We start from the raw sequence: 87,249 nt of genomic DNA, 5'->3' as shown, positions 1-87,249 counted from the left end.
GCACCTCGCCGGCACGCAGCAACCACGCCGACGGTAGCCCAGGCACCGGTCACGTGATGTGCTCGTCAGTCAGGAAGAGTCACCACATGAGACATTCTCTAAGCCTCACCGGCCCTTCATCAGCGCCTCTATTGGCATCTCGGCAAACCCACTATCGATCGATTCAAGCCCGTACCGCGCAAGGAGGGTGTTCATATCTTGCACAGTGGGCCTGATATTCTCTCCTCTTTTTGAGGAGGAGACGGTCACTGCAATGCTCGGGTCCTGCAGCACCCACCACGTGGTGAGGTATTTTCGCCTTGTTATCGCTGCAGTCAGATAACTTCCCTCGCGCAGTGGGAACGTCCATTTTATGAAATCGACGCTACGGGGTGCGCCACCCCTCACCCATTCTGGAGCATCGCGGATGTGCCTAAGTGATGATTCATCCCAGGACTTTTGCATGTCGGGAATATCGAGAGATACTCGATCCTTTCTGACTAGAATGGCTTCGGCGTAAGCCACGAGGGTCTGATACTTGATATGCTTTGGTAGCTGGATAATGCGATCTACCGTTCGAGTATCCCCGGGATCCAGCCATGCGTCCGTACCGGGATAGAAGATCATGCCATTCTCGATCACGGCCGAGCCCTTAATCTGGAAATTCTCCCGGACGACGCCGTTCGATGCGCCGTATAGCCAGCTTTTGCGAGTTTCCACCACCTGGCTCGTGTCCTCATGTCGCCCCCGGACCACGTAGATACTCTGGGGGACGTACGCAGAGACCTTCCCGCCATTCTTCAGCGTCAGACGCAGCGGCACCACAGTGCCACCAGTGGAATCGTTCGCCACAGGATTTTCAAACTCTACCGAAACCGAGACAAGCATAGGGGTAGAATATGGTAGATAAACCTGTGAGTATGCAAAATTGCCGACCGCTATAAGCGCCGCCACCAGGGCGCCTACAGCGAACGTGCGGGGCGCCGGAATATCTTTCCAGATTTTTTCACGCCGCAGGAGCGTCCATAGCGCCCAGCCTGACCAGGCTATAAGAATAATCCAGGCGATGAGCCAATTAGTGAGTTCGTGCCCCCCTATCTGCATCGCCAAAAGTCCAGCGTTGGCGATCAGAACAAGCAGGACGGCAGCCAGGACGAATATTCCCGAGGCCCTGAAACTCCGTCCTCCCCAGTAGTCAAAAGCGGTAACTGCGGCAAGAAACATCACTAGGGCGGCGACCAATGCGGAGAATCCGGTTATCCGGCCCGCGAACGATAGTGCTTCGCTAACATCCTTCAACCCGAACCAGGCGAGTATGCCGCCGCTGGTTACCAGCCCTGCAGCCATCACGATCGCTACGGGAAGGTCTCGGAGCCGTCCACTTGTATCTTCGTGCGGCCGAACAATATTCGGTTCTTCCATAAGGCCATCATGGGCGCAACAGCTGGGTAAAGCGCGCCGAATTACGCCATCCGTGACATGGTGGAGCTCGCTTCACACGCGGTGCACCCCCGGTCCTCAATAAAGCCCACCGAACTCGACCTCAAAGAGCGCAGTTGAGGTCGCTCTCAGCTCATCACGGAACGTCATACCAGCAAGACGACCGCCATGGGCTCGCGCTTGGGCAGTAGTCCACGGTCTTGGTCGTGTCTGCGTTGGGGCTGTCAGCCTAGGATGCTGTTGTTCGTGTTGGGAATGTGCCCGCCGCCACGCCCGCCCCCTTCGCTCGGTGTAGTGGATGGGCTCGGATTGCTAGCCGAATGCACCGCGGCGTCGTGCGTTGGCGTCACAGTCTCGGCGCTGGCCAAGCCGGTTGTTCCAACGAACAGCGCGGCAGCGCAGCAAACCCCTACTATGCGCGCGATTCGATTTCGAGTAATAAACACGAGAGCCTCGCTATCCGCCGTGGAGACTATCCGTCACCACCTGCGCTACTCAGGCAGGTATCCTTCAGGCTGTCGACTTTTGTCACAGATGGCAGAGTTTGACGTTTACAGGCGTGCCTTCCAATGGTGTCCCTGCTTCACTCGTACGTGCGTCCCGTACATCAGCCGCCAGGGTATGAGGACCCAACCAATGCAAGACCGGTGCTCCGCGGTGTCTTCTTTCTTATTCCTAAGCGATCAGGGTTAAAGTGTTCAAGAGACAGAAAGCCGATTCGGTGTGGGCTGAACTACCCATCGACCTCCCTCGATCATCTCCTGGGACAGGCTGTGCGCGCATCTCCTGGGCGGGACAGTGCTGTGCGCGCAGATAAAAGGACGGCACGAGCTCTAGCGCTAGAGGTGTAGCGAGCGAAACCCCTGTCGGCCCGCGCTACCGGCTCAGGCGTCACCTAGCGCCGCCTGGTCCGCCTCGTATCGAGCCCAGGCGTCTTCGAACATCTCTATGGCGGCTGGGATGGCGCCGCACTCTTCGAGATAGGCGCGCTGGCCCGCCCGCCCCTTCCGTGAGGGCCAGTCGTGATCATTGGCTACATCGCGGGCGAGGTCGCCGAAGCCACTGTCACGGTCGGTCTGGGTCTTCAACCACGCTGTGAAGCTCTTCGGTTTGGGCATGTCCCATACTTCCGCACAACCCCCCGACGTCGTCAGGGGTGCCCTACGCGTGAGAAGCGCGTGAGTGTGTCGGATGTGTGTCGCGTATATCGCAGATGGTGCGCGGGCCAGTGAGAGACAACCAGAAAGAGCGGGAGTCAGTGAGACTGACTCCCGCTCTCTCAAGTCGGCATCCGCCCTGGTCAGATCGCACTTTCAAGTTTCTGACCGGCGAGTGCCCCCGGCAGGATTCGAACCTGCGCACACGGCTCCGGAGGCCGGACAGTTCCCAGACGTCTTCGCAGGGCAGCGGGTTATCTGACTGAGTTTTAGCTGCCCGGTCCCGCGCATGTCCCGCAATCTTGAAATGTCCCATTCTGTCCCGCTCGTATCGATTGCGAGGTCCCGGAGGTCTTCGAGCCTAGGCTGCGAAGTGCCCGGAAATAAATCCGACAGCTCCTGCGGTTGAGTGTCGGCCACACTGGCTGCGCGGGAGGGGCGGTGCCGGACCTGAAGCTTTACAACACGAAAGGCGGCCTGACGGAGGTCATGCCACGTCTTGCTGATGCCGAGGCCGATGTGCAGAGCATCGTTGAGGGCAACATGGAGAAGCTGATCGGGGTCCGGTTCCTGGCGAGCGAATACGGCACCGGTCCGATCCACGGCGGCCGGATCGACTCGCTCGGCATCGACGAGAATGGGGCGCCCGTGATCGTTGAGTACAAGCGCGGCACTGACGCAGGCGTCATCAACCAGGGACTCTTCTACCTGTCCTGGTTGATGGATCACCGGGCGGAGTTCCGGTACCTGGTCCGCGACCGACTCGGGGCTGCGGTCGCGGCCCAGGTGCTGTGGAGCGCGCCCAGGCTGATCTGCGTGGCTGGCGACTTCACCCGCTATGACGTGCATGCCGTGCGCGAGCACCGGCGCAGCATCGACCTGGTCCGCTACCGCTTTTTCGGCAGTGAGCACATTGGCCTTGAGACCGTGGCCTCCGTCACCGGACATGCGCCTGCCACCGGTGTGGCCTGTCGACGCGCGTCTGCGGTGGCGAGCGGCCGAAGGCGAGACAGTGCAATGAAGGAGTTGGCCGCAGCGGTCGACGAGGTTCTGCTCGGCCTCGGGGGTGGCATCACCCGGCTTCAGCGCAAAACCTACTGCGCCTACCAGCGGCTGCGGAACTTCGCATGTGTCTGTCCGCCGCAGCAGACCAAGCTGCTCGTCTACCTCAACGCCGATCCGCAGGAGGTCGACCTTGTTCCCGGCTTCACCCGGGACGTGACGGTACTCGGCCACCATGGCACGGGCGACCTTGAGGTGCAGCTTCGTACCGAGCGGGACCTGGAGCGCGCCCAGTACCTGTTCCGCCTCAGCTACGCCGGGGTGTAGCGGCTCCTCCAACGGGCGGCTGTTCCGGTGGAATGTGGAGTTGTGGGCTGTCGTCGTTGGGGCGCCTCTTGGGGGTCAGGACGTGGCGGTGGACCATTAATGGTGCGGAGAATCCCCGGTTTGGCCAACCGGGGATCCGGGGCTATATTCCGCGCCCCTCGGCAGCAGCACCCCGACTTCAGCGCGAATCGCGATCCGGAACCCAGTTTGACCAGGGTGTCTCACACTGCGGACGGACGGTGTCTGATCACCAGCAGGCTGACGGCGGGCAGGTCCCGGAGAGGTTCTGCGAGAGCGGTGTAGACACTGGCCAACATTCCCGCCGATCCCGGTGGGCTCGATCTTGTGGGCGGGACTGGTCCTGGGCAGGGCCGGCGGTGCGGTGGTCGGCGTCATCACGCCCAAACGGGACGGTCGTGCTTGTCTGTAGCTGCTGCTCCGTGCTCCGGGAACGGAAATACGGTGCGGGCGCCCGATCTTTTGTTCCATGGTTCCGGCTCGCGGGCGGCGGACACCAGTCCGTCAACCAGGCGGCCCGGGATCGTCACCCGCAAGGTCAGTTCTTCGCGGGGCCGGCTGTAGCGGACCTCCAACCCGAAGGCGTTGTAGAGCCGGCGTTGGATCTCCTCTGGGACCAGGGCAAGGTCCACATCGAGGTGCGGGAGTGCATCCAGCAAGGCCGCGCTGTCCGGGCGTACAGCCTGTTTCGGCGATTCCAGGTGAGCCAGCTGCTCGGCGAGCTGTTCACGCTGGGCGCCCAGCGTGGCGTGCTCCTGGCGGATCGCGTCACGGAACTGCTTCTCTTGATCCGGGTCGAGATCGTCGACCTCATCGTCGCCGAAGCTGTTGGCGAGGGTGTGGATCAGGCGGGCCTGGAGCTGGCCGATGGCGCTTATCGCCTGTTCCAGAGTCGCCCGCTCCTGGACGATGCGTTCGCCGTCGTCATCCGCGGACCGAGCGACTTCGAGTGCGACCGTGAGGTGGCTGCGCCGATCGGGACCGAAGATCCTGGTGGCGAAGAAGCGAGAGATGGAGGTGATCAGGATCTCTTCGCGGATCCACAAGCTCTTGGGGTGATCAGGAAACCACGGCTGATCACGATGTTGGTTCGCGTCGGGCTGGCAGACGTAGTAGGAGATCTGGTGGCGGGTCTTGCCGAACATGCGGCGGTCACAGATGTCGCAGTAGACGTACGACCGCAGGACGTAGGAGCGCTTGGTGGCCGGGTGAGCGTTGCGTCCGTGGGCGGTGCGGGATCCCTGGCGATTGCGGCCCACAGTGGAGACGGCGTCGAACAGTTCCTTGGTGACAAGAGGCTCATGGGCGGGCCGGGGCGACCACACCCAGTCCTTGGGGTCGTTGTAGCGGCCGCCCTTCTTCGTCGCGCGGCGGTTCCAGACCTGGTAGCCCGTGTACTTGGGGTTGCGCAGGATTTCTCGTACGGCCCCTCCGCTCCAGCGGCCCAGGGCTACATCGGGGCGGGTCGGCTCCGGGGGCGGGTACGCGGCGATGTCCAGGTTCAGACGGTCGGCGATGGCGTCGTAGCCGAGCTTGTCCAGCCCGCGGAGTTGGAAGATATGGGTGACCGCTGAGGCCCGCGGCGGGTCGGGGATAAGCCGGTGCTTGGTACGGCCCTCGGCTCGGCGAGCCGGGATGGGGTGCGGCACTTTCTCCGCCAGGTAGCCGTAGGGAGGCTTGCCCACGTTCCAGCCCTGGGAGACGTGCTCGATGAAGCCGTCCCAGGACAACTCCAGCATCTGCAGCACGTACCACTCGGAGACGGCTTGCTTGACGCGCCGTGTGAGGGTGGGTGTGGCGCGCTTGGCCCTGGGACCGGTAATGATCGGCTCGTCGGCGGCGCACAAGGCGACGCCGGCCTGCTCCAACTCGTACTCGATCTTCGTACCGAAGTAGGTGCGCCGGGCGACGCGTTCGATCGACTCACAGATGACGGCCGCGAAGCGGCGATCGGGACGCTGGGCCTCTTCGAGGAGATCGGCGACACTGCCGTCGCGCGGGATGGGGATCTTGAAGTTCTGGTGGGCAAGGGAGTTGCCCCGCTCGTGCAGTTCTTTGCGGCCGGACTCGACGTCGTAGAAGTGGGCGACGATCACCCAGCCGGGCGGCAGCGCGGCTCTGGCGTTGCGCAGCTGCCGTGGCAGCGAGAGCGTGGCGTCCTGGGCGGCCTCCGTGGAGGTCCGGCCGAGCCAGGCCACCGGGACGGTCACCAGAAGCGCCGCGGCGTCCGGGACGCTGTCGGTGGCCCAAGGGCGTCCGGGTACGGGAGGCGACCAGGACGAGCGGGGGGCGGGTGGGGTGGCGGGCATGTGGTGTCCCTCTCCCATTGGTTATGTGTGGGAAGTTCTGGGCCTGCCGGCTTCTTTCTGTCCGCTTTCCGGTGGGGGGTCGTGGCGGGCGTAGAGGCACTCCAGCACCTCGCGGATCGCGGCATCTTGGCGCTGGGCCAGAGCCTGAGCGTCCTCGCCGTCGACAGCGACGTACTCCACGACCACCTGCGGCCCCTCGGCTGAGCAGGGCCTTCCCTGGGCGACGCTGACGGTCGCCGTCGATGGAGGCTCCGTCTCGGCCGTGTCGTCAAGGCCGCCGTCCGGCGTGTCGGATAGAGGGCGCGAGGGATGGTTCACGGTCGCTCCGGTGGCTACGGGAGCCCAGCCCCATTCTGATGGTGACCAGGTAGTAGAAATTCCACGCGGCACATTGCCACCGTGTCAACGCCCCGCAAGAACTCCCCTGAAACAATTCCGCGCCTCAGTCAGAGATAATCCCGGCATCTCAAGCGTGTCGTCTCGGCTCTTGCCAGATAGGGCAGGGGAAGGTGTTGAACCTGAGGCTGTTCATCGCCATGGCGGCGCGATCGACGTTACGCCGGCCTGGTGTTCGTGCATCGAGGGTATGGCCGCAGTCGGCAGGGGCGCACGGGAGGCCAGCGGGGCTGCCAGGGTTGAGCGCGATACGGAAAGTTGGCATTGCCGTGCCACGAAGACGGTCGACCTGGCCCCCCAGGGGGACGCACCCCGACGTGGCGCCGTCCTCCTGATGGTTGCCTATCGCCCAAGCGGGGCCGGATGGCAGTGCGGCAAGATACACGCGAGGACACGGAGGGGGGTCTCATGGACGGGAAACTCTGTGATGGTTGGGTCTACTCGCTCAGCGGGCAGACGCTCTGTTTCACGGGCAAAGTACTCATAGATGACGAATGGGTAATCCGAAAGGACTGCGCGGACATTTCCCAAAAGCTTGGCGCGAGCTGGAAGCCGGACTTTTCCCGCAAGATCACAGTCTTCGTGCACGGCGAACTCGCTAGCCAGGCCGTGACCGACACTCACCGCGAGTACAGCAAGAAGCTCGTGCGCGCCGCATGGGAACGCGACCGGGGATACCACGTATGCGTCGTGGATGGGGATGGCTTCGCAGACCTTATCGTCGGCCACCCCGCGCGTTGCCGAGAATTGCAGAGGGCACGGGGCGCAGACGATCACATCTTCGTCCTGCCGCAGACTGGGGATGGGATCTTGGGTGGCCCGCTTCAGCGACACACAGTCGGGCACCACGATTCTGGTGCGCTGACCCTCGACCTCGCCCACCTCGACAAGGGCACTGAGGCACACGAGTCGACGATCGCGGCACTCATCGAGCACCTGTCCCGCCAGCACATCGAACTCCGCGCGCACGCTCGCAATGCCCCTCGATTCGACGCGGGATGGTCACGCAATGATGACGTCTTCATCGCCGAGGTAAAGAGTTTGACCGGCGCGAGTGAGGATCAGCAGATTCGATTGGGGATCGGGCAGGTTCTCGACTATGCCCATCAGCTCCAACTGGCAAGGAAATATGGTCGAATACGTCCCGTCCTGGTGCTGGAGAAGCAGCCAACTGACCCTAGGTGGACCTCACTCGCTGAGGCCAGCGCGATCCTCCTGACATGGGCCCCGGATTTCGCAGGGTGCTGAAGCCCCGAGATTCTCCCGCTGGACGAGTGGCAGTGCCGGGGCCAGCGGGTGACTGATGCACGAAGGGCCGTCGACGTGTTCTCGACGACGTATCACGTGGGGTTCGTCGCCATCCTTGAACCTCCACAAAGGGCTCTTGACCTGCGGTTTTGTGTGTGCGCGTTCTGTGTGATGTGGGCGTTACCGGCGATATCTTGACATGGAGCGTCATGCCTGTTGCGCCGCTGGGCAGGCGTTCTGATGCGTAGTCCGGTCAAGCAGAGTCGCCGAGAGTTTCGTGGCGCCCAGCGGTTATGCTCATCCACTTGCGCAGCCCCCAGCGAGTTCTTCGTCTGCTGGGGTACACCGTCTGCATGGCTCTGCCCAGTGCGAATGTGCTGTGTGAAGGGACACGGGCAAACCTTGGCCCGGGTATGGTCCGGATTTTGGGAGGGGGACCCGACCGCGGTCTCAGTTGCTCTGCCGTTCAGAGGGCAGGGCCGTGAGGGGTGCGGGATTGCGGCTGGTCCAGTGGCGGCGGTGGTGGCGAACGTGGTCGGGATTGATGTAGTGCCACTGATGGCGCTTGAGCTTGGTTCCCAGGCGGTCCTTGACGGTGTCGACGACCGTGAGGTCGTCGGTCAAGACGTATGCTCCGCCGTCAAAGCGGACGTGGCAGTTCGGGCAGAGGCACAGCAAGTTCTCGGTGAGGTCGGGTCCGCCGTCCTCTCTGGCCCGGATGTGAGCCGCTTCGCTATAGCGGTGGCGGGGTGAGGGCAGGACCAGGGTGGTGGCGCATATCTGGCAGGAGTCCTGGTACCACTGCTTGAGCTTGCGGACGGCATTGATGCCGCTTGGTGAACGAAGTCCGTAGGCGTATTCGCCGTAGGTCTGCCCTTCGGGGGTGTTCGAGAGGGCGGGAGAGGCTTGGCCTTCTGACGTCGATACGCGGCGCATGGCGTCATCCACGTACTCGACGACCTGATGCACCATGTCGCGGTCCATGGAGACAAGACGGCAGGTGTCCTTCACGGCGCGGCGGGCGAGTGACCATGCGGCCTCGACGTGGATGCCGTGGATGTCGGTGCGTTCGGCCGCAGCGAGTGCGCCGGCCATGCGGGAGACGTGGTCGCCGACCCGGAGGAAGAAGCCGCCGTGCTTTTCGGGCAGAGCCGTGTCCCACCTGTCCTCCGCCTCACGGACCGCGTCCAGCAATTCTCCTGCGCGAGGGGTGTAGGTCAGGCACGGCCGAGTGTGGAAGGACCACCGGTATGCCTCTGCCAGGTCGTGTCGCCAACTGTCCGACGACGCTCTCGCCCGCCGGGCAGGACCGCCGCGCTGGGCAAGGTGCAGGACACGTGACCAGGTGGCGGCATCCGTGGACAGAAAGCCGCGCCACGCCTGGAGGGAGAGAGTCCACAGGGCGCCGACGTGTGGTGGAGTGGATCTCCCGGCGCATCGGTGGTGCCTGAAGCCCCGCGTGGGAATGATGTGCCGACCGTCCCACGCCATGCGCGTATGGCTCTCCAGGAGGGGACTTCTCCAGGAACTGCCGGGGCCAGCCGTGAAAGGAGAACCGGTCAGGAGAAGCGCGGAGGTGCCCATACCGGCGTTCTCCGCCCGGCGGGTGGAATGCACTGCTGCGCTATACATCCGTCCGTTCGTCACATCCTGGTGGGTCGCCAGCGGAGCAAAGCCTCCGAGGAGACGGCGAAGGGCATCGACGAGCCGGGACCCGTCGGACGCATCGTCATGTACGTGTGACATCCAGACCGTCAGCGGGGCACTGGGCCAGGAGACGATCGAGACCGCGGGGGAGACAGCTGCGGACCACCAGCTGATCGCTCCCGCATAGAGGTCTGCCGGGTTCAACCCTGCCGGGACGGCTTCGGCTGCGGCCATCTCCCCGAGCGGTCCTCGAAAGATGAAATCGTCGTCCAAAATGCTTCCTTGTCGTCGTGCGGCGTTGTCTAGTGGGCTGATCTTGTCCCGTACCTCTGACAACGAATGAGGGACGAGGCGGTGCGATGAGGCGCGGACGCTGCCAGACAGCGGCTTGGGGCCCGTTGAGTGAGTTTGAGGGAAGTGGGACGCCGTGATGGTCGATCCGTTTCCGATGAGTGACGTTCGTTCTGACGGTGTCGGGCTGGTCAAGCCGTTTGGAAGAGCGTGGTGGCGGGCGGTGTCCTTCAGTCGTTCTGGGCGATCAGGGAGTCGCGCAGGTCGGAGAGCGTCCGGGTTGTGCCGTCCACCGTCAACGACCAGAAGGTCCACCCATCCGCCTTCTCGTCGCCGGCAGCCATCCGCGCCGCGGACGTGGGCGTGGCCAAAGGCTGCTGGAAGCACATGATGATGCCGTCCGCCCGCAGCGTTGCCCTGACCGGACCCATCTTCCCCCGGCCTGTCAGCGTGATCCCGCCTGCGGAGAACGCCTCGGGGGGCAAGGCGGCCGCCAGGGCCCGTAGGTCGACGCCATGGCCCGTCGGCGTGGCCGCCGGGGGCTTGGTTCCGTCGCTCGCGGGTTCGGTGGCACCGCCCCCCGCCTCTATTGCAGGAGACACCTCGTCTACCGAGCGGCCGTAGGCGAGAAGCGCCAAGCGTTCGGCTGCCGCTGCCGCTGCACTCCACTCGGCGGTCGTCCGTGTCAGGTCATCGATCTCGTTGCGGGCGTACCGCGCCACAACGACGTCGTCTCTGCGGATGAGGTATAGCTGGACGAGTCGCACCACCTTGTCGATCAAGGTGGACCTTCTCTCAGTTAGCCGGTCGGCATTGAGTGCGAGTATGCGTATGGTCTCGTCCACCCGGCAGAGATCCCGGGCCACCTCGTCGTCGGAGTAGGGCCTTTCGGGCCTCCGGCGGGCGTAGCCCTGCCTGTCGAATCCGACGAGATCGGCGTCCTCGGCCACCACGGGATCAAGGAGCACCGGCAGTTCGCCCTCTAGGCTTTCGCCCACGGACGCGCGTTGCCCGAGTAGAGGGAAGCGGGCTCCCTTGCCCGGCCCGGCGCTTTGATTGCCGTAGCGGGCACCGCCGCTGTTGCAGTAATGGCAGGCGAGGCGGTAGTTGGCGGGGTCATAGGCGAGCCACCAGTACCCGCGGTGCTTGGCCTCGCCGGCGACGGCGGACTTCGGTCGGTAGTGGTCGACGTGGTAAGGCCATCGATCGCCCCTGGACTCGCAGTACCAGCATTTGTCCATGAGGGCGATCAACTGGTCGCGGATCGCGTCCTCCCGCCACAACTCGCGGAATGTGAGCTCCTTGTCCGCGTCCTTCGCGTCCTCCTGGAGCTTCTCGATTTCCTTGGCGGCCCGGTCCGCCCACTTCGGCGGCGTGGTGAGTCCGGTGGTGTCTACGTGGCGCACCGGGATCAGACCCCCTGGGAGAAGTGCTCGCCGAAGAGCACGCGTGCGGTCGCTTCGAGCTCCTCGCCCGTCACAGTCCCATTCCGGGCCTGTTCGATGAGTGCCGTACGTCGCCGGTGCAGTTCCGCCAGGAAGGAGGAGAGCACCGCATCACGACGCCCAGTAGTGAAGCCCAGTCCGTCGAGCCGGTCGGTCACCTCCTGGAGTTCCCGGCGGGCCTCGGGGTCGTCGCCCGCCACTGGAATGAGGCGGTACTGGGTGTCGATCAGGTCCTGGGTGTGTTCGTCGAGTTGGCTCGGGAGGCGGAATAGTTCCGAGGTGAGCAGCCCGCCGGCTCCTTGGCCTCGTGGGTTGGTGTCCGGGACGAGCGCCTTGGTCCGTCCGTCGGTGTCCGTGTCGAGCACCCGGATCTGTTGCCGCAGCATGTTCGAGATGAGGAGGGGCTCGTGGGTGGCGGCGATGAACTGCGAGCGCTGTCCATCGCCGAGCATGCTCTGGACGGACGAATACCAGCGCCGGCTCCACTCGGGGTGGAAGTGCGCGTCGGGTTCGTCGAGCAGGAAGAGCGACTCCTGGCCTCGCTGCAGCCGCAGTAGACCCAGGACGGTGAGGATCTGCTGTTCGCCGGAGCTCAGTTGGTCCGCCCGGACGACGGCGCCGTCCGCCTTGCGGACGCGCACGTCGGCGGTCAGGTAGCCGGCCATCTGGAGGGTGGACAGGAGCCCGAACATTGACAGGTCGCTGTCGAAGAGGTTACGGAAGGCGAGCACGTCCTCGGGGCTGCTCATGGTGAGGGCGAACCCGTCGTCGGGGGTGCCGGCGCTGTACAGCGGGTCCGATTCCGGCACCGGTCCGAAGCGGCCGGATGCCGCTGCCTCGGCGAAGAGGGCGCGCGGCGGCCCGCCCAGCCCCCAGTACGGCAGGGCCGACAGCTCCTCCCCCACCGACGCGGGGGCGCGCAGGTGCAGCGTGGCGGACACCACCCCGTCCACCCGGGCCTGTTCCTTGAGGTAGTCGCCGAAGACATCCGCCCACTGGGCGGCCAGGGAGAGCAGGACCAGGGGGAGCCAGTCGGGCGTGCACAGGAACCCCGGGGTGTACAGCGGGCACGCGATCGGCAGCTCCAGCTGCTCCGACCACACCCCGTCCTCGTTCTCCGGGTTGTCCTGCCAGGCGAACCAGGACTCCGTCCACTGCTCGCGCCAGGCGGCCAGCTCGGCCTCGGCGAAGTGCACGTGGCGCTCGAACTCGGAGCCCCAGGGGACCCGGCCGTGCACCTGGTACCCGAAGACGTGGTCGGGAAGGTGGTGGAGCCAGTCGTGACGCGGTGTCTCGTCGCGCGATCCGGCGGCGTCGGTCACCCACATGACCGGTTCTGCCTCGGCGGACGGCTGCACGATCTCGACGGTCGTGTCGAGGAGCCGGTAGCGCACCTCGTAGCCGAAGTCCGTACGGCCCGAATGGCCGAGGGCGCAGCGGTAGAGAGCCCCGAAGAGTTCCGCGAGCGCGTGCAGGATCCGGGACTTCCCGCCTCCGTTGGGGCCGATCAGTACGGCTATGGCCTGCCCCTTGTCGACGGCGCTCTCCAGGTCGAGGGTGAAGTCCCGCAGGCCGCGGTAGTCGGGCAGCCTCAGCTGCAGCAGCTGCATCGGATCCCCCCTCAGCTGGACCGGAACGTACGGGCATCGCGCGGCGGCGTGAGCTCCTCCGCAAGCCTGGCGAACCGTCGCCAGGCGTCCTCCAACCGCCCGGAGATCTGCTGGGCGATCAGATGCGGCTCTGGGGCGTCTCCCGGATCCTCCTCGCGCAGGTCGGCGCCGAGGTCGAGGTTGACGCTGGGCCTGGCGAGGAGCGCTTCGACGGAGTAGCGCTTGAACATCGGCGACGCGGCCCGGGAGTCGGGCGGGTGCCCGGGTCGGTAGGCGGCCACGAACGCGTCGAGACCGGAGCTGGGGGAATCGGCGACGGTCGCGTGTCCGGTCCGCGCGTCGTAGACCCAGAGGCGGCGGGTGGCTGGCGATCCGTCGGGGCGGGCTGTGGACTTCTCGAAGAACAGGACGTTGAGCTTGACCCCTGAAGAGACTCTGGAGAGGCCGAGGGGGAGGCGGAGCAGGGTGTGCACGTCGCACTGTTTCAGCAACTGTCTCCGTACCCGTTCCCCGGCGCCTGCCATGAAGAGGACGCCGTCCGGTACGACAACGGCGGCCCGGCCGCCGATCTCCAGCAGGGTGTAGACGTGCTGGAGGAAGTTGAGCTGCTGGTTGCTGGTGGCAGCCCAGAAATCCGGCCGGACGAAGGCGAGCGCCTCGGCGCCGTCGAGGTCGGGCGCGCCGGTGGACGGGGTCGCCGAGCGTCGCTGCCCGAGTGGCGGATCGGCGAGGACGAGGGTGGCCCGGCGGCCGGGACTCAAGGCGAGGGAGTCCCGCACCTCGATGGCCGCCGGGTCGCCGTTGAGGGGCTCGACGCCGTGCAGGAACAGGTTCATGGTGGCGAGGCGCGCCGTCGCGTCTACCAGTTCCGTCCCGCGGATCGCACCGTGGGACAGCCGCTCCCGCTGGCCGGGCGGGACGCCCGGCGGGAGGTGTCGGGCGATGTGTTCGAAGGACCGCACCAAGAATCCCCCGGTGCCCGCCGATGGGTCCACGATCGTGTCCTCGACGGTCGGACGCGTGCACGCAACGATGGCGTCGATCAGTTTTCGGTGGGTGAAGTACTGGCCTGCGGCGGTCCGGTGGTCTTGAGCGCACCGGGCGAGGAACGCATCGAAGACCGGGGCACGCCACTCCGGCCGTTCGTCCCACCATGAGAGCCCCTCCCCGACCTGTTGGATCAGATTCTGGAGGTGCGCTGGGTGACGCAGGCGGTTGTGGGCCTGGTGGAAGATTCGGCCGACCACGCCGCCGCGCTCGCCAAGCTCCCTCAGGAGGGCGCCGTAGTACTGGGTAAGTTCCGTGCCCTCGCGCAGCGCGAGCTCGTCCCAGGCGTCGTGCCCCAGGACGTCGACGCGGTTGACGGGCCGGTGCCGCAACTCCTGCGCCGCCTTGAGGAAGAGCAGGTACGTCACCTGCTCGCCGTACTCCAAGGCTGTTAGGCCGTCGTCGCTCAGTAGCGGGAAGGAGGACCAGAGGCGCTCGGCCCGGCGCTCCACCTCGGAAGGTCGGTTGACAGGCCGTCGGGCGGGCGTCGTCGGCGGCACGGTCACTGCTCCCTCGAGTCGTACGTCGTTCTCGCTGCTCGGCAGGGCGCCGGGGGGCAGCCTTCCCGCGAGGGCCTGCTCCCGGCAGCCATCGCGCAGCCGGTCCGCCATCGCCAGGGCTTCCTCAGCCGAGGCCGTGACGGAGGTAAGTCCGCCGTTCCACGCCTCCAAGGAGGCGAGAAGTGAACCCTGTTCGTCGAGCGGAGGAACGAGGACGGGGGTCCGCCGCAGCTGCTCGAGGCCCAGGGAGGCTAGGCCTGCTGTCCTCCGTGCGGCGCCCAGCAGATGGCGTCGGCCGGGCCCGTTCGCGTACAGGGCGAGCAGTCGGGGGTGCAGGGCGTCCCCGACCATGCGGACCCGTGCCACGTGATGGTTCGGCACGTACGTGCGGTGGGAGGAGCCCTGTTCCCACACCCGGGCGAGGCCGAGGCTGTCGGGCCGTCCGCTCAACACAAATAGGACGTCCCCGGGGCTCAGCCGGTTCGCCTCCGCCGTGCGGGCGTCCAGCCGCACCGTTGGCATCCGCTCGTGTGCCCAGTGCTCGCCCCGGAACTCGGCCGGGCGCAGAGAGCCCACCTCGACCTCGTGCGGTTCGTCCGCGCGCCGACTGTCCGCCATGGGCCCGCGTACGACTTCGGCCAGCTCGCCGAGGGTGACCCACCGCCATCCCACGGGGACGGCGGGCAGGGGGGCGCGGTGCGCGGGGGTGGAGAGCTCCGGGTCTGAGTGCGGTCCGGTCGTGGTGCGGCCAACGACGCCGTGGTCGATCACGAGGGTGCGGAGGTCTTCTATCCGCCGCAGCGTGTCGCGGACGGCGGCTTCCTCCTCGTCGACCCGGACGAGCCAGAAGGCGAGGGAGGTCTTGATCCGCTCCTGCTCGGCTCGTGGGGGCAGCGGCAGCCGAACTCGTTCCAGGTCCCGTGCCGTGATGTGATGCAGGCCAGCGCCCTCACGTACGGACGACTCGATCTGGCGGCGCACGGCGCGGGACTCCCACGCCAACACCAGGTACTCGGGGTCGATCAGCCGCTCGTCGACCCGCGCCCGCACCATGGAGGCGGGGTACGTCGTGGGCCCGGTAGTCTCGCGGACCAGGGCGGCCCGCCCGGTCCGTGCCCCAGGCCCGCTGTTGCGGTTTATCAGGATGTCGCCCGGCTGGATCAGACGGTCGGCCGCTTCCGCTTCCGCTGCCGAGGCCCACGGACCTTCCCAGGACTCGGCGAGGTCGATTGTCGCCGACCGCAGCGCGGGCAGGCGGAGGACGGGCACCCCGCCCGGGACGGCCTGACCGGACCGGCCCGCCGCCAAGGGCTCGCGCAACAGCTCGCCCAGCGGAACCTCAGTCCAGCCGGACGGCAGTACCGCGCTCACGCGAGCACGCTCCGCAGCTCGTCCAGCAGGCGAACCGCACCCTGCTCCCCGAAGGCGCACAGGAAGCCCGACGTGCCACCCCTGAGGGTGAAGGGAACGGCGTCCAGAGATGCGGCGGCGAAGTGTCCGCCGGCCGCCGTGCCGTCCGCGATGTGCTCCAACCACCAGACCTGGTCGGAGTCGAAGGACCGTCCCCGGCGCTCCTGGCGGTCGATCCACGCGTTGAGCCGGTCGAAGACCTGGTCGCGATAGGGGCGCGGGCGCGGCTCCAGGCCCGCTTCGTACCGGACGAGGGCGAGGAGGTCCACCGGCCCCTTCGGCGCCCGCGGCCGACGGGGATCCGACACAGTGACACCGGCGCGTTCGTACGCGCTCCAGATCCGCTCCGCCGTCAGGCCATGCGGCGGCCGCGCCAGAGACTCGGCCAATGAGCGAAGCCTTCGGACGTCCCCCTCAGTTAGGCCCCCTGTGCTGGTGATCAGCTCCCGCGCCAGGTCGTTGCCCGCCCGGAGGAAGGACCGCCAACGCTCCATGACCTCGGCGTCGTCGACTGTTGCGGCGGCGACGGCCGGTGCTGGGGCCTCGTCCGCGTCCTTCCTCTGCCCCCGCTTCCTCGTCGTGGAAGATTGACTGGCATGGTGTCGTGTGACGCCGACCGGATCCACGACCACGCACTGGGTTTTGGCCGACGCGCCGGGGGTGACCGCCCGCAGTTCCGCCGACGCGATAGAGCGCGTCCCGACCGCGAGCATCTGGAAGTACCGATTTGAGGATTTGACGTCCCGCAGGAACAGCAGACATTCGACGGGGGCGATGTCCGCACCAGTAAGCAGGCCCACCACGACGATGACCCGCAGTTCGACGGTGTTACGGAACTGCGAGAGCCACAGGTGCGGTGATCCGCCTTTGAGCGTCACCTTCTGGCAAAAGCCAGGCCCCTGCCCGAACACCGCGCGCACCGCGTCGACCACCTCGTCCGCATGCCGGTCGTCTGCCGCGTAGACGACGGTCTTGGGCAGCGCCACGTCCCCGGAACCGAGCCCCGCCCGCTCAGGGAACATCGACGGCAGCCCCTCCTTGAACGCCGTCAGTGCGGCGTGGAGCGCCTTGCCGCTCACCACGGAGCGACGGTGCCCGAGGGGCTCCTCCACGTCGAGGTCGAACTCCTCCTCCAGTGTGTCGGCCGCACGCTTCGGTCGTGTGGGGAGGCCGGCAATGCGGTAGATGGTGACCTCCACTGCTCGGCCGTCGCCGATGGCGTCCTCGAAGGTGTAGGAGCTGACAAGATTGCCCTGGAAGACTTCCAGCGCCCGGTCCGTCGGGGTGGCCGTCAGGCCGAGCACCGGGGCGTCGAAGTAGTCGAACAGTGCACGCCATCGGGGGGAGACGGACCGGTGGCAGTTGTCGGCGATGACGAGGTCGAAGGACTCGGGGGGCAGATCGGGCCGGTAGCGGACTCCGGACGCCGGATTGCCCCTGGACAGGGCGTTGTGGAGCCGCAGCACGGTGCTCACGATGACCCCGTGGGACGACACGGCGTCAGGGCTCAGCCGCTCCACCCGGTACGACTCGGTGAACTTCCGGCCATCGTCGCCGGGCCCGGAGTACGCCGCGAAGGTCGCCAGCGCCTGCATTTCGAGCTCTACCCGGTCGACCAGGAAGAGGATTCGGCGGGCCCGGGCGTGCCGCAGCAGACGGTGGGCTGCGGCGACGGCCGTGACCGTCCGGCCGCCCCCAACAGCGATCTGGACCATGGCCCGGCGCTCGCCTTGACGCAGCGAGCTCTCGAACGCCCGCACCGCCTCGTACTGCCACGACCGGAGGAAATTCTGGGGGTGGTCGTCATCCATGAGGTCCGGAAGGCGGTGGCGCACGCGGCCCTGGAACGTCGGCGCTTGTGGATCGGCCATGGCCTCCCGCAGCCAGCGGGCCACGGTATCCGGCTGGTGGAAGGTGAAGACCACCCGGGGGCGCGGCTCGGGGTCGTCCCCGTTCCGGAACAGCACCCGGACGCCGTCGGTGGCGTATATGTAGGGCATCCGCCGCCCCGCTGATGCCGTCGACGGGGTGCCGGCCTCACGAGTCCGGGCCATCGCCGCGCGCAGGTCCTCGCTGCGGGGCCGCACCTCGACGGTGCCCACCGGCTGGCCGTCGACGCGGAGCACGTAGTTCGGTCCCGCCGCCCGCTCCGGTTGCGCCGGGCCCCGCATCGCGACCCCCCGCCCCGGTAGCTCGTGCGGCGTCTCCGAATCATCCCGTACGGTCCATCCCGCCTCGCTCAGCAGCTCCGCGACGCGCCACTCCGCCTCCAGGAGGGCCGAACGTGCCTTCAGGGATGCGCGGGTGGCCGTCTCGGCGGGCGTACGCCGATCGAAGGTCCGCCGCAGCACGGGGACGTACTCGTCGAGCAGGGCGACCCAGGTGGCCAGGTCGGTCACCGGCTCCCACACGGCCACCTGCTGGCGGGGTGAGCTCGCCGGGGCGTCGTCCCATTCGGCTGGCGGGACGAAGGAGAGCGCGTCACGCACTCCGGTCCGGAGTCGGAAGTACCACACGCCCAGGTCGAAGCAGTGCCGTACGAGACGTCGGGCACGGGACCAGTCGTCCAGTCCGGCCTCGCTGCCGGGTGTGGGGTCGTTGGAGCGGCGCAGTTCGGTCAGCGCGCGGTGCACCGGGCCATCGGCCGCGCTGTCAACGGACTCCGGGCCGAGCAGCCGGGCGGACTCCGCGGTCAGCACCTCCGCGAACTGCTGGGCCTGAGCGAGAGATCGGTCCGGGCGGGCGTGCGCGTCGGCCTCGGCACCCGCACCGTACAGCAGGAGGAGGGGCTCCAGCGGCAGCAGGAATCCGAAGTTCGCGGAAGCGGCGGCCAGCTCCGAGAGGGCTTCCTCGGCGGCTGCCTGGTGCACTCGGCCCACGTTCCCTTCAATCTTCGTCAGCGTCACCGGCGACCGTGGCACGGCGTTGAACAAGCACCCAAATCTATCGTCTCGGGTCGGGCCCCGAGCCCGTCCGGCGGGGCCGTTAACCGAGGAACGGGCTGGGCCCAGTCATCGTGATCGGCAGCAGGGTATGGATCGATGGCGAGGGGATTGGACCATGGACGCGCGTGCGCGCAGGAGATCGTTGAGCACGCGCACCGGAGACGTCGGACACAGGGCCAGTCGGGCGTCGAGCGCTGTCTCCCACTGTTGGGTCAGGCCGAGCATGAGGCGTTTGCGTATACCGGGGGTGACGTGGGCGTAGCGTGCCGAGACCGAGCCGTCGATGTGGCCCATACGTTGGTCCATGAGGACCTTCTCGGTGCCGAGGTCTTCCATCACGGTCCGGTGGGTGTGGCGGAGGCCGTGGGGTGTGAGGCCCTTGGCGATCGGGAGCCAGCATACGTCGGCACGCTCACTGACGCCGCGTCCTCGGGCCGGGATGCCGGGCCACGGCTCGCCGAGCAGCGGTACGGGGCGGGCCTGCTGCGGTGCCTTCTTGGGGTACCAGCCGGAGACCGCTGGGGTGAACAGCCAGGTCGAGAAGCCGTTTCGGCGCCAGTGGGCTGCGTGCTCCGAGACCGCGCCGCCCCGCACGAACCCCAGGTCGGCGATGGCCTGTTCCACTCTGACCCGCTTGGCTTCGGTGACGCGGTCGGGGTGGTTGAGGACGTTGGACACCGTGCCCGCAGACTTCGGCGGCGTGCGACGTCGATGAGCTTCGCCGCCTTGGTGGCCACCGGCGCGGGCCACGCCTTGCCCCCGGAAGACGTAGATCTTGCCGTGGCACGGGCAGGCTGTCAGCTTCGTGCGGGCGACGTGGTTGGCGACCAGGGCTGACAGCCAGTCCATCGCGTCGATGGTGCGGTAGCTGTCGTCCATGGGCGGACAGCGCACCAGCTGACCCGTGTCGAGTTCGTACAGTTGCCACTCGACGCGGATGGAGCAGGGGCTGGCGAATTCCGCCTCCAGACCGACGATTTCGCCCCAGCGCATGCCTGTGTACCCCTTGAGGACCACGGCGACGAACTCGTCGTCGCGGCCGGAAGTCGCTCGCTCGCTGACCCAGAAGGTGTGGGAGAGCATCTTCGGCGACTAGGCCGGAAAAGTTGCAGTGCCGACGGCCAGAGATGGTCGTCGGCACTGTCACGGCTTGTGTCTCGCTGGCGCTCAGTCAGAGAGTTCGGCCGCTCGTGTGGCCGGCCGTTGCCGGCCGCATAGCCGGTGGCGTGGTGCCGAGGCGTGCGCGGCGATCGCGCGGTGCGGCGTTGGTTTGGCGGGTGCCGGTTCCGTGGGCGAGGTTCTCGGCGAGGTCGGCCAACAGCGAGCTGGGGGTGTAGGGGGATGCCGTGATGGTCCAGGTGGGGTGGTCGATGCTGGGGCCGGCCCAGACGGTCCAGGTGGCGAGAGGGCTGTTCAGCTTCTGGGCGGCGAAGGCGTCGAACTGGATGCCGACGTCCTCGGACAGGTTCGTCCAGCGAATCCAGCGTCCGTCGACGGTGTGCTTCCATCCGGCGTCGGTGAGGGGCTTCGCGGCGGCGGTGACGGTCTTCTCGTCGACAGGGCTTCCGATGGCGGTGTCCCACGCGTCGCCTTCGGCGAGGATGTGTAGCAGGGTCTGGAGCACGGGGGCGGGGGTGGTGCCGGTCGCGGTGAGGTGCCACATCCGGTCGGAGACGGGCGTCTCGTACGCGGCCACGGTCCAGGCGGTCTCGCGAGGGTGGGCTTCGTGGACGCGCTCGATGCGCAGGGTCTGGGATTCGTGGATCGCGTGGGTGGTGTCGTCGGACCAGGTGCGCCACTTCTCCCAGTCGCCGTACTCGTCGAGGAATCGATCGAGGATGGCGTCGTGGTCGCCGGGGTCGCCGGGGTCGGCGGCGTAGGCGGGAACCGTTTCCGTTCGCTGGACGGGCTGTTCGGGCTTTGCAGATGCCGGTGTGCCAAGCGTGCTGCGGGCTTCGGCGGTCTGGCGTTCGGTGTCGGTCATGGGTGCGGGGCCGGGGCGCATGGTTTCGCCATGGAGGCGTTCGAAGGCTGCGAGGGCCTGGGCGGGTGAGTCGAAGGAGTCTGAGATCTGCCGCAGGTGGTTCTCGCCGTGGAGGTAGACGCTCTTGCCGTCGCGGTAGGTGCCGACCGCGACGGTGGTTCCGCTGTCGTCGGCGTGGGCATGGACGACGAGGCGGCCGTGGCGGATGTCGTCATAGATCTTCTGGGCTTCGTTGGAGACCTCCCGGATTTCCTCGCGAGTGCACCAGTGCATGGGGTAGTTGGCCCATGTCCATTCCTCGTCGATGGCTTCGCGGAGCCGGGGCGTGATCTCGGTGGTGATGCCTTCGACGGTCAGCGCCTGGGCGGCGTTCTCCGCCCAGTAGGACTCCTCGTGGTCGATGCGGGCCAGGACCAGCGTGTGCTCGTCGACGGCTTCGAATCCGCGGGCAGCCAGAAGCGCGTGCGCGGTGCGGTGTCGCGTGCCGGCGAGGGTGGCGGTCACGGCACTGGAATGGACGGGGTGGGTGTCGAGACGGACGTGCGCGTCGATCGCGGGGGTCGTCAAGGGGCGTCGCTCAATTCGGCCTGTGTACGGGACCTGAGGGTGGTCCGGCCACAGGCGGTCGGTGTCAGTCAGCGGGAGATGCGCGAGGCGGACGGAGCCGTTGTTCGCGGCGGGCCAGCCCGCGGTGGCGCCGAGGCCCTGGTACGCGCGGGGCTGATCGTTGGTGCCGGCGTGCTGGCGTACTTCCAGCGGGTGCGCAGCGCGTGGAGGTCGGCCAGTGCGCGGCGGCTGCCGGTGATCAGCTGGTGGGGAGTGTTGGCCGGATCGTCGGTGTAGGCCGTGATCCGGGTGGCGACGACGCGGGCGCGGGCGAGCAGGGCGCGCTCGACGACCTTCTCGCCCCAGTACTCCGGCGAGCCGACGGGAGTGGAGACCAGGGCCATCAGGTCGGCGGGCGCGACGTTGGCGTTCAGGAGGCCGCGGTGCTGGGCCTCCCACATGACCGTGACCGGGTCGACCGGGTCGCCGCGGTGGGTGAGGGCGGTCAGGCACTGCCAGAGGGCGCCGTGCAGGGGCAGGGCGAAGTCCTCGGGCAGCAGCCAGCGCATCTCCTTCAGCTCTGCGGGGTGCGCCGTCGCGCTCGCGAGGAGGAACTGTTCCTCGTCCAGGGCTTCCTCACCGGTGTCCCGCGGGGGCTCAGGTGGCAGCGGCGTGCGGGGCAGAGAGCCGGGGTGCGGGGCGAACTGTCCGGCGAGGTCCTCCAGGAACCGGGCGAGGGTGTCGGCCTGGGCGAGGGTGGTGGCGGCCGGGTTCGGCAGCGTGGCATCGGTCGTGGCCAGGGCCAGCCGTTCGGCGTGGGCGCCCAGCGTCCGGCGGGCGTGGTCGGCGCGGATCATCCGTGCGTACGTTGCCGCGTGCTTGGGCCAGGGGCAGACCTGAATCAGGGTGTGGAGATAGGAGGCGGTCAGTCCCGGAGCCTCCGGTCGCGCGCTGTCCAGGACGGTGTTCAGCCAGGCCGGGTCTGTGAGGTGCTGCTCCGGGTCGGGCGCCGGCACGGTGCGGATCGCCGCGAACACGGTGCCGTGGGCGTAGTTGTCGAAGTGTTCCGCGTCCAGGGCGCCGATCTCGGCGAGTCGGCGCGGGTGGAGGAGGAGTGCGCCGAGCAGGGCCTGCTCGGCGTAGTGCACGGGCTGCGGCGGCGGCAGGTCGTCCAGGTCGTCGTCCTCGTACCCGTCGGTTGGGTGGGGCATCAGACAGCCAGGGTGAAGTCGTCGGGGGTGAGGGTCTTGCCGAGATGCGGGGCCAGAAGGTGCGCGGCGAGCCGGGGCGGCACGGCATTGCCGATCTGGGAGAACTGCTGGCCCTTGTTGCCCTGCCACGGGTAGTCGGCGGGGAAGGACTGCAGGACGCCGGCTTCCTGGGCCGTGATCCGGATCGGATCCGGCGCCGGGACGTTGCCGTCCGAGTCGTGCGCGGGTTCGGCGACCCAGGTGCATTCGTTGGCACGGTGGCCGAAGAACAAGGTGCCGGCGGGCTCGTTCAGGCTGCGGACCGTGGCGTTCGCCTGGTTGTTGCTGCGCAGCGACCAGGACCAGCGGTGCTCCTCGGCGGTGAAGGCCAGTGCCGGGGCGACTACCGAGCGCTTCTCCCGGGTCCCGTGCCGCCGTGCCCGACCGGCACCTTCACGGCGGGATTGCAGGACGACCCCCGAGCCGGGCCGTGGTGTCCAGGTGCCGCGGTCGCGGGCGTCGGTGAGGGTCTTGCGTGAGCCGGAGGGGAACGGCTCGGGCCCGCCTCCGGGGCCGCCGCCTGCGCAGACGGTGGGGACGGGGCGGTCGGTGGCGCCCCAGCCGAGGGCGTCGGCCATGGACACCCACCGCTTGCGGCCCGGCCCGAACAGGCTGTCCGGTTCGGTGGTCTTGGCGTGGGTGGGAGGGGGCGGTTCGGCGGTGCGGGTGCGGGAGGCGAGCAGGATTGCCCGTCTGCGGGTCTGCGGAACCCCGTAGTCGGCAGCGTTCAGGATGCCGGCCCATACCGAGAAGCCCCAGGTGCGCAGGATGGCCGCGTACTGGCGCCACAGCGGCAGGACGTCGGGGACCTCCTCCATGGCCACCCATTCCGGTTCGCCGACCGTGTTGAGGGCGTGCAGGTAGCGCATCGGCTCGGCTGCCAGCAGGGAGCGCTCGTCACGGCAGGCAGCCAGGAGGTGCCCGCGGGTGTCGCGGCCGGTGGCGAGGTCGGCGACGGCTTGGTGGACCAGTGGCTGGTCCACCAGGCCGAGGCGCTTGCCGGCCATGGACCATGCCTGGCAGGGCGGGCTCGCTATGAGCCCGGCGGTCTTGCCGAGGAAGGGCCAGACGGGGTACAGCGCTACGTCGGTGCGAATGGTCAACTGCCCTGCGGCTGCACGGGTTTTGCAGGCCCACTCGTCCCATTCCAGGCCCACGTCCCGTACGCCGAGGACGTTAAGTGAGTGGCTCCATCCCCCCGGTCCTGCAAACAGGTCCAGGATGGTCAAGAGGCCAGTCCGAAGTCGTCCTGCACTGGCGCGACTTCACCGCGGCAGGCCCACGGGGAACAGCCGTCGACGACTCCTTGCTCCAACTCCTCCAGGTCCGGTCCGCTGGCGGTGAGTTCTTGCTGCATCGCCGCCCATTCGGCGGCGGTGACGTGATCGATGGGAGCTTCGCTGAGAGGGACACGGGAGCGGTGGAGAAACGCTTCGCCGAGCAGCCTGTTGCCGGTGGCGTTGGCGCGGGCATTTCCCTTGCGGATGGCCATATCGAACTCCACTACGTCCTCCCATTCCTCTGGGGAGTTGTCGCGGATGTTGCGCCATTGGGCGTTTCCGTGGAAAGGGCACCCGAGGCAGCTCGATTTCGGGGTGTCTGCCAGGCCGAGCGACGTCAGGTAGCGGATGCAGTCGGACCGTGACCAGCCCATGTCGATGAGCGGGTGCCGGTTGCGCATGTACTTGACGTCGGCGTCCTTGGCCCGGTGGAATTCGTCGGTGGAGATGCCGACCCACTGCTCGACGAAGACGCTCTTGGGGATGCGTGTCGGATAGGGGTAGCCGAGTATTTCGCGGACCTTTTTCTTGATCGGCTTAATTTTATATTCTCCGGTACATTGGCGCCTGGTCATGCCCGGATTTCCGTCCTTGTTCAGGACGTAGAGCGGCATTGACGCAAACCTGTGGTCGGGGTCCAGGGCATCCTTGCGTATGTGTCCGGACGATACGCGGAGAATAGGTATGCCTGCGGGTCTGGCTATTTCTCGGTCCAGCCGGTCGAGATGGGAATAAACGGCTCTCGGTTCCCAGCCCGTGTCGGCGAAAATTGCGTAGTCGACCTTCGGGAGTATGCCTTGTGCGGAGAGGGCGAGCATGGCGCTGGACTGGATACCGGCGCCTAGTGAAATTGCCCGGAAGGCAGGGAGTTCGGAAATGATCGGTCCTGGGGGTGAGGAGGGTGGGGGCTGGGTTCGGCGGCGAGGCGGGCGATGCGGTTGCTGATGAGCTCGGGGTGGCGGATGGGCAGCGCGTGCGTGGTGCGGGGGAGGATTTCCAGGCGGGCGGCCGGGAGTTGGGCGGCCAGTTGCTTGGTGTGGGCGGCGGGGATGTGCCGGTCGTCCGCGCCGGCCATCAGCAGCAGCCGGTCGCCGAACTGGCTGAGCACGGTGGCGTTGCGCGGCTGGTAGCGGCGCAGGCACTGCCACAGGTCGGCGAGATCGCGGGTGTGGGTGTGGCGGATGCCGTGGCGGCACGGCGGTGGCCCGTCGGCCGGCCGGTCGGGGTGGGGCGCGAGGCTGTAGGGGTGTGTGGCGGGCAGCCGGTGCCGCACGAGGTCCACGGCCTGGGACGCGTGGGTGCAGGTCAGGGCGAACAGGCTGCGTCCGGCGGCCAGAAGCAGGGCACGCGGGCTGCGGCCGGGCAGCACGCTCGCCCCGCGTGCGGTGGCCGACAGCAGCACCATGCCCCGTACACGGGGCTGGTGTTGGGGGTGTAGGGCGGCGAGTTCCTGCAGGACGAGGGCGCCCAGGGAATGGCCGGCGAGCACCAACGGCCCGGCGGGGACGAGGTGGGTCAGGATCTGGTGCAGGTCGTCGGCGAGCTGCCGGATCGTCATCGGTGCCTGGCCGCGCGGGGTGTGACCGTGCGCGCGCTGGTCGTAGCGCACGACGGTCAAGCCCAGGCTGGTCAGGTGCCGGGCGTGGACGCGCCACAGGTCGGCGGTGACGGACGCGCCGTGCACCAGCACGACCGTCGTGCCGCCGGGACGCGGGCGCACAGGGGTGTCGCGGTAGACGGACAGGCGAGTGCCGTCCGCGGCGGAGACCGACAACACCTCGGTGTCAGAAGGGGAGTTGCGCACAGGTAAAACTCCGGAAGGGGGATCAGTAGGGCGGCAGCCGTTCGCCGTGCGGGCGGCTACCGGGAGGCGACCCCAATGGGGCGCGGGCAGTCAGCGCCATAGGGCTGTGGCCTTCGGCGGCGTGCTCGGCCGGCGGGACGGGGGTAGCGCTGCTGATGGTTGCTGGCTCGTACCCGCGGCCGGGTGGTGCCGTTGGCGTAGGAGGCGGCGAGGAGGCGCGTGTGGCGGGGTTGGTTGCGGGCTGGTGGCAGGCGAGCGCGGTGGCCTTCGGCGGCTGTGTCGCGCTGGATCCCGGCGGGGATGTTCAGCGGCGCGGGCCCGGCTTGATGGCGGGAGCAGCAATGGCGGGCGGCCGTGTCGTGGTTGACCAGCGCGGAACGCTGACGGTCGCCAGTGCAGGACCGCGAGCCGCCCGGGCACGGGCGAGGTCCCGCGGCGTGGGCACCGCCGCGGCCCGGGGCGCCGCGGGGGCGTCCGGCTTCAGCGGGCGCAGGTGGGCGTGGCACTCGCGCGGCACGCAGGCGCGTTCACGGGAGACCGGCGCCGGATCGGCCAGAGCCGTGGCGAAGGCCGCGACCAGATGGGCGGGGGTGGCGCTGTGGAAGTCGGCCTCCCACAGCGCCCGCCGCGCATCCGGGGCGGCAAGGATCCTCGCGCGCCACGCCTCGTCTCGGGCCACTGTGTGCCCGCCGAACGAGGAGGGAGGGCGGTATTCCAGGCGGGCCAGCCGGTCGGGCGAGGTCGCGGTGATGTGCCAGCCGTCCACGGTGATCTGCCAGCGGGCGCCGCGCAGGACCTCCCACACCATCTCCGGATGGTCATCGCGCTCGCGGTAGGGCTCGTCGTCCCATCGTCCCGCGGTGACGTCGGCGTCCAGGGCGGCGGTGACGGCGGCGACGATCTCGGGCGGGGTCTCGTCGGTGAAGGCCGCGGTCCACGTCGGTGGGGCGTGCAGATCCGTGCGGCAGCGGATCTGCCACAACGCGGTGGCGTCCGGCATCAGTTCGGATGCTTCCGGGACGTAGGCGACGCGGAGTTGGCTGCCCATGGTCGTGACGTAGAAGTTGCCCATCTCGTCACTCATGTCGTGCCAGTAGTGATGGGTCAGCGGGACGAAGGCGTCGTCACCGCAATAGGCACTGCCGGCGAGGTAGCCAGGGGCGACGAGGACATCGTCATCGGTACGGTCACGGCCGGTCCGCTGCGTGCGGTGCAGGCCGGGGTCGGGGCGGGGTTCGGGCACAGGGGAGTCCAGTGGTGGGGAAGAGACGGAGCGCTTCGGACAGTCACCAGGTAACGTGCGCGCCTCACCCCAGCCCGCTGCATGCGGCGGGCGGGTGACCGTGGTGGAGTTGCCGGGGCCGGCCAGGTAGACGGGGGCTGACCAGGACGCGGTCCGTCGGGGCGAAGTCGGTCATCGCGTGCGTCCCACGGCGGCCTGCTTGGTCGCAGGAGGCGTCACGGCCGCTGTTCGGGCGGGGGCCGTGGCGGGCTTGTGTTGGGCGAGGGCACGCTGGCCTTCGGCGGTGACGTCAAGGCGCTGACCCTGGTGCAGGGATGTCGTGGTGTCCACCTCGACGAGTCCTCGCTTGATCAGGGCGTTGAGGGTGGTGACGTTCACGGTGGCCCGGTCCTTGTCGATGGCCTTGAGTACGCCGTACCGGCTGATCACGTAACGGGTGCCGCCTGGTTCTGTTCGGCGTGCTGCTTCAGGTCCCGGGTGATGCCGCTGGCGAGGTAGTAGCAGCCGGTGTAGGCCAGGTCGAGCTGGTGGGCGGCGTTCGCGAGGTGCTCCGCCATGGCGGGGACCGCCTCCGCGTGCCGCGCCGTGCGCACAGCTGCGTCATCGGCCGGCGAGCTGGAGAACGGGGCGCCCGGGGGCCCGGGAATGGGGCGCCCTCCAGCGGGTTGGCCTCCAGCGTGCAGGCCAGGTCGGATGCGGCGAGACTGGCGGCCAAGACGACGGAGGCGAGTAGTTCCAGAGCCGGGCGGCTGCCGGGTATGGCGGTGTACTGGCTGCCGTCGAGGGCGGCGAGGCGGAACATGGCCTGTTGGACCAGCTCGTTCGTGTCCACGATCTTCGCCGTGAGCTGCTGCCGGGCGTCGGTGCCGGGTGTCGGGGCGAGCGAGCGGATCTCGCTGTGCAAGTCCTCGAAGTCGCTGCCGAGTTGCCGCAGTCGGGCGATCTCGGCTTGCAGGTCGATCTGGCGCATGGTGCAGTGCTCCGGGGAAGGCGGACGGTGGTCAGCGGCTGCGCCGCTTAACCTGTGTGGTGGGCGGCGGTGCGAGGGCGGCACCGGGGCGGGATGGCGTCGGCGGGATGTCCTGCCAGGTCGCGATGCCGAGGTCGATGCGCACGCTGATGCCGTCGGCGTAGAGGTGGGCCTCGGCGCGGACAACAGCGCTGAGGGCATCGCGCTCACCGAGTCCGGATGGCAGCGCGTACTGCCGCTTCGCCCCCGCTGGTATGAAGCCGTACTGGACGAGGACGGCGTCGGCCTGGCCCGTGGCCGCGCTCGCGGTGACCGCGTGGTCGGTGAAGCGGATGGTCACGTCGGGCTGGGAAGCCGGGCTTGCGCCGTGCTGGCGCGTGGTCCAGGCCAGGTCGACGAGGTCCAGGGTGTGGGCCATGAGCCCGTATGCCGCGACACCGGCGCGCTCGTGCGCGTCCTCGGCGGTCTCGGGCGGCAGGAGGTAGAGGGTGCGGCCCTGGTGCTCGCGGGCGGTGAATCCCGCGCCGGTCAGGATGCGGGCGGCGTTGCGGAGAGGGCGGTTGAGGACGAGGAAGGTCCATCCGTCGCCGGTCGAGCCGATGAAGACGTCGTGGTGGTCGGTCAGAGCCATGGTGCTCCGGAGGGTCGGGGTGCGGTGGGCGCGATCCGGGGATGTGGCGCAGCCCGGTTAGGCGGCTGTGCCGTAGTCGCCCTGTTGGGGCGCGTGCTTGGCGATCGCGCGGGCGGTGATGGCCTTCGACGCGCGGGCGGAGGCGGCGGACAGCTCGTCGGCGCCGGGCTCCAGGTACCAGGGGCGCAGGTCGAGCATGGCGGCGCGCATGCCGGTGGCGAAGCAGAGCGCGGTGCCCTTGGGCAAGGCGCGGATCGCGTCGGCGGGCAGGATCCGCTCCTGCCGCATCGACACGGAGGTCGACTTGCCGGATTCGGAGTGGGAAGTGGAGGTGGTCTCCACGTCGTGGTCGCCGATCAGCCGGGAGAGCTTGTCGGCGAAGTCCGGGTCGTCGATACCGGAGCCGATGACCTTCACGGTCGATGCGGACCACATGGCGTCCATGCCGGCGTCCCCCCAGACTTTCTGGCCCTGGCGGTAGGACTGGAGGATGGTGATCGGGATGATCCCGCGGCTGCCGAGGTGGGAGTACAGGTCCGGCAAGTCGCTGATTTTGCAGACGTTGGCGGCCTCGTCGAGGATCGCCAGCATCGGCGGGTCGAGGCGTCCGCCGGCGCGTTCGGCCTGGGCGGTCGCGGCCCGCATGACCGAGTCCGCGCACGCCGCGATCAGCGCACTGGCGCCGCCACCGCCGTCCTTCGACAGCAGGTACAGCGTGTCGGTGGACGTGACGAACTCGGACGGTCGGAATTCGGGGATGTCCTTCTGCGGGGTGACCCAGGCGGCGATCTCGCTGTTGAGGAGGGCGGCGGCGTACTGGCGGGCCGTCTCGTAGATGCCGTCCCTCGTCTCCGGTGGCCCCTCCACGGTGCCCTTCAACTGCGCGGCGACGGCGGCGAACCCGTGGTCACGGAGGATGTCGAGCGGGGTGCGGTCGGCGGGGAACGCGAGCCACTGCATTACGTCGGTGATCGGCCGGTCATCCAGAGCTGCGGCGAGGAAGAGCTGGGAGAGGATGTTGCTGCCCGCCTTGGACCAGAAGTCGCCCTGCTGGCTGGCGTCCACGCTCGCGGCGAGGAAGTGCCCGGCGAGTCGGCCCGCGCCGTCGAGGGTCTTGGCGTCGGCGAGGGGGTTCCACCACATCTCCCGTTCGGCGTGGGCGATCTGCTGGGGATCCATCGACCACGTCCGCCCGACCTGGCCGCGCGCGTCGATGGTGGCGGTGTAGGCGTCGCCTGCGGCCTTGTTGGAGGTGAGCAGGACCGGGCCGGGCGCGTTCAGGATGGAGGGGATCGCCAGGCTGGTGGTCTTGCCGGAGCGCGGCGCCATGATCGCGACGGCGACGTCTTCGTACCCCATGCGGACGTCGTGGCGGGTGCCTTGGAGGTTGCCCAGCAGGATGCCGGTGTCCTTGGCGTCGATGTGTTTGGCGTCCTTCAGGCTCGGGCGCAGGGAGCGGGCCTTGGCGGTGATGGCCTTGGACATCAGGGGCTCGATGTCTCTTTGCTTGGCCATTCCGGCGACGCGCTTCTTGCGCCCGCTGCTGCCGTCCTTGTGCCGCATGAAGAGCACGGCGGCGGTGATGCCGAGAGCGATCAGCACGGCGCCGGGAACGATGCGCGTGCCGATCAGGAGGGACGTTTCGCCCAGGCCGGGCCACAGCTGGGCGGGGTGGAGCAGGGCCTGAACGGGCTGGTAAGGGGCCCTGGGGCCGGAGGCGGTGGCCCAGGCGGTGAGGTTGCCGCCGAGCCAGGCGATGTTGGACAGGGGAACGGCGACGGCGAGGGCGCCGAGCAGGACGCGGAAGGCTATGTCGTAGCCGTCGGTGTTCGAGCTGGCGGAGGGCTGGGGCAAGAGGGCGGTTCCAGGAGGTGCGGGGGCGGGGTGGCGTGCCGGGTGACCCGTCAGCGGGTGCGGCGCGGCTTCGGTACGCGCGGCTGCCGGGCGGCAGGCGCCGGAGCGGCGCTGCCCGCGTGCCGGGCCACGGCGTGGATGTCCAGGAGTGCTTGGCCGTGGCAGGACCACTGGTAGGCGTCCCAGTTGGCGAGGATCAGTCGCGATCGCGTAGGAGAGTGGCCAGTTGCTCCAGCGGCAGTTGGCGGATTTCGTCCGGGGGGCGGGTGGTTGGGGTCAAAGGCGCTCTTGGGGCCGGGACCCGGTGCGGGGCCGGGTCGGGTGGTGAGCGGGGCGGCGGTGGTCCGCCCGGCTCTGTCAGCGGCTCCGGACTGTGGCGGGGGAAGCGGCGGCAAGGGCCGGGCCGTTGCACGTCGGCAGCGCTGCGCTGCGCCGGGCACTGCGGACGGCGGCGCGGACGGCCTTGAGACGTGCTTTGCGGGCGGCGGCGAGCTGCTCGCCCTGCGGTCCGCGCTGGTGCTGGGTGACGAGGTGGGAGTGCGGGACGTCGTACATGCCGCGCTGAGCGGGCTCGTCGCTGGCCAGGGCGATGGTGAACGCGGTGATCAGATGCCGGGGCATGTCGTCGTCGAGACAGGCGCGCCACAACCGGTCGCGACCGCCGAGCAGGGAGCGTGGCTGAAGACATGGAGATCCTTCGAAGAGTGGTTCAGCGTCCGGACGGCTGCTCGGGGATGGAGCACGGCTGGGCGTTCAGGCGCTGGACATCCCAGTGGAGGACGTGCCAGTCCGTGATCTCCTGGGCGGCCTCCCGGAGTCCGTCGACGATCTGGGGGCCTCGGGGGTCTCGGGCACGATCACCTCCGCACCGGGTTGGTTCGGCCGGTCGAGGGGGCTGCGGTCGCGGTCGGCGGCGGGGCCAGGGTTGAGGGGGCGTGCCGGGCGGCGGTGTGGATGTCGTGGACGGCGTGGCCGTGGGTGGCCCAGTCGTCGAGGCAGCTCCAGGCTTCGGCGTGGTACTCGGCGAGCGCGTCGTCGAACGTCGGGGTGCCGGGCCGGGCGTCGGCGGGGAGGCTGTCGCGGGTCTGCAGCCACTGCTCGTGCAGGGCGTCGAGCCGGTCGAGCGCGTCACGCAGGGTGCCGAGCTGCCAGATCCAGCGGTTCTGCACGGTGCGGGCAGGGAGCACGGCGAGCTGCGTCTCGGCCGTGGCGAGGAGATGGTGCGCTCCCGCACGGACGGTCTCGAATGCCTGGGCGGTGTCGGCGTCGCGCTGGCCGGCGCGGAGGCCGTAGGCGTGGTCGTCGTACGGCCAGCCGTCGAGATCGGTGTTCTCGTCGGAGTACGCGTCCCAGGCGTCGAGGATCTTCTTGCTCTCGCGCAGGTAGCAGCGGAGCTGCTTCAGCAGAGCGCGGTGGGCGTCGGGGGGTGTGGGAATGGCGGCTTCCTCGGGTCAGCGCCGGACGGGGGCGGTCGCGGTCGTCGGTGATGGTGCCGGGGCCGTGGTGGTGGCCGGCTGCTGTCGGCGGCGAGCGGCGCGTGCCCGTGCGCGCAGGGTGTCAAGTCGGCTGGTGTGCGCGGCGACCACCTGCTGCGGGGTGAGCGGGCTCGGTTCCTGCACAGCGCTGTAGTGGGCGGTGCGGTCGTACATGCCGCGCTGGAGCGGGCCGGTGTCGGTGAGCGCGGTGACGAACGCGGTCACCAGGCGGGAGGGGGTGCGGCTGTCGAACCAGGCGTGCCAGATCCGGGGGCCCACGGGATGGCCGTGGCCGGGCTCGCGGGTCTCGATGTGCCAGGACCACGTGTCGTGGTGGTCGAGGTGGCGCAGTTCGATATGGCACATGGCGTCCGGCGAGTGCGCCTTACCCGGTGGGCCCAGCAGCCAGCCCGCCGAGATCACCGCCTGCCAGGGATCCGGTTGTTCCTGCGGCGGCGGGGCGATGAGGGCGTCGGTGACGCCGGCCAGGATCTCGGCGGGGACGAGTTCGCCGAACTCGGCGTACCAGCCGGGTTCGGTGTCGGTGGCCTTGGCCTGCAGCCGCCACCAGGCGGAGGTGGCGGACTGCGGGTCGAACTGCAGGCGGTGACGATGGTCGGGGCTGCGCAGGACGATCTCTGGGCTCAGCGGGTCGGACGTGCGGGTCCATCCGGCCGCGGCCAGGCCGTGGGTGACGTGGCGGGCGTCGCCGGGCCCGGCGAGGTGGCGGGGACTGGTGTCGAACGGGATCCGCCAGGCGTGCTTGTCGGCGAACTCGGCGAGCTGACGCTCGCTCACCGGCACCGGCAGTACTCCGGCGTGTTGGAGGTCGCGCTCGTGAGCAGGGTGCGCAGATCGTCCAGGGCGTAGTGGAGGGTGTGCTGGTCGGTCTGCTCCCACGCGGCGTCACGCAGCTCCGCGACCAGCCTGTGCAGGTCGGGGGTGCGCGGAGTGTCCGGGTGGTCGAGCACGGCGCGGGCGAGGGCGCGCAGGGTGTCGCCGAGCTGGACGGGGATACCGGTGTACTCATCCAGCAGCGGCTCGACCAGGGCGAGCGCCTCGCCCGGGTCGGGGTCGTCGCGCAGGTATTCGGTGAGCCGGGACAGTGTTTCGGTGGCGGTGTGGACGTCGTCCGGGGTCAGTGCGGGCACAGGGCTCCTTGGGAACGGATTCGGACCGGTCAGCGGCGGGTGTCGTTGGTGGTGGCGTGGGGGCGGGCCGTGGTGCGGGGCCGGTTGGCAGTCCAGTTGCGGGCCCAGGTGGCGGCGCGGGCGGCTTGGACGCGGGCCTGCTGCCAGGCGCTGAGCTGGGAGGGGAGGACGGAGACGGAGGTGGTGCGGATCTGACTGCTGTGCGGGACGCGTCCGCGCGGGCGCATAACGGGTTCGGGGCTGGCGAGCGCGGTGGAGAAGGCTGGCACGAGGTGCATCGGGGTGCTGGGTGTGAACTGCGCACTCCAGCCGTTTCCCTGCTGGTCCTTGGCACCGGACCACCACATGGCATCGCCGTTGGGCATCTGGTGGAACTGCATCCAGGCGGTTCCGTCGGGGCTGGTCGCGGTGACGTGTCCGGCGTCGGGCGCAGTGCGCCAGCGCTGCTCCTTCAGCGGCGCCCACACGTTGGGGGCGTGGGCGGAGCGGGGGCGAGTGAGGGCGTCGGTCAGGCCGGCGACGATCTCCACCGGCGTCTGCCGTCCGAGGTTCGCCCACCACTCGTCCTGGTGCCCGGTCGCCTTACCGTGGATCGTCCACCCGCCCGGCAGAACATAGGGGTCGTAGGCGATGCGGACCGTGCGGTCCGGGCTCTCCAGGAAGAGCGGGCCGTCTGCCGTGGTCTTGTCCCGCCAGCCGGAGGCGCGCAGGAACTCTGAGACGTGGCGGATGTCGCCGCCGCCGGCGAGGGCGCGGGGTTCGACGAGGTAGTGCTGCTCGGCCTGCTCGCCCGGTCCCCAGCCCTGCCACTGTTTCTGCTTCTTCTTCACCGGCGCCGCCGGACGACGAGCGGTGCAGGGGCTGGAGGCTTCGCCGTCTTGGTGGCGGGCTGCGTGCTCACGTGCCGGAGGGCCTCGCGGTGTTCGTCCAGGTCCCCGCCCATGGCGTCGAGTTCGTTCGCTGCCCGGCCGAGGGCGAGCCATACCTCTGCCGGCAGTACGCCGCGTTCGGCCTGGATCTTGGCGAACACGCTGCTGGTGGAGACGAGGTGGGTGACGCCGCCGAGGACTCCGTCGTCCGGATCGAGGACGCGGGCGATGACCTGAGTGGCCTTGTGCGGGGGGAGTTGGGCGAGGTGGTCGGCGAGCTGGCCGAGCTGGCGGGTGATCTCGTCGGCCAGCCGCACCGGGCAGGGGGTGGGGTGAGGCATGCTCCTCCAGGTCGTAGTTGGTCAGTGGTGGTGGCGGTGCCCGATCCGCTGGGCCTCGGCGGGGACGGCCTCGGGGCGTGCGCCTGCCAGCGGGGAGGTGTGGTCGGGGCCGCTGGCGATGCAGGCGCGCAGGTAGTGGCGGAACAGCGCGGTCGCGAGGCGGGGCTTCAGGCGGTGCGTGATCGGTGGGGGTGTGCGGGGTGGTACGGGTTTCTCCGGTTGGTGTGCGGTGCGGGCGCGGGCGGCCCCAGCGGGGCGCCGGGGCCGCCGTTCGGCTTACGGGGTGCGACGGGGCGGCGCGGGGCGCTCGGGTGCAGCGGCCGGTGTCGGGTGCTGCGTGGCGTGGCGGGGCCTACCGGAGCGGATCTCGTGCACGGCCTGCTCGTAGGCGTTCCGGTCGAAGACCTCGTGCGTGCAGTTGACCTTGTATCCGGCCATGAGGAGGGTGGGGATCGCGCGGCTCGCCAGGCGCTTCTGCTCGTCGGTGTCGAGGTGCTCGGGGACCTCGTGCCAGATGTAGACGGGACCGGCGGTGCGGACCTCCTGGCGCTCCAGGCCGAGCCGGTCGAGCAGGTCGAGGAGCTTCTCGGGGGCGCAGGTGGCGGTGTCGGCGTGGATGGTGGTGGTCAGGGCCTTGCGGTAGATCTCGACGTCGGTGCCGTACTCGTCAGCACGGTTGCCCATGAACGGTTCTCCAGTTCAGCGGCGGTGGAGGCCGGGGGCGTTGAGGCAGCCGCCGGTTCGCTGGAGGATGCCGGCCGCTGGCTGGGGGCCGCCGATGGCGACGACCAGCCCGGTCGGGGGTCCTTGGTGATGGTGACGTACTCCAGAACCAGGAAGTCGGGCTCGTTCTGCTTCATCGAGCCCTGGTCGTCGAGGCCCGGGGTGCAGCCGGGGCCGGCGGAGCGGCCGGCGGTGCGGCGGTGGGCGCGATCCGGTCCGAGGGGTGCTGGAGCGCGGTGGCGATGCCCTGCGCGCCGAGCTGTCGGCCGGTTTCGCGAACGGCACGCGCCTGAGCTGCGGTGTTGTCGCCGCTCAGCCGGTAGATGCCGGTCTGCTGGTCCTGGACGAAGCCGTTGGCGGCCAGTACGGCGGTGGCCGTCTCGCCGACCGGGGCGGCGGCGAGGCTGCCGTCCGGCTGCCAGGTCAAAACGACCCGCTCCGGCTGGGACGGTTGGACGCCGGCCACGGCGTTGTGGCGGACCTGGGTGAGCGCGGTGTCGTAGCGGGCCAGCAGATCGCCGGCGACCTGTTCGGCGCCCAGGAAGGGATCATCTGTTAGGGCGATGCCGTTGGGCTCGCGCACGCCGCGGTATGCCTCGTCGGGAAGATCACGGAGGGCGACGGCGGCGATGAGGAATCCATCGCGTTCGTCGTGCCGGTCGAGAACGACGAACTGGGCGCCGTCCTGGCGGGTCAGGACGGCCGCCTGCTGGAGCAGGTGCCCGGCGAGGGACTCGGCGACGAGGTCCAGGTCCCAGATTCGGTCGGCCAGTTCGACCAGGTCGTCCTTGTGCTCGGGCGGGTGGTAGGTACTGGCCCAGGCGCCGGGCAGTTCGCTGGCGAGAACGTCGGCGTACGAGGCGAGGCGCTCGGAGTCTTCGTGGTTGTGCATGGTGTCCTTGGCGGGATGAGGAGGTGTCAGCGGCGCAGTCCGGCGGCGACGGGCGGTGGTGGGGGCGGCATGGTGCGCTGCGGTGGCGGGCAGGCGCACACGGCGGATGCCTCGTGCTCGTCCAGGGCGATTTCATGGCCGCAGGAGACGCGGTGCGGATGCGGGGCGTGACGGTCGGCGAGGGCGTTGCGGGTGTGGGCGAGGTCGGTCCGGATGACCTGCAGGCGCTCGTCGGCGAGGTAGCGCAGCCGCCCGGCGATGTGCGGGTCGGCCGCGTCGCCGAGGCCGTCGTGGAAATCAGCGGCGGCGTCCAGGACTTGCTCAATGGCGGCGAGGACGCCGTCGTGGGAGGCGGTCAGCTCGGTCAGAGCGTCGGCCACATCCTCGGTGGTGGTGGCCTCGCGGATGCGTTCGGCGAGGTGGACGACCGAGGCGCCGCAAAGAAGCGTTTCTCCTACGATGATCGGCAGGCGGAGGTCCGGGCGGCGGGCGGAGATGGGGCAGCGACGCGCGGGCGGGGCTGTGTGTTGAGATGGGCGGCCGTGGTGTCGAGGTCCTGCTGGATGCCGTGGAGACGACGGGCGATCAGCTCCAGGCGGCGCGCGGTGCCCGGGCCGGCGGCACCGGGCTGTCGGGCGATGCGGTGCGCGGTGTGCTCGACGAGGCCGCGGACGGTGGCCAGCGGGCCGGACTGCTCGTCGGCGAGCTGAGAGAGGACCGCCGCGAGCTGGGCCGATGCGGTCGGCACCGATCGAGTGGTGGCCCGATGCCCAGGTGTGACCGGTACAGGTGTGAGGCGCAGCTCCTGCTCGATGCGGCGGGCCTCGTCCGAGAGCCGCCGCAGGAGGTCGCCGGGCTGCTGCTGCCAGGTGCCGTCGAACCGGATGAGGTTGGCGATCAGGTCGAGGCGTCCGGGCTTGGCCTGGACAGCGATCCACTGGCAGCCGCTCTCGTCACCGGGGATCTCGATGCCGGCGGCGCGGGCGAGGCGGTGGGCGACCTCGGCCCACTCCGCACCGCTCAGGTCACGGTCGTCGGGATGGAGCCGGGCGTCGAGGTGGAAGATCGCATGCCGGTCCCCGCGGGGGCTGGCGGCGAACGGGTTCTCCAGAAGCGGATCTTCGAGGTGCTCGGCCCACTGGGCGGACGTCCACGTCGCCTGCTCGTCGTCCAGGGTGTACCGGTCAAGGCCAGGCCAGTAGGCGACGACGGTGTGCTCGGACAGGCCCTCCTCCGATGTCACCGAACGCCCCAGTGCTTCGCTGAGTGGGTCGTGCGGGGTGGCGGTGCGTTCGTTGACGCGTGGGATCACGTCGGTCTGCCTCCGGTGGCTCGGGTGTGCTGGTGCAGGTCCCTGGCGGCGGCGACCAGGGAGCGCTCGCGCACGAGATCGGCGTGTACCGCGACGTCACCCGGTGGCAGAAGGTCCAGGGCGCGGTCGATTGCCGCGAGCCCTTCGTCGTATCGGCCGAGCTGTCGCAGTGCGCCGGCCACGCGGAAGAGCACGATCGGGTCCTTGCCGGTGTCGAAGGGAGGCCGGGTGCTGAGGGCGAGGAGCCGTTCCGCGCCCTGGTCCAGGTCCTGGCCGAGCCACAGGCCGTGCAGCAGAACGTGCAGGGTCTTGGGGTGCTCGCCGGCCTCGTTGAGGACCTCCTCCATGAGGGCCAGGCCCTTGGGTCGGGACTGGCCCAGCAGTGCTAAGGCGTACAGGGCCCGGCTGTAGCAGTCCAGCGCCGCAAGCGCGCTCTTCGGGAGCTGTTCGACGAGCGCCTGGAGGGTGGGGCAGCGGAAGTCGTACCGCAGGGCGCTGAGGTACAGATGCCGGTAGGTGCGGGCGGTGACCGGATCGCGGTCAGTGGCGGTGATCTGATCCGAGCCCAGCAGGTTGAGGATGCTGTGCCCGGTGGCGCGAGCCGTCCAGGCGGCATCTGCGCAGACCTCGGCCGATTCCCGCCAGTCGGCGTCGAGTTCGCGCAGGTCGGTTGCCAGGCGGGCGGGCCAGGACGGGTCCGCCGGAGTAGCGGTGGCTCGGGACCGGGTCTGCAGGAGGGCGAGCGCACGGCCGGGGCGGCGGACGGGCAGGCTCACCGGCCGCCCCGCGCGTCGGCGACGTGCACGAGCTGGCCGAGGGCCGTGGTGGCGTACCAGCCGCAGTCGATCAGCTCCGCGCGGGAGGCGTACTTCGGCAGGAGGTAGTCCTCCATGGCGCGCAGGTAGATCAGGCAGTCTGGGCAGCGGCGCTGGAGGTGGACCAGGTAGCGGGGGTGAGCGGTGAGGTACGACTGCGGGCCGCCGGTCGCGTCGCGCAGCCGCCACCCGTCCTCGTCGGTCGGGGTGTGCCAGGACGGTGCGACGACGCGCATCGAGTCCCCCCACAGTTCCCCGCCTGCTACCCCCTTGAGGACGACGACATGGTTGCCGGCCTGGAAGTGCCGGTGGGTGATGTCCCGGGCAGGGGTGAGCGGGTCGGGCGTCGGCGCGAGCACCGGGGTGTTTGGGGGCGGGATCATGCGGGATGTCCTTCCACGCGGAGCGGGCGGCGGTGGGAGGATCAATAGTCCGGAGGATCGCCGGTTTGGCTAACCGGCGATCACCGGCTATGTTCCGACCGCTGTCAGCGGAACGGGTTCTCCGTCCCGCGGTCGGACTCGCTGGCAGCGTCGAGGAGTTCGAGCAGGTCAGGGCCCTCTGCGTCCCGCTGGTCGATCCACCACCCGGCACGGGTGATCGCGCGGGCCTTGTCCTCCAGCTCCGCCCAGTCCGTCTCGCCCCAGGTGCCTTCAACGACAAGGGCGGTGTGCGCGGCGGTTATCAGTTGGTGGCGGGAGCGTTCGGCCCAGTCCAGGGCTCGCTCGGGTCCTTCCAGAGGCGGCATGTCAAATCTCTCGGCCCACTCGGCGGCGGCTTGCTGCTCCTGGGCGCGCTTGGCCGCGAGCCACTGTTCCTTGGACTCGGTGTCAGCCTCGCGGGCGGCCTTCCAGCAGGCGGTGCAGTCCTTCGAGGCAAGCCAGCGGGCGAAGCCGGCCCGCTGGTCGGCGGGGCGGGGGGACAGATCGTGGACGACGTCGTGGCCGCAACTGTGCTCGACGGTCCATTTCGTACGGACAGCCATGTGGTGGGAAAACTCCTTACAGAAGGATGGGTTGGAGGGCGCTGCACGGACAGCCGTGACGGTGAACAGGGCGGGCACGCGGCTGCGCACGGTGCCGGGCATCGTGGGGTGACGGCACGCACCGGACGCATCGGCTGTGATCCACGTCACGCGAACGGATGTCTCAATGCGGCGGACTGGGCCACGTCGGTCAGACGGGTGACTCTCAAGGCTTGCCAGAACGTGGCTGTGACCTGCGAATTCGCGTCAGAGTGGGTGGTGATTACGCGCGGGGATGCGAGCGCACTTAATTACTCACCCCGGTGATGTGCGGCAAGTTATACGCGTCATTATCGAGGCGGACCCGGAGGGTGTGACCGTAATCTTCTCGGTCGGCGGGCTCAATGTCATCCCGATGATAGGTTGAACCCCGCAAGCCCTTTTCCCGGCAAAGGAAGGGGGTGGTAGACGTGATGCAGGAAGGGCAAGAACCGGCCGAAAGGCCGAAGCGATCGAGGATCTGGCGTCGCCTATGGGCGGCCTTGCAGCCACGGCTGATGACCTTGCGGCCATGGCTGAAGGGTGCGGTCCTCGTAGCTCAACTCGGGCTGATCGGTGTGCGCATCGCGCATGTGATCAGGTCGTGGCTGCTCTGACCAGTCGGTCCGCCCAGGAGTCCGCTCGCAACGGACTCCCGGGCGGCATCCACGTCTAGCACTGACGGGGCCTGTCGTTGCTTGGGCGCGGCGCAGGCCCCGTCACCTTTGTGGATGACGCTTAAGACTCTACCACCGAAATGATTTCACCGGAGAGCTGTCAATTCATTCGACTTTCATTTGCGCGCCTGGCGTTGCCGATTTGGTTTCGTTTCGAATTGGGTGCGGGGTGATTTGGTTTTGATTCGCGGCGTACGGTTCCGCAAACGGTTCGCCGACTTTTTGGTAGCTCACCCATTTGGGTGGCGGAGGGGAAAATGTCGGCTGGAGATTGCTCGTCGATTTCGACAGGGGGGCTGCCGGATGCGGTCGTCGATGGGGAGCGGGCGGATGCTCTTCTCGCAGGTTGGCGGGTTCCGTTGACGCTGGAGCGCTCGGTCGGACCGTCCGGGTCGGTCTCTTGGCACTTTCGGCACCCGTCACCCATTTGGGTGACGGGCAGTCAATTTTGTCGCCCGTTGCAGCCCTGACGAGAGTGGCTTGGGGCGCTTCCGGCTGAGAAGCCGCAGAACAGGGGCCTGATGCCCTGGGACCACGGGCGGTCTTCTGCCGCTGTACAACGTCGTGGAGTTCTAGCCGCAGAGGCTCGGAGCGCGATCTTGAGCGAGGGGCTGCGTGGTCATCGCGGTCCTTGCAGTGCTTACTGGGGTGTCAGGTCGGGGCCGCGCTCTAACGACGGAGCGCAGGCGTCGAGCCACGGGCAGGGGACACTGGAGGTGTCGCGTCCAATGCCGGACGCGGGCGGATCCGTGGCCTGGGGGTGCGGTGCGGCGGCAGGACGGCGACGATCGCGCCGAGGTCCTCGGCCGCCTCGCGCACTTCGCGGGTGAGGAAGTCGACCTGCCGGCCCAGCGCGGAGAGCCGGCCGGCGATCTGCCGCCCCTGCACGGTCTCCAGGGCGTGCGCGAACCGGCCTGTGATCTCCAGGAGTTCCTGGAGACGGGGGATCGGTCCTGCATCGTGGCCGCGCTGGGAGGCGGTGAGCAGGACCTCGGAGACGTCGCCGGCGGTCCGGGCCTCGGTGACGTCACGGATCAGTTCCTGCAGGGAAACCTCGGGCGAGGGCTCCGTGCGGTTGAACCGGGAGACGTCCGGCCGCAGCACGCCGGGCGGGACCGCAGGCGGCAGCGCCTGCCCGGCGACGTATTCGTTGGCGTAATGGCCGATCACCTCCCAGCCCGGGGCATCCGGGTCGCCGGCCAGGGCGATCACGGTCGAGGCACCGTCGTCGATCAGGTAGGCGAGCGTGATAGCCCGTCCATCGGCGGCGTACCACGACTCGATCAGATCCAGCTCGCCTCGCTGCTGCGCCGCCTGAGCCATCTCGGTCCACATCTGCTGTTCTTCGTTGGTCAGCAAGACCTCGGGCTTGCGGTGCTGGTCGGCGAGGTTGGCGGCGATGTAGCTGTGGTCCGCCCACGCGGCGAGATGCGGCCACACGGCCGCGTGCTGCTCGCGCTCGCCGGCCGATCCGGGGGCGGCGGGCCGGTCGAGGACCTCGGCGATTGCAGTGTGCGAGGTGGCGAGGCTGTCGAGCAGGGCCCGCCATCCGGCGGTGTGTCGGGCGGGCGGCAGCGCGTCGAGGGCACGGCGGGCAGCGGTGAGCAGTGCGTCGGCGTGCGGGGCGAGGTAGGTGGCGTACGCCTGGAGGGATGCCTGGTTGCGGCGGGCCCGGGCGGCTGCTGCCGCGTGGTGGTGGACGGTCCGTCCGTGGCGGTCTCGTGTGGTGTCGAGCGCGGTCTCGATCTCCCGGTCGATGACCGCCATGCGCAGGCGGAAGTCGCGTGCGTGGGTGGCAGGTTCAGTGACCGCGGGCGCGGGGGTGTCGGGGATCGGGTTCTCCTGGTGTAGAGGTCAGCGGCGTGCTTGGCGCCCTGCCGGCGGGGCCTGTGCGGTCATCGCCGGCCGCTGCTGCGGGGCGGACGGGGTGCTCTGGCCGGGAGGGGAGAGGCGGAGGTCGGGGTCGAGGTGCACTGGGTAGCGGGCGGCGGTGAGCATCTCTGCGGCCCAGCTCGCGTGCTCGTTCTCCCAATCCCGTCCCAGGTCGAACGGGAGACGGATCCAGTAGCCGCGCAGGGACGGCTCGAACAGGAAGCCCGCCCGGCGGAGCACGTCTGCGGCGAAGGCGTCGAAGGTGCCCGCGACCTCGACTTCACGACCCTGTCCGCGGGAGATGCGGATCGCCTCGTCGCTCATGCTCACCGGCCCCGCCCGTTGCCGGCCGCAGGGGTATGGCCGGCCACGGGCGTGGCGGCGGGCTGCGGCATGGGCCGGTCGGGCGTGGCCGCCACAACGGAGGGCCGTTGGGGGGAGCGGGCGGCGGCCTGCGCGATGCGGGCGCGGCGATCCATCAGCCCGTTGCGTGCCATCGGTTGCGGCGGGGGCGCGGTGAGGGCGGGGTCGAGGGCGTCATCGGCCTGCACCTCGTAGCCGTGGCGGCGCAGGTCGTGGACGGCCTGGCGAGTGCGGCGGAAACCGTTCTGTTCGGGGCGGGTGAGCCGGTACAGGCCCGGAGTAGCGGGGACAGGCTCGAACTGCTCGCGGACGAGGAACCAGTGGGCCAGGTGCGCGGGGATGTTCGCGGTGGCGGTGGCCACGAAGCCGTGTTCGGGGTGGGCGCGGAAGCGGAAGTGGTCAGACAGGTGTGAGGTCTCTCTTCTCAGGTCACCGGCGCGCGGGTGTCGCACCGGGAGGTGTGGGCAGGGGCGGCGGGAGCGCGAGGACACCGTGGTCCCTTGCAGCGAGCGGGTGGGGCGGGGCGGCAGTTCGGGCTTGGCGCAGGAACACCACGCTGTCGGCAAGCCATACCTCGATCACCGGCAGCACGCGCGCGTCGCGCTCGGCCTTCGGGCAGCGTCTTCGTCGCGGCGCTGGAATCCGACGAGCATCAGTGCGGTCTCTGCCCACCTGTACCTTTCGCCGTGGGCGACGGCGACGATGCCAGCGTTGGGACTCAGGGTGAGCATGATCTCGGCAGGGGGGATTCGAAGGCATTTGGCGTTCTTCCGGTGAGCTCAGCGCTGCGCTCGCTGCCGGGGCTGCGACCCGGCGTGCGAGGGGGCAGGCGGCTGCGTCCGTACCGTGGCTGACTGCGGCGTGGAAGGTGCAGCCGGGGCGGGCGTGGGGCGCAGGGCTGTGGCGGTTTCGCGAAGCCGGGCGCCGGCCTCGGCGTATTTCTCGGCCGTGACGATCCGCATGGCCTCGGGGTCGTTGCGCAGAGGAGAGGTGGCGAGGTCCGGGATGGCCTCTCGCTGGAAGCCGGTCGTGGCGTAGGTCAGGGCCTCGGCGAGCACGTCCAGGGCGCCCGCGATCCCGGCAGCGGCCCGTGCGAGCCGAGCCAAGGCGACGCGTTCGGGCAGGTAGACCGTCTCCGGCGCGGTGAATCGCTCCTGCGCGCGCTCGATGGCGTACTGCAGATGGTGGGCCAGTACGCCGATGTCATCCGTCAGCGTGACCACGTCGACCGCCGCGGGGCTGGTGGGGAAACGTGGCGGCCAGTTCGTCCAGACGCAGGGCCAGGTAATCCAAGGTGGCCTGGGTGATGGAGGAAGACATCAGACCGCCCAATCGCTCGTCTCCCGCGTGGAGAAGGCGGCTCGCAGGCTGCGTCCGTAGTTCCACGCGTGCTGCCGAATAGGCGACTCCAGGACGTCGTACGAGTCCTGGCGAGTCATCTGACCTGCGTGTTTGCGGTACCGATAGACCGGGACGGGCAGCAGGATCCCCGGCGCGAGGCAGGTGACGCCGACGGCGGCCATGTAGTCCTCGCCCTGGACGAGCCCGCCCATGGGGGCCGCGCGCACCAGGTTGGTGCGGGCGAGAATCGTGGTCGGCCCGATCGGGATCGTGTCCTGCGGCTGCACCCAGTAGTTCATGACGTCGCCGGCCTCGTGCCGGCCCGGCGGCGTGGGGCAGCGCCACAGGCTGGTCGAGCCGTCCGGGTGCAGGTCCTCGCTCCACCCGGCGCACCAGCTCACGCCCGCGGACTCCAGGGTGGTCAGCCGCGCCGCCATGGCGTCGTCGGTGAACTCGTCATCGTCGTCCGCCCAGTTCACGTACGGGGTGCGGACCTGGGTGAGGGCGAGATTGCGGGCGCAGGCGGAGCCGACCGGGCGGGGCAGCGTGAGGGTGCGGATACGCGGGTCATCCGCGAGCGGCGCGGGCAGGCGCTCGGGGGCGGCGCCGTCAAGCGCGATCACTGCCTCCCACGGCACGGACTGCCGGGCGAGGCTGGCGTGCATGGCGGCCAGGTAGCCGAGCCGGTCCTCGCACAGGCGGGTGGCGATGACGACCGTGATCAGGGGTGAGGCTGGCGTGGGCAGGGGAATTCCTCCGGGTGGGCTGGCAAGGAGCGTCAGCGGCGAGCGCCGGGGCGGGCCGGGGAGCCCTGCGCCGGGGGCGTCGCGGGAGTGGCCTGGGGCACTGCGGCGCGCACGGGTGTGAGGAGCGGGGCCGGCGCGATGGAGGCCCAGTGCACGGGACTGTCGCTGAAGACGGTGCGTGGATCGGTGTTCCAGTCCACGACCCGGCCGATGTCCTTGTGGAGCAGGCTGATCACTTCGATCCCCTGAGGGTGCAGAACGTATCCCCACTGCATGTCCTGCTCGTCGGCGGTCTTGTCGGTCACCGTCATCCGCACCGGAGAGGAGCCGTCCGGGCTGATCAGGTTGTCCAGGGTGCTGCTGGGCCAGTGTTCGCCGCCGGTCAGCGCGGCAGCGAGCGCGGGCGGGGCGCCGTCGAGGAGATCGGTGCCCAGCTCGTCCCAGCCGACGGCGACATCGTCCACGAGGTGACGGGACATGGCCTCCAGATCGCGGCGGAACCGGTGCTGGAACGCGGTGAGGAGCAGGGGCAGGTGGTGGCTCGGCACGCCGTCGAGATGGACGTAGATGCCGCTGTAGCCGAGACCGGTGGGGCGGGCGATGAAAGAGCGGGTCGACAGGGGGTCTCCAAGGACACGGGCGGATGCAGTGGGGAGTCCGCTGAGGCTCAGGGACGTCGGCGAGTGGGGTGCGGACTGCCGGCGTCGGGGGCCCGGCGGTGCTCGGCGACAGACGCTGGGAGCATCGCGCCGGCAAGGGATTCGGCGGGCGCGGTGACGGCTTGCAGGGCCCGGTTGAGGCTGCGCAGCGCAGCGGCGTGGCCGAGCGTCGTGTTCAGCTGGCTCCCCACTGGTTCGGCTCTGCCGGGACGGGACGTGAGCCGGTGGGCGTCGGCAAGACCGGTCACGGCCGTGCTCAGGTGCGTGGCGGCGCAGGTACTGACGACCGACGTCGGTGCCGGTGAGGGAACTCTCGGCAGACTGGCGCAGGTCGGAGACGAGACCGGAGGCCAGGTTGTGCAGGGCGACGAGCTGGTCGAGCACGGGCAGCAAGCCCGCTTGGGGAGTACCGGTCTGTGCCAGGACCAGAAAGTCGGCGGTTTCCTGGATGCGGCGCTGCCACAGGCCCAGGCGCCCGCGGACAAAATCGCCGTGAGGGATGCTCATCGGCTCGGGCCCTTCGGCAGGTTCGCCCGCGGCGCGGGTGGGCGGGAGGGGGAACCGGGCGGGACACTGGAGCGCACGGACACGTTGAAGTCGAGGTGCCGGAGGCGTTCGAGGCTCTTGATGAGCTGGCGGCTGATCTGTTCGTCGGGGAGGCTGTCCGGCAGGTGGCAGTCGCCCGTGGCAGGGTCCAGCAGGAAGCCGTCCCGCGCGAGCAGCTCGATCAGGGCGCGGACGTAGGTCGTACGGATGCGGGGACGGCGCTCGGCGTCGAAGGTGACCTGTACCTGGAGGTGGCCGACGCTGGCCGCTCGCAGTGCGGGCAGCGAGGCGAAGCGGTACTCCAGCAGCATCCGCCGGCGCACCGCGGATGCGGCCCTGACGGGGTCGGCCGGCACCGCGATGCCGCGAGGGCTGGGGAGTCCTTTCACGTGCTCCTGATGGCAGCCGGCGGGCAGCATCGGCAGCACGAGGAACTGGCCGGATCGGTGTGGCCGTGGCAGGACGTACAGCTGCAGGCCGTAGGGGGAGGTGAGCACGCACCGCTGGACGTCGGCCGCGTTGAGGGCGGCGTACGCCAGCGGACCGCTGTGCCAGATCCGGTCGTTGCTGGCCTCCTGCGCCACGAGGGTGGTGGCCGGTCCGGCCTGCCAGCGGCCGGGCAGGTGCTCGGCGAGCGCGGCGGCGAAGCCGGCCACGGGCGAGGGTGATTCGGGGCGCGAGTGGCTCATGCTCACGCTGCCGAGGAAGTGGACAGGCCCTCGGCAGCGGTGCGGCGGCAGGTGTAGCCGATCAGCTTCGACTTGCCCGGCGTGGCCGGGACGGTGGCGACGTCGGAGCAGTTGAAGGTGTAGGTGAAGTACGGGCTCGGCTTGTCCTTGAGCCAGGCGCGGTCGTCCTTCTCCGGCACGATCTGCAGCCCGGAGTGGGCAACCGCGTCGCGCTGGGTGTGCGTGTGCGCGAAGACCACGAGCGCGTCGCCGTCGGTGGTCTTGAGCGCGTAACTGTCAGGGAACTCGGTGGCAGCGGAGGTGAACTCGGTGGTGCCGCGGCTGCCGAACTTGTGGATGGTCTCGTCGTGGACCTTGATCTGCCGGGTGGACGTCTTCGTCGTGGCGTAGACCTTCTTGCCGCTCATTGTGCCGCCGGTGGCGAAGTTGTCGAGGACAGCCGTACGCAGCACGTCGACGGGCGCGGCGACGGCCTTGGTGGAGGTGGCGTCGACGGCGGTGGCGTAGCCGTCCGCGTTGAGAGCGATCTCCGGGATCTGCTTCTTGTCGTCGAGGTCGACGGCGGCGACCATCTCCCACCGCCTGGCCTTGGCCTGTTCGGCCATGATCAGGACGCGGGCGTACTTGTTGTTCTTGCCGCTGTAGGTGACGGCGGCGAACCACTTGGGCTGGCCGGCGGTGAAGCGGGGGATGTAGACGTCGGTGGCGGCGAGATAGTACGACCACGGCTTGTACTTCTCGCGGTCGGCCTTGGGCAGGCCCTCGTCCTGCTTGTAGTCCGCGACCGACATCGCATACAGCGGGCCGTCCTCGATCGTGTCGAGCAACTGGCGGTTGTTGTCGGCGTTGGCCTCGTTGTTGATCTTGGAGTAGCGGGTGATCTGGGCGAGAGCCGCCTTCTTCGTCAGCGCCGGCTCGGCGGTCGGGGTGGGGGAGACGGTGTGCGTGGCCCGGGCGGTGGCGGGGTCGTCGGCGCTGCCGGAAGAAACGCAGGCGGTCACGGTCAGGGTGACGGACACGGCGGCGGAGAGCAGCAGGGCGGTGCGGCGGGCGGAGGTGTGCAGGGGAATGAGGATGCTCCGGGGAAGGGGGCGGGTCAGCGGTTACGGGATGTGGCAGCGGAAGCTGCGGGCGGGCGCGGCGCGGCCACGGAGGGCGTCACCTGGGTGTCGGCGGCAGCGCGCAGTTGTTTCGCGGCGCGGGCGAGGTGCGTACGGGCGTCACCGATGCGGTCCACTAGCCCCTGATGTGCGGTGGTGACCGACCGGTCGCGGGCGGGACTGGGCGGCTGGTGGGTGAGGTGGGCCAGGAGGCCGAGGTGGCGGACGGCGGCGCCGAGGGCGGCGAGCGCGGCACCGACTGGCTGGGCGGCGCTCGCCAGCGCGAGGGTGGTGCGGCGGTCGGTGGCCGTGGGCTGGTGGGGGTAGCGGATGGCGGCCCGGTGGCGAAAGGCGCTCTCGCCGACCAGGTAGCCCAGCAGGCGGGCGAGTTGCCGGACTTCGTCGTCCAGGATCTCGCTCAGCCCCGGGTCGGGGTGGACTTGGTCGGTGAGCGGGAGGTGGTCGGCCACGGTGTTGAGCCGGTCGGCCACGTCGTGCAGCAGCATCCGCTGGTCAAGATCAGATACCAAGGGCAACTCCAGGCTCTGGGGCGGGCGAGGGGAGGTGTGGCTCGTGCGGGGTTGGTGCCTTCGCGGTCAGCGGCTGCGTGTCGGCGCCGTCTTCGTGGGCGGCGGTGGCGGAGGCGCGGAGGCGGCCGATGCGGCGGGACGGAGGTTCACGCCGAAGCCCTGCTCGGTCAGACGGCGTGCGACCGCCTGAATGCGCGCCATGCCCTCGTCAATGCCGTTGAAGTCGGCGGGCAGGAGGAGGGCGCCTTCGGGCGGGCGGTACTGGAAGCCGTAGCCGTACAAGAGCATGCGGACCTCGGCGGGCACGCTGTCGTACGGGGCGCCGAAGGCTCCGTCCCGGTACCAGATGAGCGTGACGGTCTGGGTGACCGCGGCGGGTTCGGCACGGCGTACGGGGTCGGGCTGGAGGCGGGCGTTGTGGCGCACCGCGGCCAGTGCGTGCTGGTAACGCGGCAGGACGCGGCGTACGACGTCGGCGGCGGCGCGCGCGGGATCGCCCGGGACAGCGATGCCGCCTGGCTCGTCCACACGGCGGAAGTGGTGGGGCTGGAAGCTGTCAGGGATGGGCGGGACGACCAGGAACTGGCCCGGGCTGCGTTGCCGGTCGAGGACGTACAGCTGCTGGCGGTCGGGTCCGTCGAGCACGGCGTGCTGGCCGAGTCTCTGGCCGACGGCCCAGCTGGGCTCACCGGTGTCCCAGACGCCGTGGTCGAGTGGGAACTCGTCGTCGGTATAGCGGTGGTAGGTGCTCGTCCAGGTACCCGGCAGCCGCTGGGCGAGGGCGCGGGCGAAGGCAGACAGATCGGTGCGCTGGGTGAGAACTGCGGGACAGCGCATTCATTCCTCGACAGGGCTGGTGGCGTGCTGCTTGGTACGCAGGCGGCGGGCGGCCTGGTGGTAGCGGGGCAGGAGCCGTCGGGTGACCGTGTGCGCGGCGCGGGCCGCCTCGGAGGGGACCGCGATCGCGTGCGGGGCGTTGTCGTCGCCGAAGTAGTCGTGGGTGATGCCGTGCAGGGATAGCGCGCCGACGAGGACCTGTTCGTGGTGCAGCGGGCGGTCGATCACGACGAGCTGGAGGCGGCTGGGGCCGGTGAGAATCGCGGCGCGGGAAACGTGGAATTGCATCCAGGCGCTGGCCAGGCATGCGTTGTCCCACAGCTCGTCGAGGAAGTCGAGCTGGCTGCCCGGCTCGTCGAAGTCGGTTACGTGGAACGTCCATTCGCCGGGCAGGCGGCGAGAAAGACCATGGGCAAGGGCTTCCAGATCGCTGCCGGAGGTGACGATCCGGGCGACCTCACGCCGTGAACGGCGGTACTCCCGTTCCTGGTTATCGCGCCATAGTTCCTCGACGCGCTTCCCCGCGGCGGGAGAGCCTGCGTCCGGGAGGATACGGGGCAAGTGGTATTCCACGCCGAACCGCGGGTGCGTCGTTGCTGGTGAGGGCGATGACACCGATCTGGTCGTGATCGCCGAGGCTAATAGAGGGCATAGGGCTTTTCTGTAGGGCCGTCAGTGTTGAACAACGCCAGCCCGTGCGGGTGGAGTTGATGGTGGACGATGAAGGTCCGGCCGGCGACCCGCCATAGTCCGCGTCCGTGGCGTGCGCACGGGCAGGGGGCGGGGGAGTGGCCGGTGTGGTCGAGCAGTCCGAGGGGCTCGGAGGCGCCGCGAGGTTCGAGGACAGTTGCTGCAGCCCGGTGCGGCGTCGACTGTTCAGCGGGTTCTGGCTCGTGGACCTCGTGGTGTCGGGAATGCGGGGGCTGCATCGCTTGTCGCCGTGGGCGGGTGTTTCTTCGATCTCATGGCAGCCTCGTGACCTGGCAGTACGCGTCGTCGGAGGTCTGCTCGCGGGGGCGGAGCCGTCGAGGTTGCGTCGAGGACGGCGAAGGGCTGTGTGCCGCCGATGAGGGAGGGGTGGCCGTCGAGTTCGGCGAGCCAGTTGAGGAGCTTGGGCAGGTTCTTGTCGGGCCCGTACGCGAGGTAGGTGCCGTCGGCGCTGTCGCAGCCGAACCACTCGGCTATCCCCAGACGTGTCCGGGAGTTGACGCGGCCCATGTGCACGCCCTTGCCGCGGGCCTTCGCCTCGCGGGCCAGCCGTTCGGCGACCGGGCCGAGTTTCCACTCGGTCGATCCGGCCAGGAACAGGACGTCGAAGCTGTCCCACGGCAGCAGCCCGGGTGCATCGCAGCCGTCCTGGGCCGCGTAGGCAGCGGGGATGCCCAGTTCGCGGATGCGGGCCAGCCACGGCAGGGACTCGGCGAGGGTGCCGGCGGCGTCGAACGGCTGGTCCGGGGCGAGCGCCCACAGGCAGCGATCCGGCCCGTACCGTTCAACGGTCCGGTACAGCCAGGCGAACCACGCTTCGGCGCCGGGCCAGTAGCGGCCCTTGCCGTCGCTGCCGAACTTGGAGTTGTCACAGGCATACAGCGCGCCCTCGGGGATCCGGCTGCCTTGCGCGGGGGTGGTCATGCAGCCGATGCGCCCGGCGCTCATCGCGGCCCGTATCTCAGGCCCCGAGGGAGTGCCGAGGTAGCGCAGCGTGCACCTCCCCGGCGGCGACGCGGACCGTCATCCGGGCCACCCCCGGCCAGGCGGGAGGCCACGAAGTCGGGCCCGCGGCTCGTGGACCTCACCATTCCGGGAAGGCGATACGTTCCAGGTCGTCGAGGCAGACGACTGCGCAGTGAGCGTCGGGCGTGCCTGGTCACCGGGTGCGACCCGGCATGGGGATCTTCGCCGTCGGCAGCCCCGGGCTTGGGCCCGAAGGGAGGGCAGTGCTGGTGGTCTGGCGCGCGGGGGCCAGGGCACGCATGCGGTCGACAGCGGTGTGCAGGTCCTCACCGAGACTGCGCACGGTGGCCGCGGCGTCCTCAAGGTCGTAGTGGAGGTCGAATCCGTCGTCCTGCTCGGCTTCCTTGGCTTTCTCCCCGGCTGCTTCGAAGAACTCGCCGAGCCGCTCCAGCAGGCCGCTGGTGGGGTCCAGGATCTGGTGAAGCAGGGCGGCGGCGTCCGCATGCGACTCGGTTGCGTTGAGCCGGTCGGTGAGAGCGAGGAGCGCGTCGCCGTAGACGTAGACGGAGGTGCGGTCCGCGTTGTCGCAGACGTCCGGGGTCTTGGGCGCGCGGAGCGTCGGCGTGGCTGCGGACACGTGCGCGCTTGCGGTGGACGAGGAGACAGCGGGCAGCAGCCCGAGCTGGGTGAGCCGCTGGTCGATCGCCTCGATCAGGTGCGTGGCGTTGCCGCCGTGGCGGGCTTCGGGCCGCTCAGGGGCGGAGGGGGCCGAGTCGTAGATCACTTCGAACAGCGCCTGGTCGTCGGGATGCTGGCGGGTCACGATCCACCCCTGCGGGTCCCCTGGCGGACGGTCGCAGGAGGGCTCCTGCGGCGGGCCGATGATCAGGTAACTGTCGTCGGGGAGTGATACGCGCACGATGTACGCGCTGAGGCCGAACTCGATGTCGCACTCCAGCCCGCGCTGCCGCAGCGGCGTGGTGATGTGCGCGTGGCGGCGCCACAGCTCCTGCCACCAGGCGGTGTCCACGTTGCGGTGGTCGGGGAGCGGCGCAAGCGCGGACGTGCGGCGGGCGTCGGTGTGGGAGGCGGGCGGGGTGTTCTTGTCCTCAGCGACCACGGCTTCTCCCGCGCGAGGGTGCGTGGCGCAGCGGAGGGGTCCGGCGAGTGGGACTGGGCTTTGGCTCCGGAAGAGGGGTGAAGTCGAATTCGTACTCGTCGTAGGCGTTGATCAAGCCGTGTTCCAACTGGGCTTCGCGCTCGGCGACCTGCGCCATGAGGTCGTCGTGCTCGGCCTGGCACTGCTGGTACTCGGCCCAGTCGGCGTCGCTGAAGTGGGCGGGGCGGTTCAGGGGACTCCTTGAGAGGGTGATGCCGGCGTGGATGCTTCGGTGCGGGCTACCGGTGGCGTGCGCTCGGCCTGGGCGTCGGGGGCGCCGGGCTCTCCCGACGGGAAAGTGTGGGGAAGAAGCGGTGGAAGTCGAGGTGGGCGTCGAGTTCCTTGACCGCGTCGCGGAGCGATTCCGACGTGCGCCGCAGATAGGCGCGCGCCGTGGCGTGGTCGATGACCATGCGGTTTTCCCGGTAGTACCGGTCGGTCGGGCTGGAGGACCGGGGCAGGGAAAGGGCCCTCTCCGCTGTCTCGGCGAAGTACGGGGCTGCGTGGCTCGACGCGGTGGCCGCCGTCGCGAGGTGGGCGAGTACGGCGCTGCCGGCGCGGTTCGTGCTGTGGGCGGTCCGGGCGAATTCGGCAGTCATGCGGACGACGTCGCGGGAGAGGGCCTGCGCGTCGGCGGCATGCTGGAGCAGATCGGCGTAGGACGGCGTGGCCGGCACATGACCGGTCTCGTCCAGCAGCTGCCACTGCTCGGCGGCGTCGAGGAGTTTGGCCTTCATGTCGTCGAGCGCGCCGATAAGGTGGAGGGTGGCGTCGCGAGGTATCAGTTCGCGCTGGGCGTCGGAATTCATGAGCCTCTTGCTTTTCAGTGCATGCGGGCGTCGGTGTCGAAGAGCGCCAGTTCGTGGGGGTGCAGGAGGTGCTGCACGATGAAGCTGCGCCCGGCCACCTTCCACAAGCCCCGGCCCCGGTTGAGGTGGGAGATCGCGTCGGTCTCCACCGAGGTCAGGCCCAGAAGCCCTGCTGCGGCGTGGAGTTGGTCGGTCTCCTGTCGGTAGATGATGCGGGTGGAGCAGTCGGCGAGCAGACCTTCGGCCAGGGCCCGTCCGCGTGATCCGGCGTCGCCGGCGGTGAGCAGGTCGGACAGTCGGTGGATCACCATCAAGTTGGCGATGCCCAGGCCACGGCTCAGCTTCCACTGGGCCTGCATGCGCTGGAGAAGGCCGGGGTGGCGCATCAGGCGCCATGCTTCGTCGTAGACGATCCAGCGCCGGCCGCCGTTCGGGTCGGTGAGGGCTGATTCCATCCACGCGGAGGCGCAGGTCATGGCGAGGACGAGCGCGGTGTCGTCGCCGGACCCGCCGAGCCGGGACAGGTCGATGGTGAGCATCGGCGAGCGGGGGTCGAACGCCACAGTGGAGGGCGCGTCGAACATGCCGGCCAAGTCGCCGTGGACCAGGCGGCGCATGGCATGGGCGAGGTCGCGGGCCGCTTCCCCGAGCCGTCCGGACATCATCCCGGCTGCCTCGTCGAGCGCGGTCGGGTTGTTGAGAGCGGCGGCGACGTCGCCGAGAAGCGGTGTACGGCCGGAGTCGGCGGCGCGGGTGACGACGGCGTCGAGAGCGACGTCGAGGGCGGTGTGCTCCATCGGCAGCAGGTCCCGGCCCAGGACCGTCCGGGCCAGCGAACCGAGCAGCAGGAGGCGCCTCTTGCGGATCTCCCCGACCCAGTCGGCCTCGGCCACGCTGTCCGGTCGCGGGGCGGCGTCCAGGGGGTTGAGCTTGCCGGGCAGTCCGGGACCGAGAGCGACGGACGTGCCGCCGAGCGCCTTGGCGACGGGAGTCCACTCGCCCTTGGGGTCGCAGGGGACATAGACGCGGTAGCCGAAGGCGACGGAGCGCAGCGCGAACGACTTCGCGAGTGCGGACTTTCCCTGACCGATCACGCCGGCAAGCAGGATGTTGGGGTTGGTGAACCCCTCGATCTTGCCGTACAGCGCGAAGGGGTCGAACACGAAGCTGGCTTCCGCGTGCACGTCACGGCCGACGTAGATGCCTTCGGCGCCGAGGCCGCCTTCGGCGAGGAAGGGGTATGCGCCGGCTGCGATGGCGGTGGTCATGCGATGCGAGGGCAGGCGGAGCCGGTTCCCGCGGGCGGAGGCGGGCCCCGGGCGCCCGCTCGGCGGGTAAAGGGGAGCGGGTGAGGCGTATGCGGTGGGGGCGGCGCCTGCCGGGTGGGCGGTGGCTTCGGCGCGGGCCTTGGCGGTGGCTTCGGCGAGCTGGCGGCGGGCTGCCCTGCGGCTGGCCCGGTCGGTGCCGTGCGGGGTGAACAGAGGGCTGGCGGCGGCGCGGCGGGCGGGCCGGTGGCTCATCGGGGGCCCTCGTTTCGGCGGGTGGTGCTCATCGCACGCACGCGGTGGTGTGCGGGCGGTTGAGGTCGGTGGGGGTGGTCTTGCGGCGGACGATGTGTCCGGCGGCCAGGTGGCGCTGGCAGATCGTGAGGACCGGCGGTCCCTCCGGGAGCCGTTCCGGATGGCACTCGGCCGCGTCTGCGGAGGCGGCGGGCAGGAGGTGGAAGGCGTCGTGCACGGCGGCGGTCGCCTGCCAGAGCCGGGTGTGCGCGGTGGCGAGGTGCCGGCCTGCGGCGGGATGCGGCGGGCGGGCGGATTCGGCGAGCTGGTCGAGGAGTTGGTGCAGGGCGGTGAGGTGGGCGTGGAGCACGTCGAGGTGTACGCGGTCCACGCCCACCGCGGAGGTGAGGGCTGGCCGGGTCAGGGCACGGGTGTGATGGCGGACTCCGGCGCTCGCGGCTCGGAGGTAGGGGTGCGCGTCGTTCGGACGCGTACGAGAGGTCAAAGGGGTGCGATTCCTTCCTGTCGCCGTGGCGGGACAGGGGCGCCTCTGTGAGCGGATTCCTCACAGGGCGGTGCGGGCGAGGGGCAGTGCGGCGAGGGTGAAGGCGTCGGGCTGCTGGTAGTTGAGGCGGCGCAGGTCGACGCCGGCGGTGACGGCGGCGGTCTCGATCTGGGCGCAGGCCGCGTCAAGGAGGGCGTCGGTCTCGGCGGTGACGGTGACCAGGCCGGTCAGGGCGACGTCGGCGTGCCCGGCGATGAGCTGGCGCTCGCGCTGTTTGACGTCGGCGTATTCGACGGAGTCTTCCTCGCTGTCGACCTGGCCGCGGCGGGCGCGTTCGCTGGCATCCGCGATGATCGCTGCCTTTTTCCGCTGGACATCCCGCAGCGCGGACTCGAGCCCCTGCGGCACGTATATAAGGGACAGGCTCCGGCGCACTCCAGCGGTGAACATGATCCCGTGCAGAAAGCCGGCCCCCATCTCGGTTCGCGGCCAGTTCTCCACCCAGTAGGTGGCGTGGCGGGCGGTGTCGGTGGCGAGCCGGTCGTACTCCTCGACCTGGACGACGGGCCCGGCGGCTTGGGGGGCGCCCTCGGCGCGGCCGGTGGGGGACCAGTGCTGGAGGGCGGCGAGGGCTTTGGGGTCGTAGGCGGTGCGGATGACGGCGGCGATCTCCCGGGCGTTCAGCCATCCGGTGACCATCAGTCCGGCGTTGCGGGCGGCTTGGGCGATGGAGGCGGTGGTCTGCTCCATGACGGTGAACGCGCCCGGCAGCCCGCCGCCGGCCTGCGATACCAGCCGTTTGGCGGCTTTGAGGTCGAGGGAGATGGCGAGGTAGGTCTCGTGTGGGGCGGCGGCGGGGCCGGCGGAGGCGACGAGTTCGGAGTAGATCTGCCCGGCGACCGGGGTCTGGGGCTGGCCGTGCTGGGTCCAGTGGCGGGTGAGGGTGTCGCCGGAGTCGGGGACGGTGCGCTCCAGGACCTGCACGGTGGCGATGTGTCCGGTGCGGGCGATGCCCGCCAGGGCCCGTCCCCAGCCGGTCACGTGGTGGTTCTGCGTCGCGGGGTCGAGCAGGGCGAAGGCTCGGGAGGTGACGCGGGCGACGGCGGTGAGGGTCTGCTGGTGCGGGTCGTGGACGGCGGCGGCGCCGTTGGCGGAGTCGCCGGGGGTGACGACTTTGAGGGAGGCGGTGGTGCCGGGCAGGTGGAGGATGCCGTCCTGTCGGGGCCGGGTGACGGGCCGGGCGAGCCAGAGGGTCTGCCCGGTGCGGCGGCGGTTGGCGTAGCGGGCGACGATGGGCGCCCAGTCGATGAGGGAGCGGCCGTGCCGGCGGGTCGCGACGAGCGCGGCGACCGCCGCCCACAGCGGGGTCAGAGCGATGGCGCCGAGCAGACCGGTGGAGACGACCGTCACCAGCAGCAGCGCCAACGCCGAGGAAACGAGGACGAGTTGCGGGAGGGAGAGGCCGAGGAGGATGCCGCGGCGGGACCGGTGCGGGAATTTCACCGTGACCGGGGCGACGGAGAGATCAGACAAGGGGCTGGTCCTGGAGGGCGCGGGCGGGGCCCTGGGGGCGGGAGGTGATGGGCACGTCCCGCCCCCAGGGATCGGACAGATGCTCAGAGGCCGGCCGGGGGCGGCGGCGGGGACGCTGTGCCGCTGTTCGCGGCGATCTGTGAGCCGGGGGACGGCGGGGCGCCCTGCGGCGGCGGGGTCGTGGTCGGCGGGGCGGACTGCCATCCGCCGGCCTGGCCGCCGGCTGCGGCACCCCCTCCGGAGCCGCCCGGTCCCGGGGCGCCGCCCATCTGGCCGCTGGTGTCGTCGGAGACGCTGGTCGGCGCGGGCTGCACGGCCTTCTCCAGGCCGGACTTGACGGCCTCGCCCGCTGACGAGACACCTGTGCCGCCGTTCTGGGAACCCTCCTGGCCTGCGCCTCCACCACTCGGGCTGGGCGCGATGTCGCCAGGGAATCCGCCGCCACCGGGAATGGTGTCCGGGCCCTGCGGGGCGGCTCCGGCGCCCGCTGCGGCGCCGCCGGTTCCGGCGGTGGCCGCCATCGCGGCGGCCTTCTTCCCGGCGCGCTCGGCATGCTGCTTGGCGAGCTGGGCACCGGCGCCGCCGGCACGGTGCAGGGACTGTCCGTCGGATCCTTCGGCAGCCCAGTGGACGAACTTGAAGGTTGCGTAGGGGCACAACAGGATCAAGACCATGATGACGATGCCGGCCATGACGTCGGCGAGCGCGGCCAGGCCGTCCTTCGACTCGGTCTTGCCCATCGCGGCGATCCCGAGCACGAAGATGATCGTCATCAACAGTTTCGAGACGACGAGGGTGGCGGTGGCCTCGATCCAGCCCTTGCGCCAGCGGCGCGCGGCTTCCCAGCCGCCGCCGGCCCCGGCAAAGACGGCCAGGGTGACCATCACCAGGATGCCCACCTTGCGCGCCATCATCACGCACCAGTAGAGGACGGCGCCGATCGCGGCGCCGAGGGCGGCGAACACCATCACCAGCCATCCGAGGCCCGAGAGGGCACTGATCTGGCTGACCTTGACGATGCGGCGAACCGCGGTCTCGATCGACAGGTTGGAGGCTTTGAGGAGCCCGGCCGACAGCGCGTCGACCACTTCGATCGCGACGGTGGTCAGCGCAATGGCGGCGAAGGCGAAGATCACGCCGGACGCGGTGCCGGTGAACGCCTGCGTCAGGGCTTGCCCGTCGCGTCGGATCGCGGCGCGAACGAGCTGGGCGCAGAACGTGGCCACGAGGATGACCAGGCCGATGGGGAGGATCGTCTCGTAGTTGTCGCGGAACCACGATGCGTTGAGGTCGACGCGGGTGGTGGCGTCGACCGCCTTGGCGGCGAGGTCGGCCGAGGCTGCGGCGAGTTCGCCGGCACTCTTGGCCATCCAGTCGCCGATGGCCTTGCCGGGGTCGGAGGCGAAATCCACGGCTTCGCCGACCGCGCAGACCTTGTCCGCGAGGGGGAGGTCACAGAACCCCATGGGGACTCCTTTCGGTCAGGGCGCGACGCGCGGGGCGATGGCGACGAGGGAGCAGTCGGCCGAGGGACGGCACTGCACGGCGAGGGTGATGGAGCGGTCCTCCGCCCCGTGGCCGCCCTTGGCCCAGGCGATCGTCTGCTGGCCGGTGACGGTGACGGCGTAGATGTACGCCTCGGTGATCGCCGAAGGATCTTCGGCGAGGGCCTGCTTGAAGGCGGCCGGGTAGTGGGCCTCAGAGACTGTGGCGGTGGCGCGCTGCTGCTGGTCGGCCATGCGCGCCCAGAGCGCCGGGGTGGGCATCTGCGCGGAGACCGAGGCCCAGTCGCTGTACTCGCTCTCAGTCGTCATCCACGCCTGCATGCCGGTGAGCTGCTGCTCGTTGCTGGTGTCGCGGGTGTCGTAGGACCAGAGCATCTCGGCGGCGGCCTTGGCGAACGCGAGGGGATCCGAGATTCGCGGCGGCCGGGGCACCGACCCTGTGTCGGCCGCCGGTTTCTGCGTGCCGTCCGAGGTTGCCGGGCTGGTCGACGAGGGTGCTGCAGGGCTGCTGGACGAGGAACGGTGCTGTTCGCCGCGGCCGGTGAGGTAGGCGGTCGCGCCGGCGACGGCGAGCAGGCAGGCCAGACCGATTGCCACCAGGGCGGCACGACGGTTCGCAGACCAGCCGACGCCGTAGCCCGCCAGGGAGAAAGACGGTTTGCGCATCAGCGGACCTGGGAGCCGAGGGCGGAGAAGAACGCGACGATGCCGTTGGCGGCACCGAGGCCGAGCGCGGCGCCGGCCGCGACGACCGCGCCCTTCTTCCCGTTCGCCTCGGCCTGGTGGCCACCGGTGTGGTGGCCCCACGCCCAGACGCCGAGCGACACGGCAAGCGCGCCGACGACGGCCACGATGCCGAACAAGTTAATCGAGTTGACGACGTTCTTCAGGACGGCCAGGCCAGGCAGGCCACCGCCCTTGGGGGAGATACCCGGGTCGTAGGCGAGCTGGATGAAGCGGTCGGCGAGTGGGGTCATGGGTGTGGCGGGGCTCCTTGCGCGCGGGCCACAGGGCCCGGCAGAGGTGAAGAGAGGGAAAGAGCGCGAGAGGCGCGAGCGGGGCTGGCGTCAGAGGACGCGGCGCGCCGCCAGGACGGCCCAGTCCTTGATCGCGGTGATCCGGACGGGCCTGGATGTGCGCGGGGCCTCGATGACGAGGCCCTCGCCGAGGTACATGCCGACGTGCTCGGGGCGGGCGGCGGTGCCGCGGCTGAAGATCAAGTCACCGGGCTGCAGGGCCTTCGGAGAGACGGCCTTGCCCTCATTGACCTGGGTATACGTGGTGCGGGTGAGTGTGATCCCGGCCTTTGCGTACGCCTGCTGCATCAGCGAGCTGCAGTCGCAGCGGCCCATGGGGTCTTCACCGCGGGGGTTGGTGCAGGAGCCGCCCCACTGGTACATCGTGCCGAGTTGCTGCATCGCCCAGACGATCGCCTTGCGCGCCCGAGGGTCGGTGTCCTTCGGGATCTTGTAGCCCTTGGGGATGGCCCCCTCGGGGATTGGCCCGAAGGCCGAACCGTCGCTCGTGGTGCCGCAGCCGGACGTGGAGGGCGGGGTCTCGATGTCCCTGTCGGCGGTGTCCTTGCCGGTGGTGGGGAAGGTTGCGGCGATGGCCTTCTGCAGCGCGGTCGCGAGCGGTTCCCACTGGGCGTACGCGTCTGGATAGCCAGACCTCTGCACTTCCTGGGCGGCCTGCGTGACGGTCATCTGCTGCCAGCCGCCGACCTTCAGCAGATGCTTGTAGAACTGCTCGGAGGCGTAGACAGGGTCGTGGATCTGTTGAGCTGTGCCCCACCCCTGGCTGGGGCGTTGCTGGAACAGACCCAGCGAGTCGCGGTCCCCGGAGCCCAGGTTGCGCAGCCGGGACTCCTGCATCGCGGTGGCGAGCGCGATGATCTGGCCCTTCTTGGGCACGTCGAGGCTGATGCCGGTGGCGACGATGGTCTGGGCGTTGGGGATCTGCTCGTCAGGCAGAGTGAGGCCCTCGATGTGGACGTCCTTGGCGGAGGCACCGTCGAGGATCTTGGTGACCTGATCGGCGACGGCGTCGGTGTCCAGGTCGGCCAGGCATTGAAACGTGCTGGTCTGGGCGGCTTCGCTGGAGGAGGCCATCATCATGGCCGCGCCGCCGAGGAGAAATGGGGAGAGGAAGACGACGCCGATACCGGCGGCGAGCGCCTTCAAACGGTGCGGCCCGCTCGCGGGGCGACGTTGTGGGGCAGGGGTGAGTAACGAGGTGTCATGGACGGGTCCTTCGGGGTGCGGTGTCCGGCGTGCCGCGTACGCGGGGCGTGGTGGAAGGGAGCGCGGCGGCCGGTGGCTGGGCGATAGGGGCGGGCCGGCGTGGGCGAGTTGCCGCTCGCTGAATGGGCCGGGCCGTGAGCTAGGTGTGCCGGGGCAGGGGGGGAACCTCTGCGAGGCGTGGAGAGGGATGGGCCAGCGGCGGTGTGGGCCGGGCGGTTCCAAAACATTAGGCCCGGATCGCCGGTTGACCAAAAAGTTGGCGCGAGGGGTCGGATTCCGACCCCTTTTCAGTGCACTTCTTGGTTGACCGGCGATTCGCCTCTACAGTTTTGGGACTCCCCTCGCCTTTCCCCGGCTGTGGCCTTGGGCTTCTGCATGCCCGATTCCTGCCCGCGGGGTTTTTCTCGTGCGACGGGGGTTTCCTCCCGCACTCTCACACCCGAATCGGGGTACCTCTTTGCCTTTTTCCCTGCACCAGGGCGACGCGCTGAGCGTCCTTGCCACTCTGCCGGACGACTGCGTTGACTCGGTCATCACCGACCCGCCGTACAACTCCGGCGGTCGCACCGCGAAGGAGCGCACCTCCCGCAGCGCGAAGCAGAAGTACACCTCCGCCGACGCCGGCCACGGCCTGGCCGACTTCGCCGGCGAGAACATGGACCAGCGCTCCTACGGCTTCTGGCTCACGCAGATCATGACCGAGGCCCACCGGCTGACGAAGGTCGGCGGGACGGCGCTGCTGTTCACCGACTGGCGTCAGCTGCCCGTCACGACGGACGCGATCCAGGCGGCTGGCTGGCTGTGGCGCGGGGTGCTGGCCTGGCACAAGCCGCAGGCCAGGCCGCAGAAGGGCCGGTTCACGCAGAACTGTGAGTTCATCGTCTGGGCGTCCAACGGGCCGATCGACGGCTCCCGTAACCCCGTCTATCTGCCGGGCCTGTACTCGGCTTCGCAGCCCTCGGGGGCCAAGCGCCAGCACATCACGCAGAAGCCTGTTGAGGTGATGCGCGAGCTGGTCAAGATCGCCCCGCCGGGCGGCACGGTGCTCGACTTCTGCGCCGGCTCCGGCTCCACGGGCGTCGCCGCGCTGCTAGAAGGCTGCGACTTCATCGGCGTGGAGAAGACGAAGCACTACGCCTCCATCGCGGCTGACCGGCTCACGGAGGCCGTCCGTCAGACCCTCACCCAGGATGACGTCGTCCTGACCGCCTGAGTCTTCAAAGCCCTTCCCCTGGAATGTATTTGGGGCCCTTCCAGCGGCCGTCGCTGAGGTGCTCCCAGGCGGTCGTCTGCACATCGTCGATGACCCTTCACCCCTTCTTTCTTCCACGGCTTCAAGGAGGCCCTCTTTTTCATGCCTGAATCCGTAGAACCCCACGAAGCTGGGGAATTGGAGCCGATACGGGTTCCTGACCCTCACCTTGAAGGAATTGAGGCCAGCGTCCGGAAGCTGATGGAGCAGTCTGCCCAGCAGGCCCAGCAGCTCGACCACCTCGCCTCCGTCCCGGACACCGGCCCTTCGCCGTTCGCGGCGTTCGGCCTGCCGGGGCTCGACGGACCTTCCCCGGCGGCTCCACCCGAGCCGCACCCGATTCTGGAGTTGGAGGGTGAGGAGTACGAGGACGAACTCGATGCTTTGAGCGACTGGGTCGATGACTTCCTCCTGCCGGTCTACGGAGCCGAGGTCACCACGGCGGCGCCCTGGTGCCTGCAGTGGCAGGCGCACGACGATGTGGTGGCCTGGCTCCACGCGCTCTGGCTCGCCTACCAGCAGCACAAAGACCCCGAAGCCGGTCTGAGCGGGCTGTTCGTCTGGCATCGGGATTTCCTCACCCACGCCATCGCGGCGATCCGGGCGCCCGGCGGTCCGCTGTCGGCGTGCATGACCTCCCCCGAACGGCCCGCGCACCGGCTCCTGCCCGGTCCGCCTCCCTCGGCCCGCGCGGAGAAGGCGAACACGACGGAGACCGACCCGCCCGGCTCCGGTGAACCGGGCCGGCCGACGTCATGAGCGCCGGGCAGCCGGCCTTCGGCCTCAGCTTCGACCCCCGTGCCCTGACCGACCTCCTCCAGGCCCCCAGCGACATCCGCGACCTGGCACTCGCCCAGCTCCAGGACGTGGTGAACGCCGAGCAGTTCGGCACCAAGCTGACCGGTGACCTGTCCGGCTACCGCAAGTTGGTCGTGGACGCACGCAAGGAATGGCGCGTCGTCTACGCCCTGCGTCCAGCGCCGCCGATGTCCGCGCACCGCAACGAGATCCACGTCGTCGCCGTACGGCCGCGAGCAGGCAACGACGTCTACGACACCGTCGGCCAGCGCCTGGGGATGGCCCGCCGGCCGGTAAGTGCCCGGACCCACGCCGCCCGTTCCCGCTCGCCGCAGCTCACGGCTCGTGGGCCTGTGCCGAAGCCGGGGCCGCTGCCCTCCGTGATGCCCGGCCTGCCCCGCCCGGCCCATGGCCCCTCATCGCAGCACCATGCCCGCTGACCCAAGGAGCACTCGCCGATGCCCCCTGATCCCACCCCGGGAACAGCCCGGCGTGCCATCTCCCCACTCGACCACCGCGTCGAAGCCGCGACTGGCCAGGACGTCGACGTCCTCTGGGACCGCCGCGACCGCGGTGCCCTCGACGAGGGGCACGCCCGCCTGGTGGACCTGCACCGCGAGCTGGCCAAGGCCGAGACCAGCGTGACCTTCTACCGGACACTCCTCCACCGGCTCAGCAGCGGTGAGTTCCCCGTCGACTCCGCCCTGTTCGCGCGGATCCATCGCACGGTGGACCAGCTGGAGGAGGCCGCTGAGGAACGCGACGATGCCGCGGCGTGCGTGATCGCCGTCCTGGAGCCGATCGAGGCCGCCGCCCGCAGTACACAGCCGGGCGGCCGGGAGGCGCTTTCGGCAGCCGACCAGGCGGCGCTGCTGGCCATCGCCGGCGGCGCCAAGTTCCACGAACACCTCGTGACGGGGCGTAGGTCCGTGGCCACCGCCTCCGGCACCCGGATCCCGTACGCCCACCTGCAGCGGCTCGAATCGGCCGGGCTGGTCTCCCGGGATGCCAGCCATCCCGTGCATGCCGGGCAGCCGGTCGCGTTGACCGACGCGGGCCGCGCCGCTCTCGCCGGCAGCGGCCGCCCGAGCACGACTGCAGGCCCGGCCCGTGCCCGGCCCGGGGCCTGGCCAGGCACCGCCGGGCACCGCCGTTGACCCCCGCCCACCGACCGAGAGACCCTATGCCCCCGCCCGAACTGGACTTTCGGCTGGACGACTTCGAGGCCGCCGATGAGCGGACCGAGGACGCGTTCTGGCACGCGATCGGGATCGAGCAGGACATGCTCACCGCGCTCGCCGAGCACCACACCCCCCACGGGGCGCAGAGCTTCTACGTCCTGCACAACGGCGCCGCCACCTGGGGAATCCCGGGTGAACCTCAGCTCGTCGCCCTGCACCTGCAGCGGGACTTGGCGGGACGGACCTTCCGTTTCGAGCATGCCGAACTGCCCTTGCCCGCGATGGCGCAGTCCTGGCTCATTCACCGCGGCTGCCCGCCAGGTGCTATCGGCCTGCTGCCCGGCATGGGAACTGCGCCGGCAGATGAGACGACCCGCGCGCTGGAGCAGCGACTCATGGGCGACGGGGACCACTTCGCCCTCCTGCACAGCTACACCCGGGACGACCCTGACGACATGACCACCGTCGTGGTCCTGCGTGCCCTCGACGAGCGCAGCCCGGTGCCGTTCCGCGTGCTCCACGAGGAAGTGGACACCGACACGTGGACGCACACCCTGCGTGAGGGGGGCTTCGCCACGATCGGCGCGGCCCTGCATTGGTGTGACGACCGCCTGGGCGGCGAAGCCGCTCCTCTGCCGCCGGTCAGGCTCACGGCACGGTCCACCCGGCCTTCCGGCACGGTGCCGACAGCTCCTGTGCGGCGTCCGCCAGGCCGCAGCCGCTGACCTTCAATCCGCTCAGTCGGCCGGAACATAGCCGACGATCGCCGGTTAGCCAAACCGGCGAATCCGCGGACTCTTATACAGCCGCCGGGGCGCAAGCCCGGTCCGCATCTCTCGGTATTCCCATTTCCCCGTACGGAGGTTACTTCCGCATGCGCTCCACCCGAATAGCGATATCCGCCGCGATGCTCGGAGCACTCGCTCTGCCGTGGCTGTCCGCCCCAACAGCCAGTGCGGCCACCGTCTCCACCGTGGCAACAGCCAGCAGCTGCTACCACTTCCCGCCGCTCCCGTACACGGTCCACACGAAGGCCGTGACCATCCGCTCCAAGACGTCCGCGAAGTCCACCAGCCTCGGCATCCTCTACCGCGGTCACAAGTTCACCGTCCACAAGACCAGCGGGAACTGGCACTACATCACGGACAAGACCACCGGTGTGAAGGGCTGGGTGTCCGGCACCTACGTCTACCGCGATGTCCGCATGTGCCTCGACTGAGAAATCCTTCAACTCCACCCCGCAATAGCCGAGTTGATCCGTCTCCTTTCGCTGCCCTTCTCCGCAGAAGACCAGCATTTCCCGTGCCTTTTGGAAAGGAGTTCTCTGTGTCCGACGGCATAGAGGATGTCGTGGGCGTGCTCACCGAACAGATCGAGCGCCGCTTCGAGATGAGCATGGACGACCTGACCGCCGCCGTCGCTGCAGCGCCGGACGCGAACCCCGAAGCCACCGACGTTGTGAAGTGGCACGGGCTCCTCACCGAGTCCCAGGCGGCGCTCCAGCGCGCAGAGGACGACCTCCTCGCCGCGCTTCAGACGCAGCCCAGCGAGGTCGACGACCCGACGATGGCCCTCGCCCACCGCGTCACCGCAGCCGTGACCACGCGTGACGGACGGGCGATGGTCGTGCGCTGGCTCCTGGACCCCAGCGCTCCCGGCAAGAAGGACCTCGCCGCCGAGCGTCTGGCCCGCCTGGGCCGCGGGGCCCGCCGAGGCCCGGCCGTGCACACCAGCACGCCGGCCCGACCCGCGACGGCGCCCGCAACAGGCCGAGGAGTCCTGCGGTGAGCGTCCGCGACAAGCCCTGCACGCAGGACGCCCGGCTCCGGGAGGTCTTCGGCGCCCCGGTCGTCAAGCTGTACGAGACGGCAGCCACCCCGGACGCCTCCGCCGCGCTGACCCGGGCGCTCGAACTGCGCTCGTTCCTGGCCCTGGCTGAGGAACAGGTCGCCCGGATTCGCGATCGTGTGCACGAGGCGATGGCGCCCGAGCGCGACATGGACGAACTGTCCGCCGACGACCTTCGGTTCGATGCGCAGTGGCTGAAGGCGGCGCTGGACGCCCGCGACGGCTACCGCGCCGCCCTCGGCGACCTGCTGCGCAGCATGCCTCCGCCCGGCCAGCAGACCCGGCCTGCCCGCACGACCCAGCAGACGCTCACGACCACCCTGCCCCCTGCCACCGCTGCCCCGGCACTCCAGCGTGCCGGGGCGGCCCAGCCCCGCCGACCGTGAAAGCCCTCGCCGATTGCCCCAGCCCACGTCCGCTGAGATCGCCGCACGGATCGAGGAGTTGTACGGCGCTGCTCTGACCGACCTCCAAGCCCACGCCCAGGACCAGCCGCCCGGCATGCTCGCCGCCCTCCTCGGCAGCCACGACCAGCTCGCCCTCGCCGAGCAGAGCATCACCGTGTACCGCGAACGGCTTGAGCAGTTCGTCCATCCCGAGCGGCAGATCGGCACCCACGAGGTGTCGCACATCCTCGACTGCGCCCGCCGCCTCGCAGAGGCCGTCGCCGTCCGCGACACCCAAGCCGTCACCACCCAAGCGGTCTTGCAGAGCCTCGGCCGCGCCCCCTCGCCGCAGCCGCCCACCACCGGTGCGCCTGCTGCCGTTCCCGCTCCGCCAGTACCGACCGTGAGCGCCGCCCCGAGCCGCTGATCCGAACGGGCCCCGGCCCTTTTTCGCACCCAGGAGTCCCCCCTTTTGGCCACCACCGGTCTGCCACCCGCCGCCGATGCCGACATCGCCCGGGTCACCGAAACCCTCCACATGATCACCCCGCGCTGGAACGTGCGGATCCTGCTGGCCCTGAACGAGCCGCTGCAGCGCTACACGCAGATCGCGGCCAAACTCCCGTATCTCCACAGCGGCCAGCTGCACCCCAAGATCCGCTCGCTCTGCGACGCTGGCCTCGCCCAGCGCAGTGAGTACTCCGCCCGCCATGTCACCTACGGCCTCACGCAGCGCGGCCGACAGCTTCTGGCGGTGCTCCCGGTGATGGCGGCCTGGGCCGAGGAGCACTTGGAGCAGCCGGAGCAGCCGCTGTCCGCGATCGAGCAGGTCGAGGACTGCCTCACCCTCCTCACCCGTCGGCAAGCCCCGGCGATCCTGTGGGTTCTCAGGGTGCGCCAGGAGGCGAGCGCACGGGCCCTGGCCCGCATCGTCCTACCCGACAGCTACTGGACCAACATCTACCCGCCGCTGCGCCAGCTCATCGACGACGGCCTGGTGGCGACTGCGGGCTTGGGACAGCCCTACCGCCTCTCGCCGTCCGGCGACGGGCTCGGTCACGTCTTCGGCGCGCTGTCCATGTGGGCCGCCGGACGACCGGTGGACCACGCCGCGAGGCACCCGCTCTGGGGCCGGCCGGACCCCAGCGCGACCACCGCCCCCGGCACCTGGGTCAGCCACCCCTCCCGGCTCCCGGCCCCCTCCGCCCGGCCGACACCTGCGGTGCAGACCCAGCCCGCCCGCCGCCCTGCCTGGCACAACGGCGACCTGTTCTCCCACGCCACCCCGGTCCGCCCGAAGGCCGCCCTGCCGACGGGAGGAGCCCGCCGATGATCTCCGCTATCTCCCCTCAGCAGCTGAAGCACGCGTGCACGGCGCTGTCTGGCGCCGCCCTGATCCGCCTGGTCAGCGAGATCGACGACCACGGGGCCATCCCGCCCCGCGCGCTGACCCGCACCCTCACCGACCTCACCACCCACCAGATCCGGCAGGCCACCGAGCAGGCAGACGCCCTCGGGCTCCTCGACCGCGCCCACTCCGGCCTCGGCCTCACCGCAGCCGGAGGGGACCTCGCCGACGTCTACGACGCGACTGCCCGCTGGGCCCGACGGCACAACTACCCAGCGCCGATCTGTGACTTCGCCGGGCGGATCCGCCACACCTTCGCTCTGCTGGGCGAGCCGGCCGCGGCGGATCCTCGCACCACGGACGGCGAGGCCGCCGCCGAACTCGGCCGCGTCCACCAGCTGCTGGCTGAGTGGATTCACACGCACCAGTCCCAGCAGATCCGCAGCACCTACGGCGTCGCCGCGTGACGCCGGACGCGGTGGCGCGTCCCACCGCGGGCCTGGTGCGCAGGATCTATCTGCCGCGCGGGGCGGATGCCGCCGCATTCGCGATGACCACCTACGGCCTCCCCCTGCTCGTCCTGGCCACCACCGGATCGGCGACCCTGACCGGGCTCGCCTTCGCGCTGGAGTGGATCCCGCGCATCGGCGCGTTCACCGTGGCCGGGACCGTCGTCGACCGCTACGGCACGGCCCGCATCTTCCGCGCAGCCTGTCTGGCACGAGCCTTCGTCGTGCTCGCCGCCGCCGTCGTTCTCACGGCCCTCGATGCCCGGACACCAGCCGCGACAGTCACGGTGATGCTGCTCGCCGCGTCCACCGGCGTGCTCACCGAGTTCAGTTTTGTGGCGACTGAAACCGCCGGCAGTGAGGCAAGCCGGAAGGCCGGCCCCCGGGCGCACCGGGTGCAGTCCGTCCTGCTGGGGATCGACCAGACCGCCACTCTGGCCGGGCCTGCGCTCTCCGGCCTGCTTCTGGAGCACGCCGGTCCAGCCGTCATGCTCGGAACACTCGCGAGCCTCTCCCTCCTCGCCGCCGCACTCGGCCCCCACGTGCGCACCGCACCGCTCGGCGTGGCTCCTGCCAAGCGGGGACTGCGGACGGGCTGGGCGACGCTTCGCTCGTTGCCCGCCCTCGCCTGGCTGGTCGGCGGCCTCATCGTCTCCAACGCAGCCATGGCCCTCCTGCAGGCCGCCGTCCCGGTCGTCGTCGTCACCGAGCTGGACCACTCCAGCGCGGATGCCGGACTCATCTGGTCCGCCGCAGCCGTCGCCTCCCTGCTCGCCATCACCGCATCCCGCAGCGCGATCGACCGCTGGGGCCTGTGGCCGGTCGGCGCCGTGGCTGCCGCCGTCGCGGCCACAGCGACGTTCGCCGTCGCCCAGGCCGACACCTACCGCGGCTACCTCCTGCTGACCGCCGTCGTGATGGCCGGCGAAGGGAGCCTCACGGTCGTCTTCCGTACCCTGCGCTCCCACTTGATCCCGCCCGACGTCTTCGGCAGCACCCTCGCCGTGACGGTCCTGCTGCTCCTGCTGCCCTTCCCCGCCGCCGGCCTGCTCGTCGCAGCTGTGCCAGCCGCCCAGCTCGGGCACGCCATCACCGTCGCCGCCGTCCTGCAGGCCCTCGGCTTCGCGATCGTCTTCACCCGCCTGCGCACCCTGCCCACATCCCTGGCCTGACCCTCCGGTACGAAAGGAGCCTTCGCCGCTCATGTCCACCATCACGCAGGACGGACTGCCCGGCCTCGACCTTCCGCACCAGGACGTGCGGTCCCCGATCACCGAGCAGTTCCACGCCTTCGATGCCGGCCACCCCTGGGTGTACCGGGCCCTGGAGCAGCTCGTCGTCCAGCGCCTCGCCGCCGGCGTGACACGGGTCGACATGAAGGCGCTGTTCGAGGCCCTGCGCTAGCGCCACCCGCACGGCGTGAAGGGCCTCAACCACAACTACACCGCGCTCTACGCGAGAAGGCTGCTCGCCGATCACCCGGAGTGGGCCTCCGCGATCGCGGTCCGCCGTCGGCGCAGCCCGTGACCATCGGCCCGCCAAACCCCGTCCTTCACCTGATTCTTCGAGGAGCACCTTGTTGTCCGACCGTCCTGTCGTTCTGGTCGTGGCTGCGGCCGACATGGAAGCCGAGGCGTATCGCGGCTACTGCCTTGCCTCCGTGGCCGCCGCGTACGACGTCGTTCTGATCACCAGTGAGGAACCCTCGTGGGAGGTGCCGTTCATCCGGGACTGCGTGGTCGTGCCCGATCCCACCGACCAGGCTGCGCTGTCCGCGGCCGGCCGGGTCCTCGCCGACCGCTACGAGCTGGCCGGCCTGTTCACCTGGACCGAGTGGTACCTCGTCCCGGTCGCCCGCCTCGCACGCCAGCTGGGCCTTCCCACCACGGCGCCCGAGGTGATGCAGGCATGCCGCAACAAGGCCACCGCAAGGAGCCTGTTCGCCCGCCACGGTGTCCCATCGGCCGTATCGCTGAGCGTCCGCACCGGGCAAGAGGCCCAGGCCGCCGTGGAGAGGATCGGCTACTCGGTCGTCCTCAAGCCCGCCGCGCACGCGGCCAGCATCGGCGTGATCCGCGTCGACAACCACGACCAGCTCACGGCCGCGTACGACTTCGCGGCACGCGCTGCCGCTCTGGGGGCGGAGAACACGAGCGTGCTGGTCGAGGAGTACCTCGACGGACCCGAGGTCTCGGTGGAATGCGTCACTTACCAGGGCCACACCACAGTCGTCGCCATCACTCGCAAGACCGTCAGCGCACCGCCCTTCTTTGAGGAACTGTCGCACTCCGTGGACGCGTCCGACCCGCTCCTCGACTTGGTCGCCCCGGTGGCGCGGGCCGCGATCGGCGCGCTCGGGATCACCGACGGCGTCAGCCACGTCGAGATGCGGCTCGTCGACGGCCGGCCGCGACTCGTCGAGGTCAACGGCCGCATCGCCGGCGACATGATCGGCCATCTCGTCCGCCTCGCCACCGGCATCCACCTGCCCCGTGTGGCTGCCGACATCGCCTGCGACCGTGCCCCCGACCTCACCCCCACTCAGCGCTCGGCCGCCGCGATCCACCTGATCTACCCCGAGACCTCCGGCACCCTCACCGCCCTCTGCTTCGACGGTCCCCGTCCGCCGTGGCTGGACCAGATCTCCTTCCAGCGCAGCGTCGGCGACCGGCTGTTGCTCCCGCCCGAGGGAGACATGTTCTCCGCCCGGATCGGGTTCCTGATCACCACCGGCGCCTCCGCTGAAGACGCCCGGCACTGCGGCCAGGAGGCGCTCCGCGCCCTCACCCTCGAGGTGGCGCCCCACCAGGCCGGCCAGGACAGCGGTAGGGATCTCCTCGTTTGAAGACGGCACCCCTCATGGCCCGCCGTAGCCGTGGGCTGCTGACCGGCTACTTTCTTGGCCTCGGCGCGGTGATGGCCGTCTGGGGCACCCGGATGCCGGCCGTTCAGCAGGCCACCCACCTGAGCACCGCACACCTGGCCCTGGTGCTGCTGGCCGCCGCGCTCGGCATGGTCGCAGGACTGCAGACCGCAGGCCGTCTCGCCCGGCCGACGCGCCTTCCTGCCCTGCTCACCTCCGGCGCCGCCGGCCTTGCTGGATGCCTCGCCCTCCTGGGCCAGTGCGACAGCCTGCCGTCCCTGCTCACGGCCGCCCTTGCCTTCGGTGTCGCGCACGGTGTGCTGGATGTTGCCGCCAACTCGGCGGCGGTGCGCTGCCAGAACGCCTACGGCAGACCCATCATGTCCGGACTGCACGCCGCTTACTCCATCGGCGCCCTCGCGGGAGCCGCTCTGGCCGCCGTCACCGCCCACAGCACCCTCTTCCTCGCCACCGGCCTGGTCCTCACCGGGGCCGCGCTCATTGCCGCACCGGCAACCCGCTCCCTGAACGGCACCGATCAACCGCCTGCACCCGCCAACCTCGGCCAGGGTGAGGCCCGGCCGGCACTCTCGTCCGGGCAGCTGTGGCTGCTGGGCGCACTGGCTGCCTCGAGCCTGCTGGGGGAGGGAGCGGCAGCCGACTGGGCCGCCGTCCACCTGCACAGTCTGGATGCCTCGACGGCCGTGAGTGCAGCCGCGTTCGCCCTCTACAGCGGGGCCATGACGACCGGACGGTTGGCCGGCGACCGGCTCACCACAGCCTTCGGCGCCCCCGATGTCGTAGGGGTCGGCGCGATCCTCGCCGCGGCAGGGCTTACCACCGGCGTCGTCACCTCCAGCACCCCGTTGGCTCTGGCCGGCTGGGCGGTCTTCGGGCTCGGTCTGTCCATCACCGTTCCCTGCCTGATCAGCGCCGCCGGAGTCGGCGGCCCAAGGGCCGTGGCCACGGTCGCCGTCACCGGCTACCTGGGCCTGCTCGCCGGCCCCGCCCTAATCGGCGCCCTGGCCACCGTCACCACCCTGTCCACCGCGCTGCTGCTGCCCGCCTTGCTCGCAGCCGCCGTCGCCGCCCTGTCCCATCGTGCCCTGGAGAACACCTCCCCTTGACCCTCACCACCACGACCACCGCCCTCGACGCTGTGATCCTCGACTACAACGGCGTCATCGGCCACCAGCCCGGCGCTGACCAGTGGCGTCACCTCGCCCGCCTGGCCGCCTGGCCCGACGACGACGTCGTTTCGTTCCAGAACGCGTTCTGGAAAGCTCGCGAGGCATACGACGCCGGTCAGCTGAGCGATCTCGCGTACTGGGCCCGTGTACTCGGCTACCACCCCGGCCCGCGCATGCTGCGCGAACTGCGCGCCGCCGACACCGCGATGTGGACGCACACCGACGACCGTGTCCTCGCCGTCTTGCAGAGCGCCCACCGGCGCGGGCTGCCCATGGTGCTGCTGTCCAACGCCCCTCACGCTCTCAGCGACGTCCTCGACACCCACGACTGGTGCCGACGGCTGATGACCCAGGCGCTGTACTCAGCCCGGATTCAGGTGTGCAAGCCGGACCCGGCTGCTTACCGGCAGGCCCTGGACGCCACCGGCGCCGTCGACCCGCAGCGCGTGCTGTTCATCGATGACCGGGCGGACAACTGCCGCGCCGCCGCCCGCCTCGGGCTGCGCACGCTGCACTACACCGGCCAGCCCGCCGACCTGGAAGCAGCACTGCTGCCCAGCACCGGCTGAGCCGCTCCCCAACGCCTATCTTTCAGGACCCGCGTGTCACCCCACGACGACCTTCGCACCATCGACGGGGACGTCTACATCTCCCCGCGCTACCTTGCCGCCGCCACCGCGATCGGCGACCCCGGCCTCGCGCCCCTTCTCGACCTCGGCTGGGAGCTGGAGCACGACGACCTAGGCCACGGCTGGTGCACCTACACCTTCTTCGAACAGTGCCCGCACCGGATGGCCTGCGCCCGCTGCGACTTCTACACCCCCAAGGGCTCCAGCAAGGCCCAACTCCTCGAAGCCAAGGAGAACCTGCAGCGCATGCTCGCCTCCATTCCGCTGACCGAGGACGAACGCGCCGCGGTCGACGACGGCCAAACCGCCATGGAGGCGCTCCTCGCCCGGCTCACCGACATCTCCACACCCGCAGGCCCCACACCACGGGAACTCGGCCTCCCCACCACCGTCACCATGCTGCCTATCGTGGAGGTCCGCCAAGGCAAACAGGGGTGATTTCGACGCACGATAGATCTCGTCCGAGTACCCCGCTGGGAACTTAAAGAGCGTTCCATACCGGTGGTGGTTTTGGTTCGACCGTGGGGTCGCGGAGTGCACGTTCGACTGGCCCATGCAGCACCCACGCTCGTGACTACGAAAGGAACTGGAGTGTCACGAACCGCGACTGCAGGAATGAAATACCCTTTCGCACTCGCGGCACGCCGCTATAGCAATCCAACGTGCCGCAACGGCTCCGCAATCGCCGGGTCGTCAAATGTATGCCCATGTTCGAGGCACTTGAGGGTGACCGTACCTTGAGAAGCTCTGTCGATGTGAAAGGTCGACCAGCTACGGCATCGTCGACAGAGACGCCCAACCAGAAAAGGTCGCAGCAAATGCAGCCTGTTTTCTTGATCTTTGAGGTACAGGCTTCCCTTCTCGATGTCGCTGCCGTCCCAGATCATCGTAGTTGTAGGCACTACTGGATGATCGCCCATCAAATTCCGATAGTCGATCACCGAGTGCCCTCGAAGCGCGTCCCAATGCAGGTCGGTGATTTGTATCAAAGACCAGTCGGCCAGGAATCTTGCACCCTCAACCAACGTGGAAAGTTCACCAAAGGCTTCGTCTCGTGCTTGTGGCAGGTCGACGCGGTCTACTCGTCGCTCGTGGTCTTCATCATTACGGCGGCTGTACAGACGCTTGCGCGCGTCAGCGACTTGCTCGTCTGTGAACATAGAACCGAGGGCGTTGAGGGGATGTTCTGTTGGAAGACTGCGCCTCTTTCGCTTGCTAGCAATTTCGTCAAGTGTTGCTACCCATTCGCCAAACCCTGGCCCCCGGCCTCGAGCCAGTTGGCCACGAATGGCGTCAAGCGAGCCCAGTGTTATTCCTTCTTCCCTGGCGAGCGCCCCTACCAGCAGGGCGCTGTAGGCCAGGAGGATCTCAGCGGTGCCGAGAATTGCTTGATACGCAGGGCCAGCGTCCCGCGCGCTCATCGCGGCCTCGGTCTCACGCCAACGCAGGGCGACCGGGTAGGGGAAGCGTGTACGAACCGTGTGACCCAAATCGTCAAGAAGGCTGGCTGCTGCGACCCTAAGCCGCAGAGTTTGACCAGATCGCACGATCCGGTCGCGGCCTTGAGCTGCGCTCCGGTCGAGGAAGACAGATTGTAGGAGCTCATCCGCCTCGCTGTGCCACTCTTCCAGGCGCCGCTTCGAGATTTCCAGGTTGTCCAGAGCGGATGCCAGTGACTCGTCCGGTTGCGGCAATGTCAAGTCTGCAAGGTCCCGCCACAGAATGTGCACACCCGCTTGCGCCAGCATCGGCCCGGCCATTGGAGACCGAAGGAACAGCAGAATAAAGCGAAGCCGATGTGCTTCCAAAGGCGCCTTCGGGCGCAGCACAATCACGTGTTCGCTTGCCGCAGCCGGCAGGTCTTCATCCCTGACTTCACTGACCACTAGACGATGGCGGTCCGTAGGCCGGGAGATGGAGCGCAGAACCAGATCACCAGCCTGCAACAAATAGTCCGATGACACCTGAGCCCAGATATCTTCGGGGTCAAGGGGTGCAATCGTGCCATCCGTCAGTATATCGGGCCCTCGCAGTACGCGGGCAGCTCCTGGCTGGCCAGTTGAGCGGATTTTCTCACCCAATGTGTGGCGGTGAACGCTTGGTGCTTTGGTAAACAGATCACCCACTTTCACCACGCTCCCGTACCGGACCAGATCCTCGCGGAGGGCCAGCACTGCTGGATCGTGTCGCTCAAAGTGTAGTCTCTCTTGCGCAGGGATGGGATCCCGCACGACGTAGCCGTTCATACTCCTTCCGCCTCGCATGCGAAGTAACTTGTTGAAATCTTTCTCAATCGACTTGGGATCACCACGATGAGGCATGCGGAACATGCGCAGGACGGGATCCTTGGGCTGTCGCGCGTGCAGGAAAACCGCCGCGACTTCCAAACTGATATGCACCTTCGGCAAGACACCCGTCGCGTAGAGCACAGTCGACAGATGCCACCGCTCCCTCACAGCCGCCCTGAAGTCAGCCTCCGCATAAGAGGTAAGAGCAGATGACGGCAAGAGCACGGCCAGGTGAGCGTCCTGCTCCGGAGGAACCAAATCTTCAAGGAGTACTTCGTAGCTCCAACGAGCGCGAGACTTCTTATCTGCTGGCAGTTTCTCCCACTCAGGCAACAGCAGAACCGGGCCAACCGCAAGCAATTCGCCAGCCTTCGACGCTAGTGACCTCCATGATGTCTCTCGATGGGTGTTCCACCCTTCAGGGACCTCATAGGTGGCACCCAGAGGGCCTTCGCTCGTCAGTACCGAAGGAGGTTCTGAGCTGTGCTGTTGAAAAGTTGTGCCGAGGAGCCTTCCAAACAGGCTTGCAGACGGAACTTGGCCCTCACGTACAACCTCATCGGCCATGGAAATGGCATAGCCCCCCTCCGACCCGGCTACCTTGACTGGCCGACAGCCTACGCTGACGGCGTCCCCAGACGTCTCCAGTCTGGAAAGGGCATCCGCCCTCGGCAGACGTCCTCCACCATGGCGCTTCGCCGGGATCACAACTTTCCAGCTCGAAACCTTCATTTGGGGTCGGTCCAGGACACCTCACGGCACTGAGGCGAGCGACGCCAGCAGGTGACCCTTGACGCACCTGATTCCACATAATCGGCAACGTCTACATCCAGGCACCCGACCGCAAGGTCCGCCTCGGCTATCTCCCCGAAGGGGAGGACGACGGCCTGTGGCGCATCAACGCCTATAAGGATCCCTTCGGCCCGCCGACTTGGGGAGCCTGCTTCAACGACAGATGCCCGACCGAGTTCGTCGCCGCGTTCACCACCGCGCTCGCCGAGGCGTACGAACAGGGCCCGAACGCCTACCTCGCGGTGCCGGACCCGGGCAGCGCGGACCGCGATCCGTTCCTCGCGGTCGTACCGCTCATCACCCGCGGCTGGCGGATCGAACACCCCCGCTGGGGCGTGTTCGCGATCCAGTCGGCCGACGGCCTCGCCGGGCTGGAGTTCACCACCGGCAGCCTCGACCCCGAAGCGGAGCTGACCACCCGCGACGCCCGCTGGCAGCTGTGGGCCGGCACCTCGATCGACCGCCCCGCCTGGTACGCCACCGCCAGCACCGACACCCCCGTGGCCCTGATCAAGGCCCTCACGCAATGCGTCTCCGATCCCGCGCCGCTGCCTCGCTGGCGGGAGGAAACGTACAGCTACGTCCAGGGCATGGCCCAGCTCACCCCGGTCATCCCGCCACGCCCACCGGCCCCGACTCCGCTCGACGTGCAGCGCGCCACGCGCCGCCCGGCCGCGCTCCCAGCGTCCAGCGTCCCGCGCTGGAGCACCTCCAGCCGACCGGCACTGCCCGGCGCACGCCGTTGACCACCCGTCACCCGCCGTCCCACTGGAGGCACCCGTTTGGCCATGTACGCACGCGAATTCTTCATGGAGCACCTGAAGCTCCCGTTCGCCGAGGCCGCCGTCGTCGGCACCACCTACTTCGCTACACCCGTTTCCGGTGCCCCGCTACGACTGCGGATCGACTTCTCCCGGACCATCCGTGAGCACGAATACGACGGCTTGCGCCTCGCCACCATTCACCGGGACGGAGGCGAACTCGACGCCGTGGCACTGCGGTTCGAGGAGCACAAGACCTTCGACCACCGCGATGCGGCTCAGGGCCGTACCCCTCGGGAGTCGGGGTACGGCAGGTTTCAGGAGTTCCGCGACCGACCCGACTGGGTCCCGTGGGAAGGCGCCCATACCGACGGACTGCGTGATGCCGTCGAGCGGTACGCGTCCGTGTGGTTTCCCGGCGCTTGGCAGGAGCCCGCGTCGTCCCGAGCCCTGGGCCGCACCGCCCGGAAAGCCCCGTCCCCGCTGGCCGCACGCCGCGGTGGCCGCGCCCGCTGAGTCGCCGGCCCTTCGCCACCACGCCCAGCGTCCCGCGCGCCGTCCGACAGGAACCCCTCGTGTCGTCCGACCCCTTCAAGAACCTCGCCCCCGATCACGCGCTGAGGGTCCTGCCCCACCACCTGGCTGGTCCCGGGCTCACCGACCTCCGTGCGGCCTGGCCGTTCCCCTTCGACGAGGACTGGTCACTGCACCAGCCCGCGGAAGGCCCGGCCTTCGCCACCAGCCCCTGCCTGCGGCTGTGGACCAGCCTCGTCCCCGAACCCGACAACCCCAACAAGGGCCAGTGGACCATCGCCGCGAACCGCGTCCCATTTGGACCGGCGGCCTGGCTGATCACCTTTGAGGCCACTACCCCGGTCGAACTGCTGCACGACGTCCACATCGAACTGCTCGACCTCTACCTCAAAGACCGCCACAGCGCCCGCGACTGGCTGTACGAGGACGACACGGCGCCACACGAGGCGTACGCGCCGCTGCTTGCCCGCGGCTGGAGTCACCACGTCAAGACCGACGGCACGCAGACCTTCAACTCCCCGGAGGCCCTTGGCGCCGTGCGGCACCGCTACGACGCCACCACCGGTTCCGACGCGCCTGCCTGGAGGGCCTGGAGCGGATACCCGAGTGAGCCGCACTGGCGTGCGCAGTTCTCCTTCGGCACGCCTACCACGCTCGTCGCGGCCTTCACCGCCTCGCTGATCTCCACCGAGCCGGTGCGCCGCACCGTGAAGGACATCCCGTTCCACACCCGCGGCCACCTGTACGTCGCAGCAGCGACAACGACCGCCACGCAGGCTTCCCTCTCCTCGCCGGTCGCCACGCCTCCTGCGGGCCCGGCGCCGTCCCGAACCCGCTGACCTCCCTTTTTGCCGATCAAGGAGCCCCTCTTCTCATGCACGCTCGAATCGTCCGCGGCGCTGTCAGATCTGCTGCCGTCGCCGCGGCGGTGACCGGCACCCTTACCTGGACGCCGGCCGCGACTGCCCAGTCGGCCGTACCGACGCCCTCCGCCGCTCCCACCGACACCTCCGAGCCCGGCGCGGGCAGCGTTGCCATCGTCAAGAAGGACCTGGCTGGTGATGTCCTCGAAGGCGCCGCCTTCCTCCTTCTCGACGCCGCCGGCGTGGAGGCGGGCACCGGCAAGACCGACGCCCAGGGGAAGCTGACCTTCACCGATCTCGCCCCCGGTGTCTACCGGTTGAAGGAGACCGACTCCGGTAGCCCGCTGCACGACGTGGTCGCCGACCAGGACGTCATTGTCACGCCCGGCAATACCGCGCCGTTGACGATCATCGATCCCTTCAAGCCCGCCTCGGTCCGGCTGAAGGCCAAGGACAACAAGACCGGCAAGCTGCTGGCCGGGTCCACGGTCAACATCGGCAGCGGCGACAAGGTCATCCTGACCCTGACCACCGGATTCGACGGCACGGCCAGCGGCAAGCTGCCCATCAACTCCCGTACCGGCAACGACTTCTGGGTCAAGCAGGTCAAGGCACCCGATGGCTACGAGATCTACGAGCCCTCGAAGGCATTCAAGGCGAAGCCGGGCGACCCCGTCACCGTGACCGTCACCAACGCCAAGACCTCCACCGCCATGCCGCCCACGGAGAAGTCGACCGACAAGCCCACCACCAAGCCGACCGACCGGCCCACCCCGGACAAGCCCGGCAAGGACGAGGACACCCCGACGCCGTCCGCCTCGGCCTCGGACACCCCGGCCACCGACGAGACCACATCGAGCACCGCGGCCCCCACACCCGAGGGCGCGCTCGCGCACACCGGCGCGGACGCCACCCCGTGGCTCCTCGGCGGGGCCGCGCTGCTCATCGCCGCTGGAGGCGGAGCCCTGGCGGCCACCCGCCGTCGCCGCACGGACGACTCCGGCGAGAACAACTCCCGCGAGAGCTGACCCACTCCGCCCGCTGAACTCGGCCCCTGGAGTCCTCGTGATTCTGGGGGCTTTGGCGTGTGGGCAAAGGTGTCGATGCGACCGAGCTGGCGAGGAGTGACGGCGCTCTCCTACCGAAGCTATGCGCCACTGCCGGGGCCGCTCCCGCCGCTCGGCCTGCCAGTCGACCGGGTGACAGCGATGCCGCTCAGGCTGAAGCCATGACGCCCGCACCAGGCATCAGCTGCGTGATCTGCCCCGGTCGCGGCTCCTTCGATGACGACCAGATCTCTCGCCGAGTCCCTCGTCGGCACGCTGGCCGAAAACGCGGTCCCGGAATGGCAGACCACCCTGGACGCCCTCCTGCCGCTGCCCGAGATCGGCGGTAAGCGGCGTCGGCCAGTATGCCGCTCATCGAGGACAGGTTCCGGCCCAACTCGATGACGGTGGCCGGCAGATGCACCACCGCCCCGATCGCGGCGGTACCGGCCATCGGCGGTACCGGGCGGTCGGGGCGATGCGAGGGCGTGGACGCCTAGGTTCGGTGTCAAACGCCCCGATTGGATGACAGGGCGACTGGCTTCACTGTTGTAGGTTCTCGCGGCCGGTGTCATCTGCTGTACCTCTGACCTGGGCGTTCTTCCGGCATCTACCCTGTGTCATCCGCCTGGATCTCAACTCCATGTCATTTCCTCGTAGCTTCGGGCGGAAGCCATCCCTGGACGGCGGAGCTATATCCGCGGGTCAGCGGTGCTCGGCAGGGTCCGCTCGCGGGGCTGGCTCGAAGAGGGCGATCCTCTCGGGCAGGGTCTCCCGCAACTCCCGCTCGGAGATCGGCATGACCACAGCCTGAAGGAGTGGGTCGTCGGGCCGCCCGAGAACGATGTCCACGGCGCGCTTGACGCGCGCCAGCGTGTCCAAGCCGGCCCACCCCTCAGGCTCGTCGAGCCTCAGCGCGCACAGACCCATGCCGTAGCGGACGATCTCTCGGCCGTCCATGACGTCAAGTCGGCGGGCGCGCTCGGCTCGCGCCATGACCTGGGCCACGATGGCGGGCTGGAGCTCCAACTGCCACAGGGAGAGGGTCAACGGCCGGGCCGGACCGAGTTCGTCCTCAGTCGTCGATGCCGCGCACACCGCGTTGACGAGCCGGTGCCCGAGCTCCTCCAGGTCAGTGGGGTAGGGCACGGTGATAGTGAGGGTCGCGGGAACCAGCGTCCAGCGGGGATCGTGGGGATCGATCTCAGGAGTCACGTCGCCGAGCTTACGAAACTTGGGAGCCCTCAGAACGACGAACCGAGACGACGCCAACGAGCGGGTCGTTGACCAGCGGAATCTCACGACCGCTTCATAAGTGCAGCCGATATGAAGTGGATCGTGAGATCACGAAGTCGGATTTGAGACCCTACAACTGTCTGTAGGATCTCGCGGCTCGTTGGTACGCCGTCCTTGCTGACCAGCAGCTCTTACGCTGTCTCAAGTTGATGGCACAGCCGGTCCGTCTCACGGCAGGGGCATTTCCTCAGGGTGTAGTCGGCTCGCGGGGACCGGTGGGCGGGAGGTCCAAGTTGGTGAGCTGAAGTCACGCCTGCGGGTGGCGGGATCTGCTCCCCCCCGAAACCTGGCCCTCTTCGCGAAGTGATCAGACCTTGGTCTTGCGCCACGGCGCGGCGGGGTCCGAGAGCGTGTCGAGGATCAGCTCGCACCAGGTCACGGCAGCATTGACCGTCAGGCGGGCATGACGCACTCCAAGCCCAGACGGTGCGCTCGCCTGACCGTGACCGCTACCGAAGCCCTGGTTGCGCAGTTCGGCGACGCCGACTGCGATGTTCACCGAGCCCGAAAGGATTCTCTTCACGGCCTTGCTGCCGTCGGGCCCATCAGGAGCCGAGCCAGCGTCGAGCTTCAGCGCCTTCTGGACCGTGCTGATCAGGGCTGGGAGCGCGGCGTTCCGGTCGACCTCGATGTTCAGCTCCCCAAGAGCGGTCTTCGCCGTTGCCTCGATGAGCTGCTTGGCCGCGCCGATGGCCCCATGGGGATCGGTGGTCAGGTCCCTCCGAATGCGCTCCAACTCGATCGTGATGCCGGAGGCGTCGCTCAGGGTGCTGAGGTCGCGGACCAGCACTGGCGGGTTGGACCAGGAGATCCTCCCCTCCTTATCGAGAGTGAAGCCGTCCCGCTCCAAGCGGACCCTGATGTCGTCAAGCCACTTCGGAGTTCCCTGATCGTCCGGGTTCCGGTACGCGCGGATGAAGTCCTCGAAGACCAGGAGTACACGTCGAACCTGGCTCGGATCCGACCAGTCGACGCCCTCCGCGTAGAGCATGAATTCAGTCCGCCGCTGGCCTGAGTCCTGGTACTTCAGCTCATCTGGCGGGATGGGCGCGAACCCGTGGTCCTCCCACAGTTCGGCGACAATCCGGACGGTTAGGTCCGTGGCCAGAGAGCGGAAGGCGTTGCGGGTGGCCGGGCTCACCAGCTCCCGCCGTGCGGTGACGGTCATGGTCTGAAGATAGGAGCAGACCCTGACACCGTCACTGTCTTTTCCCAAGGTGACGTCTGATCCATGCCGCGCCCGTCCAGCCAACCAGTCTCTGGTTGCGGCTGATCGGCCACTGGGTGGCCGTTGGTCGTGAGATTCGGCCACGGAATCTGAGATCCCACACTGTCCAAGGCCAGCAGTTCGCCGCGGGCAGACGGGAAAGATCCACGAAAGACTGGCCAGCGTGTCCAGAGACATGTCAACGTAGACGAACTTCCCCGAAAATGCCAGGTCAGATAGGTGATTGCCCGTGATCACGGCTCCCGTGAGCCCCGGATTCTCCACCGCCGTCGGGGCTCTGCGACTGCGTGAGTGGCAGCTCGGCCCAGGCCAGCCCACTCTCGTGATGGACCAGTTCTCCGCCGACGACTTCAACCTGGTCGTGGACGACCGAGCGGACGTGCACGTCAACTCGAAGGACGGCCGCGGCACGGCCAAGCTGCGCGCGTAACACATGTCCTTCGACACCGAGATGCCGTCCGATATCGCCGCCGCCGTGGTGCGCGTTCTGGAGCCCCCCGGCCTTTGTGAGGGGCAAACTCGAGTTGGCCTTCGGAAAACTCGACTCGGCCCTGCAATCCCTTTCCCACCCATCGAGCGGCGCAATAATCCGCCGTCCCGTAAGCCTGCTTCCCCATGCAAGGAGACTTCCCGTGGAGTCCTCGGAGATGACCGTCGGTGATCTCATCGACCGGCTGTCCACCTGCGACCGGACCGCGCCCCTGCGGCTGGCGATGAACCCGTTCTTCCCCATGGCCCACCGCGCGGCGCAGGTCGTCGAGGCCCACGATGAGGCCGGACAGCCCGTCGTCTACCTGGCCGAGGGACGGGACGCGGACAGCCAGCTCGGGCATCTGCCGCCCGAGGTAGCCGTCGTCCTGACCTGGCAGGCCCCCGTCCAGGCGCCCCCGCGCCGACCCCGCCGCACCGCCAGCGGATAGCAGACGCCGCACCCAGCCCCTTGGAGGCGCCCCTGAACCCCAACCCCCCGCTCGACCCGTCCACCCCGAACCGCGCCCAGCTCGCGTACTGGGTCGGCCCCCGGCACCTGGCCGGTGACGACGGACGTCTCTACGACGCCGTCGCCGACACGCTCGACGGCCTCGGCTGGACGAGCCTGGCGATCGTCCGCGGACGCCAGGAGCCGGACGAGGCGCCGGAGGACCGGCAGGTCCTGCGCAGCACTGTCCTCCACATCAGCCCCGACAGCCTCCGGTGGGCCCAATGGGTGCTGCCGGACGAGCCGTTCCACCTGGGCGAGCTGCCGATCGCGTGGCAGGTCTCCGCCCGCGAGGACGTGACCACTCCGCTTGCGCAGTGGTCCGCCTACTTCACCCCCGACGTCCCGGGCGAGGTTCTTGTCGACTTCCTCCTCGCGCTCGACACCCGCGACCAGCCCACCACCGCGTTCACCGGGCCCGAGCCGGTCCTCGACGCCGTCACCGCGCACGGCTGGCTCCGCGACGTCGACCAGCCCGACGCGGGGGCGACGGACCCGACCTTCACCTCCCACCTCAGCCTCGGCGAGGTGCCGCCCCTCATCCAGGACGCCGACCCCCGCGCCCTGACCGTCGAGGCAGACGAGGCGGGACCTGCCGGATGGCAGGCATGGGCACAGCCTGTCCTGGGTGCACCCTGCCTGTGGGCCGTGTCCTTCGGCGCCAGCGTGCCGCACGACCTCGTTGCCGCCTTCGCTGCCTCCCTCAGCTCCACCGCGCCGGTCCTGCGCCGGGTCCTGCCCGAGAGCACACGGGACCGACTCCTGCGCGCCCCGGCTGGCTGAGCACCGGCGCACCGTTCGCATACGAAAGCCCGGCCCCCCGATTTCGGGAGGCCGGGCTGTGTGCTGTACCGGCCTGCGTCTACGCCTCCGAGCGCCGTTCCCGGAGGGCGGGATGCGTCACTGCGCCCCCGGCCATTCGCGTGGCCTGAGGCGCCGTGGCGGGGAGCGTTAGCGGGATGCGTTCGTCTTGGCGAGAGCCTTGTCGAGGTGCCGGTCGACGAGGGCGGGGGAGCCGGAGACGATGAGCAGCACGTTCCCGGAGCGGACTGCGGTCTGCTTGACGACGCTGTCCTGCCCGCCGACAGAGAAGGTGAGGAGCTGGCTCCACCGCTCGTCACCGAGCTGGGGTGCGGACATCTGCTGCGTGGTGACGTCGATCGCGTTGCTGCCGACGAGGACCTGGTACTCCGGGCATCCGGTCATCGCGTCGAAGATCCGGCCGGTGTCGTCGGACAGTTTGTCGGCGGAGTCGCTGTACAGCTCCTCGGACACCTCCGAGTCACTGCCGCCCGAGTAGGTGAAGGACGCCTTCGCCTTGCGGGGGAAGTCGAGTGAGCCTCCGGTGACCGCGTCGCCGCCGAGCTTGTCCAAGGCGGGGCAGCCGAGGACGGTGACGTCGTCGTGCTGCGCGGGGCGCTCGGGCGTGCGGGTGTAGCCGCTGCCAAGGTCGCTCTCGTCGAGCAGGAGAGACTCCAGCGCGGCCGACGACAGCGGCGCCGCCTGCCGTTCGCCGTTCGCCGGGGTGCTGGCGCGGACGGCGGACGAGGTGGCGGGCTTCGCCTCGTCGGCGTCGGTGGAGCAGGCGGGCAGGGCGAGGACGGTGACGGCGGTGAGGCCGAGGGCGGTGGCGACGCGAACACGCACGGAAAGACCCCTTGGTGCTAGGCAACAGGTTGGGCAGTACGGGCCCGTGGGCCCGGTGGGGTCGCAGGGGAGGGGGTCAGTGGCCGAGGTGGCGCAGGCAGTCCTCGAACGTCGCGTGCGTCGCGTCCGAGGGGCCGGAGTGCCGGTTAAACCAGGCAGTGTCCAGACGCAGTTCGAGCTGCTGGTGCCCGGCGCGGCAGCGAAGCCACACCTGGCCGCTGGCGGAGATGATGAGCCAGTCCCGGTACGTCTCGCACTCGGCGCAGGCGACGACTTCGTCGTCCAGGACGACGGGCCATGGCCAGGGCATCATCCGTCCCTCGACCTGGTCGTGGCTGGGCACCCGCAGCTCCGGCGGCAGGAAGTCGTCCACGACCGGCGCCGGCTCAGCGGGCGGCTCCCGAACAGCAGTCTGCTGCGCGAGGTTCGGCAGCCGCGCCTGACCTGCGACCCTCTGCGTTTCCAGCTCCGCGTGCCTGCGCCACATAGCGGCTATCTCTTCCTCCGCGCGGCGGCGCCGTATCCGGTGGAACAACCGTGGTCCTCCCTCGTCTCGTCCCGCACACATGGTGATCGTGCCGCAACTCCCTGACCAGCTTCCATTCACAAAGTCAACAGCAGTTGCCCAAGGCAAGGAGGCAGACACGGGGTGAGCCCGCACGGTTGTTGGCTCCGTCTGTCAGTGGCCTCTGGTTAGCTGATCGGCGTGATCGGACGCGCTCTCATATCGGCCAGTGCCGATAAAACGGTTCGGCAGCCGTCGCTGTGCGACGTACTGCTGTGGATGGCTGGCGACACCTTCCACTGGTTGCACAACGGCCACCACTACTACCCTCCCGCGCCCGGTGAGGAGAGCCTCACCGACATGCACATCCGCCACCTGCGCCAATTCCTCGGCGACCGCGTCAAGATCTTCCAGTTCAACAAGGATCAGGAGCGGCGTAACGGAGCGGACTGGGAGCTGTGGATCCACGATCGGTCCCATGGAGTTGGCCTGCGCATCCAGGCCAAAAAGGCGAGCAAGCAGGGAAGATACCCCTTCGCGCACGTGGTCAAGGGCACGAATGCTGACCAGTGTGCGCTGCTGCTTCAGGACGCCCTGAAGGTCCGATGTGTGCCTGTGTACCTGCTGTACAACCACTGGGAACGGGGCGGTGCGGATCTGGAGGCCGAAGCAGAAGCGGAGCAGGCGGGTCTTCTATGCGGTCACGGAGTAGATGACCCGGCTCGCCATGGTGCGACGCTGCTGTCGGCCTATCGGGTTGCGAGCGAGATCCAGCGGAAGCGGGATGGTCACAACCTGCGTCACCGCGCCCTCTGGCGTGAATCGCTGCCGTGGAACAGGGTGTTGTGTGGAGGCCGAGTCGTCAGCGGGACCAGCCATCAGGTCCTCACTGGGGTCGCCGACGCAGTCAGAGGGCTGATACGGCCCGGCATGCCCGCAAGCACGCCGAACGGGGAGGAGGCCGAGGCCGGCGGCGGCATCCTGCGTGATGGCCCGAATCTTCTGCCGCGACATGTGGTCCGACTCCTTGAAGCGCACGAAGCCGAACCGCCACCCCCGCCGGTGCCCACTGCCACGACTGTGCTGGTGGATGTCAGCGACGACAACGAGCAGACGCACACATGGGAATTCGTAAGTTGTGTTCGGCCCTCGAATCCTGCACGACGGTGAACTCCTGACAGTTCGGCTACCGGGCACCCGGTGGCGCGCTGCAGGGCGGCAGTTCGGTTTATCGGCGGTCCCTGGCTGATGGGGTGTCTGAAGAGGGCCGTGATACTGGGCGTGGAGCACGCTGTCTCGGCTGGCGCTTGGTGTCTTCCGCGGCTGCCCCTGCGTACGGCATGCCGGTCGTGTCAGCCGGCAAGTCCGCGGCCCGGCGCAGACGCCAAACGAGGACATCGCTGATCGACGAGGCCGTGTCGAGTTCGCGCTGTCCCACAGCTTCGGTAAGCAGAGCCGCAGGATTGTGTCCGGCGGCTTCTGCGTCGACCAGGGTGGCAGCGAGCGCGTACCAGCCGGGCTCGGCGAGGATCTGCTCAGCCAGCTCCGGCACCGCTTCGCGCAGCAGGGCCGTCTGGCGCATGCGCAGCGGGCGGTTCAGGTGCCGTCCTCGTTCGTAGAGGATGCCGAGTGGCTGTGCTGCGGCGGCCTTGTACGCCGCGCGCAAGTGTTCGGCGGCCTGGTGCGCTGCGGCTGCCTGCTGGGCGTGGTCCTTCTTGGCGTGCCAGTGGGCTGCGGCGGTAATGAGGAAGAAGAGCATGTCGATCGCCATCGCTGTGGTTGCGCCGTCCTCACCGCGACCGAGGGCCGGACCGCCATGGACGAGGTCGCGAGCGGCCTGCCGCAGTGCCCGATCGTGGCCGCGTTCGGCTTGGACGTGGGATCGGGAGGCGCGCTCGAACGCCCAGGCTGCTTCTCGCAGTTCACTGCGGGTGTGGGCGGCGGAGGTCTGCGCCAGCGCGTCCAGGACCTCGCCGGCTGCCGCGATGTACGCGGCCGCCACCGCGTCGTCGCCATGCTCGACGATCAGCACGGCCTGCCATGCGGCCGATGCCGTACGTCGGCGGGCGGAGGCCGGGCTGCTCGGTGCTGGCTCCCTCGGCGCGGTGCCCGGGGTATGGCCGTCGGCGGACCAGCGTTCCCGGATGCGGGGGAGGGACAGGTCCGGCGCGAGGCGCGCGCCGGGGTAGAACACTGGCTCGTCCTGGGCGTTGCGGTCCTCGGGCAGGGCGACCTTGTACCCGAGCAGGTCCCCGGACGGGGCGATGCGCTTGCGGATGAGCAGGCCGGCGGCGGCCAGCCGGTCGAAGAACTCCTCCTCGCTGGTTGCGCCGGCCACCGCGCGGCGCACGGTCTCGCGCAGTTCCTCCCGCGCGGTGCGCCCGCGACCCTGGCGCTCGGCTTTGTGGCGCTCGGCGCTGGTGGGCCGCTTCGCGGCGGTACCGTCACCCTTGTTGAGGCGGCGCAGTCCCATCTCCTCTTCGAGCGCGCGGGCTTGGGCTTGGACGCGGGCGGCGTCGTGGTCGAGGTCGGGCTTGTAGCCGTCCTCGCGGACGAGGGTGGCGACGATGTGTATGTGGTCGTCGGCGTGGCGGACGGCCGCCCACCGGCAGCCCGCCCCCTGCTCGGGGTCGTCGATGCCAGCGGCGGCGACCATGCGGCGGGCGATGTCGCCCCACTCCTCGTCCGTGAGTATCCGGTCCTCGGCGGCGTTGCGGACAGACAGATGCCAGACGTGCTTCCTCGGCCGCTCGGACTCTTCGATGTTCTCCAGCGGCTGGTCGAGCAGCTGCTGGAGCTGCTTGAGTGTGGCGGACTCGTCGCGGCCGGGGTCGGGAGCGTTGTTGTCCCAGGAGGCGACCAGGTGCGGGTCGATGTGTTCCTCGAACTTGCCCGGCCCGTACAGGTAGTACAGGAGGCCGAGCGTGCGCTGCCCACGCTTCTGGATCCTGGGGATCATGCTGCTGTCCTAGAACGATTGATCAACTGGGGTGGTCAGCGGGAGTGGTGCGTTCCAGGTCCTCGTGGCGGGAAGCCACCGCGGATGAACTGGATATCGCCGCTCTCCCCTCTTCTGGGAGTTGTGTTCGGTGTCGGCGCGACGGCGCTGGCCGATCGCCGGCGGTGGCATAGGGAGTCGGTCACCCGCCTGTTGGAGCTGCGTACGGCGCTGTACGCCGAGTACTTGGTCGCGATGGAGGAGACGGGGCAGGGCCTGCTGCGCGTCCTCAAAACTGCGGCGGCGGAGGAGCGCGTGGAGGCGGCCGAGGCGGCCTTTGTGGGCTTCAATCTCGGCGGCATCCGTCAGCGGATTCATGTCCTTGCCCCGTCTGACGTGTCCGAGGCCGCCGACGCGGTCTTCCGCGGCCTCCGGCGTGCGCCGGTCTACGTTTGTCACCGCCGATCAGCGGGACACGCAGGGGCTGAGTGCCTTGAAGGACGAGGTCGGGTGCCTGCGTGACCGGTTTCCAGAGGCACTGCGGCGCGACGTCCGTGGCCTGCTGGCAGGTAGCGCGTCGTGGTTCGCGTGAGCTGCGCAATCACCGTCTGTCCAGCAGCCGGTCCGTGGCCGCTTGCACGCGGGTCACGGCGAGTTGGACCGCTGCGACGACCGAGTTGACCTCCGTGGGCTGACCACCGGAGTTGATGGCACGGGCTACCTGGTTGAGGTTGTTGCCCACTTGGCCGAGATGCCGACGGGCGGCGAACAGCTCGGCGATCAGTTCGCGATGGCCGGCGATGGCTGCAGCAGTGTTGTCGAGGTCGTGCGCGGCGGCGAGGCCGCTACGTGCAAGGAAGGCGGGCAGGCTCGTACGGGTGGCGTTGGCGGCGGCGGCGAGGAGGGTCTTCTCGTCGTCGTTCAGGCGGACGCTGCACACGTAGTCACGCTTGTTCGCGAGCGGCTTCGGGGAGCGCTTGCGCGAGGTCTTCTTCGCGGCGCGGCGCTTGCGCGGCGACGGATGCTTCTCCGGTTGCGATCCGCCCTCGGTCGCTGCCTCGCGGACCAGCACCCCCCCGGGGGGGGGCCCCCCCCCCCCCCCCCGGGGGGGGTGTGGGCCCGAAGCCCTACCCCCCCGGGGACTGGGGGTTTGGCCGTTAAATTTGA

Annotated in this window: 86 protein-coding genes and 4 pseudogenes; 30 read left to right on the top strand and 60 right to left on the bottom strand. The window is 69.3% G+C overall.

Annotated elements, in window-relative coordinates:
• Positions 1-105: 105 nt before the first annotated feature.
• On the bottom strand, positions 106-1,401 hold the full coding sequence (locus ACWGJB_RS27075) for a Yip1 family protein (RefSeq protein ID WP_453382681.1): 1,296 nt from the start codon (positions 1,399-1,401) through the stop codon (positions 106-108).
• 902 nt (positions 1,402-2,303) lie between these two features.
• On the bottom strand, positions 2,304-2,537 hold the full coding sequence (locus ACWGJB_RS27070; RefSeq protein WP_453382680.1) for a YozE family protein: 234 nt from the start codon (positions 2,535-2,537) through the stop codon (positions 2,304-2,306).
• Between the two features lie 480 nt (positions 2,538-3,017).
• On the opposite strand from ACWGJB_RS27070, the gene ACWGJB_RS27065 reads away from it, so the two are divergent.
• The gene (locus ACWGJB_RS27065) at positions 3,018-3,905 is read left to right on the top strand and encodes a DUF5655 domain-containing protein (RefSeq protein WP_453382679.1); all 888 of its coding nucleotides are present in this window, start codon (positions 3,018-3,020) and stop codon (positions 3,903-3,905) included.
• Between the two features lie 395 nt (positions 3,906-4,300).
• On the opposite strand, the gene ACWGJB_RS27060 is transcribed toward ACWGJB_RS27065, so the two are convergent.
• Positions 4,301-6,232 carry a recombinase family protein gene (locus tag ACWGJB_RS27060; protein ID WP_453382678.1) on the bottom strand — a complete coding sequence of 644 codons (1,932 nt, stop codon included), beginning with the start codon at positions 6,230-6,232 and terminating at the stop codon, positions 4,301-4,303.
• An 81-nt stretch (positions 6,233-6,313) separates the two neighbouring features.
• Between ACWGJB_RS27060 and ACWGJB_RS27055 the strand changes: the two genes are divergently transcribed.
• Together ACWGJB_RS27055 and ACWGJB_RS27050 are read left to right on the top strand one after the other, a co-directional pair.
• Positions 6,314-6,436: a hypothetical protein gene (locus ACWGJB_RS27055; protein ID WP_453382677.1), complete on the top strand. Its 123-nt coding sequence runs from the start codon at positions 6,314-6,316 to the stop codon at positions 6,434-6,436.
• A gap of 600 nt (positions 6,437-7,036) precedes the next feature.
• Complete coding sequence (locus ACWGJB_RS27050) at positions 7,037-7,876, top strand: hypothetical protein (protein WP_453382676.1); 840 nt, start codon at positions 7,037-7,039, stop codon at positions 7,874-7,876.
• A 450-nt stretch (positions 7,877-8,326) separates the two neighbouring features.
• Here ACWGJB_RS27050 and ACWGJB_RS27045 read toward each other — a convergent pair whose 3' ends face one another.
• The 50 genes and pseudogenes from ACWGJB_RS27045 to ACWGJB_RS26800 all read right to left on the bottom strand — a co-directional run bounded on the left by ACWGJB_RS27045 (position 8,327) and on the right by ACWGJB_RS26800 (position 59,141).
• Positions 8,327-9,070, bottom strand: coding sequence for an HNH endonuclease (locus ACWGJB_RS27045; protein WP_453382675.1), 744 nt, complete (start codon positions 9,068-9,070; stop codon positions 8,327-8,329).
• Positions 9,071-10,044: 974 nt separating this feature from the next.
• Positions 10,045-11,220 carry an HNH endonuclease gene (locus ACWGJB_RS27040; protein WP_453382674.1) on the bottom strand — a complete coding sequence of 392 codons (1,176 nt, stop codon included), beginning with the start codon at positions 11,218-11,220 and terminating at the stop codon, positions 10,045-10,047.
• Positions 11,221-11,225: 5 nt separating this feature from the next.
• A complete protein-coding gene (locus ACWGJB_RS27035; protein ID WP_453382673.1) occupies positions 11,226-12,869 on the bottom strand; it encodes an AAA family ATPase in 1,644 nt (547 codons plus the stop codon).
• An 11-nt stretch (positions 12,870-12,880) separates the two neighbouring features.
• Positions 12,881-15,787 carry an N-6 DNA methylase gene (locus ACWGJB_RS27030; protein ID WP_453382672.1) on the bottom strand — a complete coding sequence of 969 codons (2,907 nt, stop codon included), beginning with the start codon at positions 15,785-15,787 and terminating at the stop codon, positions 12,881-12,883.
• Positions 15,784-18,696, bottom strand: coding sequence for a DEAD/DEAH box helicase family protein (locus ACWGJB_RS27025; protein ID WP_453382671.1), 2,913 nt, complete (start codon positions 18,694-18,696; stop codon positions 15,784-15,786). Before ACWGJB_RS27025 ends, ACWGJB_RS27030 begins: the two co-directional genes overlap by 4 nt.
• A 141-nt stretch (positions 18,697-18,837) precedes the next feature.
• Positions 18,838-19,830 (bottom strand): annotated as a pseudogene (locus tag ACWGJB_RS27020) (LacI family DNA-binding transcriptional regulator); the annotation flags it as partial.
• 112 nt (positions 19,831-19,942) lie between these two features.
• The gene (locus ACWGJB_RS27015) at positions 19,943-21,322 is read right to left on the bottom strand and encodes a DUF317 domain-containing protein (protein WP_453382670.1); all 1,380 of its coding nucleotides are present in this window, start codon (positions 21,320-21,322) and stop codon (positions 19,943-19,945) included.
• Positions 21,323-21,390: 68 nt separating this feature from the next.
• Entirely contained in the window at positions 21,391-22,512 is a 1,122-nt protein-coding gene (locus tag ACWGJB_RS27010; protein WP_453382669.1) for a DnaB-like helicase N-terminal domain-containing protein, read from the bottom strand.
• Positions 22,512-23,780, bottom strand: a complete 1,269-nt coding sequence (locus ACWGJB_RS27005; RefSeq protein WP_453382668.1) for a DNA cytosine methyltransferase — start codon at positions 23,778-23,780, stop codon at positions 22,512-22,514. The genes ACWGJB_RS27010 and ACWGJB_RS27005 overlap by 1 nt, the downstream gene beginning before the upstream one ends.
• On the bottom strand, positions 23,777-24,649 hold the full coding sequence (locus ACWGJB_RS27000; protein WP_453382667.1) for a hypothetical protein: 873 nt from the start codon (positions 24,647-24,649) through the stop codon (positions 23,777-23,779). Before ACWGJB_RS27000 ends, ACWGJB_RS27005 begins: the two co-directional genes overlap by 4 nt.
• A gap of 23 nt (positions 24,650-24,672) precedes the next feature.
• Positions 24,673-25,635: an alpha/beta fold hydrolase gene (locus ACWGJB_RS26995; RefSeq protein ID WP_453382666.1), complete on the bottom strand. Its 963-nt coding sequence runs from the start codon at positions 25,633-25,635 to the stop codon at positions 24,673-24,675.
• Positions 25,636-25,939: 304 nt separating this feature from the next.
• Positions 25,940-26,878 (bottom strand): DUF317 domain-containing protein, encoded by a 939-nt coding sequence (locus ACWGJB_RS26990; RefSeq protein ID WP_453382665.1) that lies wholly within the window; start codon positions 26,876-26,878, stop codon positions 25,940-25,942.
• A 171-nt stretch (positions 26,879-27,049) separates the two neighbouring features.
• On the bottom strand, positions 27,050-27,307 hold the full coding sequence (locus tag ACWGJB_RS26985; RefSeq protein ID WP_453382664.1) for a hypothetical protein: 258 nt from the start codon (positions 27,305-27,307) through the stop codon (positions 27,050-27,052).
• Positions 27,304-27,435, bottom strand: coding sequence for a hypothetical protein (locus ACWGJB_RS26980; RefSeq protein ID WP_453382663.1), 132 nt, complete (start codon positions 27,433-27,435; stop codon positions 27,304-27,306). Before ACWGJB_RS26980 ends, ACWGJB_RS26985 begins: the two co-directional genes overlap by 4 nt.
• Positions 27,436-27,879: 444 nt before the next feature.
• On the bottom strand, positions 27,880-28,479 hold the full coding sequence (locus ACWGJB_RS26975; RefSeq protein WP_453382662.1) for a hypothetical protein: 600 nt from the start codon (positions 28,477-28,479) through the stop codon (positions 27,880-27,882).
• A gap of 57 nt (positions 28,480-28,536) precedes the next feature.
• Entirely contained in the window at positions 28,537-30,333 is a 1,797-nt protein-coding gene (locus ACWGJB_RS26970) for a type IV secretory system conjugative DNA transfer family protein (RefSeq protein WP_453382661.1), read from the bottom strand.
• Between the two features lie 357 nt (positions 30,334-30,690).
• Positions 30,691-30,981 carry a DUF317 domain-containing protein gene (locus ACWGJB_RS26965; RefSeq protein WP_453382660.1) on the bottom strand — a complete coding sequence of 97 codons (291 nt, stop codon included), beginning with the start codon at positions 30,979-30,981 and terminating at the stop codon, positions 30,691-30,693.
• A gap of 209 nt (positions 30,982-31,190) precedes the next feature.
• On the bottom strand, positions 31,191-31,520 hold the full coding sequence (locus tag ACWGJB_RS26960; RefSeq protein WP_453382659.1) for a hypothetical protein: 330 nt from the start codon (positions 31,518-31,520) through the stop codon (positions 31,191-31,193).
• Between the two features lie 264 nt (positions 31,521-31,784).
• Positions 31,785-32,612, bottom strand: coding sequence for a DUF317 domain-containing protein (locus ACWGJB_RS26955; RefSeq protein WP_453382658.1), 828 nt, complete (start codon positions 32,610-32,612; stop codon positions 31,785-31,787).
• Entirely contained in the window at positions 32,603-32,959 is a 357-nt protein-coding gene (locus ACWGJB_RS26950) for a hypothetical protein (protein WP_453382657.1), read from the bottom strand. The genes ACWGJB_RS26955 and ACWGJB_RS26950 overlap by 10 nt, the downstream gene beginning before the upstream one ends.
• Before the next feature lie 29 nt (positions 32,960-32,988).
• Positions 32,989-33,789, bottom strand: a complete 801-nt coding sequence (locus ACWGJB_RS26945; RefSeq protein ID WP_453382656.1) for a DUF317 domain-containing protein — start codon at positions 33,787-33,789, stop codon at positions 32,989-32,991.
• Positions 33,786-34,169: a hypothetical protein gene (locus tag ACWGJB_RS26940; protein WP_453382655.1), complete on the bottom strand. Its 384-nt coding sequence runs from the start codon at positions 34,167-34,169 to the stop codon at positions 33,786-33,788. The genes ACWGJB_RS26945 and ACWGJB_RS26940 overlap by 4 nt, the downstream gene beginning before the upstream one ends.
• 276 nt (positions 34,170-34,445) lie before the next feature.
• A complete protein-coding gene (locus ACWGJB_RS26935) occupies positions 34,446-34,853 on the bottom strand; it encodes a hypothetical protein (RefSeq protein ID WP_453382654.1) in 408 nt (135 codons plus the stop codon).
• 172 nt (positions 34,854-35,025) lie between these two features.
• Entirely contained in the window at positions 35,026-35,784 is a 759-nt protein-coding gene (locus ACWGJB_RS26930) for a hypothetical protein (protein WP_453382653.1), read from the bottom strand.
• 26 nt (positions 35,785-35,810) lie between these two features.
• Positions 35,811-36,164: a hypothetical protein gene (locus ACWGJB_RS26925; protein ID WP_453382652.1), complete on the bottom strand. Its 354-nt coding sequence runs from the start codon at positions 36,162-36,164 to the stop codon at positions 35,811-35,813.
• 74 nt (positions 36,165-36,238) lie between these two features.
• The gene (locus ACWGJB_RS26920; RefSeq protein ID WP_453382651.1) at positions 36,239-37,096 is read right to left on the bottom strand and encodes a relaxase/mobilization nuclease; all 858 of its coding nucleotides are present in this window, start codon (positions 37,094-37,096) and stop codon (positions 36,239-36,241) included.
• The gene (locus ACWGJB_RS26915; protein ID WP_453382650.1) at positions 37,093-37,872 is read right to left on the bottom strand and encodes a hypothetical protein; all 780 of its coding nucleotides are present in this window, start codon (positions 37,870-37,872) and stop codon (positions 37,093-37,095) included. Before ACWGJB_RS26915 ends, ACWGJB_RS26920 begins: the two co-directional genes overlap by 4 nt.
• Positions 37,869-38,294 carry a hypothetical protein gene (locus tag ACWGJB_RS26910; protein WP_453382649.1) on the bottom strand — a complete coding sequence of 142 codons (426 nt, stop codon included), beginning with the start codon at positions 38,292-38,294 and terminating at the stop codon, positions 37,869-37,871. The genes ACWGJB_RS26915 and ACWGJB_RS26910 overlap by 4 nt, the downstream gene beginning before the upstream one ends.
• Before the next feature lie 104 nt (positions 38,295-38,398).
• Positions 38,399-38,896, bottom strand: a complete 498-nt coding sequence (locus ACWGJB_RS26905) for a hypothetical protein (protein WP_453382648.1) — start codon at positions 38,894-38,896, stop codon at positions 38,399-38,401.
• A gap of 1,364 nt (positions 38,897-40,260) precedes the next feature.
• On the bottom strand, positions 40,261-41,358 hold the full coding sequence (locus ACWGJB_RS26900; RefSeq protein WP_453382647.1) for a hypothetical protein: 1,098 nt from the start codon (positions 41,356-41,358) through the stop codon (positions 40,261-40,263).
• A gap of 87 nt (positions 41,359-41,445) precedes the next feature.
• The gene (locus ACWGJB_RS26895; RefSeq protein ID WP_453382646.1) at positions 41,446-41,787 is read right to left on the bottom strand and encodes a hypothetical protein; all 342 of its coding nucleotides are present in this window, start codon (positions 41,785-41,787) and stop codon (positions 41,446-41,448) included.
• A gap of 2 nt (positions 41,788-41,789) precedes the next feature.
• Positions 41,790-42,188: a hypothetical protein gene (locus ACWGJB_RS26890; RefSeq protein WP_453382645.1), complete on the bottom strand. Its 399-nt coding sequence runs from the start codon at positions 42,186-42,188 to the stop codon at positions 41,790-41,792.
• Between the two features lie 417 nt (positions 42,189-42,605).
• The gene (locus ACWGJB_RS26885) at positions 42,606-43,049 is read right to left on the bottom strand and encodes a hypothetical protein (RefSeq protein ID WP_453382644.1); all 444 of its coding nucleotides are present in this window, start codon (positions 43,047-43,049) and stop codon (positions 42,606-42,608) included.
• A 96-nt stretch (positions 43,050-43,145) separates the two neighbouring features.
• Positions 43,146-43,832: a glycosyltransferase family 2 protein gene (locus ACWGJB_RS26880; RefSeq protein WP_453382643.1), complete on the bottom strand. Its 687-nt coding sequence runs from the start codon at positions 43,830-43,832 to the stop codon at positions 43,146-43,148.
• 113 nt (positions 43,833-43,945) lie between these two features.
• Entirely contained in the window at positions 43,946-44,461 is a 516-nt protein-coding gene (locus ACWGJB_RS26875; RefSeq protein WP_453382642.1) for a hypothetical protein, read from the bottom strand.
• Between the two features lie 614 nt (positions 44,462-45,075).
• Positions 45,076-45,807: a hypothetical protein gene (locus ACWGJB_RS26870; RefSeq protein WP_453382641.1), complete on the bottom strand. Its 732-nt coding sequence runs from the start codon at positions 45,805-45,807 to the stop codon at positions 45,076-45,078.
• Between the two features lie 2 nt (positions 45,808-45,809).
• The gene (locus tag ACWGJB_RS26865; RefSeq protein WP_453382640.1) at positions 45,810-46,826 is read right to left on the bottom strand and encodes a hypothetical protein; all 1,017 of its coding nucleotides are present in this window, start codon (positions 46,824-46,826) and stop codon (positions 45,810-45,812) included.
• Between the two features lie 77 nt (positions 46,827-46,903).
• Positions 46,904-47,437 carry a hypothetical protein gene (locus tag ACWGJB_RS26860; protein WP_453382639.1) on the bottom strand — a complete coding sequence of 178 codons (534 nt, stop codon included), beginning with the start codon at positions 47,435-47,437 and terminating at the stop codon, positions 46,904-46,906.
• Positions 47,438-47,503: 66 nt separating this feature from the next.
• Complete coding sequence (locus tag ACWGJB_RS26855; RefSeq protein WP_453382638.1) at positions 47,504-48,274, bottom strand: hypothetical protein; 771 nt, start codon at positions 48,272-48,274, stop codon at positions 47,504-47,506.
• Entirely contained in the window at positions 48,275-48,835 is a 561-nt protein-coding gene (locus tag ACWGJB_RS26850) for a hypothetical protein (RefSeq protein ID WP_453382637.1), read from the bottom strand.
• 315 nt (positions 48,836-49,150) lie between these two features.
• On the bottom strand, positions 49,151-49,906 hold the full coding sequence (locus ACWGJB_RS26845; protein WP_453382636.1) for a hypothetical protein: 756 nt from the start codon (positions 49,904-49,906) through the stop codon (positions 49,151-49,153).
• 235 nt (positions 49,907-50,141) lie between these two features.
• Positions 50,142-51,068, bottom strand: coding sequence for a hypothetical protein (locus ACWGJB_RS26840; RefSeq protein ID WP_453382635.1), 927 nt, complete (start codon positions 51,066-51,068; stop codon positions 50,142-50,144).
• A 278-nt stretch (positions 51,069-51,346) separates the two neighbouring features.
• Entirely contained in the window at positions 51,347-51,916 is a 570-nt protein-coding gene (locus ACWGJB_RS26835) for a hypothetical protein (protein WP_453382634.1), read from the bottom strand.
• 14 nt (positions 51,917-51,930) lie between these two features.
• Positions 51,931-53,436 (bottom strand): VirB4 family type IV secretion system protein, encoded by a 1,506-nt coding sequence (locus ACWGJB_RS26830; protein WP_453382633.1) that lies wholly within the window; start codon positions 53,434-53,436, stop codon positions 51,931-51,933.
• A 28-nt stretch (positions 53,437-53,464) separates the two neighbouring features.
• Entirely contained in the window at positions 53,465-53,920 is a 456-nt protein-coding gene (locus ACWGJB_RS26825; RefSeq protein WP_453382632.1) for a DUF6238 family protein, read from the bottom strand.
• 60 nt (positions 53,921-53,980) lie between these two features.
• Positions 53,981-55,453: an SCO6880 family protein gene (locus tag ACWGJB_RS26820; protein WP_453382631.1), complete on the bottom strand. Its 1,473-nt coding sequence runs from the start codon at positions 55,451-55,453 to the stop codon at positions 53,981-53,983.
• 83 nt (positions 55,454-55,536) lie between these two features.
• Positions 55,537-56,919, bottom strand: a complete 1,383-nt coding sequence (locus ACWGJB_RS26815) for an SCO6881 family protein (RefSeq protein WP_453382630.1) — start codon at positions 56,917-56,919, stop codon at positions 55,537-55,539.
• Positions 56,920-56,934: 15 nt separating this feature from the next.
• Positions 56,935-57,624, bottom strand: a complete 690-nt coding sequence (locus tag ACWGJB_RS26810) for a hypothetical protein (protein WP_453382629.1) — start codon at positions 57,622-57,624, stop codon at positions 56,935-56,937.
• A complete protein-coding gene (locus tag ACWGJB_RS26805; protein ID WP_453382628.1) occupies positions 57,624-57,935 on the bottom strand; it encodes a DUF6112 family protein in 312 nt (103 codons plus the stop codon). Before ACWGJB_RS26805 ends, ACWGJB_RS26810 begins: the two co-directional genes overlap by 1 nt.
• Positions 57,936-58,025: 90 nt before the next feature.
• Entirely contained in the window at positions 58,026-59,141 is a 1,116-nt protein-coding gene (locus tag ACWGJB_RS26800; protein WP_453382627.1) for a C40 family peptidase, read from the bottom strand.
• A gap of 517 nt (positions 59,142-59,658) precedes the next feature.
• Between ACWGJB_RS26800 and ACWGJB_RS26795 the strand changes: the two genes are divergently transcribed.
• The 17 genes from ACWGJB_RS26795 (at position 59,659) to ACWGJB_RS26715 (ending at position 71,643) form a co-directional block, all read left to right on the top strand.
• Positions 59,659-60,414 (top strand): DNA-methyltransferase, encoded by a 756-nt coding sequence (locus tag ACWGJB_RS26795; protein ID WP_453382626.1) that lies wholly within the window; start codon positions 59,659-59,661, stop codon positions 60,412-60,414.
• A gap of 240 nt (positions 60,415-60,654) precedes the next feature.
• On the top strand, positions 60,655-61,212 hold the full coding sequence (locus tag ACWGJB_RS26790) for a DUF4913 domain-containing protein (RefSeq protein ID WP_453382625.1): 558 nt from the start codon (positions 60,655-60,657) through the stop codon (positions 61,210-61,212).
• Positions 61,209-61,691 (top strand): hypothetical protein, encoded by a 483-nt coding sequence (locus ACWGJB_RS26785; protein ID WP_453382624.1) that lies wholly within the window; start codon positions 61,209-61,211, stop codon positions 61,689-61,691. Before ACWGJB_RS26790 ends, ACWGJB_RS26785 begins: the two co-directional genes overlap by 4 nt.
• A gap of 18 nt (positions 61,692-61,709) precedes the next feature.
• Complete coding sequence (locus tag ACWGJB_RS26780) at positions 61,710-62,408, top strand: hypothetical protein (protein WP_453382623.1); 699 nt, start codon at positions 61,710-61,712, stop codon at positions 62,406-62,408.
• 26 nt (positions 62,409-62,434) lie between these two features.
• A complete protein-coding gene (locus tag ACWGJB_RS26775) occupies positions 62,435-63,157 on the top strand; it encodes a hypothetical protein (protein ID WP_453382622.1) in 723 nt (240 codons plus the stop codon).
• A 149-nt stretch (positions 63,158-63,306) separates the two neighbouring features.
• Positions 63,307-63,651, top strand: a complete 345-nt coding sequence (locus ACWGJB_RS26770; RefSeq protein WP_453382621.1) for an SH3 domain-containing protein — start codon at positions 63,307-63,309, stop codon at positions 63,649-63,651.
• Between the two features lie 107 nt (positions 63,652-63,758).
• Positions 63,759-64,220 carry a hypothetical protein gene (locus tag ACWGJB_RS26765; protein WP_453382620.1) on the top strand — a complete coding sequence of 154 codons (462 nt, stop codon included), beginning with the start codon at positions 63,759-63,761 and terminating at the stop codon, positions 64,218-64,220.
• Positions 64,217-64,666, top strand: coding sequence for a hypothetical protein (locus tag ACWGJB_RS26760; RefSeq protein ID WP_351063746.1), 450 nt, complete (start codon positions 64,217-64,219; stop codon positions 64,664-64,666). The genes ACWGJB_RS26765 and ACWGJB_RS26760 overlap by 4 nt, the downstream gene beginning before the upstream one ends.
• Positions 64,667-64,679: 13 nt before the next feature.
• The gene (locus ACWGJB_RS26755) at positions 64,680-65,093 is read left to right on the top strand and encodes a hypothetical protein (protein WP_453382619.1); all 414 of its coding nucleotides are present in this window, start codon (positions 64,680-64,682) and stop codon (positions 65,091-65,093) included.
• A gap of 45 nt (positions 65,094-65,138) precedes the next feature.
• On the top strand, positions 65,139-65,999 hold the full coding sequence (locus ACWGJB_RS26750; RefSeq protein ID WP_453382618.1) for a winged helix-turn-helix transcriptional regulator: 861 nt from the start codon (positions 65,139-65,141) through the stop codon (positions 65,997-65,999).
• A complete protein-coding gene (locus tag ACWGJB_RS26745) occupies positions 65,996-66,481 on the top strand; it encodes a regulator (RefSeq protein WP_453382617.1) in 486 nt (161 codons plus the stop codon). The genes ACWGJB_RS26750 and ACWGJB_RS26745 overlap by 4 nt, the downstream gene beginning before the upstream one ends.
• Positions 66,478-67,695 carry an MFS transporter gene (locus ACWGJB_RS26740; protein WP_453382616.1) on the top strand — a complete coding sequence of 406 codons (1,218 nt, stop codon included), beginning with the start codon at positions 66,478-66,480 and terminating at the stop codon, positions 67,693-67,695. Before ACWGJB_RS26745 ends, ACWGJB_RS26740 begins: the two co-directional genes overlap by 4 nt.
• Before the next feature lie 31 nt (positions 67,696-67,726).
• Entirely contained in the window at positions 67,727-67,927 is a 201-nt protein-coding gene (locus ACWGJB_RS26735; protein WP_453382615.1) for a hypothetical protein, read from the top strand.
• 217 nt (positions 67,928-68,144) lie between these two features.
• A complete protein-coding gene (locus ACWGJB_RS26730; RefSeq protein ID WP_453382689.1) occupies positions 68,145-69,368 on the top strand; it encodes an ATP-grasp domain-containing protein in 1,224 nt (407 codons plus the stop codon).
• Between the two features lie 14 nt (positions 69,369-69,382).
• Entirely contained in the window at positions 69,383-70,513 is a 1,131-nt protein-coding gene (locus ACWGJB_RS26725; protein WP_453382688.1) for an MFS transporter, read from the top strand.
• Positions 70,510-71,145 (top strand): HAD family hydrolase, encoded by a 636-nt coding sequence (locus tag ACWGJB_RS26720; RefSeq protein ID WP_453382614.1) that lies wholly within the window; start codon positions 70,510-70,512, stop codon positions 71,143-71,145. Before ACWGJB_RS26725 ends, ACWGJB_RS26720 begins: the two co-directional genes overlap by 4 nt.
• Before the next feature lie 33 nt (positions 71,146-71,178).
• Positions 71,179-71,643, top strand: coding sequence for a hypothetical protein (locus tag ACWGJB_RS26715; protein WP_453382613.1), 465 nt, complete (start codon positions 71,179-71,181; stop codon positions 71,641-71,643).
• Positions 71,644-71,852: 209 nt separating this feature from the next.
• On the opposite strand, the gene ACWGJB_RS26710 is transcribed toward ACWGJB_RS26715, so the two are convergent.
• Positions 71,853-74,060 (bottom strand): hypothetical protein, encoded by a 2,208-nt coding sequence (locus tag ACWGJB_RS26710; RefSeq protein WP_453382612.1) that lies wholly within the window; start codon positions 74,058-74,060, stop codon positions 71,853-71,855.
• 245 nt (positions 74,061-74,305) lie between these two features.
• Between ACWGJB_RS26710 and ACWGJB_RS26705 the strand changes: the two are divergent.
• From ACWGJB_RS26705 to ACWGJB_RS26685, 5 genes and pseudogenes are all read left to right on the top strand, one after another.
• A pseudogene (locus ACWGJB_RS26705) lies at positions 74,306-75,031 on the top strand (DUF317 domain-containing protein); the annotation flags it as partial.
• A gap of 42 nt (positions 75,032-75,073) precedes the next feature.
• Positions 75,074-75,562, top strand: coding sequence for a hypothetical protein (locus ACWGJB_RS26700; RefSeq protein ID WP_453382611.1), 489 nt, complete (start codon positions 75,074-75,076; stop codon positions 75,560-75,562).
• A 59-nt stretch (positions 75,563-75,621) separates the two neighbouring features.
• The gene (locus ACWGJB_RS26695) at positions 75,622-76,419 is read left to right on the top strand and encodes a DUF317 domain-containing protein (protein ID WP_453382610.1); all 798 of its coding nucleotides are present in this window, start codon (positions 75,622-75,624) and stop codon (positions 76,417-76,419) included.
• 35 nt (positions 76,420-76,454) lie between these two features.
• Positions 76,455-77,471: a SpaA isopeptide-forming pilin-related protein gene (locus ACWGJB_RS26690; protein WP_453382609.1), complete on the top strand. Its 1,017-nt coding sequence runs from the start codon at positions 76,455-76,457 to the stop codon at positions 77,469-77,471.
• 270 nt (positions 77,472-77,741) lie between these two features.
• Positions 77,742-77,837: pseudogene (locus ACWGJB_RS26685) on the top strand (alpha/beta hydrolase); the annotation flags it as partial.
• Positions 77,838-78,194: 357 nt separating this feature from the next.
• Here the strand turns inward: ACWGJB_RS26685 and ACWGJB_RS26680 are convergent.
• Positions 78,195-78,704, bottom strand: a complete 510-nt coding sequence (locus tag ACWGJB_RS26680) for a hypothetical protein (RefSeq protein ID WP_453382608.1) — start codon at positions 78,702-78,704, stop codon at positions 78,195-78,197.
• 388 nt (positions 78,705-79,092) lie between these two features.
• Positions 79,093-79,953 (bottom strand): abortive infection family protein, encoded by an 861-nt coding sequence (locus ACWGJB_RS26675; RefSeq protein ID WP_277312410.1) that lies wholly within the window; start codon positions 79,951-79,953, stop codon positions 79,093-79,095.
• Positions 79,954-80,242: 289 nt separating this feature from the next.
• Between ACWGJB_RS26675 and ACWGJB_RS26670 the strand changes: the two are divergent.
• The 3 genes and pseudogenes from ACWGJB_RS26670 to ACWGJB_RS26660 form a co-directional block, all read left to right on the top strand.
• Positions 80,243-80,506: pseudogene (locus ACWGJB_RS26670) on the top strand (DUF317 domain-containing protein); the annotation flags it as partial.
• 139 nt (positions 80,507-80,645) lie between these two features.
• Positions 80,646-80,933 carry a hypothetical protein gene (locus tag ACWGJB_RS26665; protein ID WP_453382607.1) on the top strand — a complete coding sequence of 96 codons (288 nt, stop codon included), beginning with the start codon at positions 80,646-80,648 and terminating at the stop codon, positions 80,931-80,933.
• A 20-nt stretch (positions 80,934-80,953) separates the two neighbouring features.
• Positions 80,954-81,775 carry a DUF317 domain-containing protein gene (locus ACWGJB_RS26660; protein WP_453382606.1) on the top strand — a complete coding sequence of 274 codons (822 nt, stop codon included), beginning with the start codon at positions 80,954-80,956 and terminating at the stop codon, positions 81,773-81,775.
• A 168-nt stretch (positions 81,776-81,943) separates the two neighbouring features.
• Here the strand turns inward: ACWGJB_RS26660 and ACWGJB_RS26655 are convergent, their stop codons facing one another.
• Positions 81,944-82,639, bottom strand: coding sequence for a hypothetical protein (locus ACWGJB_RS26655; protein WP_453382605.1), 696 nt, complete (start codon positions 82,637-82,639; stop codon positions 81,944-81,946).
• A 76-nt stretch (positions 82,640-82,715) separates the two neighbouring features.
• The gene (locus ACWGJB_RS26650; protein ID WP_453382604.1) at positions 82,716-83,174 is read right to left on the bottom strand and encodes a hypothetical protein; all 459 of its coding nucleotides are present in this window, start codon (positions 83,172-83,174) and stop codon (positions 82,716-82,718) included.
• Positions 83,175-83,345: 171 nt separating this feature from the next.
• Between ACWGJB_RS26650 and ACWGJB_RS26645 the strand changes: the two genes are divergently transcribed.
• Positions 83,346-84,314, top strand: coding sequence for a DUF6615 family protein (locus ACWGJB_RS26645; RefSeq protein ID WP_453382603.1), 969 nt, complete (start codon positions 83,346-83,348; stop codon positions 84,312-84,314).
• Between the two features lie 58 nt (positions 84,315-84,372).
• On the opposite strand, the gene ACWGJB_RS26640 is transcribed toward ACWGJB_RS26645, so the two are convergent.
• On the bottom strand, positions 84,373-86,103 hold the full coding sequence (locus tag ACWGJB_RS26640; RefSeq protein ID WP_453382602.1) for a relaxase/mobilization nuclease domain-containing protein: 1,731 nt from the start codon (positions 86,101-86,103) through the stop codon (positions 84,373-84,375).
• 84 nt (positions 86,104-86,187) lie between these two features.
• On the opposite strand from ACWGJB_RS26640, the gene ACWGJB_RS26635 reads away from it, so the two are divergent.
• Positions 86,188-86,604: a hypothetical protein gene (locus tag ACWGJB_RS26635; RefSeq protein WP_453382601.1), complete on the top strand. Its 417-nt coding sequence runs from the start codon at positions 86,188-86,190 to the stop codon at positions 86,602-86,604.
• 79 nt (positions 86,605-86,683) lie between these two features.
• On the opposite strand, the gene ACWGJB_RS26630 is transcribed toward ACWGJB_RS26635, so the two are convergent.
• The gene (locus tag ACWGJB_RS26630; RefSeq protein ID WP_453382600.1) at positions 86,684-87,154 is read right to left on the bottom strand and encodes a plasmid mobilization protein; all 471 of its coding nucleotides are present in this window, start codon (positions 87,152-87,154) and stop codon (positions 86,684-86,686) included.
• Between the last annotated feature and the right edge of the window lie 95 nt (positions 87,155-87,249).

The sequence above is a fragment of the Streptomyces sp. NPDC054813 genome (genome assembly GCF_053611365.1).
The sequence above is the reverse complement of the archived record's forward strand: the minus strand, read 5'-3'. Positions and strand labels throughout refer to the sequence as shown.

Bases quoted from the DNA above. Each gene is read 5' to 3' on its own strand.
- ACWGJB_RS27000 (WP_453382667.1), bottom strand. From the start codon at position 24,649: ATGCTCGCCCTCTCCGCACAAGGCATACTCCCGAAGGTCGACTACGCA.
- ACWGJB_RS26830 (WP_453382633.1), bottom strand. From the start codon at position 53,436: ATGAGCCACCGGCCCGCCCGCCGCGCCGCCGCCAGCCCTCTGTTCACC.
- ACWGJB_RS27050 (WP_453382676.1), top strand. From the start codon at position 7,037: ATGGACGGGAAACTCTGTGATGGTTGGGTCTACTCGCTCAGCGGGCAG.
- ACWGJB_RS26730 (WP_453382689.1), top strand. From the start codon at position 68,145: ATGGAAGCCGAGGCGTATCGCGGCTACTGCCTTGCCTCCGTGGCCGCC.
- ACWGJB_RS27035 (WP_453382673.1), bottom strand. From the start codon at position 12,869: ATGCAGCTGCTGCAGCTGAGGCTGCCCGACTACCGCGGCCTGCGGGAC.
- ACWGJB_RS26640 (WP_453382602.1), bottom strand. From the start codon at position 86,103: ATGATCCCCAGGATCCAGAAGCGTGGGCAGCGCACGCTCGGCCTCCTG.
- ACWGJB_RS26675 (WP_277312410.1), bottom strand. From the start codon at position 79,953: ATGACCGTCACCGCACGGCGGGAGCTGGTGAGCCCGGCCACCCGCAAC.
- ACWGJB_RS26940 (WP_453382655.1), bottom strand. From the start codon at position 34,169: ATGCCTCACCCCACCCCCTGCCCGGTGCGGCTGGCCGACGAGATCACC.
- ACWGJB_RS26790 (WP_453382625.1), top strand. From the start codon at position 60,655: ATGGAGCAGTCTGCCCAGCAGGCCCAGCAGCTCGACCACCTCGCCTCC.
- ACWGJB_RS27070 (WP_453382680.1), bottom strand. From the start codon at position 2,537: ATGCCCAAACCGAAGAGCTTCACAGCGTGGTTGAAGACCCAGACCGAC.
- ACWGJB_RS26775 (WP_453382622.1), top strand. From the start codon at position 62,435: ATGCCCCCGCCCGAACTGGACTTTCGGCTGGACGACTTCGAGGCCGCC.
- ACWGJB_RS26690 (WP_453382609.1), top strand. From the start codon at position 76,455: ATGCACGCTCGAATCGTCCGCGGCGCTGTCAGATCTGCTGCCGTCGCC.
- ACWGJB_RS26845 (WP_453382636.1), bottom strand. From the start codon at position 49,906: ATGACCACCCCCGCGCAAGGCAGCCGGATCCCCGAGGGCGCGCTGTAT.
- ACWGJB_RS27060 (WP_453382678.1), bottom strand. From the start codon at position 6,232: ATGCCCGCCACCCCACCCGCCCCCCGCTCGTCCTGGTCGCCTCCCGTA.
- ACWGJB_RS27075 (WP_453382681.1), bottom strand. From the start codon at position 1,401: ATGGAAGAACCGAATATTGTTCGGCCGCACGAAGATACAAGTGGACGG.
- ACWGJB_RS26770 (WP_453382621.1), top strand. From the start codon at position 63,307: ATGCGCTCCACCCGAATAGCGATATCCGCCGCGATGCTCGGAGCACTC.
- ACWGJB_RS26910 (WP_453382649.1), bottom strand. From the start codon at position 38,294: ATGATCCCGCCCCCAAACACCCCGGTGCTCGCGCCGACGCCCGACCCG.
- ACWGJB_RS26980 (WP_453382663.1), bottom strand. From the start codon at position 27,435: ATGGCGGAGCACCTCGCGAACGCCGCCCACCAGCTCGACCTGGCCTAC.
- ACWGJB_RS26815 (WP_453382630.1), bottom strand. From the start codon at position 56,919: ATGGGGTTCTGTGACCTCCCCCTCGCGGACAAGGTCTGCGCGGTCGGC.
- ACWGJB_RS26880 (WP_453382643.1), bottom strand. From the start codon at position 43,832: ATGCACGCCAGCCTCGCCCGGCAGTCCGTGCCGTGGGAGGCAGTGATC.
- ACWGJB_RS26635 (WP_453382601.1), top strand. From the start codon at position 86,188: ATGAACTGGATATCGCCGCTCTCCCCTCTTCTGGGAGTTGTGTTCGGT.
- ACWGJB_RS26780 (WP_453382623.1), top strand. From the start codon at position 61,710: ATGCCCCCTGATCCCACCCCGGGAACAGCCCGGCGTGCCATCTCCCCA.
- ACWGJB_RS26935 (WP_453382654.1), bottom strand. From the start codon at position 34,853: ATGGGCAACCGTGCTGACGAGTACGGCACCGACGTCGAGATCTACCGC.
- ACWGJB_RS26785 (WP_453382624.1), top strand. From the start codon at position 61,209: ATGAGCGCCGGGCAGCCGGCCTTCGGCCTCAGCTTCGACCCCCGTGCC.
- ACWGJB_RS26870 (WP_453382641.1), bottom strand. From the start codon at position 45,807: ATGAGCCACTCGCGCCCCGAATCACCCTCGCCCGTGGCCGGCTTCGCC.
- ACWGJB_RS26810 (WP_453382629.1), bottom strand. From the start codon at position 57,624: ATGCGCAAACCGTCTTTCTCCCTGGCGGGCTACGGCGTCGGCTGGTCT.
- ACWGJB_RS26900 (WP_453382647.1), bottom strand. From the start codon at position 41,358: ATGGCGGTCATCGACCGGGAGATCGAGACCGCGCTCGACACCACACGA.
- ACWGJB_RS26710 (WP_453382612.1), bottom strand. From the start codon at position 74,060: ATGGCCGATGAGGTTGTACGTGAGGGCCAAGTTCCGTCTGCAAGCCTG.
- ACWGJB_RS26930 (WP_453382653.1), bottom strand. From the start codon at position 35,784: ATGCACAACCACGAAGACTCCGAGCGCCTCGCCTCGTACGCCGACGTT.
- ACWGJB_RS27010 (WP_453382669.1), bottom strand. From the start codon at position 22,512: ATGCCCCACCCAACCGACGGGTACGAGGACGACGACCTGGACGACCTG.
- ACWGJB_RS26905 (WP_453382648.1), bottom strand. From the start codon at position 38,896: ATGGCTGTCCGTACGAAATGGACCGTCGAGCACAGTTGCGGCCACGAC.
- ACWGJB_RS26835 (WP_453382634.1), bottom strand. From the start codon at position 51,916: ATGAATTCCGACGCCCAGCGCGAACTGATACCTCGCGACGCCACCCTC.
- ACWGJB_RS26895 (WP_453382646.1), bottom strand. From the start codon at position 41,787: ATGAGCGACGAGGCGATCCGCATCTCCCGCGGACAGGGTCGTGAAGTC.
- ACWGJB_RS26745 (WP_453382617.1), top strand. From the start codon at position 65,996: ATGATCTCCGCTATCTCCCCTCAGCAGCTGAAGCACGCGTGCACGGCG.
- ACWGJB_RS26855 (WP_453382638.1), bottom strand. From the start codon at position 48,274: ATGCGCTGTCCCGCAGTTCTCACCCAGCGCACCGATCTGTCTGCCTTC.
- ACWGJB_RS26735 (WP_453382615.1), top strand. From the start codon at position 67,727: ATGTCCACCATCACGCAGGACGGACTGCCCGGCCTCGACCTTCCGCAC.
- ACWGJB_RS26725 (WP_453382688.1), top strand. From the start codon at position 69,383: ATGGCCCGCCGTAGCCGTGGGCTGCTGACCGGCTACTTTCTTGGCCTC.
- ACWGJB_RS26700 (WP_453382611.1), top strand. From the start codon at position 75,074: ATGTACGCACGCGAATTCTTCATGGAGCACCTGAAGCTCCCGTTCGCC.
- ACWGJB_RS26805 (WP_453382628.1), bottom strand. From the start codon at position 57,935: ATGACCCCACTCGCCGACCGCTTCATCCAGCTCGCCTACGACCCGGGT.
- ACWGJB_RS26975 (WP_453382662.1), bottom strand. From the start codon at position 28,479: ATGGCTCTGACCGACCACCACGACGTCTTCATCGGCTCGACCGGCGAC.